Genomic DNA, 115,343 nt, shown 5'->3' with positions numbered 1-115,343 from the left:
ACGCCCGGAGAGCCGCCCGCGCCCGTCGTCACCGGCAGCGGCGGCGTGACGTACCAGCTCGTGGAACAGGACGCCGGGTACTACGAAGGCCGCATCGTCTTCACCAACACCACCGGCAAGCCGCTCGCCAAGTGGAAGCTGACGTTCAGCGCCCCGGACGGCAACGTGAAGAACGTCTGGGGCGGACGGCTCGTCCACGGCGGCGCGAAGGCCGAGATCCAGCAGGCGCCCGGCGCCGCGCCGATCCCCGCCGGCGCGTCCTTCGAGGTCCGCTTCGGTGTCGAGGGCACGCCCGCCACGCCCCGTGACTGCCGGGTCAACGGACGGTCCTGCGGGTTCTGACCGGCCCGGATGCCCGTCCGGAGCCGCCCGATAGGCTGCCCCGCATGCGTATCGCGAGGTTCGCCATCGACGAGAGCGTGTCTTTCGGAGTGGTGGAAGAGAACACCATCGCCGCCGTCCGCGCCCACCCCTTCGGGGAGCTGACCTTCACCGGGCACCGGTTCCCCCTCGCCGACGTGCGGCTGCTGGCGCCCATCCTGCCGAGCAAGGTCATCGCCATCGGCAAGAACTACGCCGACCACGCTCGCGAGATGGGCGCCGAACCGCCCGCCGAGCCGGTGCTGTTCAGCAAGCCGTCCACCGCCGTCATCGGGCCCGGCGAGGCCGTCGCCTACCCGGAGAAGCTGTCCGAGCGCGTCGACTACGAAGGCGAGCTGGCCGTCGTCATCGGCCGGCTCTGCCGCGAGGTCCCCGCCGCGCGCGCCGCCGACGTCATCCTCGGCTACACGTGCGCCAACGACGTCACCGCCCGCGACCTCCAGCAACGCGACGGGCAGTGGACGCGCGCCAAGGGCTTCGACACCTTCTGCCCCCTCGGGCCGTGGATCGAGACCGAACTCGACCCGTCCGACGTCGCCCTCACCACGCGCGTCAACGGCGAGACCCGGCAGGACGCCCGGACGTCGCAACTCCTGCACTCGATCCCCGACCTCGTCGCTTACGTCAGCCAGGTCATGACGCTGCTGCCCGGCGACGTCATCCTCACCGGCACCCCCGCCGGCGTCGGCCCCCTCGACATCGGAGACGAGGTCACCGTCACCGTCGAAGGCGTCGGCGACCTCACCAACCGCGTCGTCGCCCGCGAGTGACCCCCGCGCCGCCGCCCCGGACCGCCCGGGGCGGACGGCGTCCCGCCGCCCAAACCGTTTTGGTCCGCGCCCCGGACTCCTGTATTCTCATCGAGGCGCGAGCGACCCGGCCGGTTCGAACCGGAAGGGCCAGCTCACGGCACTGGGGTATGGTGTAATCGGCAGCACGACTGATTCTGGTTCAGTTAGTCTAGGTTCGAGTCCTGGTACCCCAGCGGATCCCGTAAGGGACCAAGGCAAGCCCCCGTCGTCTAGTGGCCTAGGACGCCGCCCTCTCAAGGCGGTAACGGCGGTTCGAATCCGCTCGGGGGTACCCCTGTTCGTTGAGCTTCGCTCAACTTCCCGGTGTTCCTGTGCTCGCCCAGGGGGACGACCCCCTGGAACCCCCGGTGTTCGGGCCTGGCGGCCCTCACCTGGTCGGGCGCAGGTTGTTGGTTCGTTCTGTTCTTGCGTTTCATGAGAAGGAGCCCCGGCTTTTGCCGGGGCTCCTTCTCATTTTGGTGTCAGTGGGTGGGGTTCTGGGGGACTTCGCCGCGCCAGGCTCCGGTTTCGTTGCCGTGGTCCTCGACGAACGACTTGAAGCGCTCCAGGTCGCCCTTCGCGCGGTGCGGGATGAGCTTCAGGGCCTCGCCCGCCTTCTCGGCCAGACCCTCGGGGTCGTGTTCGAGCTGGAGCATCACGCGCGTCTTGTCCGGGGCCAGGCGGTGGAACGTCACCACGCCCGCCTGCTTGGGGCCGTCCGTGGACTTCCACGCGATCCGCTCGTCCGGGAGCTGTTCGGTGATCTCCGCGTCGAACTCCCGTGTCACGCCCGCGATCTTCGTCACCCAGTGCGTCTTGGTGGACGTCGTCTGTTCGACGTGTTCCACGCCCTCCATGAAGCGGGGGAACTCCTCGAACTGCGTCCACTGGTCGTACGCCGTGCGCACCGGGACGTCCACGTCGATCGACTGCTCTACGGTGGCCATGTCTCCTCCCTCCGGGGGTCCGCCCGTCGCGGACCGCTCCGTTCCGACGCCCTCCGCTCTGCCCCTCTTCTTCGGGTGCAAACAAGCTCCCTCGCGTCCGGGCTTCGATGAACGGTCGCGCGGGCCTACATCTGCCGCAGGAACACCGCGTCGATGTCGATGGTCTTGCCGCCGACCTGTGGGTAGAACTGGACTCGCAGGGTGGTCTGGCCGTGCTGGAAGGTCCGGCAGGCGGAGATGTTGCGCCAGCCCGCGGTCGTCATCGGGCCCGTGTTGAAGTTGGCCTTCTCCGATCCGTTCAGGCCCCACAGCGCCATGTCCACCGCGCCGTGGGTGCCGCCGCCGGCCGTTTGGACCATGGCGTCGAGGCAGAAGCGCCGGCCCGCTGGAATCGTCACGGCGATGTCCTGGCGGATGCTGTCGCCGGCCTTTTTGGCGTTGGTGGCCATGTAGCGTGAGCCTTCGTATCCGCCGGCGTAGGTGATGAAGTTCGCGGAGCCCGTGTTGGTCCAGTTGTCGGGGCCGTTGTTGAAGCCGCCGTTCTTCACCATGTCGGCGCGCAGGTCGACGTCGTCGATTCCCAGGTCCGCCGTGTTGACGCTCGGATAGAACTCGACCCGGATCGCGGTGTGCGCGTACTTCGCCGTCTGGCACGTGCGGATCAGTTTCCAGGTGCCTTTGACGAGCCGCGAGAAGCCGACGCCGGTGCTCTCCTGGGTGCCGCCCAGGAACCACATGGCCATGCTGCCGTGGGCGCCGTCCCTGGTGCGGGATGTGACCCGGGCGGTCGCGCAGTACGAGTAGCCCGGCTTGACCGTGCCCTGGACGTCCTGCTTGAGGCTGCCGCCCCCGGAGGCGTTGCTCACGGCCGCGAAGTAGGACCCGCCGTGCGGCGCGATCCCCCCGGTCGTCCTGGTGTAGCGGGCGAAGCCGATGCTCGACGCGCTCCAGTTCCCCGACGTCTCGAAACCGCCGTTCTTCAGCGCGCCCGGCGCCGGGGGCCTGGGCGGAGCGATGTCCTTGAAGTGGATGTATCCGCTCGCGCTCGTGCGGTTGATCACCCGGCGGTTGTAGCGTCCCGAGTAGCCGTAGTTGTACTCCTGGATGGTGACGCTGTCGCCGTTGACCGCCTCGACCCATGCGACATGATTGGCGTTCCACCACGCCACCGAACCGGCGGCTGGCGTCATGTTGACGGCATAGCCGTGAGAACTCGCCCACGGTCCCCAGTTGGCGGCGTTCCCGATCGCTCGCGGCATCTCGAAGCCGTTTCGGTCGTGGAGGGCCCAGGCGACCCAGGACGTGCATTCGCGGTTGTAATAACCCCAGGAGTCCACATAGGAGTCCTGGGCGGCCGAGCGCCACGGTTCGGGGTAGTTGTCACCCGTTCCCGCTCGGGCCGGGACGGTCATTGCGGAAAGCCCGAGGGCTCCGAGGACGACCATGGTGATCGCGATGATCGCCATGCGTGCGGGCATTTTGCCCGCAGTCGGATGCGGCACTTCCAGCCTCTCCTGTTGCTTTGCTGAAATTGCGGTGGCGGATGCCGACATTACTGTTTCTTTACTGTCGGTGCCGGTCGATCGCCGGGATCTCGCCGGCGTGGGTCCGATAGCGGCCAGAAGTGTCAAAGGGCCGGCGTGCCCGCGCTGGCGCCGTCCAGCCCGCCGTTCCTGCGGGCGGGGTCCTGCGGCGGTTCGCGCAGTGAGCGGCATCGGGCTAAGCTTGTGGGTGTTCGGGCGCCGTGGCGCCCGGTCCCGCGCCCCCGTCGTCTAGTGGCCTAGGACGCCGCCCTCTCAAGGCGGTAACGGCGGTTCGAATCCGCTCGGGGGTACCTCTGTTCGGTGAGTTTCGCCCACCTTCTCGATGTTCCTGGGCTCAGCTCGGGGACGACGTTCTGGCGGCCCTCACCCTTCGGTTGCGGGTGTTCTTTCTTCCGTCCGGCCGAGCAAGTCGTTCTTCAGGGCCAGGTCCAGTGCTGCTCGCGATGCCGGGGCCAGGCGGGGGCGCTCTGCGGGGGTCAGGAGGACGATCTCGTCCACTTCGCCCGCCGGGGTCAGCCTGCCCCGGTAATCGGCCGTGTAGCAGGTCATGCGGACGTGCGTGTGGTTCGGCTGGTCGTGGGCTTCCGCTCGGATCGTGCCCAGCTCGGTGAACGCCGCCGCCGGAATCTTCGCGGTGACCTCCTCTTCCACTTCGCGGGACAGCGCCGTCCGGTCGTCCTCGCCCGGTTCCGTCTTGCCGCCGGGGAGGTAGAGCAGGTCGCGGCCTCTGGAGCGGACTGCCACCAGCCGGCCCTCGATCACATGGACCCAGGCGACCACCTGGAGATCGTTCATGAGTCCCCGTTCGGCGGACGCAGGGTCAGGACCGTGCCCGCGGTCAGGCCGTAGCGGTGCGCCGCCGAGCCCTGGTTGACCGCCAGGCCGAGGGCGCCCGAGGAGTCCGTCCACAGGAGCGGGTCGCCCGGGTGGACGCTGCCGAACGTCTCCTCGTAGGTGACGCGGATCGCCGTCGGGGTTCCGTCCGACGATGTCCAGGAGAGAGTCGCGGGGGTGCCGAACCTCGGGGGACCCAGATCTTTCGCCTCGGCGGAGAGGATCAGGCTTCCGTAGCGGTCCTCGTACAGGACGGTCATCGTCAGGGTTCCGTCGTCGCCGTGCTCCGGGCCCGGCAGGTCCAGCGGGAGCGGGGCGGTCTCGGGTCCGAAGGCGGCCGGGTCCACGCCGTTCAGGAGGTGCGCGGTCGCGGGGGCGAAGATGTCGCGGGCGTGGAACGTCGTGGACGGCTCGGGGAGCCTGTACGCCGGGTCCTCCAGGACGAACGCCGCCGTCGCGCCGCCCAGTGCCTCGGCGGCGGGCATCAGGAGGCCGTTGTCGGGGCCCACCAGGACGTCGCCTCGCCGGGTGCGGACGGCGATCGGGTGGCGGGGCGTGCCCACGCCGGGGTCCACCACCGCCATGTGGACGCCTTCGGGCAGGTAGGGGAGGGCCTGGCGTAGGAGGAGGGCGCCTTCCACGATCGCGTAGGGCGTGATCTCGTCCGTCAGGATCAGCACCTTCGCCGACGGCGCCAGGCGTTGCACGACCCCGGAGCAGATCGCCGTGTAGGCGGCGCCGAAGTCGGTGGCGATGCTGGCGAACGGCGGCACGCGGATCCTCCTCAGCCGAGGGCGAAGACGACTCCCATCATGCCGAGCGCCAGCGTCACCGCCGTCATCAGGAGGACCGAACCGGGGTCGGCGACCGGGCCGCCCGTGTCCAGCAGGTGGCGGCGGACCGCGTGGCGGCGGCGCGTCCGGTACAGGTGGACGGCCGCGGCGCCGCACACCACGGCCGCCGCCAGGCCCGCCGCGGTGCCGGACGGCGCGAAGCGCACGCAGAGCAGCCCGCCGGCGACGAGCGAGAGCGTCGTGCGGGACCAGGCCAGGGCGGTGCGTTCCGGCTGCGCCCCCGGGTCCCGGACGGTCATCGCGTCACCAGCAGCGCGACCAGCGCGGCCACCGCCAGGGCCGCCAGGCCGTAGGACATGAAGGGGGCCAGGGCGGGCGGTGGGAGGGTCTCGGCGCGGCGCAGGGCGCGCTCGGTGGTCAGCCAGCGGCGGAAGGCGAGCAGCGCAGCCAGCGCGCCGGTCGCCGAGCAGCCGACGGCGAGGACGGTCCGCAGCGGGTCGGCCACCAGGTCGCCGCTCACGGCGAGGCCGATGCCGCCCGCGATGAGGGCGAGGGCGGTGCGGATCCAGGCGAGGAACGTCCGCTCGTTGGCCAGCGTGAAGCGCGGGTCCGGGTCCTCGCCCTCGGCCAGCAGCCGCCCCGCCCAGCCGCCGGGGGAGTCCGACGCGGTCATTTCAGGCTCTTTCTCGGGAATGCTCCATTTCGTCCACGATACTTTCCAACCTTCCCAGTATTGATGCAGGAATGGTCGTGGGACGGTCAGGACGCCCCGCGCCGCATCCCCTCGGTGATCTTCTCGGCGGCGGCGACCACCGGGCCGGCGTGCAGACGGCCGGGGGAGCGCGTCAAACGTTCCAGCGGGCCGGACACCGAGACGGCGGCGATGACCCGTCCGCCCGCGCCGCGCACGGGGGCCGACACCGAGCCGACGCCGGGCTCGCGCTCGCCGACGCTCTGCGCCCAGCCGCGCCGCCGGACGGCCGCGAGCGTCGTCGCCTCGAACTTGGCGCCGCGCAGGCCCCGGTGCATCCGGTCCGGCTCCTCCCAGGCCAGCAGGATCTGCGCGGCCGAGCCGGCGGCCATCGGCAGCGCCGCGCCGACCGGGATCGTGTCGCGCAGGCCGCTCGCGCGCTCGGCGGCGGCGACGCACACCCGGACGTCGCCCTGCCGCCGGAACAGCGACGCGCTCTCGCCCGTCAGGTCCCGGAGCTGGGTCAGGATCGGCTGGGCGATGGCCAGCAGCCGGTCCTCGCCGGCCGCGACGGCCAGTTCGGCGAGGCGCGGGCCGAGGATGAACCGGCCCTGCGTGTCGCGGTGGACGAGCCGGTGGTGCTCCAGCGCGACGGCGAGCCGGTGCGCGGTGGGCCGGGCCAGACCGGTGGTCTGGACGAGCTGCGCGAGGGACGCCGGCCCGGCTTCCAGCGCGTTCAGCACGAGAACCGCTTTGTCGAGTACGCCGACTCCGCTAGAGTTGTCCATGTCTTGATATTGCCGTCTCGTCATTTGAGATGCAAGTCAGGCGAACGGGACCCCGGCGCACCGACGCGACCGGGGACGAGTCTTCAGGTGAGGTGGAGCGATGGGCCGCACACTGGCCGACAAGGTGTACGACGCGCACGTCGTGCGACGTGCCGACGGCGAACCGGATCTCCTGTACATCGACCTGCACCTCGTCCACGAGGTGACGAGCCCGCAGGCGTTCGACGGGCTGCGCCTGGCGGAGCGCAAGGTGCGGCGGCCCGATCTGACGATCGCGACCGAGGACCACAACGTCCCGACCACCGACCTGCTCGCACCGATCGCCGACCCCGTGTCGCGGACGCAGGTCGAGACGCTGCGCAAGAACTGCGCCGAGTTCGGGATCCGGCTGCACCCGATGGGCGACGCCGGGCAGGGCATCGTCCACGTGATCGGGCCGCAGCTCGGGCTGACCCAGCCCGGCATGACGGTCGTGTGCGGCGACTCGCACACCTCCACCCACGGCGCGTTCGGCGCGCTCGCGCACGGCATCGGGACCAGCGAGGTCGAGCACGTCCTCGCGACCCAGACGCTGCCGCAGGTCAAGCCGAAGATGATGGCCGTCACGGTGGACGGCGCGCTGCCCGCGGGCGTCACCGCCAAGGACCTCATCCTCGCGATCATCGCCGAGATCGGCACCGGCGGCGGCCAGGGCCACATCATCGAGTACCGGGGCGAGGCCATCCGGTCGCTGTCGATGGAAGGTCGCATGACGGTCTGCAACATGTCCATCGAGGCCGGGGCGCGCGCCGGGCTGATCGCCCCGGACGAGACCACGTTCGCCTACCTCAAGGGCCGTCCGCACGCCCCGCGGGGCGCCGCGTGGGACGAGGCCGTCGAGTACTGGAAGTCCCTCGCCACCGACGAGGACGCCGTGTTCGACAAGGAGGTCGTCATCGACGCCTCCACGCTGACCCCCTTCGTGACCTGGGGCACCAACCCCGGCCAGGGCCTGCCGCTCGGCGCGTCCGTGCCCGACCCGGCCGCGATCGGGGACGCCGCGGAGCGCCAGGCCGCCGAGCGCGCCCTGGAGTACATGGGCCTGACGGCCGGGACGCCGCTGCGCGACATCGCCGTCGACACCGTGTTCGTCGGGTCCTGCACCAACGGCCGCATCGAGGACCTGCGGGCCGTCGCGGACGTCCTGAACGGCCGCCGCGTGGCCGACGGGGTGCGGATGCTCGTCGTCCCCGGCTCGATGGAGGTCAAGAAGCAGGCCGAGGCCGAGGGCCTGCACGAGGTCATCGCGGCGTCCGGCGCGCAGTGGCGCGAGGCGGGCTGCTCGATGTGCCTGGCGATGAACCCCGACAAGCTCACGCCCGGCGAGCGCAGCGCGTCCACGTCCAACCGCAACTTCGAGGGCCGCCAGGGGCCCGGCGGGCGCACCCACCTGGTCTCGCCCGCCGTCGCCGCCGCGACCGCCGTCACCGGCCGCCTGGCCGCCCCCGCCGACCTGTAAGGAGCCTCGGACATGGAAGCCTTCACCACCCACACCGGGCGCGCGGTCCCGCTGCGCCGCAGCAACGTGGACACCGACCAGATCATCCCGGCGGTCTGGCTCAAGCAGGTCAGCCGCACCGGGTTCGAGAAAGGCCTGTTCTCCGCCTGGCGCGAGGACCCCGCGTTCGTGCTGAACCAGCCGCAGTACGACGGCGCGACGATCCTGGTCGCGGGCACGGACTTCGGCACCGGGTCGTCGCGCGAGCACGCCGTCTGGGCGCTCCAGCAGTACGGGTTCCGGGTCGTCATCGCGCCGCGCTTCGGGGACATCTTCCGCAACAACTCCACGAAGATGGGGCTGCTGCCGGTCGTCCTGCCCACCGAGACCGTCGAGGAACTGCAGAGCCGCGCCGAGCAGGACCCGACGGCGGAGATCACCGTCGACCTGGAGCGGCGCGAGGTCCGCGCGGGCGACCTGGCCGTCCCGTTCGAGATCGACGACTACACCCGCTGGCGGCTGCTGGAGGGCCTGGACGACATCGGCCTGACGCTCCGCCACGCCGACGACATCGCGGAGTTCGAGACGTCCCGGTCGCCGCTGCTCCCGACGACCTCCTGAGCGCACCGGCCGCAGGCGCCCCCCCGGCGTGCCGTCCGGCCCCGCACACCGGCGACAATCGACGGTGAGCGGGGCCGCCCGGCACGCCCCCAGGGAGGACGCGCGCACATGGTCCCCGAGCACGGACCGCAGTGGGACGACCCCGAGCTGACCCGCCTCGCGCGGCGGCTCCGCGACGCCCACCGGCTCGTCGCGCCCCTCCCCGCGCAGGACCGCCGGCGGCTGATCCGGCAGCTCCTGGTGATCACCGACCTGGCCAAACGCGACACCGCGCTGGCCGCCCGGCGGCTCGACGCGTTCCTCGCCGATTTCCGGCCCCCGCCCGCCGCCCGATAACGTGCCGGGTGGCCGGCGTTGATCCGGCGCCCGGGCGAGACAGGGGCGAGGCCGACAAAAACGCCTGCGACACGGAACGTTACGCGTTCAGGTGATTGTGTCCTCGCCGACGCTCCCTTAGTTTCGTTCGGGCAAGGGGGGAACAGAGGAGTAACCCATGAACAAACGAGAGCTGGTCGACGCCATCTCTGACCGGCTGGGGAGCAAGAAGGCCGCAGCCGAAGCCGTCGACGTGATCCTGGAGACGATCCAGGCCACGGTCGCCAAGGGCGACAAGGTCGCGATCACCGGCTTCGGGTCCTTCGAGAAGGCCGACCGGCCTGCTCGTACGGCCCGGAATCCCGCAACGGGCAAGACCATCAATGTTCCCGCGACGTCCGTGCCCAAGTTCAAGGCGGGCGCGGACTTCAAGAACCTGGTCGCCGGCAACAAGTAGATCGCGACGCGCCACGCGCCCGGTCCCGCCTCGTGCGGGGCCGGGCGTTCGCCGTCACGGGAGGGGGAAGGTCGCCAGGGTCACGGCGCCGATGCGGCCGTCGTCCTCCACGCCGAGCCGGACCCGCTGCCCGAGCCGCAGCAGCCGCAGGCCCCCCGCCGCGAACGCGTCCGCGTCGAAGTGCAGTTCCGTGCCGTCGTCGAGCAGCACGCTGCCCGTCTGGGTCTCCGTGTCGAACGTCCGCACCGTCGCCTGCATGGCGCCGACTTTATCGGGCGGGACGCGGCGTCTCGCCGGCGAGCCCGGGCAGCAGCGCCGCCACCGCCGCCGTGCGCGGGCCGGTGCCGAGGACGAGCGCGGCCCGCAGGTCCGCCGGGGTGTCGACGTCGCGGCGTACGCTGTCGGTACCGTCCAGCAGCAGCTCCCGGACGCCCCGCGCCCGGTGCGCGGCGCGCGAGGCGCCGCCGAACGCCGGCGCGAACACCGTGCCGGGGCGGGCCGTGTAGAGCGTCGTCCCGACGGCCGCCGCGTCCGGCACGAACGCCTCCGGCGCCGTCGCGGCGGCGGCCAGCACTTTCGCCAGCTCGGCGGGACGCAGCGCGGGCAGGTCGGCCGACAGGGCGCCGACCGCGGCGGCGGGCGCGGCCTCGCGGGCGCGGCGGGCGCCGTGCGCGAGGGCGGGGTTCAGCCCGGCGTCCGGCTCGTCGGGGACGACGCGGGCGCCGAGCGCGGCCAGTTCGGCGGCGGGAAGGGGATCGTCGGTGACGACCGTCACAGCGTCCACGAGCGGGCAGCGCAGCGCCGCCGCGACCGTGTCCGCCGCGACCGCCAGCGCCAGCGCCGCGCGGTGCGGCCCGGCGGCGGCGGACATGCGGGTCTTGGCCCGCGCCAGCACCTTGACCGGCACGACGAGCGACCAACGGAGTGAGGGCGCACTCTGCGCTGCTGTAGACATGGCGACTCGACACTATGCGGAGACACCCGCGACACTGGAGGACCCCCCGCGCCCCGGCGCGGCCGGGAGGAAGAAGGGACGGGCATGACCGACGGTTATTCGCCGACGTGGCGGAGGATCACGATCGTCATCCTGCGCCCGCTGCTCTACGGGCTGCTGCGGCGCGACTGGCGGGGCGCCCGGAACGTGCCGCACGAGGGCGGGGTCATCATCGCGGCCAACCACATCTCCGAGTCCGACCCGCTGGCCCTCGCCCACTTCGTCTACGAGGCGGGCCGCTACCCGGTGTACCTGGCGAAGTCGTCGCTGTTCGACGTTCCCGTGTTCCGGGCCGTGCTGCGCGGGACGGGCCAGATCCCCGTCTACCGCGACCGCGCCGACGCGGCGCTGGCGCTGCGCGACGCCGAGGCGGCGCTGCGGCGCGGCGAGTGCCTGATGTTCTACCCGGAGGGGAGCTGCACCCGCGACCCCGAGCTGTGGCCGATGACCGGGCAGACGGGCGTCGCGCGGATGGCGCTGAAGACGGGCGCGAAGGTCGTCCCGGTCGCGTCCTGGGGCGCGCACGAGCTGCTGCCCTACACCAAGGTCGAGCGGACGGGCCTGGCCGGGACGCTGCGCCGGGGCTTCCACCCGTTCCCGCGCAAGACGATGAAGGTGATCGCGGGGCCGCCGGTGGACCTGTCGAAGTACGCGGGGGAGCCGCTGACCAAGAGCGTCCTGCGCGCGGCGACCGACGACATCATGCGCGACATCGCCGGGCTGCTCGGCGAGCTGCGCGGCGCCGAGCCGCCCGCCGAGCTGTACGACCACCACAAGGTCGTCGCGCAGCGGCGAGCCGCGGCGGACGGGGAGGACCGGTCGTGACCGTCCGGACGGCCGTGATGGGCGCGGGCTCGTGGGGCACCGTGATGGCGAAGCTGTTCTGCGACGCGGGCGGCGACGCCGTGCTGTGGGGCCGCCGCCCCGAGGCCGTCGCGGCGATCAACGAGCGGCACGAGAACCCCGACTACCTGCCGGGGATCACGCTGCCCGAGACGCTGCGCGCCACGGCGGACCCGGCGGAGGCGCTGGACGGCGCCGACGTCGTCGCGGTGGCCGTCCCGGCGCAGACGCTGCGCGCCAACCTCGCCGCGTGGGGGCCGCACCTGCCGCCGGACGCGCTGGTCGTCAGCCTGATGAAGGGCGTGGAACTCGGGACGTCCCGGCTGATGTCGGAGGTCGTCCGGGAGGCGGCGGACGTCCCGGCGGAGCGCATCGCGGTGTTCTGCGGCCCGAACCTGGCGCGCGAGATCGCGTCCGGGCAGCCGGGCGCGGCGGTCGCGGCGTGCGTGGACGAGGCGCAGGCGCGGCGGTTGCAGGCCGCGACGATGACGCCGTACTTCCGCGTCTACACGACGACGGACGTCGTGGGCTGCGAGCTCGGCGGCGCCGTCAAGAACATCGTGGCGCTGTGCGTCGGCATGTCGGTCGGGCTGGGATTCGGCGCGAGCACGCAGGCGCTGCTGATGACGCGCGGCCTCGCCGAGATCGCGCGGCTCGGCGCGGCGCTCGGCGCGGACGAGCACACGTTCGCGGGCCTGGCGGGCATGGGCGACCTCATCGGGACGTGCTCGTCCCCGCTGTCGCGGAACCGGACGTTCGGGGAGAACCTCGGCCGGGGCATGACCCTGGACGAGGTGATCGCGGTGACGAAGCAGACGGCCGAGGGCGTGAAGTCGTCGGAGGCGGTGCTGGAGCTGGCGCGCAAGCACAACGTGGAGATGCCGATCGCCGAGGCCGTCGCGGCGGTGCTGTACCACGGGATGCCGATCAAGGAGGCCGCGATCTCCCTGATCTCCCGCAGCCCGAAGGCCGAGCGCTACGGCATGTAAAACGATCACCGGTCCCGGAGCAGATAGGGTCAGGAGCCATGTCCGAGGTTTCCTCCAAGATCCGCGTGGCCGTGGTGTTCGGCGGACGCAGCTCCGAGCACGCCATCTCCTGCGTCACCGCGGGCGCCGTGATGGCCGCGATGGATCCGGAGAAGTACGACGTCGTGCCGATCGGCATCGCCCGCGACGGCCGGTGGGTGCTGGTCGAGTCGGCGGCGTCGCTGGAGATCGCGGACGGCCGGCTGCCCGAGGTCGACGGGTCCGGCGGCGCGGTGACGCTGCCGATGGACCCGGGCATGGGCGGGCTGCTGGTGGTCGAGCCGGGCCGGGTGCCGGTCGCGCTCGGCGCGGTGGACGTCGTCCTGCCGCTGCTGCACGGCCCGTTCGGCGAGGACGGGACGATCCAGGGCCTGCTGGAGCTGGCCGGCGTCCGGTACGCGGGCGCGGGCGTGCTCGCCAGCGCGGTCGGCATGGACAAGGGCTTCATGAAGCTCGTGTGGGAGGCGCGCGGCCTGCCCGTCGGCCCGTACGTGCTGGTCGGCGACCGCGAGTGGCGGCGCGAGCGCAAGCGCAAGCTGGACGAGATCAAGGAACTCGGCCTGCCGGTGTTCGTCAAGCCGGCGCGGGCGGGGTCGAGCATGGGCATCACCCGGGTCACCGCCGAGGCGGACCTGGAGGCGGCCGTCGAGTTCGCCCGCGAGCACGACCCGAAGGTGATCGTGGAGGCGGCGATCACCGGCCGGGAGATCGAGTGCGGCGTGCTGGAGGGCCTGGACGACGGCCCGCCCGAGGCGTCGCTGCCCGCCGAGGTGCTGGTCGGCGGCGAGCACGCGTTCTACGACTTTGAGACCAAGTACCTCGACGGGACGACGCGGATGGCGATCCCGCCGGACCTGCCGCCCGCCGCCGTCGAGGAGGTGCGGCGCCTGGCCGCGCGGGCGTTCGAGGCGCTGGACTGCGAGGGCCTGGCCCGGGTGGACTTCTTCCTCTCGGCCGACGGCGAGTGGATCCTCAACGAGATCAACACGATGCCGGGCTGCACGCCGACGTCGGCCTTCCCGCAGATGTGGAAGGCGAGCGGGCTGGACTACCCGGCGCTGGTGGACCGGCTCGTGCGGACGGCCCTGCGCCGTCCTTCGGGGCTGCGCTGACGCGGTCCGCGCGGATGTTGACGTGCCGGTGAATGCGGCCTTACTCAAGCTTTCGATGAGCGAAACCCCGTGGTAACAGGTGTTTCGGCAGGATCATGAGTAGCATCCGCCGTTCCGGAAGGATCTGATCCGTGCTCCCGTCGCCCAGCGCCCCGACCCTGGCGCCGCCCGCTCCGGTCCCCTTCACGAGCACGGCCCGCGCCGTCCCCGGCCACGACCGCTGGCACCCCGACCTCCCGGCCGTCGCGGAGGTCATCACGGGCGGGTCGGTCCGGCTGGACTGCCCGGCGCGCGAGCGGGGCTCGGAGCCGCTGCTGTGCGGGCCGCTGGACGTCGTCGGCGCCGAGCCGGGCGACGTGATCGTGGTGGACGTGCTGGCGCTCGGCCGGGCGGACGGGCGTCCGGGACCGTCCGGGCACCCCGGGGTGATCGGCTGCGCGCCGGACGCGGCGGGGCTCGCGGCGGCGGGCGGGTGCGCGCCGGGACCGGCGATGCTCGGCGGGCTCGTCCCGGGGACGGCGCGGCACGCGGCGGTCGCGGCGCAGGCGGTGCGCGGCGCGGACCGGGGCCGGGCCGTCGGGGGCTGCACGATCGCGCGGCTGACGGCGGGCTCGCGGATCCTGCTGCCGGTGCTCGTCGCGGGCGCGAAACTGTCGGCGGGCGACCTGCACTTCCCGGCCGCCGGACGGGACTGCGGGAGCGGCGCGGCCGCGGGCTGGATCGACCTGCGCGTCCACCTCACGCGGCGCGGGGTGGAGCGGTTCCGGATCACCGGGCCGATGCTGATGCCCGACCCGACGCCCGCCTTCTAGGCGCCGGCCTCCAGCGCGACGACGCCGCCGATGACGAGCGCGACGCCCGCGATCTGGATCCAGGTGAGCGTCTCGCCGAGGAAAACCGCGCCGATGAGCGCGACCAGCGCGACGCCGCACGCCGACCAGATCCCGTAGACGACGCCGACCGGCATCCCGGCCTTCAGGACCAGGGACAGGCACGCGAACGACGCCAGGTAGCCGACGACGACGATCACGCTCGGCAGGGGGCGGGCGAACCCGTCGGAGAGCCGCAGGGAGACGGTCGCGGTCACCTCGCAGAGGATCGCTCCCGCGAGCAGCAGCCAGGCCATGCGCGTCCCCCTCGCACCGGTCACCCGCCCATTATGGGGCGGCGGTGAGGTGCGGTCCGGTGACAAGCCTCACCAAACGGTCTGTTGTTGGATGATAGGGACGAAGGTACGGTTCTGGACGAGTTGTCGATAAGTCCTCGCTGACCCACCCCCGGGGGAGGCCCCCAATGACCGTACGGCCCGACGAGCCGGAGGGCATCGTCCTCCAGGCCCGCGACGTGCGCTTCGACTGGACCGGTGTGCCGCTGCACTGGATCCCCCGAGACCCCGTGGCCTCGCACCTCATCAACGTGCTGCACCTGCTGCTGCCCGCGGGCGAGGAGTGGTTCATCCGCGTCTTCAAGCAGGCGCTCCCGTACATTCGCGACGACCGGCTCCGCGAGGACGTGCTCGGCTTCATCGGGCAGGAGGCCGTCCACGCCACGTCGCACGAGGGCGTCCTGGAGCACTTCGGCGCGCAGGGCCTGGACGTCGGGCCGTTCGTGCGGCAGGTGGACTTCATGTTCGAGGGCCTGCTCGGCGACCGAGACCTCACCGGCGAGCCGCTGCGCGCCTGGCTGTTCGAGCGCGTCGCGATCATCGCGGCGATCGAGCACTTCACCGGCGTGCTCGGCGACTGGGTCCTCAACGCGTCCGCGCTGGACCGTGCCGGGGCCGACCCGACGATGCTGGACCTGCTGCGCTGGCACGGCGCCGAGGAGGTCGAGCACCGGCACGTCGCGCACGACCTGTTCATGCACCTGGACGGCTCGTACGCGGCGCGGCTGCGGGCGATGAGCGAGACGCTGTTCATGCTCGGGTCGCTGTGGCAGCGCGGGCACCGGTACCTGCTGGCCGCCGACCCGGTCGTCCGGGGACGCGTGCGCGGCGGGCTCGGCCATCTTCGGCGCACCGGCCCGGCCGGGTTGAGCCCGAGCCGGCGGGCGCTGTTCGCGTCGATCCGGCGGTATCTGCGGCGCGACTACACCCCGCTGAACGAGGGCTCGACCGTGCAGGCGCTCGCGTACCTGGCGTCGTCCCCGGCCGCCCAGGCGGCGTTGCGGTGAGCGGCGACCTGAAGGACCGCATTCCGCCGTCGCTGTTCGGACGGCGTCCCCGCGACCCGTTCTGGGTGGCCGTCCACACGCTGTTCGGCGGGCTGGAGCGCCTCATGGCGCTGCGGACGGCGCCGCCGCCGCCGATCCGGCCGGTGGACCGGAGCCTGCGGCTCGTCGTCCGCGCGGTCGTGCCGGAGGCCGAGGACGTCGTGTCGCTGCGGTTCGAGGCCCCCGACGGCCGTGACCTGCCGCGCTGGTGGCCGGGCGGCCACCTGGACGTGCTGCTGCCGTCCGGGCGCCGCCGCCAGTACTCGCTGTGCGGCGACCCCGCCGACCGGACGTCGTACCGGATCGCCGTCCGGCGGCTGCCGGCGGGCGCGGGCGGCTCGCGGGAGGTCCACGACGCGGTCGCGGCGGGCGACGAGCTGACGGTGACGGGGCCGCGCAACGCGTTCCCGTTCCTCGCCCGCGAGCGGTACCGGTTCGTCGCGGGCGGCATCGGCATCACGCCGATCCTGCCGATGGTGCGGGCGGCGCACCGGGCGGGCGCCGACTGGACGCTCGTCTACACCGGACGGTCCCGCGCCTCGCTCGCGTTCCTCGGCGAACTCGCCGACCTGCCGTCCGAGCGCGTGATCGTCCGGACCGACGACGAGCACGGCACGCCGTCCGGCGCGGATCTGTTGGCCGGCGTCACGCCCGGCACGGCCGTGTACTGCTGCGGGCCCGCGCCGATGCTCGACGCGGTGCGCGGAGCGTTCCCCGACGGCGCCACGCTGCACTTCGAGCGGTTCGCGCCCGCGCCGATCACCGACGGACGGCCGTTCGAGGTCGAGTTGGCCCGGACGGGCGTCGTCCTGCCCGTCCCGGCGGACCGGTCCGCGCTGGACGTGATCCGCGAGGCCGTCCCGGGCGTGGCGTACTCGTGCCGCCAGGGGTTCTGCGGGACGTGCCGGGTCGGGCTGCTCGCGGGCGACGCCGACGAGCGCGCCGTCGCCGACGCGGCCGACGACGGGCTGCTGATCTGCGTCTCCCGCGCGTCCGGCGGACGGCTCACGCTCGACCTTTAATGCGTTGCGCCGGGTTCGCCCCGGCTGGCATCGTTGCGGACGTCGGCACACCGAGACCAGGAAGGAGAACGCCGTGAAGCTACGACTGCGCCAGGCGTCGTTCCCGGTCTCCCGCCGCTATCGCTGAGCCGTCACGGCCGCGCGGGACCCGGAGGCGACGCCGCCCCGGCACGACGCGCGGCTCTACCCCAACCGGCAGAGGGGCCACCTTCAGGAGGTGGACGTTCCGGGTTCGAATCCCGGGAGCCGCACCATCCCCCTTTCTCGCGGGGCGGCGCCGACGTTCGGAGAGTCGGGCCTGCCTGTAAAGCAGGTGCCGCAGCGCTGAGCGGGTTCGAATCCCGCCCGCCCCACGACCGCGTTTTGCCGTCCAATCTCGGAAGTGTTAAAAAAGGCCCGAGAATCGTCGGGGGCCCGGATCTCCCCGGAACGCGGAATGATCGGAGACCTTCGTGCGGGCTGCCCGGCTGCGCGTGCTCCCGCGCGCCGATCCCGGGACCGTCCGGGCGGACCGGCGGCACGCGGCCCGGGTCGCCGCCGGGCTGCTCGTGCCCGGCGCCGCGCTGCTCGCCGCCGGCCGCCCCGACCTGATCATCTACGCGGCGTTCGGGTCGTTCACCGGCATGTACGGACGGGCCGAGCCGCGCGGCGTCCGGCTCCGGCACCAGGCGCAGGCGGGCGCGATCCTGTTCGCCGGCGTCGCGCTCGGCGTGCTGCTGTCCGTCCTCCACGCGCCGGCCTGGGTCCTCGTGTGCGCCGAGGCGGCGTTCTCCTTTGCGGGCGCGCTGGTGACGACCCGGCTCGACCTCACTCCGCGCGGCCCGTTCTTCGGGATCTTCGCGCTGGGCGCGGTCGCGCTGGTGCCCGCCGGACGGGCCGCGCCCTGGACGGCGCTCGGGATCTGCGCCGGGGCGATCCTGCTGTCCGTCCTCATCGGGCTGACCGGAGGCACCCGGGGCACCGCCGCGATCACGCCGGTGACCTGCGTGAACGCGCGCTGCGCGCTCGTCCACGCCGTCCGGTACGCGGGCGCCATCGCCGCCGCCGGGGCGGTGGGCCTGCTGCTGGGCGTCGAGCACGCGAACTGGGCGATGGCGTCGGCCGCCGTCCCGCTGGCCGCCGCCGACCCGCGCGACCCGCGCCACCCGGGCCTCGGCCCGATCGTGGAGCGCAGCGTCCACCGGGTCCTCGGCACGTTCGTCGGGCTGGCCGTCACCGCGTCGCTGCTGCTGCCGGGCCCGGACGCGTCCTGGTCGGCGCTCGCGGTGATCGTCCTGCTGTTCCCGACCGAACTGTTCATGGCCCGCCACTACTGGCTGGCGCTCGGGTTCTTCACGCCGCTGATCATGGTGATGACCGAGCTGGCGGCGCCGGGCGACCCGGTCGCGATGGTCACGGCGCGGGCCGTCGACACCGTGGTCGGGGTGGTCGCGGGCGTGGGGGCCGCCGTGATCGTCCGGGGCCGGTGCCGTTAGGCGGACCGCTCCACGGTGACCTTGAGGTGCTTCATCAGCGGCTGGTCGCTCTGCGTGCTGTAGTCGCCGATCGCGCACAGGACGTTCATCTCGGGCATGTACCCGGCCGCGCAGCCCCGGGGGATGTCGTAGGGCACCGCGCGGTAGCGCCGCAGGGAGCGTGTGCCGCCGTCCTTCGCGATGCTCGTGACGTCGACCTCGTCGAACGCGGTCAGGCCGCGTTCGCGCAGGTCGTCGGCGTTCATGAAGATCAACGTCCGCAGGTTCTTGATGCCGCGGTAGCGGTCGTCGTTCGAGTAGATCGTCGTGTTCCACTGGTCGTGCGACCGCATGGTGCCGAGCGCGAGCGTGCCGGGCGCGGGGACGACGTCCGGGAGGTCCGCCGTCGAGAACTCCGCCCGCCGCGACGCGGTGTGGAACACGCGGTCCCGCGCGGGCTGGTGGAGCCGGAACCCGCGCGGCTGCCGGACGCGGTCGTTGAAGTCCTCGAATCCGTCCAGGACCCGCGCCATCGTGTCGCGGATCCGGTCGTAGTCCTCGACGTAGCGCTCCCACGGCGTCGCGCTGTCCGGCAGCGCCGCGCGGGCCATCCCCGCGATGATCGCGGGCTCGGACAGCAGGTGCGGCGACGCGGGACGCTTCATGCCGGTCGACAGGTGGACCATGCTCATCGCGTCCTCGACCGACGTGGCCTGCACGCCCGCCGCCTGGTGGTCCTTCTCGGTGCGGCCGAGGCACGGCAGGATCAGCGCGCGGCGGCCGTGTTCGAGGTGGCTGCGGTTGAGCTTCGTGCTGACCTGGACGGTCAGGTCGCAGTTCCGCAGCGCCGCGGCCGTGTAGGGCGTGTCCGGCGCGGCGAGCGCGAAGTTGCCGCCCATGCCGACGAACACCGTCACCTCGCCCCGGCGCATCGCCTCGATCACGGCGACGGTGTCGAGCCCGTGGCGGCGGGGCGGGTCGATCCCGCAGACCGCGCCGAGCCGGTCGAGGAACGCGGGGTCGGGACGGTGGTCGATGCCGCACGTCCGGTTGCCCTGCACGTTGCTGTGCCCGCGCACGGGGGACGGCCCGGCGCCCTCCCGGCCGATGTTCCCCCGCAGGAGCAGCAGGTTCATGATCTCGCGGACGGTGTCGACGCCGTGCTCGTGCTGCGTCACGCCGAGGCACCAGCTCACGATGGCGCGGTCGGCGGCGCGGTAGATCCCGGCGAGCGCGCGGATCTCGGCGACGGCGACGCCGGACTGGTGCTCGATCTCGGCCCACGGCGTCCGGGCGCAGACGGCCCGGTACTCCTCGAAGCCGGTGGTGTGGGTCGCGAGGAAGGCGGTGTCCAGCGCCTCGGCGCCGGTCTCCAGCAGGGCTTTCGCGACGCCCCGGACCAGCGCCATGTCCCCGCCGATGCGCGGCTGGACGTTCATCGTCGACGTCGGCGTGGCGCGGAGCGTCGCCATGCGGGCGAACTCGTGCGGGATGATCGTCCGCGTCGCGCCCGCCTCGACCAGCGGGTTGACGTGGACGACCTGCGCGCCCCGCCGGTAGGCCTCCGCGAGCGCGGTCAGCATCCGGGGCGCGTTGGACGCGGCGTTCACCCCGAACACGAAGATCGCGTCGGCGCGCTCCCAGTCGTGGACGTCGACCGTGCCCTTCCCGGTGCCGATCGCCGCCGTCAGCGCCCGTCCGCTCGCCTCGTGGCACATGTTCGAGCAGTCGGGGAGGTTGTTGGTGCCCAGTTCGCGGGCCATGAGCTGGTAGAGGAACGTGGCCTCGTTGCCGAGTCGTCCGGAGGTGTAGAACGCGGCCCGGTCGGGGCTGTCGAGGTCGCGAAGGGCGCGTCCGACCAGCGCGAACGCGTCCGGCCAGGAGATCGGGACGTAGCGGTCGGTCTCGGGGTCGTAGGACAGCGGTTCGGTCAGCCGTCCCTGCGCCTCAAGGTCGCTGTCGCTCCACGTGGCCAGCTCGCGCACCGGATGGGCGGCGAAGAACTCACGGCCGACGCGCTTGCCGGTCATCTCCCACGTGACGTGCTTGACGCCGTTCTCGCAGACGTCCAGGTGCAGGCCGTGGGGATCGTCGGGCCACGCGCAGCCGGGGCAGTCGAAGCCGCCCTTCCCCTGGTTCATCCGCAGGAGGGCGCGCGGACCGTCGATCGGCTCGCGCTGCCGCAGCACGAAACCCGCCACGCTCCGCGCCGCGCCCCACCCGGCGGCCGGGTGGCGGTAGGGCTTGAATTCCGGCTCCCGGTCCTCGTGCCGCTCGTCCATCGCCCGCCTCCCGCCGCCGCGCCAGTGCCCGCCGATTCAAACACACCTTTATCGCCCGAAAAATGGCCGTGGAGTGTCGGCCCCGGTCGTTGTCGGACGCGACAAAACCTTTTGTGGCACCCGACGACGGCGCCTGCCGCTTGACACTTTTCCGGACGGACAGTAGAACGTCGAATTCAGAACGGAACCGATTTCCGTTCGCCGGGAAAGGGGACCGCGTGGCGCAGGGCACGGCCGAACTCGTCGCCTGGGCCGAGACCCGCCTGCCGCGCCTGATCGACGACGTGTGCGCGGCCGTCTGCGACCGGATCGCGCTCTACCGGGACGAGAAGATCGTCCCGCGCGCGGACCTGCACCGCTCCATCGCGGTCAACCTGCGGTTCATGGTCGACGCGCTCGGCGGCACCGCCACCCCCGACCAGGCCGCGCCCGAGGAGACCGGAGCCCGCCGGGCGCACCAGGGCGCGCCGCTGCCGGAGGTGCTCCAGGCGTACCGGATCGCCTGCGCGATGCTGTGGGACCTGCTCGTCGGCCGCGCCCGCGCCGGCGCGCGGGCGGACGCGCTCGTCGACGTCGCCGGGCTCCTGTGGCGCGTCGCCGACGAGCACGCGGTCCGGCTCACCGAGGCCTACCGGGCCGCGAGCGCGGAGCTGCTGGTCGCGCGGCAGCGGCGGCGGTCGGCGCTGGTGGAGGCGCTGTTCACCGGCCATCGCGTGGCCGACGCCGGTCCCTGGGAGGCCGGGAAGCTGCTCGGCCTGGCGCTCGACGGGAAGCTCGCCGTCGTCGCGGCGGAGACGCGCGGCCTCGCCGAGGAGGGCCTGGTCGGCGTCGAACGGCGGCTCGCGCGGCTCGGCGTCGTCTCGGCGTGGCAGCTCACCCCGACGCTCCAGGCGGGCGTGGTCTCGTTGCGCGACGACCAACTCGATCCGATGCTCGCCGCGCTGCGCGAGAGCGCCGCCGCCCGCACCGGCGTGAGCCCGCTCTACCGGTCGCTGGTCGACACCCCGCGCGCCCTGCACCTCGCCCGGACGGCGCTCGCCGCCCTCCCGCCCGGCACCGCGCGGGTCCGCGCGTTCGGGTCCAGCCCGCTCACCGCGCTCCTCGCGCACGACCCGGACGAGGGACGGCGGCTGGCCGACGAGGTCCTCGGCGCCCTGCTGGACCAGCCCGCCGAAGAACGGGACTTCCTGCTGGAGACCCTGGAGGCCTACCTCGGCAACGGCGGCTCGGCGGACCGGGCCGCGCAGGTGCTGCACTGCCACCCGAACACCGTCCGGTACCGGATGCGCCGGATCCGCGACCTCACCGGCCGGTCGCTGACCGATCCCCGGTCCGTCGCCGAACTGGTGGCCGCCGTGCAGGCCGTGCGGCTCGGCCCCGCGAACTGATCCCCCCGCAAGGAGACCCCCCGTTGCCCGAGCCCCAGAACGTGCTCGCCCCGCTCACCGACAGCGCGCTGTTCCTCACCTTCGTCGTCCGGCCGGGCGGCGAGGCGGACGTCCACGCCCTGCTGCCGGACGTCGCCGGGATGATCCGCTCGGTCGGCTTCCCGCTCCCCGACGAGGAGCTGACCTGCGTCGTCGGCATCGGATCGGACCTGTGGGACCGGCTGTTCACCGGGCCGCGTCCGGCGCGCCTGCACCCGTTCCGCGAGATCACCGGCCCGCGCCACCGCGCGCCCGCGACGCCCGGCGACCTGTTCGTCCACCTGCGCGCCCGGCGGCCGTTCACCTGCTTCGAGCTGGGCCGCCGGATCGCCGGACGGCTCGGCGCGGCGGCCGACGTCGTGGACGAGGTCACCGGCTTCCGCTACTACGACCGGCGCGACCTGCTCGGCTACGTGGACGGCACCGAGAACCCCACCGGCGCGGCGGCGGGCGCGGCGGCGCTCGTCGGCGCCGACGATCCGTCTTTCGCGGGCGGTTCGTACCTGCTGGTGCAGAAGTACGTGCACGACCTCGCCCGGTGGACGGAGCTGCCGGGCGCGGACCGGGACCGCGCGATCGGCCGCCACCGGGCCGACGACGTGGAGATCCCCGACGACCTGAAGGCCCCCGACGCGCACGTCGCCCTCGCCACGGTCGAGGACGCCGACGGCACCGAACGGAAGATCGTCCGCGACAACATGCCGTTCGGCTCCATCGCGAAGGCGGAGTACGGCACCTACTTCGCGGGGTACGCGGCCGATCCCGGCGTGATCGAGACCATGCTGACCCGCATGGTCGTCGGCGTCCCGCCGGGGACGTCCGACCGGATCCTCGACGTGTCCACGCCGGTCACCGGCGGGCTGTTCTTCGCGCCCCCGGCGGACTTCCTCGCGGCCCCGCCGCCGCGCCCGGCCGGCTGAGCGCTCAGACGTCGCCGTGCGGGTCCGGCTTCAGCGGGTCGTGGCCGAGGTTCATCAGCCCGTGCCGCCACGACTCGCGGGACGCGCCCTCGGCGGGCGGGTTCGCCAGGTAATCGTTGATCCGGTCCACGACGCGGCGCATCGTGTCGACGTCCTCGCGGGTCAGGTCCATCTTCCGCTTGCGGAGGATGAGCGCGACATGGCGCCCGAGGTCGGGCACGCCCGAGCCGGGGGCGGCGGGCAGCGCGTCCACGCCCGACGCGTCGGTCAGCAGCCACTCCCGCAGTTCCTCCGAGGTCATGTTCACCGCCCCGTGGAACTCGTCCCACAGGTCCGCCACGTCCGGCGCGATCTTCTGCTTCACCCTGGCCTCCTTCGCACGGCTTCCTGTCCCGTTCCCGGCCGCCGCCCCGCGCAGAGTCCGGGGCGGGCCAAGGACTCTTGGTGCGCCCTTGCCCGACCGGCCGCCGGGTTCGACCCGTTCCGTTCGGGTAGGCGCGCGGGCATGGAGCGGCTGGAACGGGATCTGCGGGAGCGTGTGGCGGGAGAGGTCCGGTTCGACGCGGGGTCGCGGGCGATGTACGCGCACGACGCGTCGAACTACCGGTGGCCCCCGATCGGCGTGGTGGTGCCGGACACGGTGGACGCGGGCGCCGAGGCCGTCGCGGTGTGCCGGGAGCACCGCGTCCCGGTGCTGTCGCGCGGCGGCGGGACGAGCCTCGCCGGGCAGTGCTGCAACACGGCCGTCGTCATCGACTGGTCCAAGAACTGCAACCGGCTCGTCGAACTGGACACCGGCGCGCGGACCGCGGTCGTGGAGCCCGGCGCCTGCCTGGACGACCTCAACACCGCCCTGGAACCGCACGGCCTGACCGTCGGGCCGCGGCCGTCCACGCACGCGACCTGCACGATCGGCGGAATGGTCGGCAACGACTCGTGCGGCGCGACCGCGCAGGCCTACGGACGAATGACCGCGTCGGTGGAGCGGCTGGAGATCCTGACCTACGACGGCGTCCGGACGTGGGTCGGCCCGACCGACGACGACGAGTACGCCCGGATCCTCGCCGCAGGGGGCCGCCGCGCCGAGATCTACCGGGAGCTGCGGGTGCTGCGCGACGACGGCCTGGCGCTGCTGCGTACCCGGTACCCCGACATCCCGCGCCGCGTCTCCGGCTACAGCCTGGACGAGCTGCTGCCCGAGAACCGCTTCAACGTCGCCCGCGCGCTGGTCGGCTCGGAGGGCACGCTGGTCACCGTGCTGCACGCCGAGATCCGGCTGTTCGAGGCGCCGAAGGCCAGGGCGCTGGTCGTCCTCGGCTACGACGACATCGCGGCGGCGGCCGACGCCGTCCCGGCCGTCGCCGCGCACGAGCCGCTGGCGCTGGAGGGCCTGGACGACGAGCTGGTCCGCCTCGCCCGCGCCGACGCGCTGATGAGCACTGACGTCCGGCGCGAGCTGCCGGCGGGCGCGGGCTGGCTGATGGTCCGGTTCGGCGGCCGGTCGCAGCGGGAGGCCGACGAGCGCGCCGACGCGCTGGTGGAGGCCCTCGGGACGTCGCCGAACTCGCCGCGCGTCCAGGACCGGCACGACCCGGCGGAGGAGCGCAAGCTGTGGAAGGTGCGTGAAGCGGGGCTGGGCGCGACCGCCTACCCGCCCGGCGAGCCGGACACCCACGAAGGGTGGGAGGACGCCGCCGTCCCGCCCGACAAGCTCGGCGACTACCTGCGGGACTTCCGCGCGCTGGTGGACGAGTTCGGCCTCGAACCCATCTCCCTCTACGGTCATTTCGGGCAGGGCTGCGTCCACACGCGCATCCCGTTCGACCTGTCCGACGACGCGGGCATCGCGCGCTACCGCGACTTCGTGCAGCGCGCGGCGCGGCTCGTCGTGTCCTACGGCGGGTCGCTGTCGGGGGAGCACGGCGACGGCCAGTCCCGCGCCGAGCTGCTGCCGCTGATGTTCGGCGACGACATGGTCGCGCTGTTCGGCCGCTTCAAGGCGATCTTCGACCCGGACGACCGGATGAACCCGGGCAAGGTCGCGACGCCGTCCCGCGAGCAGCGGCCCGAACGGCTGGACGACCACCTGGACCGGCACGGCTACCACCCGTCCGAGCCGGAGACCTCCTTCTCCTACCCGAACGACGACCACCGCTTCACCCACGCCGCCGCGCGCTGCGTCGGGATCGGCAACTGCCGCAGCAGTTCCGGCGGCGTCATGTGCCCGAGCTACCGCGTGACGGGCGAGGAGAAGCACGCGACGCGGGGCCGCGCCCGACTGCTAAACGAGATGATGCGCGGCGAGGTGATCCAGGACGGGTGGCGCTCGAAGGACGTCGCCGACGCGCTCGACCTCTGCCTGGCCTGCAAGGGCTGCCGCCACGACTGCCCAGTCGGCGTGGACATGGCCACCTACAAGGCCGAGTTCCTGTCCCATCACTACGAAGGACGGATCCGTCCGCCCGCGCACTACGCGATGGGCTGGCTGCCGCTGTGGGCGGGCCTCGCGAGCGCCGCGCCGCGCGCGGTGAACGCGGTGACGCACGCGCCGGGGCTGGCGCGGGTCGTCAAGGCGGCGGGCGGCGTGGACCGGCGGCGCGAGCTGCCGCGGTTCGCGGGGGAGCGGTTCAGCGACTGGTTCCGGCGGCGGCGCCCGCAGGGGTCGGGCTGGCGCGGCCCGGTCGTGCTGTGGCCGGACACGTTCACCGACTCGTTCCATCCCGAGGCCGGGAAGGCGGCCGTCGAGGTGCTGGAGAAGGCGGGGTTCCGGGTGGAGGTGCCGCCGCGCCCGTCCCCGCTCGGGACGGCCCGCGACGGCCTGTGCTGCGGCCTGACCTGGATCTCCACCGGCCAGCTCGGCACCGCCGCCCGCGTCCTGCGCCGGACGGCCCGCGCGCTCGGCCCCCGGCTGCGCGCGGGCGAGGAGGTCGTCGTGCTCGAACCGAGCTGCGCGGCCGTGTTCCGCGCGGACGCGCCGGAACTGCTCGCGGGCGACCCGGAGATCGGGCTCCTGCGCGACCGGACGCGCACGCTCGCCGAACTGCTGGACGAGCACGACGTCCCGTTCCCGAAGGCGAAACAGGTCAAGGCGATCGCCCAGCCGCACTGCCACCACCACGCGATCATGGGCTTCGACGCCGACCGCGCGGTGCTCGCGCGGGCCGGGGTGGACACCGAGGTCCTGGACGTCGGCTGCTGCGGCCTGGCGGGGAACTTCGGCTTCGAGCGCGGCCACTACGACGTGTCGGTCGGGGCCGCCGAACTCGGACTCTGGCCCGCCGTGCGCTCCGCGCCGTCCGGGACGGCCGTCCTCGCCGACGGCTTCTCCTGCCGCACCCAGATCGAGGCCGGCACCGACGCCGCGCCCCGCCACCTCGCCGAACTGCTCCGGGACGCTGTGTTAACTGCAAACCCGGCCTGCTCCGCTCGCTAGCGCTCGCTCCGCAACCGTGCTTGTGCGAGTGCTGCATCGCTTCGCGATCTTCCCGCCCGTGGGGACTCGCCTTCGGCGTCGTCCCCACGGGCGCTCAGTTAACGCACTCGCGCGACGGCTGAGCACTCCTCATGGCCGAAAACGCACTTGCGCGACGGCTGAGCCTTTCCGACGCGACCGGATGCGGCGGTTACCGTGGCGCCACCGCCGTCGAGATCGGGGAGCGCGACCTGCGCCGGCTGCTCGGCGCGGCGCCGGACGCGTCCGTCCGGGTCTACGCCTCGGGCGGGTTCACCACCTACGACGATGCCCGGATACGCGAGCAGGCCGAAGGCCGGCTCGCGTACGGCATCACGGCCGTCAAGATCAAAATTCGGCGACGGACGGGCCGACCTGCACCGGCTGCGGCTCGTCCACGACGTCGCGGCGGGCCGCGCCGAGCTGTACGCCGACGCCAACGGCACCTACCGCCCCGCGCAGGCGGTGGAGATCGCGCGCGCCGCCGCTCGGCTGGTTCGAGGAGCCGGTGTCGTCGGACGACACCGGCGGCCTGCGCCGCGTCCGCGCCGCCGTGGACTGCCCTGTCGCGGCGGGCGAGTACGGCTTCGACCTGCCCTGCTACCTCCGCCTGCTGGACGCCGTGGGCGAACCCCAGGCCGACGCCAACGGTGCCGACCGCCCCGCGCAAGCCCTCGCGTGAGCGCGTTACCTGAGCGCCCGGGGACGAAGCCGGAGGCGAGTCCCCGGGCGGGAAGATCGCGAAGCGATGCAGCGCTCGCACCAAGCACGGTTGCGGAGCGAGCGCTAGCGAGCGCAGCAGGCCGGGATTGCAGTGAACACAGCGGCACCGGGTCCGCTGACCCGGTGCCCGCCGCTCACTTCCCGAACTGCTGGATCTTGTCCTTGAACAGCGTCGTCGCGATGGACGACCGGCGCGGCTGCCCCTTGAGGAACGCCTTGCCGAACTTCTTGGCCTGGTCGTACTGGATCTTGCCGGGCATCGGCGGCTCGTCCGGGTCGACCTGGACGTCCACCAGCGCCGGGCCGTCGTGGTTCAGCGCCTCCAGCACGGCCTTCTCCACGTCGCGCGGGTCGGTGACCTTCAGCCCGCAGCCGCCGCACGACCGCGCCCAGGCGGCGAAGTCCGCGACCGGCTCGTCGGAGTACCGGATGCCGAACTCGGGGTAGCCGAGGACCATCTGCTCCCAGAGGATCTGCCCCAGCGAGTTGTTGTTGTTTATGATCACCTTGATGGGCAGGCGGTGGTGGACGGCGGTGATGAAGTCCGCCATCAGCATCGAGAACCCGCCGTCGCCGACGTAGGCGATGACCTGGCGGCCGGGGAACGCGTGCTGGATCGCGATGGAGTACGGCAGGCCGGGCGCCATCGTCGCGAGGTTGCCCGACAGGTAGAAGCCCCGGTCGCCCCGGATCGTCCAGTGCCGCGCGGCCCAGGTCGCGATCGTGCCGCTGTCGCAGGTGAGGATCGCGTCGTCGGCGGCGAGGTCGTCCAGCACGCCCATGACGTACTGCGGCGCGATCGGCGTGCGCTTGGGGTTCTCCAGCGCGTCCATGTCCTTGCGCCACTTGTCCATCGACTTCTGGAACTTCTCCAGGTGGCCGCGCTTCTTCTTGCGCTCCAGCAGCGGCAGCAGCGCCGCCAGGCCCTCCTTGGCGTCGCCGATCATCGGGACCTCGGTGGGCATCCGCGCCCCGGCGCGCGACGGGTCGGCTTCGAGCTGGACGACCCGGACCTTGCCCGGCTCGGGCAGGTGCTGGGTGTAGGGGAAGTTCGTGCCGACCATGAAGAGCGTGTCGCACTCCTCGATCAGCTCTTCGCCGGGACGGGTGCCGAGCAGGCCGATCCCGCCCACCGCGTACGGCGAGTCGTCCGGGATGACGGCCTTGCCGGGCAGCGTCTTGATCACCGGGGCGCCGAGCGTCTCGGCGACGGCCAGGACCTCGTCGCGGGCGTGCAGCGCGCCGACCCCGACCAGCAGCGCGACCTTGGACCCGTCGTTGAGGACGTTCGCGGCGGCGCGCAGGTCGGACGCGCGCGGCACCCCGGGCGGCTCCAGGAACACCGGGGCCGTCGCGGGCGGTCGGGCGGGCGCGACGTGCGCGTACGGGTCGGCGTCGGCGTCGGCGATCTGGACGTCGTTCGGGAACGTCAGGTGGGCGACGCCGCGCCGGGCCAGGGCCGTCCGGACGGCGAGGTCCACCACGCCGGGGAGCTGCGCGGGGTTGTCCACGACCAGGTTGTACTCCGAGACGTCCGCGAAGAGGTGTTCGGTGTGGACCTCCTGCTGGTACCCGGTGCCGAGGACGGACGTCTCCTGCATCCCCGTGATCGCGAGGACGGGCGTGTGGTCGAGCTTGGCGTCGTAGAGCCCGTTCAGCAGGTGGACGGCGCCCGGCCCCGACGTCGCCAGGCACACGCCGATCTTCCCGGTGGCCTTGGCGTACCCGGTGGCCATGAAGGCCGCCGCCTCCTCGTGCCGGACGAGCACGAACCTGATCTTGTCCTTGTGGCGGCGCAGGCCCTCCATGATGCCGTTGATGCCGTCCCCGGGCAGGCCGAAGATCGTGTCGACCCCCCAGTCGATGAGCCGTTCGATCAGCGCTTCCGATGCGATTTTCCCCATGTGGGGTCCCGTGCCCGTGAAATCGCCTTTGACACGGCGCTCGTTAGGACACCGCCCCCTCGGGTAGGCCGCCCCCGCACGTTCAGCAGGAGGAAGGTGGACATCATGGCTCGGCAGCGAGCGCCGCGCGTCGTCGTCCTCACCGGGGCTAGCGGCGGCATCGGCCGCGCGACGGCGCGGCTGCTCGGCGCGCGGGGGGACCGGGTCGCGCTGCTGGCGCGCGGGGCGACCGGGCTCGGCGCGGCGGCCCGCGACGTCCGGGACGCGGGCGGCACCGCGCTGCCCATTCCCGTGGACGTCGCCGACTTCGCGCAGGTCGACGCCGCCGCCGACCGCGTCGAGACCGAACTCGGCCCCATCGACGTCTGGATCAACGTCGCGTTCACCTCGGTGTTCGCGCCCTTCACCGAGATCGCCCCGGAGGAGTTCCGCCGCGTCACCGAGGTCACCTACCTCGGGTTCGTCCACGGGACGCGCGCCGCGCTGGACCGGATGCTGCCGCGCGACCACGGGACGATCGTCCAGACCGGCTCGGCGCTCGCCAAGCGCGGGATCCCGCTCCAGTCGGCGTACTGCGGCGCCAAGCACGCCGTCCAGGGGATGCACGAGTCGGTGCGGACCGAACTGCTGCACCGCCGGTCGCACGTGCGCGCGACGATCGTCCACATGCCCGCCGTGAACACCCCACAGTTCGACTGGGTGGAGAACCGGCTGCCGGACCGTCCGCAGCCCGTCCCGCCGATCTACCAGCCGGAGGTGGCGGCGCGGGCGCTCGTCCACGCCGCCGCGCACCCGCGCCGCCGCGAGTACTGGGTCGGCGGCAGCACGGTCGGGACGATCCTCGGCAACCGGATCGCGCCCGGCCTGCTGGACCGCTACCTCGCCCGGACGGGCTACGGCTCCCAGCAGACCGGACGTCCCGCCGACCCGGACGCGCCCGCCAACCTGTGGCGGCCCGCCGACGACACCGGCGGCCACGACTTCGGCGCGCACGGCGACTTCGACGACCGCGCGCACCCGCGCAGCCTCCAGCGCTGGGCGTCCGAGCACCGGGGGCTGCTCGCCGCCGGGGCGGCGGGCCTGGCGGGCGTCGGCGGCGCCGCCTACCTGCGCTCCCGGTGAGCCGGCCGGGTTCATTGCGCTCTCGGCCTGCTGCGCTCGCTGGCGCTCGCTCCGCAACCGAGCCCGGTGCGAGCGCGGCATCGCTTCGCGATCTTCCCGCCCGGGGACTCGCCTTCGGCTTCGTCCCCGGGCGCTCAGTTAACGCGCTCGCGCGACGGCTGAGGATGCTGGCACAGCTGCGTGCGGTGGTTCCCGTGTCGCCTCGGCCGACGACACGGGCGCGTCTGGACGCGTCCGGCGCTGCGCCGAGCAGCCGGCGCAGGTCGCGCTCCCCGATCTCGACGGCGGTGGCGCCACGGTAACCGCCGCATCCGGTCGCGTCGGAAAGGCTCAGCCGTCGCGCAAGTGCGTTTTCGGCCATGAGGAGTGCTCAGCCGTCGCGCGAGTGCGTTAACTGAGCGCCCGTGGGGACGACGCCGAAGGCGAGTCCCCACGGGCGGGAAGATCGCGAAGCGATGCAGCACTCGCACAAGCACGGTTGCGGAGCGAGCGCCAGCGAGCGCAGCAGGCCGGGATTGCAATAAACACGGCCGCGCCCGCCGACTGCCGCCTCGCCTACGCCGTCCTGCACGGGCTGACGGCCGCGTCGGGAGGGATGGCCGCCGCCGTCACGACCTCGCTGCCCGAGCGGTCCGGCGCGGGCCGCAACTACGACTACCGCTACGCCTGGATCCGCGACCAGTGCTACGCGGGCGAGGCCGTCGCCGCGCACGGCGCCCGCCTGGAGCTGCTGGATTCGGCGGTCGCGTTCGTCTCCGCGCGGGTCCTCGCCGACGGCGACCGGCTGCGCCCCGCCTACACCGTCCACGGCGGGCCCGTCCCGGACGAGCGCCGCGTCGGCCTGCCCGGCTATCCCGGCTCGGACGTCGTCGTCGGCAACCGCGTGAACCGGCAGTTCCAGCTCGACGCGGTCGGGGAGGCGCTGCACCTGTTCGCGACGGCCGCGTCCGCCGGACGGCTCACCGAGGACGCCGCCTCGGCCGCGCGCGTCGCCGCCGACGTAATCGCCCGGCGCTGGGAGCGGCCCGACGCGGGCGTGTGGGAGACCGAAGATCGGCTCTGGACGCACTCGCGGCTCGCCTGCGTCGCGGGCCTGCGCGCCGCCGCCGCGTCCCTCGCGACCCCCGCCGAGGCCGACGGGTGGCGGTCCCTGGCCGACGCGATCCTCGACCGGACGGCCGCCACGGGCCTCACGCGTCGCGGGTACTGGCGCCGCGCGCCCGGCGACGACCGGGTGGACGCGGCGCTGCTCGTCCCGATGATCCGCGACGCCCTGTCCGCCGGGACGGACGCGACGCTGCGCGAGATCCGGGACGGCCTCACCGAGGACGGGTTCGTCTACCGGTACCGCGTCGGGGACCGTCCGCTCGGTGAGGCCGAGGGCGCGTTCATGCTCTGCGGCTTCCTGCTCGCCCTCGCCGAGCACCGCGCGGGCGACACGGCGGCGGCCCGCGCCCGGTTCGAGCGCGTCCGCTCCGGCTGCGGCACGACCGGGCTGTTCACCGAGGAGTACGACGTCCGGCAGCGGCAGCTCCGCGCGAACCTGCCGCAGGCGTTCGTCCACGCCCTGCTGCTGGAGACGGCCGCGCGCCTCGGCCCCGGCTGACGCGCCCATGTGTCAGCCGCCGCGTCACTGGCAAGGGGCCGCACTTCGCTGAACCCGCTTACCAGGAGGCAACCGCTATGAAGGCCGTGATCTGGCAGGGCGTCGGGGACATCACCGTGGAGGACGTGCCCGAACCGAAGCTCCAGGAGCCCGCGGACGCGATCGTCCGGATCACCGGGAGCGCGATCTGCGGCACCGACCTGCACTTCGTGCGCGGCACGATGCCGGGAATGCGGCCCGGGACGATCCTCGGCCACGAGGCCGTGGGCGTCGTGGAGGATTTGGGGCCGGAGGTCCGCAACTTCTCCGTCGGCGACCGGGTGGTGATCCCGTCCACGCTCGGCTGCGGCCGGTGCGTCTACTGCCGCGCGGGCTACTACGCCCAGTGCGACGTGGTGAACCCGCAGGGCCGCGAGGCCGGGACGTCCTTCTACGGCGGCCCGCTGTCCACCGGGCCGTTCGACGGGTTGCAGGCCGAGTACGCGCGGGTGCCGTTCGCGCACACCAACATCGTCCCGATCCCGCCCGGGGTGAGCGACGAGCAGGCGCTGATGGTCAGCGACATCTTCCCGACCGCGTGGTTCGGGGCGCGGCTCGCGCAGGTGACGCCCGGCGACGTCGTCGCGATCTTCGGCGCGGGGCCGGTCGGACAGCTCGCCGCGCTGTCGGCGCGGATGCAGGGCGCGGGCCGCGTCCTCATCGTGGACGGCAACGCCGACCGGCTGGAGACGGCCCGGCTGCAGAACGCCGAGACCATCGACTTCAACGCCGAGGACCCCGTCGCGTCCATCAAGGACATGACCGGCGGCGTCGGCGCGGACCGGGTCATCGACGCGGTCGGCGTGGACGCGCAGCGCCCGTCCGGGGGGCCCGCCGCCGGGCCGGCCGGGGAGCACATCGAGCGGTACGACGCCGAGGTCCACGTCGCGGCGCCCGAGACGAACGTCCAGGGCGACCTGTGGCGGCCGGGCGACGCGCCGAGCCAGGCGATCCGGTGGGCCGTGGACGCGGTCGCGAAGGCCGGGACGGTCGGCATCGTCGGCGTCTACCCGCCCGGCTTCGACCGGTTCCCGATCGGGACGATGATGAACCGGAACCTGACCGTCCAGGCGGGGAACTGCAACCACCGCCGGTACGTGCCGGGCCTGCTGTCCAAGATCGCCACCGGGGCCGCCGACCCGACGACGATCATCACGCAGCAGGAGGAGCTGCCGCACGTCCTGGACGCGTTCGAGGCGTTCGACCGGCGCGAGCCCGGCTGGACCAAGGTGTCCCTGGACGTCGCCGGATGACGTCGCCGGATGACGTCGCCGGATGACGTCGCCGGATGACGTCGCCGGACGACGGTGCTCGGCGTGCCGGGGCGCGGTGCCCCGGCGCGCCGCCGCCGGGCTCAGGCGGCCCGGGGGACGTCCTCTTCGCGGGCGGGTTCGCTGTTGGCCGTCAGGCACTGGATGTAGGCGCCGATGCCGTGGTCGCGGAAGGCGTCCACGCCGAACGACGCCGGGCTGCGCAGATGGCCGCGCAGCGCGTCGCACACCCGGACGAGCAGCGACGGCGGACGGGGGAGCAGCCGCCCCGACGCGTCGAAGTACTGCTCCAGCGCCACGTGCCGGTACAGCGGGTCGGGCGGGAGCTTCGGCACGATGTCGCTGTTGTTGACGAACCGGAACATCCGCCCCTTGAACGCCGTGTCGTAGGCGCGGGCGAGGATCGGGTCGCACGTCCGGGGCTGCCCGAACGTGTAGACGCCGTCCGCGAGCAGGCGCGGGTCGGCGAAGTACATCCGCGCCGCCGCCAGCATCGCCAGCGCGCCGCCGAGGCTGTGGCCGGTGAACCAGAGCTTCTGGTTCCCGGTGCGCAGCTCCCGGACGGCCGTGAGGATCTCCGGCCACACCGCGTCCAGCGCCTGCTCGAACCCGAGGTGGACCATCCCGTCTCCGGACGCGTACGGCACCATGAGTGCGCCGCAGTCCGTCAGCCAGTCGCGCAGTTCGCCGGGCTCGGTGCCCCGGAACGCCACGACGACCGTCTCCGCGTTCCCCATCGCGAACGCCTGCGTGTCCTCCAGCGGGAAGGGCACCCGGTGCGGGACGCAGAACGTCCGCACCTCGGGGAAGCCCCACGCGGCGGCCTGCCGCCGCACCGCGCCGGGTTCCCTGTAGGCGAGCCGCGCCGCCTCGGCCAGGCGGCGCGCGAACGGGAGCCGGGAGCGATCGAAGGGGATCACGTGCATCACGTGGCCTCCGTCTCTTCCTGATGACATGTCGCTATCGGATAATTACCCACGGTGCGATTATCGCCATCGCGACAAATGACTCACCGAATGGCAAGCCGGGTGTCACCAGAGCAGGACGCCGCATCCGTCGCGGACCGCGTCGTCCAGCCACGACAGGCAGGCGTCCAGCCACGCGTCGTCGACGGCGGCGGCCAGGAACGACGCGAATCCGACCGGCGGCGTCACGTACGCCTTCTGCGCTCGCGGGACGCGCCGGTTCCATTCGCGCGCCAGCGCCGCGAACGGCCCGACCTCGAACGGGAGCGGCAGGCCGCCGGCGGGCGGGTCGTCCCAGCGCGGCGCGGGCGGCGGCACCGGGACGGGCAGCGCGAGGATCCGCTCCCGGATCTCCGCCAGCTCCGGCCGGGCCGCCCACGCGGTGGCACGGTCCCGGGCCTCGAACGCGCGCTCGCGCAGCGGCGTCCACTCGTCCACCAGGTTGCGGACGGTCACGTGCGCGTGCCACGCCCGCAGATAGGGGCGGTGCCGCCCGGCCCGCACCTCCGCGAGATGCCGCGTCCAGCGGGCCAGCCGCCGGGACAGGTCGCCGGGGAGGTGGGAGCGAAACGCCGCGCGCCGCCATTCGGCCGGGAACACCGGGTTCAGCGCGAACGCGGCGACGCGGAAGCTCGACGTGCCGTCCCGTTCCACATGGCGGCGCAGCTCGGCCGGGTCGGCGCGCGGCTTCGGCGGGACGGGCAGGTGCCGCAGATCGTCGGGCAGCGCCCCGGACGCCGCGTACCAGTCGGCCTGCGCCTCGACCAGGCCGTCGAGCACGGCGCGGGGAACGCCCGGCAGGGGCCGCATCCTGACCCAGTCCACGCCCATCGCCCGCCAGCGTAGCCGGACCTCTTAAAGTTGCCCCTCGGGCTTGGCCGGAATCGTGGCCGAGATCGCCGTACCCAGTTCGATGAGCACGTCGCCGGGCGGGGCGTACTTCGCCGGAATGGTCACCTCGACGTACGCCTGGCGTCCGACGGCCGTCCAGGTGACCGGACGGTCGGCCGGGACCCCGAACCACGACAGCCCGTTGACGGTCTGGAGCTGCGACGTCGGCCGCAGCCCCGCCGGGAGCGGCACCCCGCAGCGCAGCGCGACCGCGGGCGACCCCCACGCCGTCGTCAGCGGCGACGCGGGCGAGGTGTCGCGCGGCTTCTCGCCGTGGACGCGCTCGGGCAGCCGCAGCCCCCGGCACAACCGGGTGGTCGCCGCGTCGGCCGACGGGACGGGCACCGAGACCGCTCCCGCGCCGCATCCGGCCAGGGCCGCCGCGAGCAGCGGGACCGCCAGGAACGCGGGGACCGTTCGCTCAGACACGGACGATCGGGCAGGTCAGCGTCCGGGTGATGCCCTCGATCCGCTGGACGCGGGAGACGACGAGCTTGCCCAGCTCGTCCACGTCCCGGGCCTCGGCGCGCACGATCACGTCGTACGGGCCGGTGACGTCCTCCGCCTTGATCACGCCGGCGATCCCGGAGATCTGGTCCGCGACGTCGGCGGCCTTTCCCACCTCGGTCTGGATGAGGATGTAGGCCTGCACCATCACGTCCTCCCCGGGCGGAGATTCAACGGTCGGACGGTCACCGTATCGTGTTGTGCGCCACGACGGCCCCCCGGGGTCGAAGGCGGTCACAAGGGACGTAATGGAATCGGGGCCGGATGGGCGGGACGGGCGAACGGGTCGGCGACCTCGGCGAGTTCGGGCTGATCGCCCGGCTCATCCGGGGCCTTCCGCAGGCCCCGGCGGTCGCGCTCGGCCCCGGCGACGACGCCGCCGTGGTGGCCGCGCCCGACGGCCGCGTCGTCGCCACCGCCGACCTCCTGGTCGAGGGCCGCCACTTCCGCCGCGACTGGTCCGGCCCCGCCGACATCGGGCACAAGGCCGCCGCGCAGAACCTCGCCGACGTCGTCGCGATGGGCGCCCGGCCGACCGCGCTGCTCGTCGGGCTCGCGCTGCCGCCCGAGACGCCCGCCGCGTGGGTCGAGGAGCTGTACGCGGGGCTCGCGGCCGAGTGCGCGGCGGCGGGCGCGTCCATCGTCGGCGGCGACGTCGTGGGCGCCGACGCCGTCACGCTCGCGATCACCGCGCTCGGCGACCTCGGCGGCGCGCCGCCGCTCACCCGCTCCGGCGCGCGGCCGGGCGACGTCGTCGCGGTCCGGGGCGCGCTCGGGTGCTCGGCCGCCGGGCTCGCCCTGCTGGAGCGCGGCGCGTCCGGCCCCGCCGAACTGCTCGCCGCGCACCGCCGTCCCCGGCCGCCCTACGCAGCGGGCGCGGAGGCGCGGGCGGCGGGCGCGACGGCCCTCATCGACGTCAGCGACGGCCTCGTGCGCGACCTCGGGCACGTCGCGGCGGCGTCCGGCGTGCGCGTCGAGATCGACACGGCGGCGCTGCCCGTGCCCGCGGTGCTCGGCGCGGACGGCGTCCGGCACGTGCTCACCGGCGGGGAGGACCACGGGTTCGCCGCCGCGTTCCCGCCCGGCCGCGTCCCCGCCGCGTGGACGGCCGTCGGCCGCGTCGCCGCCGGGGCGGGGGTCCTGGTCGACGGCCGTCCGTACGAGGGCGGCGGCTGGGATCATTTCCCGCGTCGTCCCAGGTAGCCGGGGTGTTTTGGGGGTATGAAGGCGAGAGCGCGGCGGGCTGCGCGATTCCTCATCCGGTAGGCAGGGTTGAGGCGGCTTTGGTATACATCCTCTGATCGCGATGAGGAACGGGATGGGACGACACACCAGATTCGGGGAACCGGACGACGACCCGCCGCCCGGCGACGGCCCCCCGCGCGCGGAACCCCCGCCGCAGGCCCCCGCCGCCGACGAGCGCCCGCGCCGGCGCGTCCCGGTCCCCCTGCTCCCGATCCTCGCCCTCACGATCGCGATCGGCGTCGTCTCCTACGCCTACAGCACCAAGCAGATCTCGCTGAACTTCGCCCCGCCCGCCCGCGAGCCCAAGGCCCAGGGCATCCACGACAGCCAGGTCTCCCAGCGCCGCCGCAGCGCCCGCGCCGACGGGCTCGTCGTCGACTTCGCCCTCCTGAAACGCCAGACCGGGGCGTTCACCGCGAGCGTCACCGTCACCAACCGGGGCGAGCGGGCCGTGCAGCGCTGGGCGCTGGCGTTCACCATCCCGAAGGCGCGCGTCGTGTCCGCGACGGGCGCGGAGGTCGTCGCGCTCGGCCGCCGCGCGTGGGTGCGCAGCCCCGGGACGGCGCCCGCCCTCCAGCCCGGCGCCTCGGTCAAGGTCGTGTTCCGCGCGACGGGCAAGCCGCACAGCCCGTCGTCGTGCGTCCTCAACCGGGTCACCTGCGACCGGATCTGATCCCCGTAAAGTAGGCGGTATGCCGCAGAACACGCCGCCGCTCGTCCTGACGATCGCCGGCTCCGACTCCGGCGGCGGCGCCGGGATCCAGGCCGACCTGAAGACGATGCTCGCGCTCGGCGTCCACGGGATGAGCGTCGTCGCCGCCGTCACCGCGCAGAACTCCGTCGGCGTCCAGGGCTACTGGGAACTGCCGCCCGAGGCCGTCCGCGCCCAGCTCGACTCGGTGCTCTCCGACATCGGCGTCCACGCGGTGAAGACCGGGATGCTCGCGTCCGCCGCGCTCGTCGAGACCGTCGCGGACGTCCTCGCCTCCGTCGCGGCGCCCGTCGTGGTGGACCCGGTCGGCGTGTCCAAGCACGGCGACGCGCTGCTCCAGCCGTCCGCCGTGGACGCCGTACGGAGCGTCCTGCTGCCGGTCGCGACCGTCGTCACGCCGAACCTCTGGGAGGTCGAGCAGCTCACCGGCGTCAAGGTCGTGGACGAGACCGGCCTGCGCCCCGCCGCCGAGGCCGTCAAGGCGCTCGGCCCCGCCTGGGTGCTCGTCAAGGGCGGCCACCTGCCCGGAGAACCCGCCGACCTGCTGTTCGACGGCGAACGCGAGTACCGCTTCACCGCGCCGCGCCACGACAACCGGCACACCCACGGGACGGGCTGCACGCTCGCGTCCGCCCTGGCGTCCGAGCTGGCGCTCGGAGCGGACGTCCCGACCGCCGTCGCGCGCGCCAAGGAGTACGTCACCGGAGCGATCGCCGCCGGGTTCCCGCTCGGCGCGGGCATCGGCCCGGTCGACCACGCGTGGCGGATCCGCGCGGAACGTACCGCCTGACCACCGGATTTGCGCACTGACGGACAGTTCCGCACCAGTAACCTGCTGTTCGTGCCATGATGCCCCGGCCGGGCGGACTCCGGCGGGAAGGGCGGAAGGCAATGCTGGACGAGGCGCACCCCGGCACCGGGCGGCCGACGCGGCGCGCGGTGATCGTGCTGGCCCTGCTGCTGCTCGCCTGCGCGTCGGTCTTCGGCCTGCTCGCCCACGACGCCGGACTGATCGGCAAGGACGGCGGCCCCGCGCCCGCCAAGGTCACCCCGCCCCCGGCCGACACCGCGCCGGGCGTCCGGCTCGCCTCCTACTACCCGTGAGCCCCCGGGAACACGACGACCGGCCCCGGACCGGAGGTCGACGGGGCCGGTGCGAGAGCGCCGGTCAGACGGACGGCTTGGTGACCTTGCCCGCCTTGATGCACGAGGTGCACGCGTTGATCCGCTTGGTCCCGCCGTTCACGACGGCGCGGACGCGCTGGATGTTGGGGTTCCAGCGGCGCGGGGTGCGGCGGTGCGAGTGGGAGACGCGCATGCCGAAACCGGGTCCCTTGCCGCAGACGTCGCAGACGGAAGCCACGGAAACTCCAAGTGGGTGTCGAAGCAGTGAGGGCGAGCGGGCCGGCGGTCGACGCCGGGATGCTCGCAGCGGCGCCTCGGATAAGGCGCACGGGCCAGACTAGCCGACCCCGGGACCGCGACGCGAATCGGCACGTTCCCGCTTCCGCCCGGCACGTCCGGCGCGGTACAGAGGGGAACACCGGGGTACACGAGCGGAACCGGCGCGGGAGGGGAGCGAGAGTGGGCGACGTCCTCGGCGTTCTCGACGGGGCCGCGGTGCGGCGCTGGTGCCGGCTCGCCGCCGACGCTCTCGGCGGCGTGCGCGGCGACCTGGACGCCCTCAACGTCTTCCCGGTGCCCGACGGCGACACCGGCACGAACCTGCACCTGACCGTCCTCGGCGCCGCCGACGCCCTGGACGCGGTGCCCGCCGCCGACACCGGCGCGACCTGGCGGGCGCTGGCGCGCGGCGCGCTGCTCGCCGCGCGCGGCAACTCCGGCGTGATCCTCAGCCAGGTCCTGCGCGGCCTCGCCGACCGGCTCGCCGACACCGGGCCGGCCGACGGCCCCGCGTTCGGCGCCGCGCTGCGCCACGCGTCCGAGCTGGCCCGCCGCTCGGTCGAGCACCCGGTCGAGGGGACGATCCTCAGCGTCCTCGCGACGGCGGCGGCCGGGCCGGACGCGCCGCTCGCCGACGCCGTCCGCGCAGCCGCCGCCGACGCGCGCCGGGCGCTGCGCGAGACGCCCCGGCAGCTCGGCGCGCTCGCGTCCGCCGGGGTCGTGGACGCCGGGGCGGCCGGGCTCTGCGTCGTGCTGGACGCGCTCGTCGCCGTCGTCACCGACGAGTACCCCGAGCACTACGACGTCCCGGCGCGCGTCCCGGGGAACGTCCGCGCCGAACCCGCCGCGCCCCCGCCCGGACCCGGGCCCGGCTACGAGGTCATGTACCTGCTCGACGCCGCCGACGCCGCCGTCCCCGCGCTGCGCGAGACCCTGGACGGGCTCGGCGACTCGCTCGTCGTCGTCGGCGGGGACGGGCTCTGGAACGTCCACGTCCACGTCGACGACGCGGGCGCCGCGCTCGAGGCGGGCCTTTCGGCGGGCCGTCCGCACCGCGTCCGCGTCACCTACCTGCACGCGCCGCGGCCCGGCGACGACGGCGCGCACCGCCCCGGCCCGCACGCCGGCCGCGCCGTCGTCGCCGTCACCGCCGCCGGGGGCCTGGCCGCGCTGTTCGAGAGCTGCGGGGCGCGGGTCGTGCGGCGCGAGCCCGGCGCGGTCCCGCCGCTCGCCGTCCTCGCCGAGGCGATCCTCGCGGCGGGCGACGAGGTGGCCGTCCTGCCCAACGAACCCGAGGTCCTCGCGCTCGCCGAGGCCGCCGCCGAACGCGCCCGCGACGCCGGGGCCCGCATCGCCGTCGTCCCGACCAAGGCGTCGGTGCAGGGGCTCGCGGCGCTGGCCGTCCACGACCCGCTGCGCCGCTTCGGCGAGGACGTCATCGCGATGACCCGCGCGGCGGGCGCGACGCGGTTCGGGCAGTTGCAGATCGCGGGGGAGGAGGCGATGACGTCGGTCGGGCTGTGCCGCCCCGGCGACGTCCTCGGCCTCATCGAGGGCGACGTCGCGCTGATCGCCGCCGACCAGGGGACCGCCGCGCGCAGCGTCCTGGACCGGATGCTGTCGGGCGGCGGCGAACTCGTCACGCTCATCGCGGGCGTCCACGCCGCCGCCGGGATCGTCGGCGTCCTCGAGGACCACCTGCGCGACCGCCACCCGGACGTCGAGGTCGGCGTGTACGACGGCGGCCAGGAGCTGTACCCGCTGATGGTCGGCGTGGAGTGACCGTCCCCGGGATGGGCTTGAATGGACGACGTGCCGAATCTCGACGAGCCGCTGCACAAAGTCATCGGGGACAAGACCGCGAAGGTGCTCGCCAAGGGCCTCGACCTGCACACGGTCGGGGACCTCCTGCACCACTACCCGCGCCGCTACGCGCACCGGGGCGAGCTGACGCCGCTCGCCGACCTGCGCGACGACGAGCACGTCACGGTCATGGCCGAGGTCGTCAAGGTGCAGGGCCGCTCCCTGAACCGCAGCCCCGGCTACGTCCTGGAGATCACCGTCACCGACGGCACCGGCGAACTGTCGCTCAGCTTCTTCGGACGGCGCGGCTCCTACCGTCCCGAGAAGGAACTGTCGCCCGGCACGCGCGGCCTGTTCGCCGGCAAGATCAGCACCTACCGGCCGCGCTCGGGCCGCCCCCGCCGCCAGCTCGCCCACCCCCAGTACAAGGTCGTGCCCGACCGCGCGGGCGAGGAGGCCGCGCAGGAGTGGGCGGACGAGATCATCCCGATCTACCCGTCCACCAAGGGCCTGGACATCGAGACGATCGGCAAGTCCATCGAGGTCGCGCTCGACCGCGCCGACCTCGGCCCGGACCCGATGCCCGCCGACCTGCTCGCGTCCCGCGCCCTGATCGGCCTGGCCGAGGCCTACGAGGGCATCCACCGCCCGAAGACCTGGGACGAACTGTCCCGCGCCCGCGCCCGCCTCAAATGGGACGAGGCCTTCGTCGTCCAGATCGCCCTGGCCCAGCGCCGCCGCGCCGCCGCCGCGCTCCCGGCCGTCCCGCGCCCCACGGCGTCCGGCGGCCTCCTGGACGCCTTCGACCGCCGTCTCCCCTTCACCCTGACCGAGGGCCAGCGCACCGTCGGCGCCGAGATCGCCGCCGACCTGACCCGGGCCCACCCCATGCACCGCCTCCTCCAGGGCGATGTGGGCGCCGGTAAGACAATTGTGGCGGTTCGGGCGATGTTGCAGGTGGTGGACGGGGGCGGGCAGGCGGCGTTGCTCGCGCCCACGGAGGTGCTCGCGCAGCAGCACTTCCGGTCGATCCGCGCGATGCTCGGGGACCTCGGGCAGGCGGGGGAGATCGGCGGGGCGGAGACGGCGACGCGGGTCGCGCTGGTGACCGGGTCGCTCGGGGCCAAGGCGCGGCGGGCGGCGTTGCTGGACGTGGCGTCGGGGGCTGCGGGGATCGTCGTCGGGACGCATGCGCTGTTGCAGGAGAAGGTGGGGTTCGCCGATCTCGGGCTCGTCGTGGTGGACGAGCAGCACCGGTTCGGCGTGGAGCAGCGTGACGCGCTCCGGGAGAAGGGCGGTGCCGGGCGGCCTCATGTGCTGGTGATGACGGCGACGCCCATTCCGCGCACTGTGGCGATGACCGTGTTCGGGGATCTGGAGACGTCGGTGCTGGGGCAGCTCCCGGCGGGACGGGCCGGGATTCAGACGGTCGTCGTGCCGCCGGAGAAGCCGAACTTCCTCGCGCGCGTCTGGGAGCGGATCGCCGAGGAGGCGCGCGGGGGGCGGCAGATCTATCTGGTGTGCCCGCGGATCGGAAACGGCGATGAGGGCGACGTCCCCGTGGACGACGGCGAGCGCCGGTCCCCGCTCGGGATCATGGATCTGCTGCCCAAGCTGGACGACCTGCTGCCCGGCCTGCGGATCGGAGTGCTGCACGGGCGGCTCGTCCCGGACGAGAAGGACGCCGTCATGGCGCGCTTCACGGCGGGCGAACTGGACGTCCTGCTGGCCACGACGGTGATCGAGGTCGGCGTGGACGTCCCGAACGCCACCGTGATGGTCATCATGGACGCCGACCGGTTCGGCGTGTCCCAGCTCCACCAGTTGCGCGGCCGGGTCGGGCGCGGCGGGCTGCCGGGGTTGTGCCTGCTGGTCACCGACGCCGAGCCGGGGAGCAAGGCGCGCGAGCGGCTGGACGCGGTGGCGTCCACGACGGACGGGTTCAAGCTGTCGCGCCTCGACCTGGAGCAGCGCCGGGAGGGCGACGTGCTGGGCGCCGCGCAGGCGGGCCGGTCGTCCAGCCTGCGGCTGCTGACGCTGCTGCGCGACGAGGACGTCATCAACGCCGCCCGCGACGCGGCGTCCGCGCTGGTCGCGGGCGATCCGGAGCTGGCGCGGCACCCGGGGCTCGCGGCGGAGCTGGCGACACTGCTGGACGAGGAGCGCGCCGGGTTCCTGGAAAAAGCCTAGTAATCCTACTTATTTGGTTGACTACGGTCGGGCGAGGCGTCATCATGGAACACGTGACTCCGAACGAGCTCCTGACCGTCCGCCGCCATGTGGACCTCCGGCGGCAGGCGAGCGCGCTGTGTTCCCGTCGTTGATCCCGCGCCGACCGACCGGATCCGACGGCTTCCCGGAGACCGCCATGACCTTGACCGACCGTTCCCGCACCGTCCGCCGCCACCGCCGTGAGCGGCCCGAGACCCGCGAGCACCGCGCGCCCGGCCTGCTCGACCGCGTCATCGAACTGCACCGCCTGACCGACCCCGGTCTGGACGACCTGCGTCCCTACCTCGCCGACCGTGAACCGGAGGTCCGCACCGCCGCGCTGCGGGTGCTCGGCCGGTCCGTCCGGCGCGGCACCGCGTCCCGCGCCACCGGAGACGCGCTGGCCTGGGCGCTGAGCGACGACGACGCCGAGGTCCGCCGGCTCGCCGCCCGGCTCCTGCACGGCCTGCCCGAGGTGTTCCTCGGCGAGGAGGGCGTCGCCGCGCTGCACCTGGCCGCCCGGCGCGGCCTCGACGCGCAGACCCGCGAGTCCGCCTCGATGCTCCTCGGCCGGCTCGTCGGCGCCGCCCTGGAGTTGTACGCGCAGGGGCTGGCCGACGACGAGGTGCAGATCCGCGTCCAGGCCGTCCTCGGGCTGGTCGCGCTGCGCGCCGTCGCCGAGACCGCGCAGGCCGCCGACGACCCGTCCCGCGACGTCCGCGTCGCCGTCGTGGACGGGCTGGCGCGGCTCGCCGAGCCCGCCGACGCGGGCGTCCCGCTGAGCACGCTCGCCCACCTGCTGGACGACCACGACGCCGTGGTGCGGATGGCCGCGCTCGACGCCGCCGCCGGGCTCGGCGTGCCCGAACCGCTGGACGTCCGCGTCGTCGCCGCGCTCGGGCACGGGAGCTGGCAGGTCCGGCGCCGCGCGGCTCTGGCCCTCGGGTCCGCCGACCCGGACACGGCCGTGCCCGCCCTCGGCCGCGCGCTGCGCGACACGATCGTGGACGTGCGGCGCGCCGCCGTCCAGTCGCTGGAGCAGTGGGCGGGCGAGGTCCCCGGCGCGGTCACCGCGCTGACCGAGACCCTCAACGACCCCGACCCCGGAGTCCGCACACAGGCCCGCTGGGCGCTGGCCTGACGCGCCGGCCCGATCGCAGAGCCGCGGGCGGGGCGCCCTGGGGTGGGGACGCCTCGCCCGCTCTTTTCTCATAACATCACCGCATGAGCAGGGTCATCGCGGGCAGCGCGGGCGGACGGCGGCTGGCCGTTCCGGCCGGGCGCGACACCCGTCCCACGAGCGACCGCGCCCGCGAGGGCCTGTTCGCGACGGTCGGCGCCCTGCTCGGCCCGCTGGACGGGCTGCGCGCCGCCGACCTGTTCGCCGGGTCCGGCGCGGTCGGCCTGGAGGCGCTGTCGCGCGGGGCCGCGCACGCGCTGCTGGTCGAGGCGCATCCGCGCGCGGTGAAGGTCGTCCGGCAGAACGCCGCCGCGCTCGCCCTGCCCGGCGCGGAGGTCGTCGCCGACCGGGTGGAGCGCGTCGTCCGCCGCGCCCCGGACGCCCCCTACGACCTGGTGTTCGCCGACCCGCCCTACGCGCTCGCCGACGCGGCCGTCCTGGACCTGCTGGCCGCGCTGCGCGACAACGGCTGGCTCGCCGACGACGCGCTGGTCGTCCTCGAACGGTCCGCGCGCGGCCCCGCGCAGGTCTGGCCGGACGGGTACGCCGCCGAACGCGACCGCCGCTACGGCGAGGCGATCTTCTGGTACGGGCGCGCCACGGGTTGATCGTTCGTTCCCTGGAGAGGATCAGACTGTGCTCCCCGGGGACGGAGGTCGGACATGGACGGCATCGACAAGGCCGTCAGACGGGCGTGGATCCTCACCCTGATCATGGTCGTCGCGCTGCTCGTGAACGTGACGTACGTCCAGGGATTCCAGGCCCAGGACCTGCGCGACAACGCGCTCAACGCCCGCCAGTTCCAGGACCGCAACACCACCGACCGGGGGCCGATCACGGCGGGCGGCGAGCGGCTGGCGTGGTCGGTGCCGGTCGCGGGCCACCGCTACGAGCGCCGCTACAAGGACAGCATCGTGTTCTCGCCCGTCACCGGCTACTTCTCGCTGTTCGCGCAGACCGGAGTGGAGAACGCGGCCAACCACATCCTCGACGGCACCGACGCGCGGCTCGCGACGACGAGCTTCCTGGACAAGCTGACCGGCAGGCACGTCCCCGGCGGCACCGTCGACACCACGATCGACCCCGACGCCCAGCGCGCCGCCTACGCCGCCCTGCGCGGCAGCGGCGCCCGGCGCGGCGCGGCCGTGGTGCTGGACGCGTCGACCGGCGCGATCCGCGTCCTGGCGTCCTACCCGTCCTACGACGCGGGGGAGGTGTCCACGCTGAACGCCAAGGCGGCGCAGCGCGCGTTCGACCGGCTCAACGCCGCGCCCCGCAAGCCGCTGCTGGACAAGGCCACCGGCGAGGTGTTCCCGCCGGGCTCGACGTTCAAGACGATCGTGTCCGCCGCCGACCTCGCGGGGGGCGCGACGACGTCCACGTCCGTCCGGACCGGGCGCAGCTACCTCCCGCCGGGCACGACCCGTCCGATCAACAACGACGAGGGCGACATCGGCGGCCTCTGCGACCGGTCCGCGATCCCGCTGCTGGACGCCTACGCCCAGTCGTGCAACACCACGTTCGCGCGGATGGGCGCGGAGGATCCCGGCAACACCGCCATCGCCGACCGGGCGCGCGAGTACGGCTTCTACGCCGGCGTCCCGATCGAGAAGGGCATGACGTCCGCCGCCAGCTCGTTCCAGCGCACCGACCAGCCGTCGCTGAGCGCGCTCGGCTCGATCGGCCAGGGCAGCACGGTCGCCACGCCGCTCCAGATGGCGCTGGTCGCGGCCGCGACGATCAACGACGGCTCCGTCATGCGGCCCCACCTGATCGCCAGGCTGCGCGGCGCGGACGGCAGCGTGGTCGAGGAGGCCCGCCCGCGCCGGATGTCGCGCCCGCTGACGAGCGACCAGGCGGCCGACCTGCTGGAGATGATGCGCGAGGTCGTCCGGACCGGCACCGGGAAGACGCTGCGCGGCGGCCCGGTCGGCGGCGGCAAGACCGGCACGGCCGACATCGACGGCGCGTCCTACAACGACCGCTGGTTCATCGGCTTCGACTCCGGCGACCACCCGAAGTACGCGGTCGCGGTGATGACCGAGGCGGACGGCTACGGCATCGAGTCCGGACGGCTCGCCGCGCGGATCCTCGGCGCCCTGAGGGACTGAAGCCCGGGTGGAAGTCGCTTGAGACGGATTTGGTACCGTCGCGCCGCAGGGTCCTCACCTGCACTTAAGGCAGAGTCGCCAGGATGGGAGCCACCCCGTGCGCCGCGTCGTATGTCCCGGATCGTTCGACCCCGTCACCAACGGACACCTCGACATCATCAGCCGGGCGTCGCGGCTGTTCGACGAGGTCGTCGTCGCCGTCCTCATCAACAAGACGAAGAAGAGCCTCTTCACCATCGACGAGCGCGTCGCGATGCTCGAAGAGGTCACCCGGGAGTACGGCAACATCCGGATCGACACTTGGCACGGTCTACTGGTCGACTTCTGCCGCCAGAACGACATCCCGGTGATCGTGAAGGGGCTGCGGGCCGTCAGCGACTACGAGTACGAGTTGCAGATGGCGCAGATGAACCACCGCATGGCGGGCGTCGAGACGCTGTTCATGTCGACCAATCCGCTGTACTCCTACCTCTCGTCGAGCCTGATGAAGGAGATCGTCAAATACCGGGGCGACGTCACCGGGCTCATCCCCGAGATGGTCCACCGGCGCCTCGCCGAGCGCCTCCAGGAGTGACCGGGGCCGCGCCCGCCGAGTTGGGGGCCGCTCCCGCCGTCGGATACGCTGGTGTACCGGCCGCACGGCGGCCGTGATCCGCCGTGCTCGAACACCGGGCCGTCTCTTCCTCTTGAGCGTTGGAGTCTCCGCTGTCTCGCCTCGATCCAAGCGCCCCGCTGGTGCTCGACACCCGGGCTCTCGGCAGGCAGCCGGGCTCGTCCCGCCGGGAGAAGCACAAGGTGCCGGCCCCGGCCGACTTCGGCGTCGAGCTGGTCGGCGTGCCCGAGGGCGCGGACATCGAACTGGACCTGCTGCTGGAGGCCGTCCTCGAAGGCGTGCTCGTCAGCGGCACGGCGACGGTGCCGCTCACGGGGGAGTGCGCCCGCTGCCTGGACCCGATCTCCTCGACCTTCGAGGCGGACTTCCAGGAACTCTTCGTCTATCCTGACACCCGCTCCGGCGGGAACGCCGAGGACGACGAACTCCGGCTCGAGGACGATCTGATCGACCTCGAACCGGTGCTCCGGGACGCGGTGGTGCTCGCGCTGCCGCTGTCCCCGCTGTGCCGGGACGACTGTCCCGGCCTGTGCCCGGAGTGCGGTGCACGGCTGGCGGACGCCGAGCCCGACCACCACCACGATGTCGCCGACCCGCGCTGGGCGGCGCTCAAAGACCTGACCGGCGACGGCGCAACGCCGAACGCAGCGCCGGGCTCCTCCCCCAGGGGGAGCGGGGGCGAAGGCCCTCGCGGACCGATCGACCCACGAGAAGGAAAGCAGGAGGGCTGACGTGGCCGTCCCGAAGCGGAAGAAGTCCCGCAGCAACACGCGCCACCGGCGCTCGCAGTGGAAGGCCGTCGCGCCGACCCTGGTCGAGTGCCCGACGTGCCGTGACAAGAAGCTGCCGCACACGGCCTGCGCCACGTGCGGCACCTACGACCGGCGGCAGGTCATCAGCCCGTCGTCCTGAACGCCGCGAGCGCGGGGGACGGTCACCGGCCGTCCCCCGCGACCGCGCCCGTCCCGGACGGCGCCCGCCGTCCGGTCCGTCATCGGCGCTGACGCCGGTGCCAAGGCCGTCTCCGGGGACCGCGCCCGGAGCCGTGGTACACGCCGGGCCCGCTCCACCACCGGCGCGCACCTCGTCTCCGCGGACCTTCCCAGACCGCCGGGTGTTCCGTCCGTCACGCGCCCCGTCGGCGACCGCGGTCGCCGCTGCTCCGAGGAGGGCACGTGAGCGGGAGGAAACCCGGCCATGCCGCCGACACGGCGGAACTGACCCGCGCGCTCGGCGTCGCGGTCACCCCCGGGCTGCTGGACCGCGCGCTGACGCACCGCAGCTACGCCTACGAGAACGGCGGCCTGCCGACCAACGAGCGCCTGGAGTTCCTCGGCGACTCGGTGCTCGGGCTCGTCGTCACCGACACGCTGTTCCGCGGCCATCCCGACCTGCCCGAGGGGCAGCTCGCCAAGCTGCGCGCCGCCGTCGTCAACATGCGGGCGCTCGCCGGGGTGGCGCGCGCCCTCGGCGTCGGCGCCCACATCCGGCTCGGCCGCGGCGAGGAGGGCACCGGCGGACGCGACAAGGCGTCGATCCTCGCCGACACGCTGGAGGCGCTGATCGGCGCCGTCTACGTGGACCGGGGCCTGGAGGAGGCCGCCGCGCTCGTCCACCGCCTGTTCGACGGCCTCATCGCCCGGTCGGCCGGGCTCGGCGCGGGCCTGGACTGGAAGACCTCGCTCCAGGAGTTGACGGCCGTGGAGGAACTGGGCGTGCCGGAGTACCACGTCACCGAGAGCGGCCCCGACCACCAGAAGACGTTCCGCGCGTCGGTGCGCGTCGGCGGCACCGCCTACGGGACGGGCGAGGGACGCAGCAAGAAGGAGGCCGAGCAGCACGCGGCCGAGGCGGCGTGGACGGCGATTCGCGCCGACACCGCCCGCCGTGCCGCCGGCGCGGACGCCGCCGCCGGCGATGCCTGAGCTGCCCGAGGTCGAGACCGTCCGGCGCGGCCTGGAACGCTGGGTCGCGCGCCGGACGGTCGCCGCCGCCGAGGTCCTGCACCCGCGCGCCGTGCGCCGCCACACCGCCGGCGCGGGCGACTTCGCCGGACGGCTCGCGGGTGCCGAGGTCGCGGACGTGCGGCGGCGCGGCAAGTACCTGTGGCTGCCGCTGTTCACCGGGGACGGCGCCGCGCCGTCGGAGGCCCTGCTCGCCCACCTCGGGATGAGCGGGCAGCTCCTGGTCGGCGAGCCGGACCGCGAGCGCGAGAAGCACCTGCGGGTCCGGCTGACGTTCGCCGACGGCGGCCTGGACCTGCGCTTCGTGGACCAGCGGACGTTCGGGCACGTCCTGGTCGCCGACCTGGTCCCGGGCGCGTCCGGCGAGACCGTTCCCGAACCGATCCGGCACATCGCGCCCGACCCGATCGAGGACGCGTTCGACGACGCCGGGTTCGTCCGCCGCCTGCGCCGCCGCCGCACCGGCCTCAAACGCGCCCTGCTGGACCAGTCGCTCATCAGCGGCGTCGGCAACATCTACGCCGACGAGGCGCTGTGGCGGGCGAAGCTGCACGGGGCGCGGCCGACCGAGACGCTGACGGTCGCCGAGTCCGAACGGGTGCTGGCGGGCGCGCGGGAGGTCATGGCGCTGGCGCTCGCGGCGGGCGGCACCTCGTTCGACCGGCTGTACGTCAACGTCAACGGCGAGAGCGGCTACTTCGACCGCTCGCTGGAGGCCTACGGGCGCGAGGGGGAGCCGTGCCGCCGGTGCGGCGCACCGATCCGCCGCGACGCGTTCATGAACCGTTCGTCCTTCACCTGCCCCGTCTGCCAGCCGCTCCCGCGCCGGGCGCGGTTCTGAAGGGACCGCCGATGACGACCGACGCGGCGCGGCTCACCGTCTGGGTGCGCGGGCACGTGCAGGGCGTGGGCTTCCGCTGGTGGGTGCGGTCGCGGGCGCTGGAGTTCGGCCTGGTCGGCAGCGCGTCCAACCTGCGGGACGGGCGCGTCGAGGTCATCGCCGAGGGCCCGCGCGCGGCGTGCGAGGCGCTGCTGGCGGTGCTCGCCGCGCCCGACGCGCCCGGGCGTCCTGGAACCGTCGAAGGAGCGGCATCCCGCTGGTCGGAGCCGCGCGGGGGCCTCTCCGGTTTCGTGGAGAGGTGATCGGGTAGGGAGACACGGTTTAAACCTGCTAAACTGGAGAAGACAGGTTGTTACCGGCCCGTGATGTCCATCTTGACCCGGACACGCGCTGGTGCGACTCTAGATGAAACGCGCACCGACAACTCTTCTGCGGGCGCGATTCCTGCTGGTTACTCAGCGTGGAGGACCCTTAGTCATGGCGAAGGCTCTACTCGGCCACGTCGGCGGTCCCGACCCCCGGATGGTCGCGGAGATGCGGCGTCTTCAGCAGCGCGTACGGGATCTGGAAGCCGAGCTTGTACGGCTTCAGGACGAGAACGACGCGCTTGCGACGGCGAACGGCGACGACGTTCTGTCGCTCACGGTGAAGGACCGTGAACCGGCGCTGACCTGATCAGCGTCCGAACCGAGAACAACGACAGGGACGCCGCTATGCGAGCGTCCCTTTTGTTTGCCCGTTGTATGCACGTGTTCGCCTGCCGTTCGCGCACCGGACGGCAGGCCGCCCGTTAGACGCCGCGGGCCAGCCGGCGACCGAGGAAGTCGAGGTGGCCGGGGGCGCGGCGCATCCAGTACGGCCCGTCGTGGCAGCCGCCGAACAGGCCGCCCGCGGGTTTCGGCCGCAGCCGGTCGCGCAGGCGGCCGGCGCGCGGGGCGAACGTGTCGCTGGTGCCGCAGTCGATCCATGCCGGAACCGGGCGCAGCGCGTCCAGTCCGGCGAAGACGTCGTTGCGCGCGAAGTCGTCCGCGTCGTCGAACGCGGTGCGGTTCGCGCCGCGCGCGGCCTCCAGCGAGGCGAACAGCGCGGGCGAGGACGCGGCGACGGCGGCGACACGCCCGGCGCCGAGGCGTTCGGCGGCCAGCAGCGCGCCGTAGCCGCCCATCGACCAGCCGAGCAGGCCGATCCGGTCGGTGCGCAGGCCGCGCCGGGCGAGCCGCGGCAGCACCTCGCCGGTGATCATCGCGAGCGGGTCGTCGCCGGTCGCGCGGCGGTGCCAGTACGTCGCGCCGCCGTCCACGCCGACAACGGCGAACGGGGGCGTGCCGTGCGCGACGGCGTGCGCGAGGTAGCGGTCCAGACACAGCACGAGGACGGCCCGGTGGTCGCCGCCCGCGCCGTGCAGCGCGACGACGACGGGCAGGCCGCGCGCCGGGACCCCGCGCGGCGTGACGACCGTCATCGCGACGTCGGTGCCGCGCGCGGCCGACCGCCAGCGTTCCTCGCGGACGTCCGCCTGCTCGGACGGGACGGGCGGCAACGACCCGCAGCGTCCGAGCGCCCGGTCGAGCCGGACCCTGCCCGGCAGGACGCGCGCCTCCACGAGCCCGACGCCGCCGAGGCCCGCCGCCGCGAGCCCGCCCGCGCCGCCGAGCCCGGCCAGCACCAGCCGTCTGCTGATCATCCACGTCCCCCGTTCCCGGCACGTCGCGTCGGCGAAGCCCGTGTCCGGGGCCCGTCGCCGGTATCGTTCGACGGGTTCCCGGGGAGGAGGTCGACGGCGCCGTGTACCTGAAGACTCTGACGCTGCGCGGATTCAAATCGTTCGCGTCCTCGACCACGCTGCGGTTCGAGCCGGGCATCACCGCCGTCGTCGGCCCCAACGGATCGGGCAAGTCCAACGTGGTGGACGCCCTCGCCTGGGTGATGGGGGAGCAGGGCGCAAAGTCGCTGCGCGGCGGCAAGATGGAGGACGTCATCTTCGCCGGCACCGCCAACCGCGCCCCGCTGGGCCGCGCGGAGGTCGTGCTGACGATCGACAACTCCGACGGCGCGCTGCCCATCGACTACTCCGAGGTCACGATCAGCCGGCTGATGTTCCGGTCGGGGCAGAGCGAGTACGCCATCAACGGCGACTCCTGCCGGCTGCTGGACATCCAGGAGCTGCTGTCGGACTCGGGCATCGGCCGCGAGATGCACGTCATCATCGGGCAGGGCCAGCTCGACCGGGTGCTGCACGCGGGGCCCGAGGGACGGCGCGCGGTGATCGAGGAGGCGGCGGGCGTCCTCAAGCACCGCAAGCGCAAGGAGAAGGCGCTCCGCAAGCTCGACGCGATGCAGGCCAACCTCAACCGCGTCACCGACCTCACCGGCGAGCTGCGCCGCCAGCTCAAGCCGCTCGGTCGGCAGGCGGAGATCGCGCGGCGCGCGGCCGTGATCCAGGCGGACCTGCGCGACGCCCGCGCGCGGCTGCTCGCCGACGACCTCGTCGCGCTGCGGACGAAGCTCGACCAGGAGGCCGCCGACGAGTCGCGGATCCGCGAGCGCCGCGTCGAGACCGAACGGGCGCTCGCCGAGACGCAGGAGCGCGAGGCCCTCCTCGAAGAGGAAGAGGCCGAGGCCGCGCCGCAGTACGCGCAGGTCCAGGACGTGTGGTTCCGGCTGTCGGCGCTGAAGGAGCGGCTGCGCGGCGTCGCCGACCTCGCCGCCGAGCGGCACCGCAACACCGCCGAGGACCGTGCCGAGGAACGCCGGGGCCGCGATCCCGAGGACATGGAACGCGAGGCCGCCGAGGTCCGCGAGCGCGAGGAGATGCTGCGCGCCGCGCTGGAGGAGGCGCAGGACGGGCTGGACGGCGCCGTCCGGGAACGGTCCGCCGCCGAGGACGCCCTGACGACCGAGGAGCGCCGCCTCCAGGCCGCCGCCCGCGCCGCCGCCGACCGGCGCGAGGGCCTGGCCCGGCTGCGCGGACGCGTCGAGGCGCTGCGCAGCAAGGCCCAGGCCGGGCAGGCCGAGATCGGACGGCTCACCGACGCCCGCGCCGAGGCCGAGCGCCGCGCCGAGATCGCGCAGGAGGAGTTCGCGGCGTTCGCGTCCGAGACCGCCGTCGATCCCGAGCTGGCCGCCGCGCACGAGACCGCGCAGGACGCCCTCGCCGCCGCCCGGGACGCCGCCGAGGCCGCCCGCGCCGCCGTCGAGGCGCCCCGGCGGGGCGTGCAGGACGCGCGGGCGGCCGTCACGGCGGCCCGCTCCGCCGACCAGGCCGCGCAGAAGCGCGTCGCCGCGCTCCAGGCCCGCGTCGAGGCGCTGAACCTGACGCTCGCGACGGCGGCGGACGGCGGTGAGGCGCTGCTCGCGGCGTCCGGCGACGGGTCGCTGCCCGGCGTGCTCGGGACGGTCGCGGCGCTGCTGACCGTCCGTCCCGGCTACGAGACGGCCGTCGCGGCGGCGCTCGGCGACGCGGCCGGGGCGGTCGCCGTCGGGTCGCTGGACACCGCCGAGGCCGCGCTGGCGCTGCTGCGCGACCGCGACGCGGGCCGCGCCGGGCTGCTCGTCGGCGGGGGAGCCGACGCCGCCGCCGACCGGATCGACGGCGTGGACTACGTGATCGACGCGGTGACCGTCCCCGATGCCGTCCGGCCCGCGCTGCGGCACCTGCTCGGCGACGTCGCGGTCGCCGACGACCTGGCCGCCGCGACGGCGCTGATCCGGCGCGCTCCCGCGCTGCGCGCCGTCACCCGCGACGGCGACCTCGTCGGCGCGCACTGGGCGCGCGGCGGCGCGGCGGGCGGCGCGCAGGGCCTGCTCCAGATGCGCGCCACCCTGGACGAGACCGCCGCCGACCTCACCGCCGCCGAGGCCGCCGCCGTCGAGACGGCCGCCGCGCTCGCCGCGTCCGCCGCCGCCGAGCAGGACGCGCAGGCCGCGCTGGACGCCGCGCAGGCCGCCGCCGCCGAGGCGCAGACCGGCGTCAACCACGCGCAGGCCGAACTGGACCGGGTGCGCGCCCGCGTCCGCGCGGCCGAGGCGGAGGTCGCGCAGGAGGCCCGCCGCGCCGCGCGGCTGGAGGCCGACGCGCGGGCCGCGCTCGGCGAGACCGAGCGGCTGTCGAAGTCGCTGGACGCCGCCACCGACGCGCTCGCCGCCGACACCGAGGCCGCCGAGGAACTGGCGCTGCGCCTGGCCGAGGCCGAGGAGGCCGCCGAGGTCGCCGACGAGGCGAACGACGACACCGCCGCGCGCGACGAGCTGAACGCCCGCTGCCAGGAGCTGCGGTCGGTGGAGATGGAGGCGCGGCTGACCGTCCGCACCGCCGAGGAACGCGTGCAGGCCATCGCAGGGCGCGCGGACGCGCTGGAGCACGGCGCCCGCCGCGAGCGCGAGGAACGGTCGCGCGCCGCCCGCCGCCGCGCCCGCCGGGAGGAGCAGGCGAAACTCGCCGCAGCCGTCCACCGGGGCGCGCTGACCGCGCTGGAGCACATCGAACGGTCGCTGGCCGACGCCGTCGCGCGGCGCGAGGACGCCGAGCGCGCCCGCGCCGCCCGCGACTCCGAGCTGCGCGTCGTGCGCGGCCAGGTGCGGGAGCTGTCGAGCACGCTGGAACGGCTCGTCAACGTCGTCCACGGCAGCGAGGTCGCGCGCGCCGAGCAGCGGCTGCGGCTGGAGCAGTACGAGCAGCGGGCGCTGGAGGAGTTCGGGCTGGAGGTGGAGGCGCTCGTCGCCGAGTACGGGCCGGACCAGGACGTCCCGCCCGGCCCCGAAGCGGCGGACGACGCCGTGCCGCAGCCCTACGACCGGGCCGTGCAGGAGAAGCGCGCCAAGACCGCCGAACGCCAGCTCACCCAGCTCGGCAAGGTCAACCCGCTCGCGCTGGAGGAGTTCGCCGCGCTGGAGGAACGGCACGCGTTCCTCACCACGCAGCTCGAAGACCTCAAGAAGACGCGGCGGGAGCTGATGAACGTCGTCAAGGAGGTCGACGACCGCGTCCAGGAGGTGTTCGGCTCCGCCTACGCCGACACCGAGCGCGAGTTCGTCCGGATCTTCGCGCGGCTGTTCCCCGGCGGCGAGGGCAGCCTGTCGCTGACCGAGCCCGACGACATGCTCGCCACCGGCGTCGAGGTGTCGGCGCGCCCGCCGGGCAAGAAGGTGAAGCGGCTGTCGCTGCTGTCGGGCGGGGAGCGGTCGCTGGTGGCCATCGCGTTCCTCGTCGCGGTGTTCAAGGCCCGTCCGTCGCCGTTCTACGTGCTGGACGAGGTCGAGGCCGCGCTGGACGACACCAACACGCAGCGGCTCATCACGGTGTTCGAGGAACTGCGCGAGTCGTCCCAGCTCATCGTGATCACCCACCAGAAGCGCACGATGGAGGGCGCCGACGCGCTGTACGGCGTGTCGATGCGCGGCGACGGCGTCACCCAGGTGATCAGCCAGCGGCTGCGCGACCACGACGCCGTCTGACCGCGCCGCGACCGGCTCCTGTTCGGCCGAGCGCGGCCCGTCTGGAAAACTGGACGGGCTATGGAATACGTCATCCTCTTCGCCGTGCTCGCCGCCCTGATCGTGGTCGTCGGCGGCGTCATGTTCCTGCGTCCCGCGCGCCGCAGGCCGCGCCCACCCGTAGAACCGGAGGAACGGCCCCGCGCGGAGGCGGGGGAGGCCGCCACCGGGGACGGCCGCGCCGCCGCCCCGGTCATCGAGAAGCCGCCGCCGGTACCGCCGGCCCGGCCCGAACCGGAGATCGAGAAGCCGCCGCCCGGCGCGGGCCGGCTCGTCCGGCTGCGCGCCCGGCTCGCCCGCTCCCAGGGCACGTTCGGCAAGGCGCTGCTCGGCCTGCTGTCGCGCGACACCCTGGACGACGAGGCATGGGAGGAGATCGAGGACACGCTGATCGGCGCCGACATGGGCGTCGCGGTGTCCCGGCAGATCGCCGAGGACCTGCGCACCCGCGTCCAGGTGCTCGGCACCCGCACCCCCGAGGAGGTGCGCGGCATGCTCCGGGACGAGCTGGTCAAGCAGATCGGCCCGGACGTGGACCGCGCGGTGCGAACGGCGCCGCACGGCACCCGGCCCGCCGTCGTGCTCGTCGTCGGCGTCAACGGCACCGGCAAGACCACGACCTGCGGCAAGCTCGCGCGCGTCCTGGTCGGGGACGGGCGCTCGGTCGTCCTCGGCGCCGCCGACACCTTCCGCGCCGCAGCCGCCGACCAGCTCGAAACGTGGGGGTCGCGGGTCGGCGCCCCGGTCGTCCGGCGCGAGGAGGGCGCCGACCCGGCCAGCGTCGCCTTCGACGCGGTCAAGAGGGGCATCGACGACAAGACCGACACGGTCATCGTGGACACCGCGGGCCGTCTGCACACCAAGACCGGCCTGATGGACGAGCTGGGCAAGGTCAAGCGGGTCATCGAGAAGCAGAGCCCGATCGACGAGATCCTGCTCGTCCTGGACGCCACCACCGGCCAGAACGGGATGCAGCAGGCGCGGGTGTTCGCCGAAGTGGTGAACGTCACGGGCGTGGTGCTCACGAAGCTGGACGGCACCGCCAAGGGCGGCATCGTCGTCCAGGTGCAGCGGGAGCTGGGCGTCCCGGTGAAACTCGTCGGCCTCGGCGAAGGCGCGGACGACCTCGCGCCCTTCGAACCGGAAGCCTTCGTGGACGCGATCCTGGGCGACTGAGCGTCCGCACGGCCTGACACTCCGTCCGCGCGTTACCGCGCGGGCGGAGTGTTTTTGTCAGGAGCAGACGAGGAACCGGGCCCTGACACCGTCGCTCACTGGCAAAGTTCCCTAGCGTCAACTGGTTCGGTGATCCGTCCGAAACACGGTCGAAACACTCACTGGTGTGGTTTCACACCATCGAAACATTGCCGCCCCCCTGGCGAAACGGCTGGGCCGGAGTCTCTGAGCCAACAGAATCATGTGGCCGAGGAGGGACAGCCCCCGAGATGAAAATCGACAGCGGCAACACTGCCTGGATGTTGGCGAGCACAGCGCTCGTCCTGCTCATGACCCCGGGGCTCGCGTTCTTCTACGGGGGGATGAGCCGAGCCAAGAGCGTGCTCAACATGATGATGATGAGCTTCGTCAGCATCGCCGTCGTGGGCATGGCATGGGTGGTCTACGGCTACTCCATCGCCTTCTCCGACGGCGGCGGCGCCAACAAGTTCATCGGCGGCCTCGACGACTGGGGTCTCGTCGGCCTGGAGAAGACCGCCACCCTCGACGACGGCACCGGCATCCCGAGCCTCGTCTTCGTGGCGTTCCAGGCGACCTTCGCCATCATCACGGTCGCGCTGATCAGCGGCGCGCTCGCCGACCGCACCAAGTTCGGCGCGTGGGTGGTGTTCTCCCTCGTCTGGGTCACCCTCGTCTACGCGCCGATCGCCCACTGGGTCTGGGGCGGCGGCTGGATCATGGACAAGGTCAAGGCGCTCGACTTCGCGGGCGGCACGGTCGTCCACATCAACGCCGGCGTCGCGGCCCTCGCGGTCGTGCTCGTCCTCGGCAAGCGGCGCGGCTGGCCGAAGGACCCGATGCGCCCGCACAACCTGCCCTTCGTCCTCCTCGGCGCGGGTCTGCTGTTCTTCGGCTGGTTCGGGTTCAACGCCGGCTCCGCCCTCGCGGCCAACGACATCGCGGGCGTCGCGCTGATCAACACGATGGTCGCCACCTGCGCGGCGGGCTTCGGCTGGATCGTGGTGGAGAAGCTGCGCGACGGCGCGTCCACGACGCTCGGCATCGCGTCCGGCTTCGTCGCCGGGCTCGTCGCGATCACCCCGGCCTGCGCCTACGTCACCCCGGTCGGCGCGCTCGTCCTCGGCCTGATCGCGGGCGCGGTCTGCGCCTTCGCCGTCAGCCTGAAGTACAAGCTCGGCTACGACGACTCGCTCGACGTCGTCGGCGTCCACATGGTCGGCGGCATCATCGGCGCCCTGCTCATCGGCTTCCTCGGCAGCACCGCCGTCAACCCGGCGGGCGCCAAGGGCCTGTTCGCCGGCGGCGGGCTGGAACTGCTCGGCAAGCAGGCGATCGCGGTCGCCGTCACGATCGTCTACTCGTTCGTCGTCACGTTCATCATCGCCAAGGTCATCGACCTCACGATGGGCTTCCGGATCGACGCCGAGGACGAGATCTCCGGCATCGACAGCGCCGCCCACGCCGAGACGGCCTACGATTTCGGCAGCGTCCACGCCGGGTCGGCGATTTCCCACGGCACGCTCGCCGGCAGCGGCAGCGACCAGACGAAGGTGGAGGCGGAAGCGTGAAGCTGATCACGGCGGTCATCAAGCCGTTCAAGCTGGACGAGGTCAAGGCGGCCCTGGAGACGGCCGGGGTCAAGGGCCTCACCGTCAGCGAGGCCAGCGGCTTCGGCCGCCAGAAGGGCCACACCGAGGTCTACCGGGGCGCCGAGTACAAGGTCGACCTCGTGCCCAAGCTCCGCGTCGAGGTGCTGGTCGACGAGGCCGACGCCGACGAGATCATCGACGTGATCGTCAAGGCCGCCCGCACCGAGAAGATCGGCGACGGCAAGGTCTGGGCGGTCCCGGTGGACACGATCGTCCGCGTCCGCACCGGAGAGACCGGCCCGGAAGCCCTGTAGTGGAAGTGGCCCCCGACTCGGCCCGCGCAGCCCTCGCGGCGGCGCGGGCCGAGCGCTGCGCGGACCTGGACGACTGGCTCGCGGGCCTGCTGGCCGCCGGGGACGGCGTCCCCGAGGGCGTCGCGCTCGTCGCCGTCGGCAGCCTCGGCCGCCGCGAGCTGACCCCCGGCGGGGACCTGGACCTCGTGCTCGTCCACCGGGGACGGTCCGACGTCGCCGCCCTCGCCGACCGCCTCTGGTACCCGATCTGGGACGCCGGGCTCCGCCTCGACCACTCGGTGCGGACCGTCGCCGAGGCCCGCAAGGTCGCCCGCGCCGACATGAAGGCCGCGCTCGGGCTGCTGTCGGCCCGCCGCGTCGCGGGCGAGCACGCGCTGGCCGACGAACTGCGCGCCGCCGTCCTCGCCGACTGGCGCGCCGACGCCCGGTCCCGCCTGGCCGAACTGGGCGAGATGTGCCGGACGCGCTGGGAGTCGCAGGGCGAGCTGGCCTTCCTCCTCGAACCCGACCTGAAGGAGGCGCACGGCGGGCTGCGCGACGTCCACGTCATGCAGGCCGTCGGCGCGTCCTGGGTGGCGTCCGCGCCCGACGCGCGCGTCCGCGCCGCCCACGACCTGCTGCTGGACGTCCGGCACGCCCTGCACGACCAGACCGGGCGGTCCGCCGACCGGCTCGTCCTCCAGGAGCAGAACCCCGTCGCCGCCGCGCTCGGGCTCGGCGACGCCGACCGGCTGCTGCGCGCCACCGCCGAGGCCGCCCGGACGGTCGTCCACGCCTCCGACCACCTCTGGCACCACGTGGACCGGTTCCTCGCGCCGCGCCGCCGGGGCAAGGCCCCCGCCGAGCGCCGCCCGGTCGCCGACGGCGCCGTCGAGCAGGACGGCGCGGTCGTCCTCGCGCGCGGCGCCGACCTCGCCGACCCCGCGCTCGTCCTGCGCGTCGCCGCCGGCGCGGCCCACGCCGGGCTGCCGCTCGCGCCCGCCACCGTCGGCCGGCTCGCCGAGCACGCCGCCCTGCCCGCCGCGCCCTGGCCCGCCGCCGCCCGCGACGCCCTGGTCGCGCTGCTCGGCGCCGGGCCCGCCGCGATCCCGGTGTGGGAGGACCTCGACCAGGCCGGTCTCATCGTGCGGCTGCTGCCGGTATGGGAGCGCGTCCGCAACCGTCCGCAGCGCAACCCCTTCCACCGCTACACCGTGGACCGCCACCTGGTCGAGGCCGCCGCCGGGGCCGCCGCGCTGACCCGCGAGGTCGCCCGGCCCGACCTGCTGCTCGCCGGCGCGCTCCTGCACGACATCGGCAAGGGCTCGCCCGGCGACCACTCGGTGACGGGCGCGGCCCTGGCCCGCGACATCGCCGCCGACCTCGGCTTCGACGCCGGGGACGTGGCCGTGCTGGAGACCGCCGTCCGGTACCACCTGCTGCTGCCCGACACCGCCACGCGCCGCGACATCGACGATCCGGCGACGATCGAGACCGTGCTCGCCGCCGTCGCCACCGTCCCGGGGCGCGAGATCGAACTGCTGGACCTGCTCGCCGCGCTCGCCGTCGCCGACGCCAAGGCCACCGGGCCGACGGCCTGGAACGCGTGGAAGGCCGGGCAGATCGCCGAGCTGACCCGCCGCGTCCGCGCCGCCCTGTCCGGCGACGTCCTGCCGCCGCCGCCCGCCCCCCGGCCCGCGCTCGTCCGGCACGACGGGGCCGCCGTCCGCATCGCCGGGTCGGAGATCACGATCGCGGCGCCGGACCGTCCGGGGCTGCTGTGGCGCGTCGCGGGCGTGCTCGCGCTGCACCGGCTCGTCGTCCGCGGCGCCCGCATCACGTCCGTGCCCGACCACGGCACGGCCGTCCTGGAGTTCACCGCGCTGCCCGAGTTCGGGACGCCGCCCGAGCCCGCCGCGCTGGAGGCCGACCTGCGCCGCCTGCTCGCCGACCGGCTGGACGTCGCCGAACGGCTCGAACGCCGCGCCCGGTCCGTCCGGGTCCGTCCAGGCGTGCCCGTCGCGCCGCCCCGCGTGACGGTCGTGGAGGACGCCTCGGCCGTCGCCACCGTGATCGAGGTCCGCGCGCACGACCGTCCCGGCCTGCTGTGGCGGGTCGGCCAGGCCATCGGAGCGTGCGGCCTCCAGGTCCGCGCGGCGCGCGTCGACACGCTCGGCGCCGAGGCCGTGGACGTCTTCTACGTCGTGGACGGCGACGGCAAGCCCCCCGCCGACCCGGCCGTGCTCTCCGACGTCCGGCAACGCGTCCTCACGGCGCTGCGCTGACCCGGCGATCTTCGACCGGGCGACCGGCGCGCGCGACCCGATAGTCTGAAGGGCGATCCCAGAAGCTTTCCAAGGACGGGTCCAGACACGTGTTCGAGACGCTCTCCGACCGGTTGACGACGGTCTTCTCGTCGCTGCGCAGCAAGGGCCGGCTCTCCGAGGCCGACATCAACGCGACGGCCCGCGAGATCCGTGTCGCGCTGCTCGAAGCCGACGTGGCGCTGCCCGTCGTCAAGGACTTCATCGCCCGGATCAGGGAGCGGGCGGCCGGGGCCGAGGTCTCGCAGGCGCTCAACCCGGCGCAGCAGGTCGTCAAGATCGTCAACGAGGAACTGGTCACCATCCTCGGCGGCGAGACCCGCGAGATCCGCTACGCCAAGAACCCGCCGACCGTGATCATGCTCGCGGGCCTCCAGGGCGCGGGCAAGACGACCCTCGCCGGCAAGCTCGCCCGCTGGCTGAAGGCCGCCGACCACACGCCGCTGCTCGTCGCCGCCGACCTCCAGCGGCCCAACGCCGTCCAGCAACTCCAGGTCGTCGGCGAGCGCGCCGGGGTGCCGGTGTTCGCGCCCGAGCCCGGCAGCGGCGTCGGCGACCCGGTGGACGTGGCGCGCCGCTCCATCGAGCACGCCAACCGCGCCCTGCACGACGTCGTCGTCATCGACACCGCGGGCCGCCTCGGCATCGACGCCGAGATGATGCAGCAGGCCGTCGACATCCGCGACGCCGTCAGCCCCGACGAGGTGCTGTTCGTCGTCGACGCGATGGTCGGCCAGGACGCCGTGAACACCGCCCAGGCGTTCATGGACGGCGTCGGCTTCGACGGCGTCGTCCTCACCAAGCTCGACGGCGACGCGCGCGGCGGCGCGGCGCTGTCGGTACGGCACATCACCGGCCGGCCGATCATGTTCGCGTCCACCGGCGAGAAGCTGGAGGACTTCAGCGTCTTCCACCCCGACCGCATGGCCGGGCGCATCCTCGACATGGGCGACGTCCTCACCCTGATCGAGCAGGCCGAGCAGGCGTTCGACGCCGAGCAGGCGCAGCGGATGTCCACGAAGTTCGTCTCGGGTGAGGACTTCACCCTGGAGGACTTCCTCGAGCAGATGATGATGATCCGCAAGCTCGGGCCGATCGGGAACCTGCTCGGGATGATGCCCGGCATGGGCCAGGTCCGGGACCAGATCAGCCAGATCGACGACAAGGACCTCGACCGCGTCGCCGCGATCATCCGCTCGATGACGCCGGACGAGCGCAGCAACCCCAAGATCATCAACGGGTCGCGGCGGGCGCGCATCGCGCGCGGCTCGGGCGTCGGCGTCGGCGAGGTCAGCAGCCTGGTCACCCGGTTCTTCGACGCGCAGAAGATGGTCCGGCAGATGGCGGGCGGCATGGGCCTGCCCGGTACACCCGGCCGCCGCAAGGCCAAGCAGGCCGCCAAGGCGGCCAAGAAGAAGGGCAAGCAGCGCAGCGGCGACCCGCGCAAGCGCGCCGCCGGGCGCGCCGAGACGCCCGCCGGGGCGCCCGACGGCGCCCCCCAGGGCCTTCCGCCCGGCCTCGGCGGCGGGCAGCTTCCCCCCGGGCTCGGCGGCGGCCAGCTTCCGCCCGGCTTCACGATGCCCGACCTCGGCAAGCTGCAGGGCCGCAAGAAGAAGTGACGGCCGTGGCGTCCGCTTCCTCCGGAATTGCGAGGCGGACGCCACGCCCGGGCCGCCGCCGTGACCGCGCGATTGCGCCGCCGCTCGGATCGTCTGGCAGAATGTGACACTGGAAATCCCGGATCAGCGCGAGGCGCCCTCTCTCGTCCTGCGCAGCCGGAGTCCTCTGCCCGCATGGCGCCGGTGTTTCCCCACCTGGCCCGGATCGGGCACCTGTACCAAGTCTGGAGAACACCACACCCGTGGCAGTCAAGATCAAGCTCAAGCGTCTGGGGAAGATCCGGAACCCGCAGTACCGGATCGTCGTGGCCGACGCCCGCACCAAGCGGGACGGTCGCGCCATCGAGGAGATCGGGCTCTACCAGCCCAAGCAGGAGCCCTCGCTCATCCGGATCGACTCCGAGCGGGCGCAGTACTGGCTGGGCGTCGGCGCGCAGCCGACCGAGCCGGTGCTCAACCTGCTGAAGATCACCGGTGACTGGCAGAAGTTCAAGGGCGAGCCGGGTGCCGAGGGCACCCTCAAGGTCGCCGAGCCGGGCCAGGACAAGAAGGCCGTCTTCGAGGCGGCCGTCAAGGAGTCCATGGGCACCGACGCGGGCGAGGCCCCCGCGCCGCGCACCCGCAAGAAGTCCGAGCCGAAGAAGACCGAGCCGAAGCCGACCGAGGCGAAGCAGGCCGAGTCGGCCGAGCCGGCCGCGACCGCCGACGGCAGTAGCGAAGTCGAGGGCTGACGTGCTCGAAGAAGCGCTGGAGCACCTGGTGCGGGGGATCGTGGAGAGCCCGGACGACGTCCTGGTCCGCGCCCGCCGCATCAGGGGCGGCCGGGTCCTCGAGGTGCGCGTGCACCCCGATGACCTCGGCAAGGTCATCGGCCGCAGCGGACGCACCGCCAAGGCCCTGCGCACCGTGATCAGCGCCCTTTCCGGGGGCCGGTACGTGCGGGTGGACCTCCTCGACGTGAACGAGGTCCGCTGACCGTGGCGCCCCGCCGGGCCGCGCCCCGGCCGTCCGGCGAGCGGCTCGTCGTCGGCCGGGTCGGACGCGCGCACGGTGTGCGCGGCGAGGTCCAGATCGACGTGCGGACCGACGACCCGGATCTCCGGTTCGCCGTCGGCACCGTGATCGCGACCGATCCCGCCACCGCCGGGCCGCTCACCGTGGCCCAGGTGCGCCCGCATTCAGGGCGCCTGCTCCTGCGCTTCGCCGGGGTCGGCGACCGCACCGCCGCCGAGGAACTGCGCGGCGTGTGGCTGGTCGTCGACCCCGCCGACATCCCCGCCCCGTCCGACCCCGACGAGTTCCACGACCGTGATCTGGTCGGGCTCGCGGTCGTCACGGACGCGGGCGCGGATGTCGGCACCGTCACCGACGTCCTGCACCACGGGCAGGATCTGCTGGTCGTCCGGCGTCCCGGCGCCGACGACGCGCTGATCCCGTTCGTGTCCGCGCTCGTCCCCGAGGTCGACCTGACCGCGGGACGCGTCGTCGTGACCCCTCCGCCCGGCCTCCTGGACGACGGGGCGGTCTGAGCCGGCGCGCGAGGAAGGCCATGAAACTCGACATCGTCTCGATCTTCCCGGAGTACTTCGCGCCGCTGGAGATCTCCCTGCTCGGCAAGGCGCGCCGCGCCGGGCTGCTGGACGTCGCCGTCCACGACCTGCGGCAGTGGGCCCACGACCGGCACCGGACCGTGGACGACACGCCCTACGGCGGCGGTCCCGGCATGGTGATGAAGCCCGAACCGTGGGGTGCGGCGCTCGACGCCGTCGCGCCGGGTCCGGAGCTGCCCCGGCTCGTCGTCCCGACGCCCAGCGGACGCCCGTTCACCCAGGCCACCGCGGCCGAACTCGCCGGTGAGCCGTGGCTGCTGTTCGCCTGCGGGCGCTATGAGGGCATCGACTCGCGCGTCGTCGCCGACGCCGCCACCCGGATGCGGGTGGACGAGGTCAGCCTCGGCGACTTCGTCCTCGCGGGCGGGGAGGTGGCCGTGCTCGTCATGGTCGAGGCGATCGGACGGCTGCTGCCCGGCGTCCTCGGCAACGCCGAGTCCGTCGCCGACGACTCCTTCGCGCCGGGCTCGATGGAGTCGCTGCTCGAAGGGCCCGTCTACACCAAGCCGCCCGTCTGGCGGGACCGCGCCGTCCCGGACGTCCTGCTGTCGGGCCACCACGGCGCCATCGCGCGCTGGCGGCGGGACGAGGCGCTGCGCCGCACCGCCCGGCACCGCCCCGAACTGCTCGCCCGTCTCGACCGGGACGGGCTGGACGCCCGCGACCGGGCCGTCCTCGCCGACACCGGTTTTCCGGTGGACGACGAAGATATGGCACACTGAGATGTTCCGTGTGCCCTGCACACGGCACGATCTTGTTCCGCCTCTCGCGGCGCGACGCCCCACCTCAGCGCAGGCACCGGAGCCTCTCGACGTCCGCGTTCGACCCTTGAGGAAGTCATGCACACCCTGATCCAGGAGATCGAGAAGGCCGCGCTGCGTTCCGACCACCCGGCCTTCCGTCCCGGCGACACGGTGAAGGTGCACGCGCGCATCACCGAGGGCAAGGTCACCCGCGTCCAGGTCTTCGAGGGCGTGGTCATCCGCCGCCAGGGCGGCGGCGCCCGCGAGACGTTCACCGTCCGCAAGGTGAGCAAGGGCGGCTACGGCGTCGAGCGCACCTGGCCGCTGAACAGCCCGCACATCGAGAAGCTGGAAGTGGTCGTCCGCGGCGACGTCCGCCGCGCGAAGCTGTACTACCTCCGCAACCTGCGGGGCAAGGCCGCGCGCATCAAGGAGAAGCGGGACTTCTGACCGTTCGCCCGCGCCCCGGGAACGCAGGTGGTTCCCGGGGCGTTGGCGTTCTGGCGGCGACACGCGCGTGCGCGCGGTGCGGGGGCGTGCGCGCCGCTAGGCTTTCGCCCTGATGACAAGCGAGGACGATCGGAGAGACGTGCGATCCGAGGCCGAGGGCGCGGTGCCCGAAGATGAGGAGACCGTGACCCCTGGCGAGGACACCGCCGCCGAGGACGAGCCGAAGCGCAAGAAGCCGGGCTCGTTCTGGAAGGAGCTGCCGGTCCTGATCGTCGTCGCGATCGTGCTGGCGCTCGTGATCAAGGCGTTCGCCGTGCAGGCGTTCTACATCCCCTCGGGGTCGATGGAGAACACGCTGCAGGTCGGCGACCGGGTGCTCGTCAACAAGATCGTCTACCACACGCGGTCGATCGAGCCGGGCGACATCGTCGTCTTCAACGGGCTCGACTCCTGGGACCCGGAGACCACGGTGCCGAAGCCGTCGAACCCGGTCTCCAAGGTGCTGCACGCGATCGGGACCGCGTTCGGCGTAGCGCCGAACGAGAAGGACTACATCAAGCGCGTCATCGGCGTCGCGGGCGACCGGGTGAAGTGCTGCACCGCGGGCCGCGTGACGGTCAACGGCAAGCCGCTCACCGAGGAGTCCTACCTCTACACCGACCCGGTGACGCATGAGCAGAACCGGCCGTCGGAGACCGCGTTCGACGTGACGGTCCCCAAGGGCCACATCTGGGTCATGGGCGACCACCGGGACCTGTCCTGGGACTCGCGCAACCACCGGGGCGACCCGGGCGGCGGCGCGATCCCGGTCGACAAGGTGATCGGACGCGCGTTCGTGATCGTCTGGCCCGTGGGGCACATGGGCGGGCTCGGGATCCCGTCGACGTTCGAGCAGCCCGGCATCCGCGCGTCCGCGACCGTCCTGCCCGGAACGCCGCTCGCGGCGGGCTTCGTGGGCGCGGTCCCGGTGACGCTGCTGTGGCGCCGCCTGCGCGTCCGCCGCAACCAGCGCTCCTGAACCGTCGCGGCGTGATCTCGGTCACGCCGGGCGGCGGCGTCCCTGGTCGCCGGGATGCGGCCCGTCCGCGCTCGGACTCGGGTGTCGGCGGGGGGACGTACCCTGCGGTGCATGGACCGTCCCCTTCGCTTCACGCCGCGCCGTGACGCGGGTCTGTACGCGTACGAGCGGTCGCTGGCGCACGCCGGCTTCCACCGTGTCGCGGGTGTGGACGAGGCGGGCCGGGGCGCCTGCGCGGGGCCGCTCGTCGTCGGCGCGGTGGTCCTCCCGTCCGGCCGGCGGGGCGTCATCGAGGGCCTGACGGACTCCAAGCTGCTCACCCCGGCGCGGCGCGAGCAGATCTACGCCGAGGTCGTGGCGCGCGCGGAGGCGTGGAGCGCGGTCGTGATCCCGTGCCACGACATCGACCGCACCGGCGTCCACCGGTGCAACATCGCCGGGATGCGCCGGGCGCTGGCGGCGCTGCCGGTCCGTCCCGACTACGTGCTGAGCGACGGCTTCCGCGTCCCCGGCCTGGACGTCCCGGGCCTCCCGGTGATCAAGGGCGACCGGGTGGCGGCGTGCGTGGCGGCGGCGTCGGTGATCGCCAAGGTCACGCGCGACCGCCTCATGGTGGACCTCCACGACCGTTTCCCCGACTACGGCTTCGACGTCCATAAGGGTTACGTGACACCCGACCACTCGGCGGCCCTGCTGGAGCACGGGCCCTGCCCCGAGCACCGGTTCTCCTACGTCAACGTCGGACGGGCGCAGCGCGGGCACGGCGGGACGGTTCCGGCGGGAAACGGGTCGGGGTCCTTGGACCGAACCCCCTAAGGGGTAGGCGAAAACAGGGGTTGGCAGCGGTCGGACGGGGTCTGAGAATCCTCCCAGGGAGATCGAGCGGGCAGATCGACGGGGAGGGGGACGGATGACGGTGTGGCGGCCGCGGCTCCGGGTGCCGGCGGCGGAGACGGACCTGCGGCGCGTGTTCGGCGGCTTTCCGAGCGGTGTGGTCGCGGTCTGCGCGGTTGGACCCGACGGGGAGCCCGTCGGCATGGCCGTCAGTTCGTTCACCTCGGTGTCGCTGTCCCCGGCGATGGTGTCGGTGAGCGTGACGTCCGCGTCGCGGACGTGGCCGGGGCTGCGCGCCGCCGGGACGGTCGGGATCAGCGTCCTCGCCGAGGGCGCCGGGACGCTGTGCCGGGCGCTCGCGGGTCCGGCGATGGACCGATTCACGGGCGCGGACTGGGCGGCGGCCGAGAGCGGGGCGGTGTTCCTGCGGGGCGCGGTCGCCTGGCTGGAGTGCGCGGTGGCGGGCGAGGTGGCCGCGGGCGACCACGCGATCGTCCTGCTGGAGGTGCGCGCGGTCGGCGACCGTCCGGGAGAACGGCCGCTGGTGTTCCACGGCAGCCGGTTCTGGGCGCTGGCCGAGAGCGGCGGGCGGCTGGTCGACCGGGTCGACGGCGACCTGTTCGACGAGCTGGTCGGGCTCGCCCCGCACGCGGGCGTCGAGCGGGTGCTGACGCCCCCGGCCTGGCGTGTCCGGGAGGCCGATTGACGGGCGTCGACGGGGCGGTGCCGGGCACCGTCAGGCGTGACTGTTCAGGGCCTTGGCGAGAAGAGGACGGCGCGTGACCTTCAGCTTCCGGTAGACCCGGGTGAGATGCTGCTCGACCGTGCTGACGGTGATGAACAGCTCGCTGGCGATCTCGCGGTTGGAGAAGCCGGCCGCCGCCAGTGACGCGACGCGCTGCTCGGCGTCGCTCAGCTCGCGGGTGGACGGCGCGGGCTGCGGCGGCTTCGGTTTCCGCTCGGCGCGCGTCTTCTTCGCGGTGAGCACGTCGCGGGGGAGCTGCCGGGCCAGTGCCTCCAGACCGGACTGCTCGATCAGCAGTTGGGCCCGCAGGCCGGTGGTGCGGGCGGCGTCGGTGTCGCCCACGGTCCGCTGCGCGCGGCTGAGATCGACCAGGCCGGTCGCGAGCCCGACCAGATCGGCGGTCTGCTCGGCGGTGGTCGTGGCTTCGGTCAGGAGGGCGACCCGGTCCCGTCCCTCGGCCAGCAGCGCCCGCACCCGGAGCGTCGCGGCGCGGGTGCGCATGTCCCACGGCTGGGTCAGCTCGTCCTGCTCGGCCAGCAGGGAGCGCGCGTAGGCGGTGCGGCCGAGCCGCAGCCCGGCCAGGGCCGCGTCGCTGCGCCACGGGATCAGCGCGGGCTGGTCGATCTCCCATTCCCGCATGAGGTCGCCGCAGGAGTCGAAGTCGGCGAGGGCGGTCATGTGCCGGCCGATCGCGGCGTGGTGACACCCGCGGGCGTGCATGTAGTAGAGGCCGGAGAGGGTGTTGAAGATCCCGTCGGGCAGCGGGACGGTGAGGAGCGACGCGGCGATGTCGTGCCGGCCCCGGCCGGTGGCCGCGTCCAGCGCGCTGGACAGCGGCAGGCCGATGGCCATGCCCCAGCTCCGGTGGGAGATGAGGCTGAGGGCGCGGTTGGCGTGGGTGGTGGCCGAGCGCAGCACGCCTCGGCGGACGTCGATGAGGGAGTTGGCGGTGGACACCAGCGCCCGCCAGGTCACCGAACCGCGCCGGTCGGCCGCCTTCAGCAGCGTGTCGATCCAGACCCCGGCCCGGTCGAGGCGCTCGGTGTAGACGAGCACGGCGAGCGCCGTGAGGGCGGGCACCAGCGCAGAGTCGTCCAGCCGGGTGTTGAGCAGCGCCTGCTCGGCGGCGATCAGGATGTCGTCGTCGATCCGCGCGCCGCCGATCACGGCGACCTCGACGGACCGCTCGTCGGCGGGCGCGCCGCCCACGCCGGTCAACAGCGCCGGGTAGAGCCACGAACGGAACCTGGACGTCCAGCCGGTGGGCCGGACGTTGCCCTCCCGGTCGGTGAGGTGCGTGATCGCCTTCTCGCGCTGGCCGTGCCAGAGCAGGTAGGTGACGAGGTTCTCGGTCTGGTCGGACCGGAGGTGCCCGGCCCACGCGGCGGCCTCCAGGTCGGGGAGGAGCCGGACGACCGAGAGCGGGTCGAGCTGCCATTCCACGGCGGCGAGGTCGGAGGTGATCTGCGCTTCCTCCGCGCTGCCCCGCGCGACGGCCTGCCGGGCGAGCCGCAGGTACCGGACGGCGCAGGGGAAGTCCCCGTCGCGCTGCTCCTGGTCGGCGGCGTTGCGCAGGACGCCGACCATCCACGGTTCGCCGATGTCGTCGGCGGCGGCGAGCAGCCGGGCGACGCGGAGGGCGGGCGCCCCCTCCTGCTGGAGGACGGCGGCGGCCCGCAGGAGCATTTTGGTCCGTTCCCTGGCCGGGACTTTGGCGTAGAGCGCGTCGCGCGCCCTTTCGTCGCGAAAGCCCGCTGCGTCGACCAGCCCGCCGGCCTCCAGCGTGTTCAGGCCCTGCGCGGCGACCATCGGGTCGATGGCGAGGGTCTCGCCGAGCAGCGCGGGGGAGCCCGCCTCGCCCAGCACCGCGACGGCCTGCGCGAGCGCGACGAGCGCCGGGTGGCCGCGGTGCAGGAAGCGCCACACCGCCTTGACGTAGTGGTCCCCGGCGATCGAGCCGGGCCGGGCGGACGCGCCGCGGTCGCGCGCGTCCTCGATGAGCGCGCCGAGCAGCAGCGGGTTGCCGCCGCTGAGGCGGTCGAACTCCGCCGCCTCCGGGCCGTGGTCGTCGGCCACCATGTCGGCCACGTCCGCCGCCGACAGCGGCCCGAGCTGGACGTGGCGGCAGTGCGGCTGGCTGCTCATCTCGGCGGAGAACAGGGCGCGCTCGTCCAGCGGACACGACGACAGCGCCGCCACGACCACGATCGGCGCGGCTTCGAGCCTGCGGGAGAGGTACAGCAGGCCGCGCAGCGCGGTGTCGTCGGCGTGGTGGGCGTCGTCCACGGCGATCACGACGGGCGTGTCCCGGGCGAGTTCCTGGACGGGCTTCCAGATCTCGTGCAGTTGCGCGGCCGACAGCGTCCGGTCGCCGCCCTCGGCGAGGTCGTGCGACAGCGCGCCCGGCACCGTCGAGGGGATCGCCGGGTGACGGAGGATCTGGTCGAACAACTCCCAGGGGTCGTTGTCGGTGCGGGTGGCGGTCGCGCTGAGGAAGACGGCGCCGCGCGCGGCCGCCGCCCCGCCGAACGCCCGCAGCAGGGTGGTCTTGCCGTATCCGGCGGGACCGGTGACGAGTGCGGCGCCGCCCTTGCCGCGCAGGGCGTCGGACAGGAGAGATGACAGGACTCTGAACTCTGCTTCGCGTTCCATCGCTTGTTGTACCCCCGCAGGCGCCGGGCAGGTCGGAGTGGGCTGAGCGGTCACACGGGTCCCGGAGCCGACTCTCTCACCGCTCGGTTGAACGAGCAAGAAATCGGCGTCAACGGCACGGGGACAGGGTTGGCGGGGGTGGCGCCTGCCCCTTGCGAGCCGAGGCTCGGCTTGCGGCGCTCAGCCTTGCAGGCGGCGCACCTCGTCCAGCCGGGTGAGCCCCTCCAGCGCCAGGTCGGTGTCGACGCCGAAGTCGATGAGGCAGGCCAGGTCGTCCACGCCGAGGTCCTTGAGCGTCGTCACGGTCTTCAGCGCGTCCTGGACGGTGCCGAACAGGCCGCCCGTGTCGAAGTACCGGTCGAAGGAGCGGGCGACGAGGAAGTCCAGGTCGGCGGGGGTGAGGCGGTTCAGGTCGACGCCGGGCATGTCGGCGCTGATCGCCCGTGCGAAGAGGCCGATCGAGCTGCGCAGGTACGCGCTGAACGGTTCGCGGACCAGCTCCCGGACCTCGTCGCGGTCGGTGCCGATGTAGGTGTGCAGCATCAGCGCGACGTTGCCCTGGCCGCCGTCGGCCCCGTGGTGCTCGGTGTATTTCCGGCGATACGCGGCGATCTTGGCCGCGAGGCCGTCGAGGTCCTGGCCGAGCAGGTGGGTGAGGACTCCGACGCCCATCTCGCCCGCCTTCTCGAACGTCTCCAGCGACCCGGCGCTCGTCAGCCAGACCGGGAGTTCGGGCTGGACGGGCTGCGGGAAGATCTTCACCGCGGACGTGCCGCCGGTGCCGTCCACGAATTCCAGTTCCTCCTGCCGCCACAGGCGCCGGACGGTCTCCACCGTCTCGATGAGAATTCGCTTGCTGTCGGTGAAGTTCTCCGAACGCAGAGCGAAGTCCACGGCGTTCCAGCCGGACGCGAACGAGACCCCGACGCGGCCGCCGGAGAGGTTGTCCACGACGGACCACTCCTCGGCGATGCGCACGGGGTGGTGGAGGGGCGCGACCACGCTGCCCGCGCGGATGGAGACGCGCTCGGTGATGGCGGCGACCGCCGCGGACGTCACCGCCGGATTGGGGTAGAGGCCGCCGAAGGAGTGAAAATGACGTTCCGGTGTCCAGACGGCGGAGAAACCCCGACTATCGGCGAACTTCGCTCCTTCGAGCAGGAGCTGATATCTATTCTTCAGCGTCAGACCTGTGTCGGCGAAATAGAACAGGCTGAAATCCACAGCGATCTCCCTCGACGGGTTCCAGCATTCCTTGGCCCGGCGGTCACGAAACGCTCTTAACCGGCCAATCGGGATAATATCCCTCGCCTGGTGTCGTGTGTGCCCCTACCACCCCCTAATCCGGGCGCGACCCCCTACCGGTGATGCCGTGATCTGCCGGATATGACACCTGAAACACTTCGGCCGGACCGCTCTGCACGAGCGATCCGGCCGAGAGCGGGTTCGTCAGTCGCCGATTCCGCTTCCGAGCGGAGCGGCTCCTTCGGTGGCCGGTTCCGGCACGGCGTGCGCCTTGGCCGGGTTCTTCTCGCCGCGCGGCATCAGCACCGCGGTGAGCACCACGCCGACGAGCGCGACGCACGCGCTGGTGATGGCAGCCGCCGACATGCCCGAGCCGAAGGCGTCGGTGGCGTCGGCCGCCAGCCGGGCGCCGCCGTTCCCGAGCCGGGCGGTGACCGCGAGCGCGCTGCCGAGGGAGTCGCGGACGCCGGCCCGGTCGGCGGCCGACAGCGCGTCCAGGGACGGCAGCGCGTTCTGGTACGCCGAGGTCATCGCCGTGCCCAGCACCGCGACGCCGATGGCGCCGCCGACCTGGAGCGCGGTGTCGTTGACCGCGGAGGCGGTGCCCGCCTGGTCGCTCGGGGCGTTGGCGAGGATGCCGTCCACCGAGGGCGGGATGGACAGGCCGATCCCGAAGCCCATCACGCCGAGGCTGATGAGGACCGTGGTCTCGGCGCCGACGTCGGCGGTCGACAGCCAGATCGCGCCCACCGCGATGATCACGAGCCCGGTGATGATGGTGAGCTTGTCGCCGATCATCTTCACGACGTTCGGCGCCAGCGGCGAGGAGATGATCAGGGTGCAGATCGCCAGCATGCGCACGCCCGAGGCGAGGGGGTCGTGGTGGCGCGCGATCTGGAAGTACTGGGTGAGCACGAACAGGCTGCCGAACAGCGCGAACGCCTGGCACGTCAGGGCCGCGGCGGAGCCGCTGAAGCGGCGGTTGGCGAACAGCGACAGGGGGAGCATCGGGGTGCGCGAGCGCGCCTCCCAGGCGACGAAGGCGGCGAGCAGCACGGCCCCGCCGACCAGGGAGCCGAGCGTCACCGCGCTGCCCCAGCCGCGCTCGGGCGCCTCGATGAGCCCGTAGACGACGGTGACCAGGCCCGCGACCGACAGGAACGCGCCGACCAGGTCCAGCTTGATGGGACGCTCCGAGCGCCACGACGGGATCAGCAGGAACCCGCCGATCAGGGCGATGGCGACGACCGGGATGTTGATGAGGAAGATCGAGCCCCACCAGAAGTGGTCGAGCAGCAGCCCGCCGATCACCGGGCCGAGCGGGATGCCGATGCCCGCGGCGCCGGACCAGACGCCGATGGCCTTGGCCTGCTCCTCCACGGGGAAGACGTGCTTGATGATGGCGAGCGTCGCGGGCATGACCATCGCCGAGCCGAGCCCCATCCCGGCGCGGAAGACGATGAGCGTCTCGGGGCCGCCGGCGAACGCCGCCGCGACCGAGAACGCGAGGATCAGGACGAGACCGCCCAGCAGCATCAGCTTGTGACCGAAGCGGTCACCCAGGGTGCCGGCGAGCAGCAGCAGGCCGCCGAAGGTCAGGGTGTAGGCGTCGACCGACCACTGCATCTGCCCGACGGTGGCGCCCAGATCCTCCTGGATCTTGGGAACCGCCATGGCGATGACGAGCGCGTCGAGTCCGCTGATCACCAGGCAGAGGCTCAGCACGCTGAGCATCAGCCATCGGCGGCGGTACACGGTAGCGGCATCCATGTGCTTCGGGTCTCCTTGGGAGAGGTCGGTGCCGGGTTTCAGGGGGCCGCTGTCGCCATCGGTTCGAGGCCCAGCCCGAACACCGTCAGCTCCACCATCTGGTGGAGCCGCCGGTGGAGCACCTCGGGCGGGGCGTCGGCCTGGCTGATGCCGACGACGGTGTCGAGCAGCAGGCCGGCGCAGTCGTGCGCCGACATGACCTTGCGGAGATGGTTCAGCTCGCCGGGCGCTCCGGCGAGCAGATCCTCGATGAGAGTCGCGAAGCGATCCTTGAAGGAGACCAGCAGGTCGGCGGCGATCACCCCGGCCTCGTTGAGCAGTTCGGTCCGGTGCCCGGCGTCGACCGAGCCCACCACGACGGCGAGCTTGATCGACAGGACCGCGTAGAGCCGGTCGACCAGCGTGCCCGGCGCGTCCGCCGCCCCCCGCGCCGCGTCCAGCACCTCGTCGAGCATGCGGGCGCCCATCGCGCGGAAGACGTCCTCCTTGCCGCTGAAGTGCTGGTAGAGCGCGGGACGCGAGACACCGGCGGCCTGGGCGATCAGCTCCATGGAGGTGCGCCGGTACCCGTAGTGGCCGAACGCCTTCATGGCCGCGGTGAGGATCTCGTCGCGCCGATCCTCTGGCGCCTTCCTCGATGACATTCTGACATCCTGACGTCTGAGTGTCACAGTGTCAAGCAAGCTCCGCTAGGGGCGGGACGGCACCCGGAGCCCGCGCAGCCCGCCGTCGATGACGTGCACGGTCCCGGTGGTGGCCGCCGACAGCGGACCGGCCAGGTGGCAGATGCTCTCGGCGACCTCCTCGGCGGTGATCAGCCGGCCGTTGGGCTGCCGGGCGTGCACCGCCGCCAGCGCCGCCTCCGGATCGGGGGCGGCGGCGAGTTCCCGCCGGACCCACGGGGTGTCGACCGGGCCGGGCGCCACGCAGTTCACGCGGATGCCCTCGGCCAGCAGGTCGGCGGCCATGGACAGCGTCAGCGAGTACACCGCGCCCTTGGACGCGCCGTAGACCGCGCCGCCCGGCATCCCGACGAGCGCGGTGACCGAGCAGGTGTTGACGATCGCGGGATCCCGCCCCTTCTTGGCGGACTCGCGCAGCCACGGCATCGCCGCCCGGCTGACCCGGACCAGCCCGAGGACGTTCACCTCGAACACGCGCCGCCACTCGTCGAGGTCGTTGGCCTCGAACGATCCGCGCGCCAGCCGTCCGGCGTGGTTGACGAGGACGTCGATGGCGCCGAGCCGCTCGGCCGCCGCGGCGACGGCCGCGCCGACGCCGTCGTCGGCGATGTCCCCGCGCACGGCGACGAGCGGCTCGGCGACGGCGGACGGATCGACGTCCACGCAGGCCACCGCGGCCCCGCGCTCGGCCAGCATCCGCGCGGTCGCCAGCCCGATCCCGGAGCCGCCGCCCGTCACGACGGCGGCGGCGCCCGCGAACGGCCGGGCGGGATCAGTCCGCCTCGGGGGTGCGGTCATCGGTCAGTTCCGCCGGCCGACGACCGGGAAGCTGCCGAAGATCCCGGCCTTGGACTTGCCGGTCATCTCGTCGCCGGAGACCTCGACGGTGAACGTCAGCGTGATCCGCATCGGCTTGCGGACCTTGAGTTTCCACGTCGCGGTGTCGCCGTCCAGCGCGCCGCCGATGATCTCCGGAACGACCTCCCGTCCTTCCGCCGTTCCCGTACCGGTCAGTGTCGTTCCCTCGGCGTTCAATTCGAAGTCGAATTCCTGCTTCCCCATCGCGCTGTCGAGGGTGAGATGCCAGCTGCCGTCCACGCCCACGTCTACTCCCAGTGAAAAGTGAGGCTCGTTCCGGATTTCGGGAATGGTGTTCCGGTCGGGATCGTAGGCGCGCCGGACCGTGCCGCAGAAGCCCCTATCGCCCCCTAGTGGCAGGTCGTGAAGCGGCGCGGGGCGGTCGGATTAGGGGTACCGGCCGTCCTGCCTCGGATGCGACGCTTGTCCGGGTTTAAGACCTGGCACCGATTCAGATCACGAGGCGTTATGGAACAGCCAGCGGCGTACAACGTGCTTCGCAGTTCCGCATCCGCGGACCTGATTCTCGCTTCCGACTTCTCCGCGACGACGGGACGGACGGTCGGCTCGTTCAGCGATCTGATCCCGAAGGTCTCGACCTCCTGCGCCGTCTGGGAGACCCGGCCTCCCGCCCCCGGCGACCGGACCGCCGAGGACCACCTCGACCGGTGGGCCGCCGACGTCCGGGCGTCCGGGCTGACCGTGCGCCGCGTCCTCGGCTACTGCGTCGGCAGCGTGTTCGCCGCGGGCCTGGCCGAGCGCGTCGCGGCGTGGCAGGAGGCCCCCGGACTGATCGTGTTCGACCCGGAGGTGCCGCACCCGGCGCTCCTGCACCGCCACTTCCAGGACGCCGTCGGCGCGCTCGCGGGCTTCATGACCGCCGCGCAGGTGGAGACCGCGCGCCGGGAGGGCGACGCGGCGCTGCGCGACATCGACGGGATGCCGGAACTGGCCGCGACGCTGTCCGGGCTCGTCGTGGCCCACGGCGAGCCAGCGCTCGCCGCGATCGGGCTCGCGCCCGACCGCGCCGCCGAACTGCTCGGCGGTTTCGGAGCGTTCCTGTCCTACCTCGTGTCGGCGGCCGAACTCGACCCCGCGCGGGGCTGGGCGACCGCGACCGCGATCACCTCCGCCACCGAGCACAACGGGCTCAACACCCTCCCGGACGCCGTGCGGGCGGGGACCGTCGCCCGCGAGGTCCGCTTCGACCTGCCGCACGCCGAACTGCTGCGCGACGCGGGCGTCGTCGCGGCGATCAACGACCTGCTGGACGAGGAGGAGCGATGACGTCCCCGGCCTCGGTGAAAGAAGAGGCGCTCTGGCTGCTGGACCGGATGGTCCCCGACGGAGTGCCCAACAATCTCGCCTTCGCGTTCCGCACGGACGGACGGCTCTCGCTGCGGGCCGTCCGGGGGGCGCTGACCGCCCTGGTCCGGCGGCACGAGTCGCTGCGCACCGTCTTCCGGGCGGAGGGTGCCGCCCTCACCCGGACGGTCCTGCCCGCCGCGTCGGTCGACCTCGGCGTGACGCGGGTGCCGTCCACCGGGGAGGCGCCCGAGGACGAGCTGGCCCCGTTCGTCGCGGAACCGTTCGCCTTCACCGGCGAACCCCTGATCCGCGTCGCCGTGCTGGACGGTGAGCCGGGCGACACTCTGTGCTTCGTCGTCCACCACCTGGTCTTCGACGCCACCTCCATCCCGGTGTTCGTGGAGGAGTTCGCGAGCGCCTACGGCGGGCTCGTCGCGGAGGGCCTGGTGCCGGCCGACCTCACGGCCGTCGTGCCCGCGCTGACGGACCCGCCCGCCCGTCCCGAGAGCGAGGCGTACTGGCGCGAACTGCTGGACGGCCACGTCGCCCGGCCCGCGGAACTGGCGTGCGGACGCCCCGACGGCCCCGCGCCGAACCTGGCCGGGGACCACCTGCTGCGCAACCTCCCCGAGTCCGCGGTCGCGGCCGTGCGGCGGGTGCAGCGCACGGTCCGCGCGCCCGAGACCGTCGTCCTGCTCGCCGCCTACCTGCTGCTCCTCGACGCGCACGGCGCCGGCCCCGAGCTGGTCGTGGGCGTCCCGGCCGGGACCCGGCCGCGCACCGACCCGCGGGCGATCGGCTACCACGTCAACGTGCTCCCGCTGCGGACGACGATCGACCCGGCCGAGTCCGTGCGGGACTTCGTGCGCCGCACCCGCGACGCCTACTTCGACGCGCTCACCCACGCCGACGTCCCGGTGGACGGGCTCACGCGCACCGTCCGCCGCTCCGGGGACTCCTGGCGCAACATGCTGTTCCAGCACGCGTTCAACTACGTCGAGGGCCCGGCGATCCCGCCGTTCGTGCTCGGCGGCGTCAAGGCCGAGCCGCTGCACCTGGAGAACGGCTCCGCCAAGTTCGACCTGGAGCTGTTCGTGATGTCGGCGGCCGACGGCGTCCGGATCCGCGCGGTCTACCGGACCGAGTTGTTCGACCCCGACGACGTCGCGCTGATGATCGAGCGCTACGAGCGGCTGCTGCACACCCTGGACGCCGACCCCGACGCGCCCGTCGGGTCGCTGCGGGTGTGGAGCGAGCGGGACGAGGCCGTCATCGGGGCCGCCAACGCGACCTCCGCCGACGCCGCGCCCGGGGTGCTCCGCGAGATCCACGCGCGGGCGGTCGCGGACCCGGACGCTCCGGCCGTCCTGGACGGCGACCGCGCGGTGACCCGGGCCGGGCTGTGGGCGGGGGCGCTGGCCGTCCGCGACGCCCTGCCCGGCGTCGGCCCGGGGGACATCGTCGCCGTCGCCGCCCCCCGCGGCCCCGAACTGGCCGCCGCGGTCCTCGGCGTGTGGCTGACGGGCGCGGCGTACCTGCCGGTCGACCCCGATCATCCCGCGCCGCGCGTCGCCTACCAGCTCGAAGACTCCGGGGCCGGAACGCTGCTGTGGTCGGGCCGCCTGCCTTCCGCGGCGGCGCCCGTCGTGGTGGAGATCCCCGCCGTCCCGGCGACGGCCGCCGCCCCGGACGCCGCCGTCCCCGACGACGATCAGGGCGCGCTGGCCTACCTCATGTACACCTCCGGGTCGACGGGCAGGCCGAAGGGCACGCTGGTCGGGCGGGGCGCGCTGGCGAACCTCGTCGCGCACTTCGCCGCCGAGCTGGGCGCGGGCGACGACCACGCCACGGTCTGGCTGACGACGTTCGCGTTCGACATCTCCGGCCTGGAGCTGTTCGTGCCGCTCGCGTCGGGCGGCCGGGTCGTGGTCGCGCCCGACGAGGCCCGGGTGAACGGACGTCTGCTCGCCGAGGTGATCGAACGGCACGGCGCCGACGCCGTCCAGGCGACGCCGACGACGTGGCGGGCCGTCCTGGCGGAGGCGGGGCCCGCGCTCGGCGGCCGTCAGGTGCTCAGCGGCGGCGAGCCGCTCCCGCCCGAGTCGGCCCGCGCGCTGCTGGCCACCGGTTGCGAGCTGCACCACGTCTACGGGCCGACGGAGACGACGATCTGGTCGACGTCCGCGGTCGTCCCCGGCCCGGTCGAAGGCCGGCTGGACGTGGGCCGTCCCATCCGCGACACGCGCGTCCACATCCTGGACGCGGACGGACGGGAACTCCCGATCGGGGTGCGCGGCGAGCTGTGCATCGCCGGCGGCGGGCTCGCCCGGGGCTACCACGGCCGTCCCGAGCTGACCGCCGAGCGGTTCCCGGACGCGCCGGGCATCGGCCGCCACTACCGGACGGGCGACACCGCGTACTGGCGGGCCGACGGCACGCTCGTCCTGCTCGGCCGCAGCGACCGGCAGATCAAGCTGCGCGGCAACCGGATCGAGCTCGGCGAGATCGAGGCGGCGCTGGCCGGGCACCCGGACCTGCGTTCGGCGGCCGTCGTCCTCGACGGCGACCCGAGCGGCGACGGACGGCTCGTCGCGTTCGTCACCGCCGCCGCGACGGCCCCGTCGCCCGAGGAACTGTGGGGATGGGCGGGCGACCGCCTGCCCCGCGCCATGGTCCCCGCCGAGTTCGCCGTGCTCGACGCGCTCCCGACGACCGCCAACGACAAGGTCGACTACCCGGCGCTGACGCGGCTGGCCGCGCGGCGGACCGCCGCCGCCCCCTCCGGCGGCGCGGAGACCACCGACGACGAACTCGTCGGCGCCCTGCTCGGCTTCTGGCGTGACCTGCTCGAACTTCCCGACCCCGACCCGCACACCAACTTCTTCCTCAGCGGCGGCAACTCGCTGCAGGGCGCGCTGCTCGGGCAGCGGGTCGAGGAACTCACCGGGGTGGTGGTGCCGCTGGCGGAGGTCTTCGAGCATCCGACTCCGCTCGCGCTGGCCGCACGGATACGTGGAGGAAGCAACGCATGAAATATCAGGCCCTCGGGCCGATCAGGCTGATCGACGGCGACACCGTGCACGTCATCCGGGCACAGAAGATGGAGATCGCCCTCGCGGTGCTGCTCGTCCGCGCGAACCAGATCGTCTCGACGAAGGAGCTGATCGGGGAGATCTGGGACGAGTCGCCGCCGCTGCGCGCGGTGCCCGCCCTGCACGTCTACATCTCGCAACTGCGCAAGCTGCTGCTGCGGCCCGGCGTGCGGGAGAACCCGATCGTCACGCAGGCGCCGGGCTACCTCCTGCGCGTGGACCCCGAGGACGTCGACTACCTGGTGTTCCAGGACCTCGTCCGGTCGGGCCGCACGCTGCTGATGCGGGACCGCTGCGAGGAGGCGCTCGCACGGTTCGAGCGGGCCCTCGGCCTGTGGTGCGGGCCGATGCTCGGCGGCCTGACGCTCGGCCCGATCGGCCGCAGCCTCCTCACCCGTGTCGAGGAGATCCGGGTGGAGTGCCTGGAGATGCAGGTGGAGGCCAAGCTGATGCTCGGCCGGCACCGCGAGCTGGTCAGCGTCCTGTACGGGCTCATCAACGACCATCCGTTCAACGAGGTCTTCTACGAGCAGCTCATGCGCGCCCTGCACAGCTCGGGCCGCCGCGCCGACGCGCTGCGCGTCTACCGGATGGCGTGGGAGACCCTGGACCGGGAACTCGGCCTGGAGCCCGGTTTCAAGCTGCGCGAGGCGCAGCGGACGATCCTCGCCCGCGACACCGGGCGGGTCCGCGTCCGCGCCGACGTCCGCTGACGGCCGTCGCGTCCTTCTGATCGGACCGTTCACCGCAAGGCCCGGGTCCCGGGGGTTCGCCCCCGGGACCCGGGCCTTTCTCAGCGGGCGTCCCCGTCGAGGAAGGCGAACAGCGCGTCGTCGTCGGCGTCGGTGAACGGTTCGCCGTCGTCCTTGCCGTGGGCGGTGATCCGGTCCAGCAGGTCCCGCAGGCGGCGGGCGGCGGCGGTGCACAGCTCGTCGTCGGGGAGCGTCGCGAACGCCGACTCCAGGTCGGTGAGCGCGGCCAGGTGGTCGGCCGCGCCGTCGGACGTCCCCGTGGTGAGGCGTTCGCGCAGGAAGTCGCCGAGTTCGCGGAGCGTCGGGTAGTCGAACACCAGCGTGGACGGGAGCCGGAGCCCCGTCGCCCGGGACAGGCGGTTCTGGAGGTCTAGCGCTGTCAGGGAATCCAGGCCCATGTCGAACAGGCCCCGGTCGGGCGCGATGGCGGCGGCCGTGTCGTGCGCGAGCACCTCCGCGACCTGGCCGCCGATGAGGCTGACGAGCAGGCCGGCCTGCTCCTCGGGCGTCCGGCCGGAGAGACGGCCGGGCCAGGTCGCGGCGGGTGCCGCGCCCCGCCGCGCGGACCGAGCCGGGAACAGGTCCCGGAGGACGGCGGGAACCGTCCCCTCGACGGCCGCGGCGCGCAGGGCGGGGGCGTTCAGGGCGATCGGGACGGGGGCGGGGTGGTCGGTGGCGAGAGCCGCGTCGAAGAGTTCCAGGCCCTGCGCGTCGGTGAGGGGGGCGATGCCGGAGCGGCGGAGCCGGTTGAGGTCCGCCGCCGTGAGGCCGGCGGTCATGCCGCTGGCGTGTTCCCAGAGTCCCCAGGCGATGGACGTCGCGGGGAGGTTCTGGGAGTGGCGGAGGTGGGCGAGGGCGTCGAGGTAGGTGTTGGCGGCGGCGTAGTTGGCCTGTCCTGGGGTGCCGAGGGTTCCGGCTGCCGAGGAGAAGAGGATGAACGCGTCCAGATCGTGGGTCTGCTGGTGCAGGTTCCAGGCCGCGTCGACCTTGGGACGGAACACCGTCGCGAGGTGGTCGGGTGTCTGGCTGATCAGCGGTGCGTCCTTGAGGGCGCCCGCTGCGTGGATCACGGTCTTCAGCGGGTGTTCCTCGGGGATGGCGGCGAGAAGGTCGGCGAGGGCGTCGGGGTCGGCGGTGTCGCAGGCGGCGATCGTGACCTGTGCGCCTAGGGCTTCCAGCCGGGTCTTCAGGTCGGTCGCGCCGGGGGCGTCGGGGCCGCGTCGGCTGACCAGGAGCAGGTGCCGGGCCTCATGCCGGGTGGCGAGGTGCTCGGCGACCAGTGCGCCGAGCGCACCCGTGCCGCCCGTGATCAGCGTCGTGCCCGTCCGGGCCGGGGCGTCCGCCGCGGCGGGAAGCGCGGCGAGCAGCGGCACCAGCGCGCGGCCCTCGCGCAGCGCGAGCTGCGGATGCCCGCTCGCGACGGCCGTCGCGAGCGCCGCCGCCGAGGCCGGGCTCCCGTCGGTGTCGACCAGCGTGATCCGGCCGGCGTGCTCGGACTGCGCGGTGCGGACCAGGCCCCACAGCGCCGCGTGCGCCAGGTTCGGCGCCTCGCCGGGTCCGGTCGCGACGGCCCGGGTCGTGACGACCGCGAGCGGGGCGTCGTCGGCGGCCAGCCGTTCGTTCAGCTCCGCCAGCATCCGCTCGGCGGTCGGCCGGACGGCGTCCACGGTGTCGGGGAGGTCCTCGGCGGTGAGCACGACGGGGTCGGCCGCGAGCGGTTCGGCGTCCGGCGGCGCGGCGGACCAGGTCAGCGCGTACAGCGGATCCCGCCGCCGCCGGGCGAGCGCGTCGGCGGGCAGCGCCCGGACGGTCAGGGAACCCACGGTGAGGACCGGCGTGCCGTCCGGGGCGGACGCCGTGAGCGTGAAGGCGTCGTCGCCCGCCGGTTCGATCGCGACGCGGAGGTCGGTGGCGTCCGAGGCGTGCAGGCGGACGTCCGACCACGCGTACGGCAGGACGAGCCGTCCTTCGCCCGCGGCGTCGCCCAGCGCCAGGGGGTGCAGCGCGGCGTCCAGCAGCGCCGGGTGGACGCCGTAGCCCGCCGGGTCGGCGTCCTCGCCGAGGCTGACGCGGGCGTGAAGCGCGGCGCCGGCCGTGCGCAGCTCGTCCAGGTTCTGGAAGGCCGGACCGTAGTCGTAGCCGCGTTCCGCGAGCGTCGGGTAGGCGTCGGTGACGTCCACGGTCTCGGCGTCGGCCGGGACCGGCGGGACGGCCACCGGGCCGGGGTCGCCGGCGCCGAGCGCGCCGGTCGCGTGCAGGGTCCACTCGCCGTCGGGGCCGTGCGGACGGGACCGGACGGTCACGGGCCTGGCCCCGCCCTCGTCGGGCGCGCCGACGACGAGCTGGAGGTCGCGGGGATCGTCCGGCGCGAGGATCAGGGCCGCGTGCAGCGTGAGGTCGTCCAGCGCGGGACTCCCGACGAGCCGGCCCGCGTGCAGGGCCAGGTCGAGCAGCGCGGCGGCGGGCAGCAGCGGCGTCCCGTGGACGGCGTGGTCGAGCAGCCACGGGTGCGCCCCCGGCGCGAGCCGCGCGGTGAACGCGACGGCGTCGTCCGGGAGTTCGACGGCCGCGCCGAGCAGGGGGTGGTCGGAGCCGTCCAGGCCCAGGCCGGCCGCGGTCTCCGGGGAGGACTCCCCGGCGAGCCAGTAGCGGCGGTGCTGGAACGCGTAGGTGGGCGGCGGGTCGATGCGCCGGGCGGGCGCGGCCGGCGCGGCGGCGGTGTGCGCGAGCGCGGTCAGGAAGACGACGTCCTCGGGGCCGCGCGGGTCGAGGGTGGGCTGGACGACGGCGTCGCCGAGGGAGCGGGCGAGCGCGGTGAGCGTGGGGCGCGGGCCGAGTTCGAGGTAGAGGGCGGGGTGGTGGGCGGTGTGGAGGTGGGTGAGGCCGTCGTGGAAGCGGACCGCGCTCCTGATCTGGTCCGTCCAGTACGCGGCGTCGCCGAGCTGCTCGGCGGTGGCTGTCTCCCCGGTGACGTTGGAGACGATCGGGACGGTGGTCGGGTGGTAGGTGAGGCTTTCGGCGACCTTCCGGAACTCGGCGAGCATGGGCTCCATGAGCGGCGAGTGGAAGGCGTGGCTGACGGTGAGCCGGCGGTGCTTGACGGCCCGCTCGTCCAGGGACGCGGTGAAGCGGTCGAGGGCGTCGACAGGGCCGGACAGCACGGTGGAGCGGGGTCCGTTGACGGCGGCGATCGCGAGGTCGTCGGGCAGCGGCGGCAGGTCGGCCTCGGATGCGTGGACGGTGAGCATTCCGCCGCCGGGCGGGAGCGCGCTCATGAGGCGGGCACGCGCCGCGACCAGGGCCGTGGCGTCGGTGAGGCTCCACAGCCCGGCGAGGTGAGCGGCGGTGAGTTCGCCGAGGGAGTGTCCGAGCAGGTGATCGGGGGTGACGCCGTGGTGGCGGAGGAGGTGGTGGAGAGCGACTTGCAGCGTGAACAACGCGGGTTGGGCGTAGGCGGTGTCGTTGATGAGGTCGCTGTCGCTGAAGATGACGTCTTTCAGCGGTTGGTCCAGGTGCGGGTCGAAGGCTGCGCACACCGTGTCGAAGGCTTCGGCGAAGACGGGCGAGGTGTCGTAGAGGCCGCGTCCCATGCCGGGCGTCTGGCTGCCCTGCCCGCTGAGAAGGTAGACCAGCCCGCCGTCCCGCTCCGGAAGGCCCGTGACCAGGGCGGGGTGCGGCTCGTCCGCCGCGAGCGCGGCCAGCGCCCCGGTGAGGACGTCCCGGTCGTCGCATCCCACGATCACCGCGGCGCGGTGCGCGAGCCGGGACCGGGCGGACAGGCTCCCCGCCAGGTCGCCGGGGGTGAGGTCGGGGTGCTCGGCGACGTGCGCGCCGAGCCGCGCCGCCGCGTCGCGCAGCGCGGCCGGTTCCTTGGCCGACAGCGGGACGATCACCGTCTCCGGCGTGTCCGGAGCGGCCGGTTCGAGGTCCGGGGCCTGCTCCAGGATGACGTGGGCGTTGGTGCCGCTGATGCCGAAGGACGAGACGGCGGCGCGGCGCGGACGTCCGGTCTCGGGCCACGGCGCGGCTTCGGCCAGGAGGGACAGGTGGCCGGTGGTCCAGTCGACGTGGGGCGAGGGTTCGTCCAGGTGCAGGGTCTTGGGCAGCGTGCCGTGGCGCATGGCCTGAACCATCTTGATGACGCCCGCGACGCCCGCGGCGGCCTGGGTGTGCCCGATGTTGGACTTGACGGCTCCCAGATGGACGGGGAGTTCCGCGGTGTGGTGGCGGCCGTAGGTGTTGAGAAGCGCCTGTGCCTCGATGGGGTCGCCCAGGGTGGTTCCGGTGCCGTGCGCTTCGACGGCGTCGATCTCGTCGGGGGTCAGGCGTGCGTTGGCGAGGGCCTGGTGGATGACGCGTTCCTGGGACGGCCCGTTGGGCGCGGAGAGCCCGTTGCTCGCCCCGTCCTGGTTCACCGCCGAACCGCGCAGGACCGCCAGAACCGGGTGGCCGTGGCGTTCGGCGTCGCTGAGCCGCTCCAGCAGCAGCACGCCCACGCCCTCGCCCCAGCCGGTGCCGTCGGCGGACGCGGCGAACGGCTTGCAGCGGCCGTCGGGGGCCAGGCCGCGCTGACGGCTGAACTCCAGGAACACCGACGGCGTCGCCATGACGGTGACGCCCCCGGCGAGCGCCATCTCGCACTCGCCCGAGCGCAGGGCCTGCGCCGCCAGATGCGCCGCGACGAGCGACGACGAGCAGGCCGTGTCGATGGTGACGGCCGGACCCTCGAACCCGAACGTGTACGCCACCCGTCCGGACGCGATGCTGCCCGCGCTCCCGCTGACCAGGTAGCCCTCCAGCGAACCGGACGACCGCGCGACCCGCGAGCCGTAGTCGTCGTACATGACGCCCGTGAACACGCCGACCGGACGGCCGCGCAGCCCGGCCGGGTCGAGGCCCGCGTTCTCCATCGCCTCCCACGACGTCTCCAGCAGCAGCCGGTGCTGCGGGTCCATCGCGAGGGCCTCGCGCGGGCTGATGCCGAAGAAGCCGGCGTCGAAGTCGCCCGCGTCGTAGAGGAACCCGCCGTGCCGGGCGTAGGACTTGCCGGTGCGGTCGGGGTCGGGGTCGAAGAGGTCGTCGTCCCAGCCGCGGTCGGCGGGGAACGGGCCGACCGCGTCGACGCCCCCGGCGACCAGCCGCCACAGGTCGCGCGGCGACCGGACGCCGCCCGGGTAGCGGCAGCCCATGCCGACGATGGCGATGGGCTCGTCCGGCGCGGCGCCCCGGGCGGGCGCGACCGCGGCCGCCGCCCGGCCCGCGCCGGTCAGCTCGGACCGCAGGTGCGCCGCGAGCGCGCCGGGGGTCGGATGGTCGAAGACCAGCGTCGTGGTGAGCCGCAGATCGGTCGCCTTGCTGAGCAGGTTGCGCAGTTCGACGGCGGCGAGCGAGTCGAAGCCGAGGTCCTTGAACGGGACGTCGAGGTCCGGGGCGGCGCCGCTCTCCAGGCCCAGGACCGCCGCGACGTGGGTGCGCACCAGGTCGGTGAGGACGTGCGTCTGCTCGGCCTCGGGCCGTCCGGCGAGACGCTGACCGAGGCCGGTGGCCCGCGGCGCGGGCTTCGCGGCGGTGCGCGGCGCGCGGGGGACGATCGGGGCGGCCACCAGGTGCGGTTCGGCGGAGCCGAGGGCGGCGTCGAGGAGAGCCAGGCCCTGCGCGTCGGTGAGGGGGGTGATGCCGGAGCGGCGGAGCCGGGCGAGGTCGGCCGGGGTGAGGTCGGTGGTCATGCCGCTGCTGTGTTCCCAGAGTCCCCAGGCGATGGACGTCGCGGGGAGGTTCTGGGAGTGGCGGTGGTGGGCGAGGGCGTCGAGGTAGGTGTTGGCGGCGGCGTAGTTCGCCTGTCCCGCGTTGCCGAGGACCCCGGCCGCTGAGGAGAACAGGATGAAGGCGTCCAGGTCGCGGGTCTGCCGATGCAGGTTCCAGGCCGCGTCGACCTTGGGCGGGAACACTGCGGCGAGGTGCTCGTCGGTCTGGCTTTCCAGCGGCGCGTCCCGCAGGACTCCGGCCGCGTGGACGACGACGCGCAGCGGGTGTTCTTCGGGGATGGCGGCGAGGAGGTCGGCGAGGGCGTCGGGGTCGGCGGTGTCGCACGCGGCGATGGTGACCTGTGCGCCGAGTTCTTCGAGTCGGGCTTTCAGGTCGTCGGCGCAGGGGGCGTCGGGGCCGCGTCGGCTGACCAGGAGCAGGTGCCGCGCGTCGTGCCGGGTGGCGAGGTGTTCGGCGACCAGTGCGCCGAGCGTGCCGGTGCCGCCCGTGACCAGGACCGTGCCGTCGCCGGTGAGGCGTCCCGGCTCGGACGGGTGCCGGGCCAGTTCCGGGCAGAGAAGACGTCCGTCGCGCAGCGCGAGGTGGGGGAGGCCGGTGGCGAGTGCCGCCGCCGCGTCGTCGGCCGTCACGTCCCCGTCCGCGTCCAGCAGGACGATCCGGTCGGGATGTTCGGCCTGGGCGGTGCGCACCAGTCCCCAGACGGGAGCCTGCGCCAGGTCGAGAGTCTCGGAGGCGATCGCGGCGCGGGTGACGACCAGCAGCCGGGCGTCCGCGGGCCGGTCCTCGCGCAGCCAGGCCCGGACGCCGTCCAGGACGCGTCCCGTCACCGCGCGCGGCCCGCCGTCGGAGGCGACCTCCAGCACCCGGTCCGGCGCGTGCGGCGCGCCGCCCGGCGGGACCGGGGACCAGCGGACGGTGAACAGGGACGGGGCGTCCCGGTCGGTGAACGCGCGGCGGAACTCGTCGGCGGAGACGGGCCGCATCGCCAGCGCCCGCACCGACACGACCGGCTCGCCGAAGGAGTCGACGGCGACGACGGCCACGGTGCCCGGTTCCGTCACCGTGATCCGGACCCGCAGTTCGGCGGCGTCCGACGGGACGGCCTGCACGTCGCGCCAGGAGAACGGCAGCGGCGTCTCCCCGTCCGCGAGGCCCTGGATCGCGAGCGGATGCAGCGCGGCGTCCAGCAGCGCCGGGTGCGGGCCGTAGCCGGACGTGGCGAGGTCCGGCCCGAGGCGCACGGTCCCGTAGAGGACGGAGCCGTCGCGGCGGAGGTCGCGCAGGTTCTGGAACGCGGGCCCGTAGTCGTAGCCGTGCTCGGCGAGGCGCTCGTACACGTCGACGAGGTCGACGGCCTCCGCCCCGGCGGGCGGCTCGGTCGCCGGCGGCGCGGGGAACACGCGAGCCGGGGCGAGGACGCCCGTGGCGTGCTCGGTCCACGTCGCGTCGTCGCCCGCCCGGCCGTGCACGGTGAGCGCGCGCCGGCCCGCCTCGTCGGGCGGCGTGACGGTGAGGTGCACGTCGCGGGGGCGGCCGGACGCGAGGAACAGCGGCGTCTGAAGGGTCAGTTCCTCGACCGTCGGGCAGCCGGTGACGCGCCCGGCGTGGAGGGCGAGGTCGAGGAACGCGGTGCCGGGCAGCAGCGGAGTGCCGTGGACGGCGTGGTCGGCGAGCCACGGCTGCGTCTCCAGGGAGAGCCGCGCGGTGGCCTGCCACCGCCCGTCCGGCAGCGGCGTGGCCGTGGCGAGAAGCGGATGGTCGGCCGGTCCGAGCCCGAGTTCGGCGACGTCCTCGATCGCCCCCGCGGACGCGGCGAGCCAGAACCGGCGGCGCTGGAACGGGTAGGTCGGCGGCGGCGTGTCCGGCGCGGGCCCCGACGGCGGCAGCACGGCCCGGCCCCGCGTGTGGAGGTGCGCGAGGGCGGTGAGGAACGCGACGTCGTCGGCCAGCCGGTGGTCCAGGACGGGCTCGACGTCGGCCGCGTCGGCGAGCGTCTGGTGGGTGAGCGTGGTGAGGGTGGGGCGGGGGCCGAGTTCGAGGTAGAGGGCGGGGTCGTGAGTGGTGTGGAGGTGGGTGAGGCCGTCGTGGAAGCGGACGGTGTTGCGGATGTGGTCGGTCCAGTACGCGGGGTCGTGGAGTTCCTCGTCGGTGGCGGTGCGCCCGGTGAGGTTGGAGACGATCGGGACGGTGGTCGGGTGGTAGGTGAGCCCCGCCGCCACTTCCCCGAACTCGGCGAGGATCGGTTCCATCAGCGGCGAGTGGAAGGCGTGGCTGACGGTCAGCCGCCGGGTGGTGACGCCCTGCTCGGTGAGCTGCCCGGCGACGCGTTCGAGGGCGTCGAGATCGCCGGACAGGACGGTCGCGGTGGGGGAGTTCACGGCGGCGACGGCGACGTCGTCGGGCAGGGGCGGGAGCGCGGACTCGGGCGCCTGGACGGTGAGCATTCCGCCGCCCGCAGGGAGCGCCCCCATCAGGCGGGCACGCGCCGCGACCAGGGCCGTGGCGTCGGTGAGGGTCCAGAGTCCGGCCAGGTGGGCGGCGGTGAGTTCGCCGAGGGAGTGCCCGATGAGGACGTCGGGGGTGACGCCGTGGTGCCGGAGAAGCTGGTGGAGGGCGACTTGTAGGGCGAACAATGCGGGTTGGGCGTAGGCGGTGTCGTTGATGAGGTCGCTGTCGCTGAAGATGACGTCCTTCAGCGGTTGATCCAAGTGCGGGTCGAAGGCCGCGCACACCGTGTCGAAGGCTTCGGCGAACACGGCCGAGGTGTCGTAGAGCCCGTGTCCCATGCCGGGCATCTGGCTGCCCTGCCCGCTGAGCAGGTAGGCCAGCCCGCCGTCGCGGACCCTACCGGTGACCAGCGCGGGGTGTTCCTCGCCCACCGTGAGCGCGGCCAGCGCCTCGGAGAGCACCTCCCGGTCGTCGCGCTCGGCGACCACGACCGCGCGGCGGTCGAACGACGTCCGCGCGGCCAGCGTCCCCGCCAGCGCGCCCGGCGTCGCGTCCGGGTGCGCGGCGAGATGGGCGCCGAGGCGTGCGCCGGCGGCCCGCAGCGCCTCCGGGGTCCGCGCCGACAGCGGCAGCGCGACGACGGGCGGCCCGGTCCCTTCCGCGGCCGGTTCGGCTTCGGGCGGTGCTTCCAGGATGACGTGGGCGTTGGTCCCGCTGATCCCGAAGGACGAGACGGCGGCCCGGCGGGGACGGTCGGTGTCGGGCCAGGGCGTGGTGTCGGCGAGCAGGGACAGGTGGCCGGTGGTCCAGTCGACGTGGGGTGACGGCTCGTCCAGGTGCAGGGTCTTGGGCAGGGTGCCGTGGCGCATGGCCTGCACCATCTTGATGACGCCCGCGATTCCGGCGGCGGCCTGGCTGTGGCCGATGTTGGATTTGATGGAGCCGAGGTGGAGCGGCTGGTCGTTCGTGTGGTGGCGTCCGTAGGTGTTGAGAAGCGCCTGCGCTTCGATGGGGTCGCCCAGGGTGGTGCCGGTGCCGTGTGCTTCGACGGCGTCGATCTGGTCGGCGGTGAGCCCTGCGTTGGCGAGGGCCTGGTGGATGACGCGCTCTTGGGACGGCCCGTTGGGCGCGGAGAGTCCGTTGCTGGCGCCGTCCTGGTTGATCGCCGAGCCGCGCAGGACCGCGAGCACCGTGTGCCCGTTGCGCCGGGCGTCCGACAGCCGCTCCAGGATGACCAGGCCCGCGCCCTCGGCGAAGCTCGTCCCGTCGGCGGCGGCGGCGAACGGCTTGCAGCGGCCGTCGGGAGCCAGTCCGCGCTGGCGGCTGAACTCCAGGAACATGCCGGGCGAGCTCATCACGGTGACGCCTCCGGCGAGCGCCATCTCGCATTCGCCCGAACGCAAAGATCGCGCCGCCAGGTGCAGAGCGACCAGCGACGACGAGCAGGCCGTGTCGATCGTCACGGCCGGACCCTCGAACCCGAACGAGTACGCGACCCGTCCGGAGATGGCGCTCGTGGTGGTGCCGGTCAGCAGGTACCCGCCGACGTCCCGCGTCCCCTGGTGCATCCGCGGCCCGTAGTCCTGCGAGATGGCGCCGACGAACACCCCCACCGGCCGCCCGCGCAGCGAAGCGGGGTCGAGCCCGGCGCTCTCCATCGCCTCCCACGACGTCTCCAGCAGCACCCGCTGCTGCGGGTCCATCGCGAGGGCCTCGCGCGGGCTGATGCCGAAGAACTCGGCGTCGAACTCGCCCGCGTCGTAGAGGAACCCGCCGTGCCGGGAGTACGACGTCCCCGGACGGTCCGGATCGGGGTCGAAGAGGTCGCCGCTCCAGCCGCGGTCGGCCGGGAACGCGCCGATGGCGTCGACCTCCTCCAGCGCCAGCCGCCACAGGGCGTCCGGAGTGTTCGCGCCGCCCGGGTAGCGGCAGCTCATCGCGACCACGACGACAGGGTCCGACGCGTCGGCGGCCGGTGCGGCGACGACCCGGGCTTCGGCGCTCTCCCCGGCGAAGAGCTCGTCCAGGAGGTAGCCGGTGAGGCTGTCGATGGTCGGCCGGTCGAACACGAGCGTGGTCGGCAGCCGCCGGCCGGTCAGCGTGTTGAGCCGGTTGCGCAGCTCGACGGCGGTCAGCGAGTCGAAACCGAGTTCCTTGAAGGCGCGTCCGGCGTCGAGGGCGTCGGGCGCGGCGTGGCCGAGGACCACGCCGACCTGAGCGCGGACGTCGGCGCGGACGCGGGCGCGCCGCTCGTCGGCGGGCAGCGCGGCGATCAGGTCCGGCCACGACGCGGACGACGCCGCGCCCCCGCTCGCGGCGGCGCGCAGCGAGGCGGACGTGAGGTCGCGCAGCAGCGGCGACGGATGCTCGGCGGCCGTGCGTGCCGGAAGCGGCGTGGCGACCAGGTGCGGCGGGCCGAGCTGCAGCGCGGCGTCCAGCAGCGCGAGCGCCCGTTCGTCGGCGAGCGGCGTGAGCCCCGCGCGGCGCAGCCGGGCGAGGTCGGCGGCGGTCAGCTCGCCGGTCATCCCGCTGCTGCGCTCCCACAGCCCCCACGACACCGACACGGCGGCGAGGCCGTGCGCGCGGCGCTCGTGGGCGAGGGCGTCGAGGTAGGTGTTGGCGGCGGCGTAGTTCGCCTGCCCGGGATTGCCGAGCACGCCGACCGCCGACGAGAACAACACGAACGCCGCGAGGTCGAGGTCCCGGGTCTGCTGGTGCAGGTGCCACGCCGAGTGGACCTTCGGGCGCAGCACCTCGGCGACCCGGTCGGCGGTCAGGCCGGTCACCGGGGCGTCCCGCAGGATGCCCGCCGCGTGCACGACGGCCGTGAGGGGATGGTCGGCGGGGACGGCCGACAGGAGCGCGTCCAGGGCGTCCGGGTCGGACGCGTCGCACGCCGCGACCGTGACGTGCGCGCCGAGGCCCTCCAGTTCGGCGGCCAGCTCGTCCGCGCCGGGGCTCCCGGGGCCGCGGCGGCTGGTGAGCAGCAGCCGCCGCGCCCCGTGGACGGTGACCAGGTGCCGCGCGACGACCCCGCCGAGCGTGCCCGTCCCGCCCGTGATGAGGACGGTGCCGTCCGGGTCCAGCGGACGCGGCGGCAGCAGCACGACCTTCCCGACGTTCGCGCCCTCCTGGAGGTGCCGCAGCGCGGAACGCGCGTCGAGCAGGTCCCACGAGCGGACGGGCGGCGGACGCAGCGCGCCCGACGCGAACAGGCCGCCGAGGGCGTCGAGCATCCCGCGGATCCGGTCGGGCGGGACGGTCAGCAGGTCGAACGCGTCGTAGCCGACGCCGGGATGGTCGGCGGCGACCGTCGCGGGATCGCGGATGTCGGTCTTGCCGATCTCGACGAACCGTCCGCCGCGCGGCAGCAGCCGCAGGGACGCGTCGACGAACTCGCGCGCGAGGGAGTTCACGACGACGTCGACGCCCCGCCCGTCCGTCCGGTCCAGGAACTCCGCCTCGAACGTGAGGGCACGCGAGTCCCCGATGTGGGCGTCGTCCAGGCCGAGGTCGTGCAGGGCGGCGCGCTTCCCGGCGCTGGCCGTCCCGTACACCTCCGCGCCGAGATGCCGCGCGAGCTGGACGGCGGCCGTCCCGACGCCGCCGGCCGCCGCGTGCACGAGCACGGTCTCGCCGGGCCGGACATCGGCGAGGTCGACCAGCCCGTAGTAGGCGGTGAGGAACACGATCGGGACGGACGCGCCCTGCTCGAACGTCCAGTCGGCGGGCAGCGGGGCCAGGTGCCGGACGTCGGCGACCGCGACGGACGCGAAGGCGTGCTCGAACAGGCCGAGAACGCGGTCGCCGGGGGCGAAGTCGGTGACGTCCGCCCCGACCTCCAGGACGACGCCCGCGCCCTCCAGCCCGAGGCCGGTCTCGCCCTCCCGCATCGCGAGCGTCACGAAGACGTCGCGGAAGTTCACCCCGGCCGCCCGCACCGCGATCCGCACCTGGTGGGGGAGCAGCGCGGCGTCCCGCGCCTCGGACGGGACGACCATGAGGTCATCGAACGTGCCGGTCCGTCCGGAGATGTCCAGGCGCCAGCCGGACGGCGCGTCCGGAAGCAGCCGGTCCGTCCCGGCCCGGACCAGACGGGGCCGGAACGTGCCGGCCTCCCGCACCGCCAACTGCGATTCGCCGAGGGCGTGGGCGGCGGCGACGGCACCGGCGATCGCGGTGACGTCCTCGGTGGCCGTGTCCAGCAGATGGAACTGGCCGGGGTGCTCGTTCTGGGCGGTGCGGACCAGGCCCCAGACGGCGCTGTGCGGCAGATGGATCGGATGGTCGTCGCCGGGCAGCGCGTGCGCGCGGCCGGTGCAGACGGTGAGGGTGCCGCCGTGCAGGTGGGGGGCGTCCAGCCATTCCTGGAGCAGCGCGAGCGCGTCGGCGGTGGCGCCGGCGACCGCGTCGGGGCAGTCGCAGTCGTCCAGGTCCCGGCCGCAGATGGCGGCCAGCACGCTCGGCAGCGCCACGACGTCGGCGGGGGCCTGCGCCGCGCCGCTCGCCACGGCGGCGCTCAGCTCGGCCAGGGACGCGTAGCCGCCCGGGACGTCGCCGATGAGGACCGGGTCGGGCCGGTCGGTCACGGCGGTCTCGATCGGCCGCCAGACCGTCCGGAACAGGTCGTTCGCGGCCGGGGACGTCGGACGGGCGGCCAGGTCGGCGGTGAGCGGGCGCAGGGCCAGTTCGGCGACGGTCAGCACGGGCGCGCCGGCCGGGTCCGCGGCGTGCAGGGAGACCGTGCCGGGCCGCAGCGGCGTCAGCGTGACGTGGAGCATGTCGGCGCCCGTGGCGTGCAGGCGGACCCCCGACCAGGAGAACGGCAGGCTGACCGGGCCGTCCTCCCGCAGGACGGTCGCCTGCAGCAGGGCATGGAGCGCGGCGTCCAGGAGCGCCGGGTGCAGGCCGTGGCCCGCGACCGGCGTCCCGGGCCCGACCTGGACGCGGGCGTGCAGCACGTTCCCCGCGACGCGGAGTTCGCGGAGGTTCTGGAACGCGGGGCCGTAGTCGTAGCCGCGTTCGGCGAGCGCCGGGTAGAGGCCGCCGAGATCGGTGGGCGCGGCGCCCTGCGGCGGCCAGGACATGACGGCGGCCACCGGTTCCGCGGCGGCCGGGGCGAGGACGCCCGCGGCGTGTTCGGTCCAGCCTTCGTCGCCGTCGTGCGGACGCGAGTGGACGGTGATCCGCCGCAGGCCCTGTTCGTCGGGCGCGGTGACCGCGACGTGGAGATCGCGGACGCCGTCCTCGGTGAGCGGGGCCTGGAGCGTGAGTTCGTCCACGGTGGGGCAGCCGACGGCCTGGCCCGCGTGCAGGGCGAGGTCGAGGAACGCCGTCCCGGGCAGCAGGGGGGTGCCGTGGACGGCGTGGTCGGCGAGCCACGGCGGCGCGTCGGGCGCGAGGAGCCCGGTGGCCTGCCAGCGGCCGTCCGGGAGCGCGGTGGTGGTGGCGAGCAGGGGGTGGTCGGCCGGGCCGAGGCCGAGACCCGCCGCGTTCGCGGTCGCCGGAGCGGGGGCGAGCCAGTACCGCTCCGCTTCGAACGGGTAGGTCGGCAGCGAGGTGGACGGCCGGGCCGGCGCCGCCGGGCGGACGGGTGCGGCCGCGTGGGTGTGGTGGGCGGCGAGCGAGGTGAGGAATCGGCGGTGGCCGCCGTCGTCGCGGCGCAGGGTCGGGTGCGCTGAGACCGGCGGTTCGACCGTCTCGCGGATGGCGGGGACCAGGACGGGGTGGGGGCTGGTCTCGATGAACGTGGAGTGCCGGGCGGCGAGTTCGGTGAGGGTGGGGTGGAACTGGACGGGGTTGGCGAGGTTGTCGTACCAGTACGTGGCGTCGAGCGTCGTCGTGTCCTCGACGAGTCCGCCCGTCAGCGTCGAATAGAACGGGATCGCGGCCTGCTGCGGGGCGACGGCGCCGAGGTCGTTGAGGAGCTGTGCGCGCAGGGCGTGCATGTGGGGTGTGTGGGAGGCGTAGTCGACCGGGATCATCCGGGCGTCGATGCTCTCGGTCTCGCAGTGCGCGATGAGGGCTTCGGCGGCCGGGGTCGTCCCGGCGACGACCGTGCGGGTCGGGGCGTTGAGCGCGGCGACGTGCAGGTCGCCGGTCAGGCCGAGGCGCGTGATGAGCGCTTCGGCGTCCGCAGGGCTCAGGGGGACGGAGACCATGCGTCCGCTGTCGGTGAGCGTGGTGAGGGCCTGGGCGCGTTTGGTGACGATGCGTGCGGCGTCGTCGAGGGTGAGCGCGCCCGCGATGTGAGCGGCGGCGATCTCGCCCTGGCTGTGGCCGATGACGGCGCCGGGGTGGACGCCGTGGTGTTCCCACAGGCGCGCGAGGGCGACCATCAGCGCGAACAGCGTCGGCTGGATGACGTCGATGGCGGTCGGGACGTCCGGAGCGGCCAGGACGTCGTGCAGGTCCCAGCCGGTGTAGGGCCGGAGAGCCTGGGCGCACTCCTCGATCGCGGCGGCGAACACCGGGGATTCGGCGATGAGCTGGACGCCCATTCCCGCCCATTGGGAGCCCTGGCCGGGGAAGACGAAGACCGTCCCGCCACCGCTCGGCAGCGTCTCCGGGCCGAGGACCAGCGACGGGTGCGGGCGGTCCTCGGCGAGGGCCGTCAGGGCGGCGACGGCCTCGGCGTGGTCGTCGCGCCCGGCGACGACCACGGCCCGGCGGCCGAGGATCGCCCGCCCGGCCAGCGCGCCGGCCAGCTCGGACGGGACGGTCCCCGGGTGCGCGGCGAGATGTTCGGCCAGCCGTCCCGCCGCCGCCCGGAGTGCCGCGGGCGTCTTGGCCGACAGCGGCAGCGCGACCGTCGGCGCCACGGGTCCGTCGGGCTCCGCGTCCGGCGCGGCCATGGGCGGTGCTTCAAGGACGACATGGGCGTTGGTGCCGCTGATCCCGAAGGACGACACGGCGGCCCGGCGCGGACGCCCGGTCTCCGGCCAGGGCGTGGCGTCGGCGAGCAGGGACAGGTGGCCGGTCGTCCAGTCGACGTGCGGTGACGGCTCGTCCAGATGCAGCGTCCTCGGGAGGACGCCGTGGCGCATGGCCTGCACCATCTTGATGACACCGGCGACGCCCGCCGCCGCCTGGGTATGCCCGATGTTGGACTTGACGGAGCCCAGATAGAGCGGCTGGTCGTCCGTGTGGTGGCGGCCGTAGGTGTTCAGAAGCGCCTGCGCCTCGATCGGGTCGCCCAAAGTGGTGCCCGTGCCGTGCGCCTCGACCGCGTCGATCTCGTCGGCGGTGAGTCCCGCGTTGGCGAGGGCTTGGTGGATGACGCGTTCTTGGGACGGCCCGTTGGGGGCCGACAAGCCGTTGCTGGCGCCGTCCTGGTTGATCGCCGAGCCGCGCAGGACGGCCAGCACCGTGTGCCCGTTCCGCTCCGCGTCCGACAGCCGTTCGAGCAGCACGAGCCCGACGCCCTCACCCCAGCCGGTGCCGTCGGCGGACGCGGCGAACGGCTTGCAGCGGCCGTCGGGGGCCAGGCCTCGCTGACGGCTGAACTCCAGGAACATGCCGGGCGAACTCATCACGGTGACGCCCCCGGCGAGCGCCATCTCGCACTCACCCGAACGCAGCGACCGCGCCGCCAGATGCAGAGCCACCAGCGACGACGAACAGGCCGTGTCGATCGTCACGGCCGGACCCTCGAAGCCGAACGAGTACGCGACCCGGCCCGACGCGACGCTGACCGTGCTGCCGGTGAGCCGGAACCCGTCGTACCCCTCGACCGACTCGCGCAGCTCGGGCCCGTAGCCGTGCGCGGTCGCGCCGACGAACACGCCCACCGGCCGCCGGGCCAGCTCCGACGGGTCGATCCCGGCGTGCTCGAACGTCTCCCAGGACGTCTCCAGGACGAGTCGCTGCTGCGGGTCCATCGCGGTGGCCTCGCGCGGGCTGAGGCCGAAGAACGCCGCGTCGAACGTGTCGGCGTCGTGCAGGAAACCGCCGTACCGCGTCGAGGATCCGCCGGGCCGGTCGGGGTCGCCGTCGAGCAGCGCCCGCAGGTCCCACCCGCGGTTGCCGGGGAACTCGGTGATCGCGTCGCGGCCGTCGCCGACCAGCCGCCACAGGTCGTCCGCCGACCGGACGCCGCCGGGAAAGCGGCACCCGATCCCGACGATCGCGACGGGCTCGTCCGTCACGGCGGGAGCGAGCGGCGCGGGCGGGACCTCGCCCGGCTCCTCCAGCAGATCGCTCCGCAGCCGCTCGACCAGGCCGAGCGGCGTCGGCCAGTCGAAGATCATCGTGGTGGGCAGCCGGAGCCCGCTCATGGCCTGGAGCCGGTTGCGCAGCTCCAGGCCGGACAGCGAGTCGAAGCCCAGTTCCTTGAAGGTGTCGCGCAGGTCGAGCGTGTCGTCCGCGCCGTAGCCGAGCGTGGCGTTGATGCCGACCCGCACCAGGTCCACGAACCTGCGGTGCGCCTCGGCGGCGCCGAGCGCGGCGAGACCGCGCCGCGAGAACGGGCCGTCGTCGCCCTCGTCCTCTTCCGCCTCCGGTTCCGGCGCGGCGGGCGCCGGGGCGCTCGCGGCGTCAGCAGCGCCCGCCGGCTCGGGCCAGGCGCGCCGCCGCTGGAAGGCGTAGGTGGGCAGGTCGGCGGTCCCGTCGCCGAGCAGCGCGCGCCAGTCGACCGCCACGCCCTGCCCGTGCAGGCCCGCCAGCGCCGTCACGAACGTCCGTTCCTCCACGCCGTCGAGCAGCGACGGCAGGAACAGGGTGTCCTCGGCGTCCAGGTTCTCTTCCGCGAGGGCCGTCAGCACCTTGCCGGGGCCGAGTTCCAGGAACGTCCGGACGCCCGCGTCGCGCAGCACGGTCACGCAGTCCGCGAACCGCACGGCCTCGCGGATCTGCCGCACCCAGTACTCCGGGTCGCGCAGGTCGTCGTCCGCGACGCGCCCGGTGAGCATGGACACGACGGGCATCCGCGGCGTCCGGAACTCCACGCCCGCCGCCACCGCGCGGAACCGGTCGAGCATCGGCTCCATCAACGCCGAGTGGAACGCGTGGCTGACCTTGAGCCGCCGCGTCCGGCGTCCCGCGGCCTCCAGCGCCGCCGCGACCGCCAGCGTCTCGTCCTCGGGGCCGGACAGCACCACCGACCGCGGCCCGTTGACGGCCGCGAGCCCCACCGCGCCGGTCAGCACGTCCCGCACTTCGTCGGCGGAGGCGCGCACCGACACCATCGCGCCGCCCGCGGGCAGGTCCTGCATGAACGCGCCGCGGGCCGCGACGAGCGCGGCGGCGTCGGCCAGGGACAGCACGCCCGCCGCGTGGGCGGCGGCGAACTCCCCGATGGAGTGGCCGGCGACGTGCCCGGGCCGGACGCCGAACGACTCGGCCAGCCGGTACAGCGCGACCTCGACGGCGAACAGCGCCGCCTGGGCGTACCGCGTCTGGTCCAAGAGCGCCGCGTCGTCGGAGTCCGCGTCGGCCCACATGACCTCGCGCAGCGGACGCGGCAGGTGCCGGTCGAGTTCGGCGCAGGCGGCGTCGAGCGCGGCGGCGAAGGCCGGGAACGCCCCCGCCAGTTCACGGCCCATGCCGATCCGCTGCGCGCCCTGCCCGGTGAACAGGACGGCCAGGCCGCCGTCGGTGGTCCGGCCCGAAACGGCGCCGGTCCCGGACTCGGCCAGGTCGCGCAGCGCCGTTTCGAGTTCCGCGCGGTCGTTCCCGACGACGGCGGCCCGGTGCTCGAAGGCCGTCCGGGTCGTGGCCAGGGACGCGGCGACGTCGGCGGCCGACGCGGGCCGTTCGGCCAGGAAGTCCAGGAGCTTGGCGGCCTGGGCGCGGACGGCCTTCGGCGAGCGGCCCGAGATGAGCCACGGCACCGTCGCCGGAACGGGACGCGGCGCCGCCGCGCGCTCGGCCGCGGGCGCGCCGCCGAGCACCAGATGGCAGTTGGTGCCGCCCATGCCGAACGACGACACCCCCGCCAGCACCGCGCCGCGCGCCTCCGGCCACGGCGTCAGCCCGGTCTGGACGGTCAGCCGCAGGTCGTCGAGCGGGATCTCCGGGTTCGGCCGGACGAAGTTGAGGCTCGCGGGGATCTCCCCGTGCCGCAGGCTCAACGCCGCCTTGACCAGGCCGGTGACGCCCGCCGCGCCTTCGAGGTGGCCGACGTTCGTCTTGGCCGACCCGACCAGCAGCCGCTCCCCGTCGCCGCGCCCCGCGCCGAGGACCGCGCCGAGCGCGGCGGCCTCGATCGGGTCGCCGACCCGGGTCCCCGTCCCGTGCAGCTCCACGTACTGGACGTCGGCGGGCGACACCCCGGCGTCCCGGTAGGCGCTGCGCAGGACCTCCTCCTGCCCGCGCCGGCCGGGGACGGTCAGGGCGTCGGTCGCGCCGTCGTTGTTCACCGCCCCGCCGAGGATCGTGCAGTAGATCCGGTCGCCGTCGGCCAGGGCGTCCGCCAGCGGCCGGAGGACGACCAGCGCGCCGCCCTCGCCGCGGACGTAGCCGTTGGCGCGCTCGTCGAAGGTGTGGCAGCGGCCGTCGGGCGAAAGCGCGCCGAATTTCTCCGCGCCGAGCGTCCCCGCGCCGAGGACGTTCAGATTGACGCCCCCCGCGATCGCCCTTTCCGCCGTGCCGCGCCGCAGGCTTTCGCAGGCCAGTTGCACCGCGACGAGAGACGAACTCTGCCCGGTGTCGACCGTCAGGCTGGGACCGTGCAGGCCGAGCGTGTACGACAGGCGGTTGGCGATGATGCCGCGCTGCGTCCCGGCGAGCGTGTGCTGCGTGACGGTCGCCGCTCCGTGGCTCCGCAGCAGCGCGGCGTAGTCGTCCCAGATGGCCCCGACGTAGACCCCGGTGCGCGATCCGCGCAGGTTCCCGGGAAGGACGCGCGCGTCCTCCAGCGCCTCCCAGCCGAGTTCGAGCACCAGCCGCTGCTGGGGGTCCATGACCGCGGCCTCACGCGGCGAGACTCCGAAGAACCGCAGGTCGATGCCGTCGATCCGGTCGAGGAATCCGCCGCGGCGCAGTTCCGGCGCGACATCGCTCCAGCGCCCCTCCGGCGCCGGCCCGACGGCTTCGCGTCCCTCGCGCAGCAGCCGCCAGAACCGATGCGGATCGTTGCCCCCCGGAAGTCTGCAGGAAATTCCAACAATGGCGATGGGCTCATGCATCGGCGATCCCTCGTAGCTGGCCATCCTGACTTATGGGACTTTTGATACCAGACCGGAACCGGCATGTGCAAGATCATTTTAGTAAGGCCAAAGGGGCAATTAAGTGGTATGCTGTTTTATGGGTCAGGCTGCCGTAGCAGGCAGAATCAGCCCACGAAACCCCGAAAAGCAGGTGTTTATGACTGACGGGACGTCAATGTCACCACGGGACGTTTTCGTACTCAAGCAGGAACGCATTTCCGAACTCGACGCGGACGGCCAGGCCGAGCTGTTCGCCGAGGACGGCGTCCTGGAGGTCCCCTTCGCCACCGACGGGATGCCCAACCGGTTCGTCGGCAGGGAGACCATCCGGGCCGTGACGGCCGCCGCGCTGGAGAACGCCAAGCGGGGCACGCGCCGCCTGGTGGCCCACCTCGACGAGGTGATCTACGTGACCGACGACCCCGAGGTCGTCGTCGCCGAGTTCCTGTCCCAGACCGAGGACACCGTCACGGGCGAGCGGTTCCAGGCCCCCTACATCCAGGTGCTCCGCATCCGCGACGGCAAGATCGTCCTCTTCCGCGACTACTGCACGCTCGACGCCATCACCCACCTGTGGGGCGCGAACGGCGGCGAGTCGTTCGCCGGGCTCGGCCGGACGTCCCCGGGCGGCCCTCCGCAGGAGAGCCCCCCGGGCGGGGCCTGACCGCTACAGCCCGGCTTCGAGCAGGTAGATCTTCGGCGTGATCGCGAAGGACGCCTGGATCTGGAACTGGCTGATCACCTCGTGCTGCTGCAGCACCCGCATGCCGGCCGCCTCGATCTCCGCGCGGAGCGGGGCGGCCGGGAGCACGTGGGAGAGGGCGGTGAAGATCTTCGCGTCGACGATCGCGCCGTCCTCCACCCGCTGGGCGAGGAAGTTGCTGGAGCGCAGCGACTCCACCGGGTCCACGAAGTCGAGCAGCGTGAGGAGCATCGGGATGTCGGCGTCCGCGCCGGTCGCGACGATCGCCTGCGTCTCGAACGGCTCGGTGCGCTTCTCGATGCCCGGGAACTCGATGAGGGTCATCAGGAACCGGCCGTCGGCCGCGAGATGCTCGCGGACGGAGGCGAACAGCGACGCGCGCTGGTCGGGGCCGAGGTAGCTGACCGCGTTCGCGCCGAGCGTGATGAAGTCGAACGTGCGGTCGAGGGAGAAGCTCGTCATGTCGCCCTGGACGGTGGAGACGCGGTCGCTGTAGTCGGTGCCGTCCTCCTTCTCCTCCTCCAGGCGCTCGGCGAACAGGCTGAGCATGTGCGGCGACATGTCCAGGCCGACCGCGTCGAAGCCGTTCTCCAGGAACGGGAAGGTGAGCCGTCCCGAGCCGCACGCCAGTTCCAGCAGCGTGCCCTTCTTGCCTTCGGCGATCTCCAGCATCGCCTCGGCGTCGGCCTCGTCATAGCGCGTGAGGAAATGGTAGACGGGCGAGCCCTCGGGGCCGTAGAGGCTGTGCACGCTGCTGTCTCCGCCCAGCAGGCGGGCGACGTGGGCGGCGGTCCCCAGAACGCGGGGGGCGTCGTTGCTCATGGAATACCTCTTTTTCGCGGGACGGGCGGCCGTGGCAATTCACGAAATTGCCACGGCCATCTTCTCGGGGATCCGTAAATTTCCGCTCAATGGCCGCTTAAGCCGAGGTCGTCGCGCCGAACCAGGTCCGCAGGGCGAGGTCCAGGCCGGCGTCGCCGGCGGTGTCGCGGTCCGCCCAGGCGACGAACCCGTCGGGCCGGACGAGCACCGCCCGGGCGTCCAGCTCCGGCGTCGGCTCGACGGTCACGACGTCCACGTCGCCGGTGACGTCCGGCAGGGCGCCGGGCTTGCCGGTCAGGTTCAGCACGAGCCCCCGGCCGGTGGTGAGGAGTTCGTAGGTCGTCAGGGCGGTGCCGTCGGGACGCGTGACGGGGACGTCCTGGAACCGCGTGCCGATGAGTTCGTGCCGCTCCACGTCCGCGGGCAGGCCCGGGTAGTCGAAGGCGTAGCCGACCTCGGTGACGTACTGGACGAGGTACTTGCGCACCTCCGGAATCGTGATGAGCCCCGCCAGGACCTCCCGCAGCGGCTCGACGTGCTCCAGCGGGTGCATGGCCGCCACCTGCGCCTGGGCGCGCACGCAGGCACGGCGCCCGATCGGACGGCGTTCGGCGTGGTAGCTGTCCAGCAACCCTTCCGGCGCCCGCCCCTGGACCTCGGCGGCGAGCTTCCAGCCGAGGTTCGCGGCGTCGTGGATCGTGGTGACCATGCCGTTGCCCGAGGACGGCGGGTGCGAGTGGGCGGAGTCGCCGACGAGCAGCACGCGGCCGTCCCGGTAGGAGCGCGCGACGCGCGTCGGGTGCCCGTTGCGCGCCATCCAGCTCGGTTCCTCGATGTCGGGCGCGTCCCCGGCGATGCGGCGGACGCTGGCGAGCACTTCGTCGCGCGTCACCGGGACCTCGGGGCCCGCAGGCTCGCCGACGAACTCCACCGTCATGATCCGGATCCGGCCCGCCTGGAGCGGCAGGATGCCGAGCTGCCCGTTCGGGTACAGGCCCTTGACGAACCGGTCGTGGTTGCCCGCGAAGTCGCCGACGTCGGCCGTCACGCCGTAGTAGGACGGCGCGAACTGCTCGTACTCGAACCCGCACAGCCGGGCGACGGTGCTCCGGACGCCGTCGGCGCCGACCAGGTACGCGCAGCGCAGCGTCCGCTCGCCGTCCGCGGACCGGACGCCGACCGTGACGCCGTCCGCGTCCTGCTCGACCCCGGTGACCTCCTGCCCGAGCAGGACCTCCACGCCGAGTTCCCGGGCGCGCTCCTCCAGCAGCTCCTCGGTGCGGACCTGCGGGACGAGCATGTCGTACTCGGTCTCGGCGAGTCCGTTGTCCAGGTCGATGTACATCAGCCCGAAGTGGGTGCGGTTCCAGCGCGGAGTGTCGGCGTCGCCGAACCGGTCGGCGATGCCGCGCTGCTTGAGGGTTTCGACGCAGCGCGCGTGCAGCAGCGCCCCGCCCGACTCGTGGGAGCGTCCGGTGCGCTTTTCGAGCACCGTGGTCCGGACGCCCGCCAGCCCCAGCTCGCAGGCGAGCATGAGACCGCCCGGCCCCGCTCCGACGATCACGACATGGTCGTTCATGGTTTCTCCTGGTCCGTAGAGGCAGAGGCAGAGGCAGAGGGCTAGGCGCCGGCCAGTTCCGCGCCGAGGTACTCGGCCAGCGCGGACGGGGTCGGCAGGTCGTACACCGCGCTCGGCGGCAGGGACAGGCCCGTCGCCCGCGCCAGGCGGTCGCGCATGGTGAGGGCGCCGAGCGAGGTGATCCCGAGGTCGAGGAAGTCGGCCTCGGGCGGGACGGACCGGCCGGTGTCGTGGCCGAGGGCCTCGGCCGTGGCGGTGAGCACGAACTCCAGCAGCAGCCCCGCCCGTTCCTGCGGCGACCGTCCTTCGAGCCGCAGCAGCAGCCCTTCGGGGTCGCCGTCGTGCGCGGCGGGCTCGGGCTCGCGCGCCGTCCCGGCCGCCGCGCCGGGGAAGCCGTCGCCGACCTCCGCCACGACGAGCTGGGAGGCCGTCCCGCCGAGGACGCGCGGCAGGTCGCGGAGCGCGAGGGCCGCGCGGACGGGACGCAGTCCGGGCGGGTTCTCGGCGGACGTCGCGGGCCGCTCCACCGGACCCCACAGGATCGACGTCGCGGCGAGCCCGCTCCGGCGCCGGCTCCGGGCGAGGGACTCGTGGAACGCCCCGGCCGCCAGGTCGCCCGGCCGCGTGGCGCAGACCGCGGCCGACGCCGTCAGCGGGGCGAACAGGACGAACGCCGACAGCGGCCGGTCGGCCGTCGCGTCGTGCAGGTTCCACGCCGCGCGCAGGGCCGCCGCGCCGCGCGGGTCCGGGTCGTCGCCGGACGGCACCGCCGCGGTGTGGAAGACCGCGGTGAGCGGCGGCTCGGCGGGAAGACCGGCGAACAGGTCCGCGACGGCGGCCGGGTCGGCGAGGTCGCAGGTGAGGGTAGTGAACCCGGCGGGCGCGTCGTCCTCGGGGTCTGCGGGGTCGCGGACCAGGACGATCCGGGCGGCGCCCGCAGCGGCGAGCCAGCGTGCGGTCTCCGCGCCGAGGCCACGGGTGCCGCCCGTGACGAGGACCGTCCCGTCCGGGGTCCAGCCCGTGCCCTCCGGGGTGAACGCGGCCCGCACGAGGCGGCGGACGAACACCCCGTTCTCCCGCACCACGGCCATCTCGTCGGTGCCGGTGAGCGCGGTCGCGAACGACCGGGCCGACCGTCCGGGGAACGCGCGCGGCAGGTCCACGGCGCGCAGGTCGCCGCGCGGGCTGCTGCGCTTGGTCGTCTCGATGACGCTCCACCACTGGGCGAGCGGGGCGTCGGCGGGCGGCCCGGCGGGGTCCTCGGCGACGGCCCCCCGCGTGACGAACCACAGCGGCGCGCCGACGCCCGCGCGGGCCAGCGCCTCGGGCAGGGCGACGACCTGGTGGTGGAGCGGGAACGGCTCGGGCGCCGGCGCGCCGTCGCGGCCGGTGGTGAGGGCGGTCAGGCAGAGGATGCCCGCGACCGCCGTGCCGTGCGCCGCCCGGACGATCGCCCCGGCGAGCCGGTCGGCGTCGGCGTCCGGATCGGCGGGGACGTCCACCGGGACCGGTTCGGCGCCGCGCTCGGCGAGCGTCCGCGTCAGCGCGTCGATCAGCTCGTCGTCCGGCGCGTCGCCCGGCTCGGGCCGAAGGAGCAGCCACGTGCCCGACAGCGACGCGTCGGACGTGACGGGGACCCGCTGCCAGGACGGCTCGTGCCACCACGCCCCGCTGCGCCGCCACGCCGACATCGCGGGCAGGAGCTCGGCGAGGAGGCGGCGCTTGCCGGGGTCGTCCAGGTCGACGTCGAGGGCGGCGGAGAACGCGGCCACGTCCTGCCGGTCGATCGCGGACCACAGCGCCGTCCCCTGGGCGGGCTCGGCGGCCGTGCTCCGGTCGTCGGCCGGCGACTCGTACCAGTAGGTGCGGTGCTGGAACGGGTAGGTGGGGAGCGGCTCGGCGGACGCGGCCGGAGCGGCCCGCCAGTCCACCGGGACCCGCGTGCCGGTGTGCACGTGGGCGAGGGCGGTCAGGAACGCGACATCGTCGGCCAGCCGGTGGTCCAGGACGGGCTGGACGGTCGCGTCGTCGCCGAGAGCCTGGCGGGTGAGGGTGCTGAGCGTGGGTCGGGGGCCGAGTTCGAGGTAGACGGCGGGGTTGTGGGTCGCGTGGAGGTGGGTGAGGCCGTCGTGGAAACGGACGGTGCCGCGGATGTGGTCGGTCCAGTACCCCGGATCGCCGAGCCGTTCGTCGGTGGCGGTCTCCCCGGTGAGGTTGGAGACGATCGGGACGGTGGTCGGGTGGTAGGTGAGGCCCGCCGCCACCTCGCGGAACTCGGCGAGCATGGGTTCCATCAGGGACGAGTGGAACGCGTGGCTGACCACGAGCCGCTGGTGCTTGATCCCGTGCTCGTCCAGGACCGCCGCGAACGCGTCGAGCGCGTCGAGCGGGCCGGACAGCACGGTCGAGAGCGGCGTGTTGACGGCCGCGACGGCGATCGTTGCGGGCAGCGGCGGCAGGGCGTCCACGGGCGTCCGCACCGTGAGCATCGCGCCGCCCGGGGGGAGCGCGCTCATCAGCCGGGCGCGCGCCGCGACCAGGGCCGTGGCGTCGCCGAGGCTCCAGAGTCCGGCCAGGTGGGCGGCGGTGAGTTCGCCGAGGGAGTGTCCGATGAGGACGTCGGGCGTGATGCCGTGGTGCCGGAGCAGGTGGTGGAGGGCGACCTGCACCGTGAACAGCCCCGGCTGGGCGTAGGCGGTGTCGTTGATCAGTTCGTCGCCGGACAGGATTACGTCTTTGAGGGACGTGTCCAGGTGCGGGTCGAAGGCGGCGCAGACGGTGTCGAAGGCTTCGGCGAAGACGGGTGAGGTGTCGTAGAGGCCGCGTCCCATGCCGGGCATCTGGCTGCCCTGGCCGCTGAGCAGGAACGCGACGCCCTCGCCCGTGCCGTCCGGGACGCCGGTGATGACCGCCGGGTGGGGCCGTCCGGTCGCGAGCGCAGTGAGCGCCCGGTGGGCCCCGGCCGGGTCCGCGCCGTCGGTGACGACGACCGCGCGGTGGTCGAACAGCGTCCGCGCGGCCAGGGGCGCGGCGAGCGCGGCCGGTTCCGTCTCCGGGTGGGCGGCGAGGTGGTCGTGGAGCCGTCCGGCCGCCGCGCGCAGCGCCTCCGGGTCCTTGGCCGAGAGCGTGAGCGCCGCCGTGCGCGGCCCGGGAGCGTCCGGGACGCCGGCGGGCTCCGGGGCCTGTTCGAGGATGAGGTGCGCGTTGGTGCCGCTGATCCCGAACGACGAGACGGCCGCGCGGCGCGGGCCCCCGGTCTCGGGCCAGGGCGCGGACTCCGCCAGCAGCGAGAGGCTCGCGGTGGTCCAGTCGACGTGCGGTGACGGCTCGTCGACGTGCAGCGTGCGGGGCAGGACGCCGTGCCGGAGCGCGTAGACGGCCTTGATGACGCCCGCGGCCCCGGCCGCGGCCTGGGTGTGCCCGATGTTGGACTTGATCGACCCGAGGTAGGCGGGCCGGTCGGCGGTGTGATGACGGCCGTAGGTGTTGAGCAGGGCCTGTGCCTCGATCGGGTCGCCCAGGGTGGTCCCCGTGCCGTGGCCCTCGATGAGGTCGACCTGGTCGGCGGTGAGCCGGGCGTTCGCGAGCGCCTGCTCGATCACGCGTTCCTGGGACGGCCCGTTGGGCGCCGACAGGCCGTTGCTCGCCCCGTCCTGGTTCACCGCCGAGCCCCGCAGGACCGCGAGGACGGGGTGGCCGTTGCGCTCGGCGTCGGAGAGGCGTTCCAGGAGCACGAGCCCGGCGCCCTCGGCGAAGCCCGTCCCGTCGGCGGCGGCGGCGAACGGCTTGCAGCGGCCGTCGGGGGCGAGCCCCCGCTGTCGGCTGAACTCCACGAAGATCGACGGCGTCGCCATCACGGTGACGCCGCCCGCCAGCGCCATCTCGCACTCGCCCGACCGCAGCGCCTGCGCGGCGAGGTGCATCGCGACCAGCGACGACGAGCACGCCGTGTCGACCGTGACGGCGGGACCCTCGAAGCCGAACGCGTAGGAGATCCGGCCCGACGCCACGCTGCCGCTGTTGGACGTCAGGAGGTAGCCCTCGAACTCTTCGGGGCCGTCGTTCAGCATCCGGATCCCGTAGTCGCTGCTCAGGACCCCCGTGTAGACGCCGATCGGACTGCGCCGCAGCTTGCTCGGGTCCAGGCCGGCGTTTTCGAGAGTCTCCCAGGCGGTTTCCAGCAGGAGCCGCTGCTGCGGGTCCATCGCGACGGCTTCGCGGGGGCTGATGCTGAAGAAGCCCGGGTCGAAGTCGCCCGCGTTGTTCAGGAATCCGCCCTGGTTGGTGTAGCTGGTGTTCGGCTGCGCGGGGTCGGGGTGGAAGAGGTTCGCGGGCCAGCCGCGGTCGGCGGGGAACGCGGTGATGGCGTCGGCTTCGCCGGTGACGAGCGCCCACAGGTCGCGCGGCGTGTGCACGTCGCCGGGGTAGTGGCAGCCCATCCCGACGATCGCGATCGGCTCGTCGGCGGCGGCCGCGCGGCGGGCCGTCCCGGCGCGGGCGGGCTGCTCGGTGATCCGCGACAGCAGGTACGCGGCGAGCGCCTCCGGGCTCGGGTGGTCGAACACGAGCGTCGGCGGGAGGCGGAGCTGCGTCGCACTGCCGAGGCGGTTGCGGAGTTCGACGGCGGTGAGGGAGTCGAAGCCCAGCTCCTTGAACGGGCGGGCTGCGGCGATGGTGTCCGGGGCGGCGTGGCCGAGGACGGCGGCGGCCTGCGTCCGGACGACGCCGAGCAGGTGCCGCAGCCGCTGCTCCTCGTTCAGCTCGGCGAGCTGCTGGAGCAGGGCCGCGCCCGCGCCGCCCGAGGCCCGGCGGGTCTTCGGCGCGAGGCTGCGCAGCAGCGGGGACGGGTGGTCGGCGGCGCCGCCCGTCGTGAGCGTCGCGGCGAGCAGGTACGGGCGGCCGAGGGCCAGGGCGGCGTCGAGGAGTTCGAGGCCGTGCGCGTCGGAGAGCGGGACGAGGCCCGTCCGGCGGAGGCGTGCGATGTCGGCCGGGCTGAGGTCGGCGGTCATGCCGCTGGTCTGCTCCCAGAGTCCCCACGCGATGGACGTCGCGGGGAGGTCGTGGGCGCGGCGGTGGTGGGCGAGGGCGTCGAGGTAGGTGTTGGCGGCGGCGTAGTTCGCCTGCCCGGGATTGCCGAGCGTTCCTGCGGCGGACGAGAACAGGATGAACGCGTCGAGGTCCCGGGTCTGCCGGTGCAGGTTCCACGCGGCGTCGACCTTGGACGGGAACACCGTCGCGAGGTGCTCGTCGGTCTGGCCTTCGAGGGGCGCGTCCTGGAGGACGCCCGCCGCGTGCACGACGGTCTTGAGCGGGTGTTCCTCGGGGATGGCGGCGAGAAGGTCGGCGAGGGCCTCGGGGTCGGCGGTGTCGCATGCGGCGATGGTGACCTGTGCGCCGAGGTCCTCCAGCCGGGTTTTCAGGTCGTCCGCGCCGGGGGCGTCGGGTCCTCGCCTGCTGACCAGCAGAAGGTGCCGCGCGTCGTGCCGGGTGACCAGGTGCTCGGCGACCAGCGCGCCGAGCGTGCCGGTGCCGCCCGTGATCAGGACCGTGCCCTGACCCGGGAGCGACGCGGGGGACGCCGGACGTGCGACCGGGACCAGGCGCGGGATCAGCGCGCGGCCCTCGCGCAACGTCACCTGCGGATGGCCGATCGCGACGGCCGCGGCGAGCGCGTCCGCCGACGCCGGGCTCCCGTCGGTGTCCACCAGGACGAGCTGGCCGGGGTTCTCCGACTGCGCCGCGCGGACCAGGCCCCACACCGGAGCCTGGGCCGGCGCGACGTCCTCGTCCGCGACGGCCACGGCGTCGCGGGTGCGGACCACCAGCCGGGCGTCCGCGAAGCGCTCGTCCGCCACCCAGCGGCGGACGACGTCCAGGACCTCGGCGGTCGCGGCCCGGACGAGCGCCGGGTCGTCCCCGCCGGACGGGACGTCGAGCAGCACGTGCGCGGGCGGCCGCTCGGCGAGGGCGTCGAGCGTGGTCGCGGCGTCCAGCGGGACCGGCGGCTCGGCCGGGGCTTCGGCGGTTTCGGCGGCGCCCCAGACGATCTCGAACAGCGAGCGGTCCGCGGCGGCCGCGAACGCCCGCAGGAACTCCTCGGCGCTCACGGCCCGCAGCGTCAGCGCGCCCACGGAGAGGACCGGGACGCCGGACGGGTCCCACGCGTCGATCCGGACCGTCCGTTCGCCGACGTCGGTGATCTGGACGTGCAGTTCCGCGGCGTCCGTCGCGGCGAGGACGACGTCACGCCACGCGAACGGCAGCGGGATCTCGCCGGACCCCGTGTCCCGGACCGCCAGCGCGTGCAGGGCCGCGTCGAACAGGGCCGGGTGGACGCCGTAGCCGTCGGCGGCGACGTCGGGGTCCAGCGCGACGCGGGCGTGCAACGTGGCCCCGTCGCGGTGGAGTTCGCGGAGGTTCTGGAACGCCGGGCCGTAGTTGTAGCCCTGGTCGGCGAGCCGGTCGTACAGGCCGGAGACGTCGACCGCGTCCGCCGCCGGGGGCTCGACCCGGGCGGGCAGCGGCTCCTCGTCCGGGCCGAGGACGCCGGTCCCGTGCTCGACCCAGGCGTCGTCGCCGGTTCCGGTGCGCGAGTGGAACGTCAGCCGGCGGCGGCCCTGCTCGTCCGGCGCGGCGACAGTGAGGTGCAGGTCGCGCGGCGCGGTCCCGCTGAGGATCAGCGGGGCGTTCAGGGTGAGCTCCTCCACCGCGGGGCAGCCGACCGCCCGGCCGGCGTGCAGGGCGAGGTCGAGGAAGGCGGCCCCGGGCAGCAGCGGCGTCGCGAGCACGGCGTGGTCGGGGAACCACGGGAGCGTGTCCAGGGAGAGCCGCGCGGTGGCCTGCCAGCGATCGTCCGGCAGCGGCGTCGTGGTGGCCAGCAGCGGGTGGTCGGCCGGGCTCAGCCCGAGGCCGGACGCGTTGCCCGCGCCCGTCGACGTCAGCCAGTAGCGCTGGCGCTGGAACGGGTAGGTGGGCGGCTGGACGCCGGTCGCGGACGGCGCGTGCCAGCCCGTGGTGGGCGTGGCCGCGTGGACGTGGTGCGCAGCGAGGGAACTGAGGAACTGGCGGTGGCCGCCGTGGTCGCGGCGCAGTGTCGGGTGCGCCGACACCGGAGGCTCGACCGTCTCACGGATCGCCTGGACCAGCACCGGGTGCGGGCTCGCTTCGATGAACGCGGCGTGGTCGGCGGCGAGCGCGGTGAGGGTCGGGTGGAACTGGACGGGGTTGGCCAGGTTCTCGTACCAGTACGTGGCGTCGAGAGCCGTGGTGTCCTCGACGAGCCCGCCCGTCAGCGTGGAGTGGAACGGGATCGTGGCCTGCCGGGGGGTCACGGTTCCGAGGTCGCTGAGGATCTGCTCGCGGAGGGCGTGCATGTGGGGTGTGTGCGAGGCGTAGTCGACCGGGATCATCCGGGCGTCGAGGTTCTCCGCCTCGCAGTGCGCGACGAACGCCTCGGCCGACGGCGTCGTTCCGGCCACGACCGTGCGGGCCGGGGCGTTGAGCGCGGCGACGTGGAGGTCCCCGGTGAGATCGAGACGGGCGATGAGGGCTTCGGCGTCCGCTGGACTCAGCGCTACGGAGACCATGCGCCCGCTGTCGGTGAGCGTGGTGAGGGCCTGGGCGCGCTTGGTGACGATCCGGGCGGCGTCGTCGAGGGTGAGTGCGCCCGCGATGTGGGCGGCGGCGATTTCTCCCTGGCTGTGCCCGATGACCGCGTCGGGGCGGATCCCGTGGTGCTCCCACAGCCTCGCCAGCGCCACCATCAACGCGAACAGCGTCGGCTGGATGACGTCGATGGCGGTCGGCACGTCCGGCGCGGCGAGGACGTCGCGCAGATCCCAGCCGGTGTAGGGCCGGAGCGCTTCCGCGCACTCGTCGATCGCGGCGGCGAACAACGGCGACTCGGCCATGAGCTGGACGCCCATCCCCGCCCACTGCGAGCCCTGGCCGGGGAACACGAACACCGTCCCGACGCCGCCCGGCAGGTCGCCCGTCCGCGTCACCAGGCCGTCGTGGAACTCCCCGGCGGCGAGGGCGGTGAGCGCGGCGGCGGCCTCCGCGCGGTCGTCGCGTCCGGTGACGATCACGGCCCGGTGGTCGAACAGCGTCCGTCCGGCGAGGGGGGCGGCGAGCGCGGCCGGAGTCAGGTCCGCGTCGGACGCCAGGCGGACGGCGAGCCGGCGGGCGGCGTCGTGCAGCGCCTCCGGCGTCTTGGCCGACAGGGGGAGCGCGACCGCGGGCAGCTCGTCCTGCGGGGCTTCGACCGGGTCGGGCGCGGGCGGCTCCTCCAGGATGAGGTGGGCGTTCGTCCCGCTGATCCCGAACGAGGACACGGCGGCCCGGCGCGCGCGTCCGACCTCCGGCCAGGGCCGCGCCCGGTCGAGCAGCGCGACGTGGCCCGCCGTCCAGTCGACGTGCTCGGTCGGCTCGTCGATGTGCAGCGTCCGGGGCAGAACGCCCTGCTGGAGCGCGTAGACGCTCTTGATGACGCTCGCGATCCCTGCGGCGGCCTGCGTGTGCCCGATGTTGGACTTGATCGAACCGAGGTAGGCGGGCCGGTCGGCCGTCTCGCGGCGGCCGTAGGTGTTGAGGAGCGCCTGCGCCTCGATCGGGTCGCCGAGCGTGGTGCCGGTGCCGTGGCCCTCGATGAGGTCGACGTCGTCGGGCGTCAGGCGGGCGTTGGCCAGCGCCTGGCGGATGACGCGCTCCTGGGACGGCCCGTTCGGCGCGGACAGCCCGTTGCTCGCCCCGTCCTGGTTGACGGCCGACCCGCGCACGACGGCGAGGACGGGGTGGCCGAGCCTCTGGGCGTCGGAGAGACGTTCGAGCAGGACGAGCCCGACCCCTTCGGCGAAGCCGGTGCCGTCGGCGGCGGCGGCGAACGGCTTGCAGCGCCCGTCCGGGGCGAGCCCGCGCTGCCGGCTGAACTCCAGGAACGGCGTCGGCGCCGCCATGATCGTCACGCCCCCGGCGAGCGCCATCTCGCATTCGCCCGACCGCAGCGCCTGCGCGGCGAGGTGCATCGCGACCAGCGAGGACGAGCACGCGGTGTCGATGGTGACGGCCGGGCCTTGGAAGCCGAACGCGTAGGAGATCCGGCCGGACGCGACACTGTTGCTGATGCCCGTCGACAGGTAGCCCGAGACGTCCTCGGGCGCCTCGAACAGCAGGTGCGCGCCGTAGTTGCTGGCCAGCGCGCCCGCGTAGACGCCGACCGCGCGCTCGCGCAGCCGGGCCGGGTCGAGGCCCGCGCTTTCGAGGGTCTCCCAGGCGGTCTCCAGCAGGAGCCGCTGCTGCGGGTCCATGGCGAGCGCCTCGCGCGGGCTGATGCCGAAGAAGGCGGGGTCGAAGTCGCCCGCGTCGTGGAGGAACCCGCCCTGGTCGGTGTAGCTGGTGTTCGGCTGCGCGGGATCGGGGTCGAACAGGTTCGCGGGCCACCCCCGGTCGGCCGGGAACGCGGTGAGCGCGTCGACCTCGCCGGTGACGAGCGCCCACAGCTCCTGCGGCGTGCGGACGTCGCCGGGGTAGCGGCAGCCCATCCCGACGATCGCGATCGGCTCGTCGTCCCCGACCGTCACCCGGGCCGCGCCGGGCGACGCCGGGGCGGCGGCGCGCGGCGCGAGCTGCGTGCGGAGCTGCGCGGCGAGCGCCTCCGGGCTCGGGTGGTCGAAGATCAGCGTGGGCGGGAGGCGGAGCTGCGTGGCGTTGTTGAGGCGGTTGCGCAGTTCGACGGCGGTGAGGGAATCGAAGCCCAGTTCCTTGAACGGCCGGTCGGGGGCGACGGCGGCGGGGTTCGGGTGGCCGAGGACGGCGGCGGCCTCCGTCCGGACGACCTCCAGCATGCGCCGCGCCTGCTCCTCGGCGGTCAGCGACGCCAGCTCGTGGGCGAGACCGGTGAGCGAACCGGCCGCCGGAGCGCCGGTCGTCGCGGTGCGGCGCGTCGCGGGGGCGAGGCCGCGCAGGAGCGGTGACGGGTGGTGCGCGGTGGTGGCGGCCGTGATGGGCGCGGCGATCGCGTGCGGCTCGTCGAGGCGGAGCGCGGTGTCGAGGAGTTCGAGGCCGTGCGCGTCGCTGAGCGGCGTGACGCCGCTGCGGCGGAGCCGGTCGAGGTCGGTCGCCGTGAGGTCGGCGGTCATGCCGCTGGCCTGCTCCCAGAGCCCCCACGCGATGGAGGTGGCGGGGAGGTTCTGGGCGCGGCGGAGGGCGGCGAGCGCGTCGAGGTAGGTGTTCGCGGCGGCGTAGTTGGCCTGCCCCGGATTGCCGAGGGTTCCCGCGGCCGAGGAGAAGAGGACGAACGCGTCCAGGTCCTCGGTCTGCCGGTGGAGGTTCCAGGCGGCGTCCACCTTGGGACGGAAAACTGCGGCGAGATGCTCTTCGGTCTGGCTTTCCAGGGGCGCGTCCCGCAGCACTCCCGCCGCGTGGATGACTGTCCGCAGCGGGTGTTCCTCGGGAACGGCCGCGAGAAGCGCGGCGAGCGCGTCGGCATCGGCGACGTCGCACGCGGCGATCGTGACGTGCGCGCCGAGGTTCTCCAGGCGCGTCCTCAGGTCGTCCGCGCCGGGAGCGTCGGGGCCTCGCCTGCTGACGAGCAGAAGACGCCGCGCGTCGTGCCGCGTGACCAGGTGCTCGGCGACCAGCGCGCCGAGCGTGCCGGTGCCGCCCGTGATCAGGACCGTGCCGGGCCGGGATGGCTGCGGCACGCTGATCGTGACCTTGCCGATGTGCCGGGCCTGCGAGAGCGTCCGGATGGCGTGGTGCGTGCGGGTGACCGGGAAGCTCGTGCAGGGGAGCGGCGCGAGCGTACCGCCGGCGAAAAGGTCGCGCAGAACGGTGAGCATCTCGTGGAGGTGCGCCGTGCCCGCGTCCATGAGGTCGAACGGCTGGTAATGGATATCGGGGTGGTGGGTGAGCTGGTCGGGCGTCCGGATGTCGGTCTTGCCCATTTCCACGAAGTGGCCGTGGGGGTTGAGGAGGCGGAGTGAGGCGTCGGTGTGCTCGTTGGCGAGGCTGTTGAGGACGATGTCGATGCCGTCGGGCGCGGTCCGGCGGAACTGCTGTTCGTAGTCGGTGGCGCGGCTGTTGGCGATGTGGTCGTCGTCCAGCCCGAACGCACGCAGGACCGGCCATTTGCGCGGGCTGGCGGTCGCGTAGATCTCGGCACCGTGCAGCCGGGCGATCTGGAGTGCCGCCTGCCCGACACCGCCGGTGGCCGTGTGGATCAGGACCTTCTGGCCCTTTTTGATTCCGCCGAGCGTGACCAGCCCGTAGTAGGCGGTGAGGAACGCGACCGGAACCGTGGCGGCCTGCGGGAACGTCCAGTCGTCGGGGATCTTCATGACCAGGCGGTGGTCGGTCATCGCGACCGGTCCGATCCCGGCATGGGTGAACAGCCCGGCGACCCGGTCGCCCGGCGCGAACGCGGTGACGTTCGCGCCGACCTCGGTGACGACCCCGGCTTCTTCGCCGCCGATGGGCGTGCGGGCGTTGACCATGCCGAGCGACGCCAGGACGTCCCGGAAGTTCAGGCCGCCCGCGTGGGTGCGGATCCGGACGTCGTCCGGCCCCACCGGCTCCTCGTGCAGGGACGTCGGCTGGAGGACGACGTCCTCCAGCGTCCCCGTGCGGACGATCTTTTCGAGCTGCCAGCCGTCGCCCTCCGGCGGGATCAGGTACTCCTTGCGGCTGTCGGCCAGCCGGCCCTGGTGCAGCGTCTCGCCGCGCAGTGCGAGCTGCGGCTCGTCGGTCGCCCGTGCCACCGCGACGGCGCGCAGGATCGCGTCGCGCTCCACGTCGCCGCCGACGTCCAGGAGACCGAACCGCCCCGGGTGCTCGTTCTGCGCGCTGCGGACCAGGCCCCAGACCGCGGCCTGGGCCAGCGAAAGTTCGCCTTCGTCGCCCGGGAGCGCCTGGGCGCGGCGGGTGACGAGCGTGAGGCGGCTCCGGTCGACGGCCGGTGTCGTCAGCCATTCCCGCACCAGGGCCAGTGCCGAGGCCGTCGCGGAAAGGACCGCTTCGGGGCAGCCGCAGTCGTCGGTGCCGTGCGCGCAGGACGTCGCGAACAGCGACGGCGGCGCGACCACGTCCGCGGGCACGTCGCCCTCGGCCAGCTCCGCGACGCCGTCCGCCAGGAACGCCGCCTCGGCGGGCTCGGCCGGAGCCGACTCCGCGAGCGGATGCCATGCGAGATGGAACAGGTCGTGGACGGCTGGGGCCGTCGCGACGCTCGTCAGGTCCGCGCCGAGCGGGCGCAGCGTGAGTTCCTCGACGGTCAGGACCGGCTGCCCGGCCGGGTCCGTGGCGTACAGCGCGACGGCGTCGTCGCCGCGCCTGGTCAGCGTGACGCGGAGGGTGTCGGCACCGGCCGCGTGCAGCCGCACACCGCTCCACGCGAAGGGAAGGCTCACACCGCCGCCGTCTTCCTGGCCGGCCGCCAGAGCGTGGAGGGCCGCGTCCAAGAGCGCGGGATGGAGCCCGTAGTCGGTGGTGGAGGTGTCCGATGGGAGCCGGACGTGCGCGTACAGCGTGCTGTCGTCGCGGTGCAGCTCGTGGAGGTTCTGGAACGCCGGGCCGTAGTTGTAGCCCTGGTCGGCGAGCCGCTCGTAGAGGCCGGTGATGTCGACGGTCGTGCCGGTTTCCGGTGCGGGCGCGGGCGTGTTAGCGACCGTCTCGGGCGCCAGGACACCGGTCGCGTTGGCGGTCCACTCGGGCACGGCGTCCGGCCTGGAGTGGACGGCGAAGGTGCGGCGTCCGTCGTCGCCGGGCGCGCTCACCGTGACGTGCAGATCCCAGGGATCGGGCGACGCGAACACCAGCGGCGCCTGCAACGTCAGTTCCTCGACCATGGCGCAGCCCGCGAGGTGACCGGCGTGCAGCGCGAGGTCGAGGAAGGCCGTACCGGGGAGCAGCGGCGTGCCCTGGACGGCGTGGTCGGCCAGCCACGGCTGCGTGTCGAGCGAGAGGCGCGCGGTGAACGCCATCGCGCCGTCCGGGTGCTCGACTGCCGCGCCCAGCAGCGGGTGCTCCGCCGAGGTGAGCCCGAGCCCCGAGACCTTCGTGATCGGCGAGCCCCCGTCGAGCCAGAAACGCCGGCGCTGGAACGGGTAGGTG

The 115,343-nt window shown here is 73.8% G+C and carries 85 protein-coding genes and 5 tRNA genes (2 of these 90 cut by a window edge); 60 read left to right on the top strand and 30 right to left on the bottom strand.

The window, feature by feature from the left end; genetic code table 11:
- The 4 genes from BTM25_RS16255 to BTM25_RS16240 form a co-directional block, all read left to right on the top strand.
- Nucleotides 1–342 carry the 3' portion of a cellulose binding domain-containing protein gene (locus BTM25_RS16255; protein WP_103563715.1) on the top strand. 717 nt of this gene lie to the left of the window's left edge, so 342 of the gene's 1,059 nt are visible here — the last part of the coding sequence; the start codon falls outside the window, past its left edge; its stop codon occupies nt 340–342.
- A 44-nt stretch (nt 343–386) separates the two neighbouring features.
- Nucleotides 387–1,151, top strand: coding sequence for a fumarylacetoacetate hydrolase family protein (locus BTM25_RS16250; protein WP_103563714.1), 765 nt, complete (start codon nt 387–389; stop codon nt 1,149–1,151).
- A gap of 143 nt (nt 1,152–1,294) precedes the next feature.
- A tRNA-Gln gene (locus tag BTM25_RS16245) sits at nt 1,295–1,366 on the top strand.
- Nucleotides 1,367–1,391: 25 nt separating this feature from the next.
- Nucleotides 1,392–1,464 (top strand) — tRNA-Glu (locus BTM25_RS16240).
- 190 nt (nt 1,465–1,654) lie between these two features.
- On the opposite strand, the gene BTM25_RS16235 is transcribed toward BTM25_RS16240, so the two are convergent.
- A complete protein-coding gene (locus BTM25_RS16235) occupies nt 1,655–2,119 on the bottom strand; it encodes an SRPBCC family protein (protein WP_103563713.1) in 465 nt (154 codons plus the stop codon).
- 125 nt (nt 2,120–2,244) lie between these two features.
- On the bottom strand, nt 2,245–3,585 hold the full coding sequence (locus BTM25_RS29995; RefSeq protein ID WP_205648123.1) for a CHAP domain-containing protein: 1,341 nt from the start codon (nt 3,583–3,585) through the stop codon (nt 2,245–2,247).
- A 295-nt stretch (nt 3,586–3,880) separates the two neighbouring features.
- Between BTM25_RS29995 and BTM25_RS16225 the strand changes: the two genes are divergently transcribed.
- Nucleotides 3,881–3,953 (top strand) — tRNA-Glu (locus BTM25_RS16225).
- Nucleotides 3,954–4,026: 73 nt separating this feature from the next.
- Here the strand turns inward: BTM25_RS16225 and BTM25_RS16220 are convergent.
- From BTM25_RS16220 to BTM25_RS16200, 5 genes are all read right to left on the bottom strand, one after another.
- Nucleotides 4,027–4,458: an NUDIX hydrolase gene (locus BTM25_RS16220; RefSeq protein WP_103563712.1), complete on the bottom strand. Its 432-nt coding sequence runs from the start codon at nt 4,456–4,458 to the stop codon at nt 4,027–4,029.
- On the bottom strand, nt 4,455–5,270 hold the full coding sequence (locus BTM25_RS16215) for an SAM hydrolase/SAM-dependent halogenase family protein (RefSeq protein ID WP_103563711.1): 816 nt from the start codon (nt 5,268–5,270) through the stop codon (nt 4,455–4,457). Before BTM25_RS16215 ends, BTM25_RS16220 begins: the two co-directional genes overlap by 4 nt.
- A gap of 11 nt (nt 5,271–5,281) precedes the next feature.
- Nucleotides 5,282–5,590, bottom strand: coding sequence for a DUF202 domain-containing protein (locus BTM25_RS16210; protein ID WP_103563710.1), 309 nt, complete (start codon nt 5,588–5,590; stop codon nt 5,282–5,284).
- Nucleotides 5,587–5,964, bottom strand: coding sequence for a YidH family protein (locus BTM25_RS16205; protein ID WP_103563709.1), 378 nt, complete (start codon nt 5,962–5,964; stop codon nt 5,587–5,589). The genes BTM25_RS16210 and BTM25_RS16205 overlap by 4 nt, the downstream gene beginning before the upstream one ends.
- Nucleotides 5,965–6,050: 86 nt before the next feature.
- Nucleotides 6,051–6,770 carry an IclR family transcriptional regulator gene (locus BTM25_RS16200; protein ID WP_103563708.1) on the bottom strand — a complete coding sequence of 240 codons (720 nt, stop codon included), beginning with the start codon at nt 6,768–6,770 and terminating at the stop codon, nt 6,051–6,053.
- A gap of 100 nt (nt 6,771–6,870) precedes the next feature.
- Between BTM25_RS16200 and leuC the strand changes: the two genes are divergently transcribed.
- The 4 genes from leuC to BTM25_RS16180 all read left to right on the top strand — a co-directional run bounded on the left by leuC (nt 6,871) and on the right by BTM25_RS16180 (nt 9,640).
- On the top strand, nt 6,871–8,268 hold the full coding sequence (gene leuC, locus BTM25_RS16195) for a 3-isopropylmalate dehydratase large subunit (protein WP_103563707.1): 1,398 nt from the start codon (nt 6,871–6,873) through the stop codon (nt 8,266–8,268).
- A 12-nt stretch (nt 8,269–8,280) separates the two neighbouring features.
- A complete protein-coding gene (gene leuD, locus BTM25_RS16190; protein WP_103563706.1) occupies nt 8,281–8,868 on the top strand; it encodes a 3-isopropylmalate dehydratase small subunit in 588 nt (195 codons plus the stop codon).
- 108 nt (nt 8,869–8,976) lie between these two features.
- Nucleotides 8,977–9,204: an SCO5555 family protein gene (locus BTM25_RS16185; protein WP_103563705.1), complete on the top strand. Its 228-nt coding sequence runs from the start codon at nt 8,977–8,979 to the stop codon at nt 9,202–9,204.
- 157 nt (nt 9,205–9,361) lie between these two features.
- On the top strand, nt 9,362–9,640 hold the full coding sequence (locus BTM25_RS16180; protein WP_103563704.1) for an HU family DNA-binding protein: 279 nt from the start codon (nt 9,362–9,364) through the stop codon (nt 9,638–9,640).
- A gap of 54 nt (nt 9,641–9,694) precedes the next feature.
- Here the strand turns inward: BTM25_RS16180 and BTM25_RS16175 are convergent, their stop codons facing one another.
- Nucleotides 9,695–9,898, bottom strand: a complete 204-nt coding sequence (locus tag BTM25_RS16175) for a S1 domain-containing protein (RefSeq protein WP_103563703.1) — start codon at nt 9,896–9,898, stop codon at nt 9,695–9,697.
- 10 nt (nt 9,899–9,908) lie between these two features.
- A complete protein-coding gene (gene cofC, locus BTM25_RS16170) occupies nt 9,909–10,595 on the bottom strand; it encodes a 2-phospho-L-lactate guanylyltransferase (RefSeq protein ID WP_103563702.1) in 687 nt (228 codons plus the stop codon).
- An 84-nt stretch (nt 10,596–10,679) separates the two neighbouring features.
- Between cofC and BTM25_RS16165 the strand changes: the two genes are divergently transcribed.
- From BTM25_RS16165 to BTM25_RS16150, 4 genes are all read left to right on the top strand, one after another.
- Complete coding sequence (locus tag BTM25_RS16165) at nt 10,680–11,459, top strand: lysophospholipid acyltransferase family protein (protein ID WP_103563701.1); 780 nt, start codon at nt 10,680–10,682, stop codon at nt 11,457–11,459.
- 17 nt (nt 11,460–11,476) lie between these two features.
- A complete protein-coding gene (locus tag BTM25_RS16160) occupies nt 11,477–12,466 on the top strand; it encodes an NAD(P)H-dependent glycerol-3-phosphate dehydrogenase (protein ID WP_103564669.1) in 990 nt (329 codons plus the stop codon).
- Between the two features lie 38 nt (nt 12,467–12,504).
- Nucleotides 12,505–13,617, top strand: coding sequence for a D-alanine--D-alanine ligase family protein (locus BTM25_RS16155; RefSeq protein WP_103563700.1), 1,113 nt, complete (start codon nt 12,505–12,507; stop codon nt 13,615–13,617).
- Nucleotides 13,618–13,748: 131 nt separating this feature from the next.
- Nucleotides 13,749–14,429, top strand: a complete 681-nt coding sequence (locus BTM25_RS16150) for an acetamidase/formamidase family protein (RefSeq protein ID WP_168212125.1) — start codon at nt 13,749–13,751, stop codon at nt 14,427–14,429.
- On the opposite strand, the gene BTM25_RS16145 is transcribed toward BTM25_RS16150, so the two are convergent.
- On the bottom strand, nt 14,426–14,743 hold the full coding sequence (locus BTM25_RS16145; RefSeq protein ID WP_103563699.1) for a DMT family transporter: 318 nt from the start codon (nt 14,741–14,743) through the stop codon (nt 14,426–14,428). The genes BTM25_RS16150 and BTM25_RS16145 overlap by 4 nt on opposite strands.
- A 167-nt stretch (nt 14,744–14,910) precedes the next feature.
- On the opposite strand from BTM25_RS16145, the gene BTM25_RS16140 reads away from it, so the two are divergent.
- From BTM25_RS16140 to BTM25_RS16120, 5 genes are all read left to right on the top strand, one after another.
- Nucleotides 14,911–15,789 carry a metal-dependent hydrolase gene (locus tag BTM25_RS16140; protein ID WP_103563698.1) on the top strand — a complete coding sequence of 293 codons (879 nt, stop codon included), beginning with the start codon at nt 14,911–14,913 and terminating at the stop codon, nt 15,787–15,789.
- Nucleotides 15,786–16,850 carry a PDR/VanB family oxidoreductase gene (locus BTM25_RS16135; protein WP_235828442.1) on the top strand — a complete coding sequence of 355 codons (1,065 nt, stop codon included), beginning with the start codon at nt 15,786–15,788 and terminating at the stop codon, nt 16,848–16,850. Before BTM25_RS16140 ends, BTM25_RS16135 begins: the two co-directional genes overlap by 4 nt.
- 177 nt (nt 16,851–17,027) lie before the next feature.
- Nucleotides 17,028–17,104: transfer RNA gene (locus BTM25_RS16130), tRNA-Leu, on the top strand.
- 14 nt (nt 17,105–17,118) lie between these two features.
- Nucleotides 17,119–17,203: transfer RNA gene (locus tag BTM25_RS16125), tRNA-Tyr, on the top strand.
- Nucleotides 17,204–17,302: 99 nt separating this feature from the next.
- Nucleotides 17,303–18,325, top strand: a complete 1,023-nt coding sequence (locus tag BTM25_RS16120) for an FUSC family protein (RefSeq protein ID WP_235828441.1) — start codon at nt 17,303–17,305, stop codon at nt 18,323–18,325.
- On the opposite strand, the gene BTM25_RS16115 is transcribed toward BTM25_RS16120, so the two are convergent.
- Nucleotides 18,322–20,586 (bottom strand): FdhF/YdeP family oxidoreductase, encoded by a 2,265-nt coding sequence (locus tag BTM25_RS16115; RefSeq protein ID WP_103563697.1) that lies wholly within the window; start codon nt 20,584–20,586, stop codon nt 18,322–18,324. The genes BTM25_RS16120 and BTM25_RS16115 overlap by 4 nt on opposite strands.
- A 218-nt stretch (nt 20,587–20,804) precedes the next feature.
- Here BTM25_RS16115 and BTM25_RS16110 point away from each other — a divergent pair, with 218 nt between their 5' ends.
- Nucleotides 20,805–21,974, top strand: a complete 1,170-nt coding sequence (locus BTM25_RS16110) for a PucR family transcriptional regulator (protein WP_235828440.1) — start codon at nt 20,805–20,807, stop codon at nt 21,972–21,974.
- Nucleotides 21,975–21,997: 23 nt separating this feature from the next.
- Nucleotides 21,998–22,933, top strand: coding sequence for a Dyp-type peroxidase (locus BTM25_RS16105; protein WP_103563695.1), 936 nt, complete (start codon nt 21,998–22,000; stop codon nt 22,931–22,933).
- 4 nt (nt 22,934–22,937) lie between these two features.
- Here BTM25_RS16105 and BTM25_RS16100 read toward each other — a convergent pair whose 3' ends face one another.
- Nucleotides 22,938–23,297 carry a DUF3140 domain-containing protein gene (locus BTM25_RS16100; RefSeq protein ID WP_103563694.1) on the bottom strand — a complete coding sequence of 120 codons (360 nt, stop codon included), beginning with the start codon at nt 23,295–23,297 and terminating at the stop codon, nt 22,938–22,940.
- A gap of 141 nt (nt 23,298–23,438) precedes the next feature.
- Between BTM25_RS16100 and BTM25_RS16095 the strand changes: the two genes are divergently transcribed.
- Nucleotides 23,439–26,366, top strand: coding sequence for an FAD-binding and (Fe-S)-binding domain-containing protein (locus BTM25_RS16095; RefSeq protein WP_103563693.1), 2,928 nt, complete (start codon nt 23,439–23,441; stop codon nt 26,364–26,366).
- A 366-nt stretch (nt 26,367–26,732) separates the two neighbouring features.
- Here the strand turns inward: BTM25_RS16095 and BTM25_RS29990 are convergent, their stop codons facing one another.
- On the bottom strand, nt 26,733–26,909 hold the full coding sequence (locus BTM25_RS29990; RefSeq protein WP_205648122.1) for a hypothetical protein: 177 nt from the start codon (nt 26,907–26,909) through the stop codon (nt 26,733–26,735).
- Here BTM25_RS29990 and BTM25_RS29985 point away from each other — a divergent pair.
- A complete protein-coding gene (locus BTM25_RS29985) occupies nt 26,893–27,066 on the top strand; it encodes a hypothetical protein (RefSeq protein ID WP_205648121.1) in 174 nt (57 codons plus the stop codon). The two genes, BTM25_RS29990 and BTM25_RS29985, sit on opposite strands and share 17 nt — an antisense overlap.
- Nucleotides 27,067–27,241: 175 nt before the next feature.
- Here the strand turns inward: BTM25_RS29985 and BTM25_RS16085 are convergent, their stop codons facing one another.
- On the bottom strand, nt 27,242–29,011 hold the full coding sequence (locus BTM25_RS16085) for a thiamine pyrophosphate-binding protein (protein WP_103563691.1): 1,770 nt from the start codon (nt 29,009–29,011) through the stop codon (nt 27,242–27,244).
- 105 nt (nt 29,012–29,116) lie between these two features.
- On the opposite strand from BTM25_RS16085, the gene BTM25_RS16080 reads away from it, so the two are divergent.
- The 3 genes from BTM25_RS16080 (at nt 29,117) to BTM25_RS16070 (ending at nt 33,031) form a co-directional block, all read left to right on the top strand.
- On the top strand, nt 29,117–30,133 hold the full coding sequence (locus BTM25_RS16080) for an SDR family oxidoreductase (RefSeq protein ID WP_103564665.1): 1,017 nt from the start codon (nt 29,117–29,119) through the stop codon (nt 30,131–30,133).
- Nucleotides 30,134–30,611: 478 nt separating this feature from the next.
- Nucleotides 30,612–31,739, top strand: coding sequence for a glycoside hydrolase family 15 protein (locus BTM25_RS16075; RefSeq protein ID WP_235828439.1), 1,128 nt, complete (start codon nt 30,612–30,614; stop codon nt 31,737–31,739).
- Nucleotides 31,740–31,816: 77 nt separating this feature from the next.
- On the top strand, nt 31,817–33,031 hold the full coding sequence (locus tag BTM25_RS16070; protein ID WP_103563690.1) for a zinc-dependent alcohol dehydrogenase: 1,215 nt from the start codon (nt 31,817–31,819) through the stop codon (nt 33,029–33,031).
- A 101-nt stretch (nt 33,032–33,132) separates the two neighbouring features.
- On the opposite strand, the gene BTM25_RS16065 is transcribed toward BTM25_RS16070, so the two are convergent.
- From BTM25_RS16065 to BTM25_RS16050, 4 genes are all read right to left on the bottom strand, one after another.
- The gene (locus BTM25_RS16065) at nt 33,133–33,975 is read right to left on the bottom strand and encodes a lipase family protein (RefSeq protein ID WP_103563689.1); all 843 of its coding nucleotides are present in this window, start codon (nt 33,973–33,975) and stop codon (nt 33,133–33,135) included.
- 105 nt (nt 33,976–34,080) lie between these two features.
- The gene (locus tag BTM25_RS16060; protein ID WP_103563688.1) at nt 34,081–34,845 is read right to left on the bottom strand and encodes a hypothetical protein; all 765 of its coding nucleotides are present in this window, start codon (nt 34,843–34,845) and stop codon (nt 34,081–34,083) included.
- 24 nt (nt 34,846–34,869) lie between these two features.
- Entirely contained in the window at nt 34,870–35,334 is a 465-nt protein-coding gene (locus BTM25_RS16055) for a DUF3515 domain-containing protein (RefSeq protein WP_235828438.1), read from the bottom strand.
- Nucleotides 35,327–35,560 (bottom strand): Lrp/AsnC family transcriptional regulator, encoded by a 234-nt coding sequence (locus BTM25_RS16050; protein ID WP_103563687.1) that lies wholly within the window; start codon nt 35,558–35,560, stop codon nt 35,327–35,329. Before BTM25_RS16050 ends, BTM25_RS16055 begins: the two co-directional genes overlap by 8 nt.
- Before the next feature lie 116 nt (nt 35,561–35,676).
- Here BTM25_RS16050 and BTM25_RS16045 point away from each other — a divergent pair, with 116 nt between their 5' ends.
- The 4 genes from BTM25_RS16045 to BTM25_RS16030 all read left to right on the top strand — a co-directional run bounded on the left by BTM25_RS16045 (nt 35,677) and on the right by BTM25_RS16030 (nt 38,473).
- On the top strand, nt 35,677–36,615 hold the full coding sequence (locus tag BTM25_RS16045; RefSeq protein WP_103563686.1) for a thiamine-phosphate kinase: 939 nt from the start codon (nt 35,677–35,679) through the stop codon (nt 36,613–36,615).
- Between the two features lie 115 nt (nt 36,616–36,730).
- Nucleotides 36,731–37,330, top strand: a complete 600-nt coding sequence (locus BTM25_RS16040; protein WP_103563685.1) for a cellulose binding domain-containing protein — start codon at nt 36,731–36,733, stop codon at nt 37,328–37,330.
- A 19-nt stretch (nt 37,331–37,349) separates the two neighbouring features.
- On the top strand, nt 37,350–38,159 hold the full coding sequence (thiD, locus tag BTM25_RS16035; protein WP_103563684.1) for a bifunctional hydroxymethylpyrimidine kinase/phosphomethylpyrimidine kinase: 810 nt from the start codon (nt 37,350–37,352) through the stop codon (nt 38,157–38,159).
- Between the two features lie 101 nt (nt 38,160–38,260).
- Complete coding sequence (locus BTM25_RS16030) at nt 38,261–38,473, top strand: hypothetical protein (RefSeq protein WP_103563683.1); 213 nt, start codon at nt 38,261–38,263, stop codon at nt 38,471–38,473.
- 64 nt (nt 38,474–38,537) lie between these two features.
- Here BTM25_RS16030 and rpmB read toward each other — a convergent pair whose 3' ends face one another.
- A complete protein-coding gene (rpmB, locus tag BTM25_RS16025) occupies nt 38,538–38,732 on the bottom strand; it encodes a 50S ribosomal protein L28 (RefSeq protein WP_103563682.1) in 195 nt (64 codons plus the stop codon).
- 221 nt (nt 38,733–38,953) lie between these two features.
- Between rpmB and BTM25_RS16020 the strand changes: the two genes are divergently transcribed.
- From BTM25_RS16020 to BTM25_RS15965, 13 genes are all read left to right on the top strand, one after another.
- On the top strand, nt 38,954–40,555 hold the full coding sequence (locus BTM25_RS16020; protein ID WP_235828437.1) for a DAK2 domain-containing protein: 1,602 nt from the start codon (nt 38,954–38,956) through the stop codon (nt 40,553–40,555).
- Nucleotides 40,556–40,585: 30 nt separating this feature from the next.
- Complete coding sequence (gene recG, locus BTM25_RS16015) at nt 40,586–42,766, top strand: ATP-dependent DNA helicase RecG (protein ID WP_103564662.1); 2,181 nt, start codon at nt 40,586–40,588, stop codon at nt 42,764–42,766.
- Between the two features lie 44 nt (nt 42,767–42,810).
- Entirely contained in the window at nt 42,811–42,900 is a 90-nt protein-coding gene (locus BTM25_RS30945) for a putative leader peptide (protein WP_407923384.1), read from the top strand.
- Nucleotides 42,901–42,944: 44 nt separating this feature from the next.
- On the top strand, nt 42,945–43,928 hold the full coding sequence (locus BTM25_RS16010) for a HEAT repeat domain-containing protein (RefSeq protein WP_103564661.1): 984 nt from the start codon (nt 42,945–42,947) through the stop codon (nt 43,926–43,928).
- 83 nt (nt 43,929–44,011) lie between these two features.
- Nucleotides 44,012–44,575, top strand: coding sequence for a 16S rRNA (guanine(966)-N(2))-methyltransferase RsmD (rsmD, locus tag BTM25_RS16005; RefSeq protein ID WP_103563681.1), 564 nt, complete (start codon nt 44,012–44,014; stop codon nt 44,573–44,575).
- A gap of 54 nt (nt 44,576–44,629) precedes the next feature.
- Nucleotides 44,630–46,078, top strand: a complete 1,449-nt coding sequence (locus BTM25_RS16000; RefSeq protein WP_103563680.1) for a penicillin-binding transpeptidase domain-containing protein — start codon at nt 44,630–44,632, stop codon at nt 46,076–46,078.
- A gap of 97 nt (nt 46,079–46,175) precedes the next feature.
- Entirely contained in the window at nt 46,176–46,652 is a 477-nt protein-coding gene (coaD, locus tag BTM25_RS15995) for a pantetheine-phosphate adenylyltransferase (protein ID WP_103563679.1), read from the top strand.
- 161 nt (nt 46,653–46,813) lie between these two features.
- Nucleotides 46,814–47,422 carry a YceD family protein gene (locus BTM25_RS15990; protein WP_103563678.1) on the top strand — a complete coding sequence of 203 codons (609 nt, stop codon included), beginning with the start codon at nt 46,814–46,816 and terminating at the stop codon, nt 47,420–47,422.
- 1 nt (nt 47,423) lies between these two features.
- The gene (rpmF, locus tag BTM25_RS15985) at nt 47,424–47,603 is read left to right on the top strand and encodes a 50S ribosomal protein L32 (RefSeq protein WP_103563677.1); all 180 of its coding nucleotides are present in this window, start codon (nt 47,424–47,426) and stop codon (nt 47,601–47,603) included.
- 263 nt (nt 47,604–47,866) lie between these two features.
- On the top strand, nt 47,867–48,616 hold the full coding sequence (rnc, locus tag BTM25_RS15980; RefSeq protein ID WP_103563676.1) for a ribonuclease III: 750 nt from the start codon (nt 47,867–47,869) through the stop codon (nt 48,614–48,616).
- Nucleotides 48,609–49,496, top strand: a complete 888-nt coding sequence (gene mutM, locus BTM25_RS15975; RefSeq protein WP_103564660.1) for a bifunctional DNA-formamidopyrimidine glycosylase/DNA-(apurinic or apyrimidinic site) lyase — start codon at nt 48,609–48,611, stop codon at nt 49,494–49,496. The genes rnc and mutM overlap by 8 nt, the downstream gene beginning before the upstream one ends.
- Nucleotides 49,497–49,507: 11 nt before the next feature.
- On the top strand, nt 49,508–49,798 hold the full coding sequence (locus BTM25_RS15970) for an acylphosphatase (protein ID WP_103563675.1): 291 nt from the start codon (nt 49,508–49,510) through the stop codon (nt 49,796–49,798).
- A 175-nt stretch (nt 49,799–49,973) separates the two neighbouring features.
- Entirely contained in the window at nt 49,974–50,171 is a 198-nt protein-coding gene (locus BTM25_RS15965) for a hypothetical protein (protein ID WP_103563674.1), read from the top strand.
- Between the two features lie 115 nt (nt 50,172–50,286).
- Here the strand turns inward: BTM25_RS15965 and BTM25_RS15960 are convergent, their stop codons facing one another.
- Nucleotides 50,287–51,180, bottom strand: coding sequence for an alpha/beta hydrolase (locus tag BTM25_RS15960; RefSeq protein ID WP_103563673.1), 894 nt, complete (start codon nt 51,178–51,180; stop codon nt 50,287–50,289).
- Nucleotides 51,181–51,281: 101 nt separating this feature from the next.
- On the opposite strand from BTM25_RS15960, the gene smc reads away from it, so the two are divergent.
- The 14 genes from smc to BTM25_RS15890 all read left to right on the top strand — a co-directional run bounded on the left by smc (nt 51,282) and on the right by BTM25_RS15890 (nt 67,372).
- Nucleotides 51,282–54,950, top strand: coding sequence for a chromosome segregation protein SMC (smc, locus tag BTM25_RS15955; protein WP_103563672.1), 3,669 nt, complete (start codon nt 51,282–51,284; stop codon nt 54,948–54,950).
- Nucleotides 54,951–55,010: 60 nt separating this feature from the next.
- Nucleotides 55,011–56,165, top strand: a complete 1,155-nt coding sequence (ftsY, locus tag BTM25_RS15950) for a signal recognition particle-docking protein FtsY (protein ID WP_103563671.1) — start codon at nt 55,011–55,013, stop codon at nt 56,163–56,165.
- A gap of 269 nt (nt 56,166–56,434) precedes the next feature.
- Nucleotides 56,435–57,754, top strand: a complete 1,320-nt coding sequence (locus tag BTM25_RS15945) for an ammonium transporter (RefSeq protein ID WP_103563670.1) — start codon at nt 56,435–56,437, stop codon at nt 57,752–57,754.
- Complete coding sequence (locus BTM25_RS15940) at nt 57,751–58,089, top strand: P-II family nitrogen regulator (RefSeq protein WP_103563669.1); 339 nt, start codon at nt 57,751–57,753, stop codon at nt 58,087–58,089. Before BTM25_RS15945 ends, BTM25_RS15940 begins: the two co-directional genes overlap by 4 nt.
- Nucleotides 58,089–60,353: a [protein-PII] uridylyltransferase gene (locus tag BTM25_RS15935; RefSeq protein ID WP_103563668.1), complete on the top strand. Its 2,265-nt coding sequence runs from the start codon at nt 58,089–58,091 to the stop codon at nt 60,351–60,353. The genes BTM25_RS15940 and BTM25_RS15935 overlap by 1 nt, the downstream gene beginning before the upstream one ends.
- An 89-nt stretch (nt 60,354–60,442) precedes the next feature.
- Nucleotides 60,443–62,011, top strand: coding sequence for a signal recognition particle protein (ffh, locus tag BTM25_RS15930; RefSeq protein WP_103563667.1), 1,569 nt, complete (start codon nt 60,443–60,445; stop codon nt 62,009–62,011).
- A gap of 242 nt (nt 62,012–62,253) precedes the next feature.
- Nucleotides 62,254–62,742 carry a 30S ribosomal protein S16 gene (gene rpsP / locus BTM25_RS15925; protein ID WP_103563666.1) on the top strand — a complete coding sequence of 163 codons (489 nt, stop codon included), beginning with the start codon at nt 62,254–62,256 and terminating at the stop codon, nt 62,740–62,742.
- A 1-nt stretch (nt 62,743) separates the two neighbouring features.
- Nucleotides 62,744–62,986: an RNA-binding protein gene (locus tag BTM25_RS15920; RefSeq protein WP_103563665.1), complete on the top strand. Its 243-nt coding sequence runs from the start codon at nt 62,744–62,746 to the stop codon at nt 62,984–62,986.
- A 2-nt stretch (nt 62,987–62,988) separates the two neighbouring features.
- Complete coding sequence (gene rimM / locus BTM25_RS15915) at nt 62,989–63,540, top strand: ribosome maturation factor RimM (protein WP_103563664.1); 552 nt, start codon at nt 62,989–62,991, stop codon at nt 63,538–63,540.
- 20 nt (nt 63,541–63,560) lie between these two features.
- Nucleotides 63,561–64,343: a tRNA (guanosine(37)-N1)-methyltransferase TrmD gene (gene trmD, locus BTM25_RS15910; protein WP_103563663.1), complete on the top strand. Its 783-nt coding sequence runs from the start codon at nt 63,561–63,563 to the stop codon at nt 64,341–64,343.
- A 117-nt stretch (nt 64,344–64,460) separates the two neighbouring features.
- Nucleotides 64,461–64,814 (top strand): 50S ribosomal protein L19, encoded by a 354-nt coding sequence (rplS, locus tag BTM25_RS15905; RefSeq protein WP_103563662.1) that lies wholly within the window; start codon nt 64,461–64,463, stop codon nt 64,812–64,814.
- Between the two features lie 139 nt (nt 64,815–64,953).
- Nucleotides 64,954–65,832, top strand: coding sequence for a signal peptidase I (gene lepB, locus BTM25_RS15900; RefSeq protein WP_103563661.1), 879 nt, complete (start codon nt 64,954–64,956; stop codon nt 65,830–65,832).
- A gap of 111 nt (nt 65,833–65,943) precedes the next feature.
- Nucleotides 65,944–66,648 (top strand): ribonuclease HII, encoded by a 705-nt coding sequence (locus BTM25_RS15895; RefSeq protein ID WP_103563660.1) that lies wholly within the window; start codon nt 65,944–65,946, stop codon nt 66,646–66,648.
- Nucleotides 66,649–66,742: 94 nt separating this feature from the next.
- Nucleotides 66,743–67,372, top strand: a complete 630-nt coding sequence (locus BTM25_RS15890) for a flavin reductase family protein (protein WP_103563659.1) — start codon at nt 66,743–66,745, stop codon at nt 67,370–67,372.
- 30 nt (nt 67,373–67,402) lie between these two features.
- On the opposite strand, the gene BTM25_RS15885 is transcribed toward BTM25_RS15890, so the two are convergent.
- The 6 genes from BTM25_RS15885 to BTM25_RS15860 form a co-directional block, all read right to left on the bottom strand.
- Entirely contained in the window at nt 67,403–70,063 is a 2,661-nt protein-coding gene (locus tag BTM25_RS15885) for an AAA family ATPase (RefSeq protein ID WP_103563658.1), read from the bottom strand.
- Nucleotides 70,064–70,243: 180 nt separating this feature from the next.
- Complete coding sequence (locus tag BTM25_RS15880) at nt 70,244–71,287, bottom strand: LLM class flavin-dependent oxidoreductase (protein WP_103563657.1); 1,044 nt, start codon at nt 71,285–71,287, stop codon at nt 70,244–70,246.
- A 225-nt stretch (nt 71,288–71,512) separates the two neighbouring features.
- Nucleotides 71,513–73,078: an MFS transporter gene (locus BTM25_RS15875; protein WP_103563656.1), complete on the bottom strand. Its 1,566-nt coding sequence runs from the start codon at nt 73,076–73,078 to the stop codon at nt 71,513–71,515.
- 38 nt (nt 73,079–73,116) lie between these two features.
- Entirely contained in the window at nt 73,117–73,722 is a 606-nt protein-coding gene (locus tag BTM25_RS15870; protein ID WP_103563655.1) for a TetR/AcrR family transcriptional regulator, read from the bottom strand.
- Nucleotides 73,723–73,767: 45 nt separating this feature from the next.
- On the bottom strand, nt 73,768–74,559 hold the full coding sequence (locus BTM25_RS15865) for an SDR family NAD(P)-dependent oxidoreductase (RefSeq protein WP_103563654.1): 792 nt from the start codon (nt 74,557–74,559) through the stop codon (nt 73,768–73,770).
- 3 nt (nt 74,560–74,562) lie between these two features.
- Nucleotides 74,563–74,865, bottom strand: a complete 303-nt coding sequence (locus tag BTM25_RS15860; RefSeq protein WP_103563653.1) for a hypothetical protein — start codon at nt 74,863–74,865, stop codon at nt 74,563–74,565.
- Nucleotides 74,866–75,087: 222 nt separating this feature from the next.
- On the opposite strand from BTM25_RS15860, the gene BTM25_RS15855 reads away from it, so the two are divergent.
- From BTM25_RS15855 to BTM25_RS15845, 3 genes are read left to right on the top strand one after another with little or no spacing between them, the layout of a single operon-like run.
- Nucleotides 75,088–75,906, top strand: a complete 819-nt coding sequence (locus BTM25_RS15855) for a hypothetical protein (RefSeq protein WP_103563652.1) — start codon at nt 75,088–75,090, stop codon at nt 75,904–75,906.
- A complete protein-coding gene (locus BTM25_RS15850; RefSeq protein WP_103563651.1) occupies nt 75,903–78,959 on the top strand; it encodes a non-ribosomal peptide synthetase in 3,057 nt (1,018 codons plus the stop codon). Before BTM25_RS15855 ends, BTM25_RS15850 begins: the two co-directional genes overlap by 4 nt.
- Nucleotides 78,956–79,732: an AfsR/SARP family transcriptional regulator gene (locus BTM25_RS15845; protein WP_103563650.1), complete on the top strand. Its 777-nt coding sequence runs from the start codon at nt 78,956–78,958 to the stop codon at nt 79,730–79,732. Before BTM25_RS15850 ends, BTM25_RS15845 begins: the two co-directional genes overlap by 4 nt.
- A gap of 80 nt (nt 79,733–79,812) precedes the next feature.
- Here BTM25_RS15845 and BTM25_RS29980 read toward each other — a convergent pair whose 3' ends face one another.
- Nucleotides 79,813–99,111: a type I polyketide synthase gene (locus BTM25_RS29980; RefSeq protein WP_205648120.1), complete on the bottom strand. Its 19,299-nt coding sequence runs from the start codon at nt 99,109–99,111 to the stop codon at nt 79,813–79,815.
- A gap of 196 nt (nt 99,112–99,307) precedes the next feature.
- Here BTM25_RS29980 and BTM25_RS15760 point away from each other — a divergent pair, with 196 nt between their 5' ends.
- Entirely contained in the window at nt 99,308–99,796 is a 489-nt protein-coding gene (locus BTM25_RS15760; RefSeq protein WP_168212122.1) for a nuclear transport factor 2 family protein, read from the top strand.
- A 3-nt stretch (nt 99,797–99,799) separates the two neighbouring features.
- On the opposite strand, the gene mpaM is transcribed toward BTM25_RS15760, so the two are convergent.
- The 3 genes from mpaM to BTM25_RS29975 form a co-directional block, all read right to left on the bottom strand.
- The gene (gene mpaM / locus BTM25_RS15755) at nt 99,800–100,657 is read right to left on the bottom strand and encodes a daptide-type RiPP biosynthesis methyltransferase (RefSeq protein ID WP_103563648.1); all 858 of its coding nucleotides are present in this window, start codon (nt 100,655–100,657) and stop codon (nt 99,800–99,802) included.
- 97 nt (nt 100,658–100,754) lie between these two features.
- Nucleotides 100,755–102,236, bottom strand: a complete 1,482-nt coding sequence (locus tag BTM25_RS15750) for an FAD-dependent monooxygenase (protein WP_103563647.1) — start codon at nt 102,234–102,236, stop codon at nt 100,755–100,757.
- 41 nt (nt 102,237–102,277) lie between these two features.
- Nucleotides 102,278–115,343, bottom strand: partial view of a type I polyketide synthase gene (locus tag BTM25_RS29975; RefSeq protein ID WP_146059062.1) — the 3' portion only. The gene runs 2,690 nt beyond the window's last position; only the last 13,066 of its 15,756 coding nucleotides appear in the window; its start codon lies off the right edge, out of view — the gene reads right to left on this strand; the stop codon is at nt 102,278–102,280.

The sequence above is a fragment of the Actinomadura rubteroloni genome (genome assembly GCF_002911665.1).
Classification (GTDB): Bacteria; Actinomycetota; Actinomycetes; order Streptosporangiales; family Streptosporangiaceae; genus Spirillospora; species Spirillospora rubteroloni.
Note: the sequence above shows the minus strand (reverse complement) of the source record. Positions and strands in the feature narration are given on the sequence as shown.

Coding starts and splice junctions, on each gene's coding strand:
- mutM (WP_103564660.1), top strand. CDS start 48,609: ATGCCTGAGCTGCCCGAGGTCGAGACCGTCCGGCGCGGCCTGGAACGC.
- BTM25_RS15965 (WP_103563674.1), top strand. CDS start 49,974: ATGGCGAAGGCTCTACTCGGCCACGTCGGCGGTCCCGACCCCCGGATG.
- BTM25_RS29995 (WP_205648123.1), bottom strand. CDS start 3,585: ATGGCGATCATCGCGATCACCATGGTCGTCCTCGGAGCCCTCGGGCTT.
- BTM25_RS16070 (WP_103563690.1), top strand. CDS start 31,817: ATGAAGGCCGTGATCTGGCAGGGCGTCGGGGACATCACCGTGGAGGAC.
- trmD (WP_103563663.1), top strand. CDS start 63,561: ATGAAACTCGACATCGTCTCGATCTTCCCGGAGTACTTCGCGCCGCTG.
- BTM25_RS15855 (WP_103563652.1), top strand. CDS start 75,088: ATGGAACAGCCAGCGGCGTACAACGTGCTTCGCAGTTCCGCATCCGCG.
- BTM25_RS15960 (WP_103563673.1), bottom strand. CDS start 51,180: ATGATCAGCAGACGGCTGGTGCTGGCCGGGCTCGGCGGCGCGGGCGGG.
- BTM25_RS16095 (WP_103563693.1), top strand. CDS start 23,439: ATGGAGCGGCTGGAACGGGATCTGCGGGAGCGTGTGGCGGGAGAGGTC.
- leuC (WP_103563707.1), top strand. CDS start 6,871: ATGGGCCGCACACTGGCCGACAAGGTGTACGACGCGCACGTCGTGCGA.
- BTM25_RS30945 (WP_407923384.1), top strand. CDS start 42,811: ATGGAACACGTGACTCCGAACGAGCTCCTGACCGTCCGCCGCCATGTG.
- BTM25_RS15845 (WP_103563650.1), top strand. CDS start 78,956: ATGAAATATCAGGCCCTCGGGCCGATCAGGCTGATCGACGGCGACACC.
- BTM25_RS16065 (WP_103563689.1), bottom strand. CDS start 33,975: ATGCACGTGATCCCCTTCGATCGCTCCCGGCTCCCGTTCGCGCGCCGC.
- BTM25_RS15760 (WP_168212122.1), top strand. CDS start 99,308: ATGTCACCACGGGACGTTTTCGTACTCAAGCAGGAACGCATTTCCGAA.
- BTM25_RS16210 (WP_103563710.1), bottom strand. CDS start 5,590: ATGACCGTCCGGGACCCGGGGGCGCAGCCGGAACGCACCGCCCTGGCC.
- ftsY (WP_103563671.1), top strand. CDS start 55,011: ATGGAATACGTCATCCTCTTCGCCGTGCTCGCCGCCCTGATCGTGGTC.
- BTM25_RS16140 (WP_103563698.1), top strand. CDS start 14,911: ATGACCGTACGGCCCGACGAGCCGGAGGGCATCGTCCTCCAGGCCCGC.
- BTM25_RS16205 (WP_103563709.1), bottom strand. CDS start 5,964: ATGACCGCGTCGGACTCCCCCGGCGGCTGGGCGGGGCGGCTGCTGGCC.
- BTM25_RS16235 (WP_103563713.1), bottom strand. CDS start 2,119: ATGGCCACCGTAGAGCAGTCGATCGACGTGGACGTCCCGGTGCGCACG.
- BTM25_RS16030 (WP_103563683.1), top strand. CDS start 38,261: ATGCTGGACGAGGCGCACCCCGGCACCGGGCGGCCGACGCGGCGCGCG.
- BTM25_RS16145 (WP_103563699.1), bottom strand. CDS start 14,743: ATGGCCTGGCTGCTGCTCGCGGGAGCGATCCTCTGCGAGGTGACCGCG.
- BTM25_RS16180 (WP_103563704.1), top strand. CDS start 9,362: ATGAACAAACGAGAGCTGGTCGACGCCATCTCTGACCGGCTGGGGAGC.
- BTM25_RS16165 (WP_103563701.1), top strand. CDS start 10,680: ATGACCGACGGTTATTCGCCGACGTGGCGGAGGATCACGATCGTCATC.
- BTM25_RS16045 (WP_103563686.1), top strand. CDS start 35,677: ATGGGCGGGACGGGCGAACGGGTCGGCGACCTCGGCGAGTTCGGGCTG.
- BTM25_RS16115 (WP_103563697.1), bottom strand. CDS start 20,586: ATGGACGAGCGGCACGAGGACCGGGAGCCGGAATTCAAGCCCTACCGC.
- rplS (WP_103563662.1), top strand. CDS start 64,461: ATGCACACCCTGATCCAGGAGATCGAGAAGGCCGCGCTGCGTTCCGAC.
- thiD (WP_103563684.1), top strand. CDS start 37,350: ATGCCGCAGAACACGCCGCCGCTCGTCCTGACGATCGCCGGCTCCGAC.
- BTM25_RS16185 (WP_103563705.1), top strand. CDS start 8,977: ATGGTCCCCGAGCACGGACCGCAGTGGGACGACCCCGAGCTGACCCGC.
- BTM25_RS16155 (WP_103563700.1), top strand. CDS start 12,505: ATGTCCGAGGTTTCCTCCAAGATCCGCGTGGCCGTGGTGTTCGGCGGA.
- BTM25_RS15750 (WP_103563647.1), bottom strand. CDS start 102,236: ATGAACGACCATGTCGTGATCGTCGGAGCGGGGCCGGGCGGTCTCATG.
- BTM25_RS15890 (WP_103563659.1), top strand. CDS start 66,743: ATGACGGTGTGGCGGCCGCGGCTCCGGGTGCCGGCGGCGGAGACGGAC.
- cofC (WP_103563702.1), bottom strand. CDS start 10,595: ATGTCTACAGCAGCGCAGAGTGCGCCCTCACTCCGTTGGTCGCTCGTC.
- BTM25_RS16000 (WP_103563680.1), top strand. CDS start 44,630: ATGGACGGCATCGACAAGGCCGTCAGACGGGCGTGGATCCTCACCCTG.
- BTM25_RS15875 (WP_103563656.1), bottom strand. CDS start 73,078: ATGGATGCCGCTACCGTGTACCGCCGCCGATGGCTGATGCTCAGCGTG.
- BTM25_RS15870 (WP_103563655.1), bottom strand. CDS start 73,722: ATGTCATCGAGGAAGGCGCCAGAGGATCGGCGCGACGAGATCCTCACC.
- BTM25_RS15865 (WP_103563654.1), bottom strand. CDS start 74,559: ATGACCGCACCCCCGAGGCGGACTGATCCCGCCCGGCCGTTCGCGGGC.
- BTM25_RS16080 (WP_103564665.1), top strand. CDS start 29,117: ATGGCTCGGCAGCGAGCGCCGCGCGTCGTCGTCCTCACCGGGGCTAGC.
- BTM25_RS16250 (WP_103563714.1), top strand. CDS start 387: ATGCGTATCGCGAGGTTCGCCATCGACGAGAGCGTGTCTTTCGGAGTG.
- BTM25_RS16220 (WP_103563712.1), bottom strand. CDS start 4,458: ATGAACGATCTCCAGGTGGTCGCCTGGGTCCATGTGATCGAGGGCCGG.
- BTM25_RS15970 (WP_103563675.1), top strand. CDS start 49,508: ATGACGACCGACGCGGCGCGGCTCACCGTCTGGGTGCGCGGGCACGTG.
- BTM25_RS16040 (WP_103563685.1), top strand. CDS start 36,731: ATGGGACGACACACCAGATTCGGGGAACCGGACGACGACCCGCCGCCC.
- BTM25_RS16050 (WP_103563687.1), bottom strand. CDS start 35,560: ATGGTGCAGGCCTACATCCTCATCCAGACCGAGGTGGGAAAGGCCGCC.
- BTM25_RS16060 (WP_103563688.1), bottom strand. CDS start 34,845: ATGGGCGTGGACTGGGTCAGGATGCGGCCCCTGCCGGGCGTTCCCCGC.
- leuD (WP_103563706.1), top strand. CDS start 8,281: ATGGAAGCCTTCACCACCCACACCGGGCGCGCGGTCCCGCTGCGCCGC.
- BTM25_RS15885 (WP_103563658.1), bottom strand. CDS start 70,063: ATGGAACGCGAAGCAGAGTTCAGAGTCCTGTCATCTCTCCTGTCCGAC.
- BTM25_RS16175 (WP_103563703.1), bottom strand. CDS start 9,898: ATGCAGGCGACGGTGCGGACGTTCGACACGGAGACCCAGACGGGCAGC.
- BTM25_RS15850 (WP_103563651.1), top strand. CDS start 75,903: ATGACGTCCCCGGCCTCGGTGAAAGAAGAGGCGCTCTGGCTGCTGGAC.
- BTM25_RS15945 (WP_103563670.1), top strand. CDS start 56,435: ATGAAAATCGACAGCGGCAACACTGCCTGGATGTTGGCGAGCACAGCG.
- BTM25_RS15895 (WP_103563660.1), top strand. CDS start 65,944: ATGGACCGTCCCCTTCGCTTCACGCCGCGCCGTGACGCGGGTCTGTAC.
- rsmD (WP_103563681.1), top strand. CDS start 44,012: ATGAGCAGGGTCATCGCGGGCAGCGCGGGCGGACGGCGGCTGGCCGTT.
- BTM25_RS16010 (WP_103564661.1), top strand. CDS start 42,945: ATGACCTTGACCGACCGTTCCCGCACCGTCCGCCGCCACCGCCGTGAG.
- BTM25_RS16085 (WP_103563691.1), bottom strand. CDS start 29,011: ATGGGGAAAATCGCATCGGAAGCGCTGATCGAACGGCTCATCGACTGG.
- BTM25_RS29980 (WP_205648120.1), bottom strand. CDS start 99,111: ATGCATGAGCCCATCGCCATTGTTGGAATTTCCTGCAGACTTCCGGGG.
- BTM25_RS16160 (WP_103564669.1), top strand. CDS start 11,477: ATGGGCGCGGGCTCGTGGGGCACCGTGATGGCGAAGCTGTTCTGCGAC.
- mpaM (WP_103563648.1), bottom strand. CDS start 100,657: ATGAGCAACGACGCCCCCCGCGTTCTGGGGACCGCCGCCCACGTCGCC.
- BTM25_RS16200 (WP_103563708.1), bottom strand. CDS start 6,770: ATGGACAACTCTAGCGGAGTCGGCGTACTCGACAAAGCGGTTCTCGTG.